Raw genomic sequence first — 113015 nt, forward strand, 5'->3', positions numbered from 1 at the left:
CACCCGCCCGCCGACCGAGCGAGTGATCCACGAATCACTGCATACGCGAGGCCCCGGCCTCAAGACCCAGGCAACCCGCACCCTCATAGGGTCTGAGGTTCACGTAACCCCGCCCAGCATTCACCGGCAAAATTGTTGCCAATTTCGTCGGTGAGTTCGTAGGCTTCCCTCATCCGTTCGCCGACCGTTCCACGCCCCCGGGTCCAGCCGGCCGACGCGAACACCGGCGACGACGCCGGCTCGACCCCAGGGAGGACGCGCATGACCGCCGAGAGCACGAGAGACGGCGTCCTCGGGTGAGCGCCCGGACCGTGATCGTCACCGACCCCCCGCGCGCGGACGCCGACGTCGCCCGCCGGCTCGGCGAGCACGGCACGGCCACCGTGCACGAGGCCCTCGGTCGCGCCGGATTCCTCGGCCCGGCCATCCGGCCCGCCTGGCCCGGCGCCCGTGTCGGCGGCACCGCCGTCACGGCCCTGTGCTGGCCCGGCGACAACCTCATGATCCACGCCGCCGTCGAACAGTGCGGCGACGGGGACATCCTCGTCGTGGCCACCTCCTCGCCCAGCCAGGACGGCCTGTTCGGCGAGCTGTTCGCCACGGCCCTGGCCACGCGCGGCGTCCGCGGCGTCGTGCTCGCCTGCGGCGTGCGGGACGTGGCCGAACTGCGCACCATGGGCTTCCCCGCCTGGTCCAGCGCCGTCAGCGCCCAGGGCTCGGTCAAGGAGACCGCCGGACACGTCAATCTGCCCGTCGTCATCGGCGGGCAGCTGATCACCCCGGGGGACGTGATCGTGGCCGACGACGACGGCGTCGTGTGCGTCCCGCGGGAACGGTCCACCGAGGCGCTCACCGCGGCCGAGGCCCGGGCCGCGAAGGAGGAGGCCACCCGCGCCGCCTTCCGCGGCGGCGAACTCGGCCTGGACCGCTACGGGCTGCGCGCGAAACTGCGCGAGCTCGGCGTCGCGTACGTCAAGCACGAGGACCTGCCGTGACCGGCGCCGGCGACGACGCCGTCCGCGACGGGATCCGCTGCATGTGGATGCGCGGCGGGACCTCGAAGGCCGGGGTGTTCCTCGCGGAGGACCTGCCCGCCGACCCGGCCGAGCGCGACGACCTGCTGCTGCGCATCATGGGCACCCCGGACCCGCGGCAGATCGACGGGCTCGGCGGCGCCACGTCCCTGACCAGCAAGGTCGCCGTCGTCTCCGTCGCGACCGATGACGACGCCGACGTGGACTACCTCTTCCTCCAGCTCGGCGTCGACGAGCCGACCGTCAGCGACCGGCAGAACTGCGGCAACATCCTCGCGGCCGTCGGGCCGTTCGCCGTCGAGCGCGGCCTGGTGCCCGCGGGGGCGGAGACCGACGCGCAGACCACGGTGCGGATCCGGATGGTCAACTCCGACAGCATCGCGGCCGCCACCTTCCCCACTCCCGGCGGCCGGCCCCGCTACGCGGGCGACGTCGCGATCGCCGGCGTACCCGGGACCGCCGCACCGGTCACCCTGGCCTTCAGCGACACCGAGGGCTCGGCCACGGGCGCCCTGTTCCCCACCGGCAACCTCGTCGACACGGTCGAGGACATCGAGGTGACCTGCGTCGACAACGGGATGCCCGTGGTCCTCGTGCGGGCCGCGGACCTCGGCCTGACCGGTGAGGAGACGTTCGACGACCTCGCCGCCGCCACCGCGCTGCAGGCTCGCGTCGACGACCTGCGCCGGCGGGCCGGGACCCTGATGGGCCTCGGGGACACCGCCGGGCAGTCCGTGCCCAAGACCGTGGCGGTGTCCGCGGCCCGGGACGGGGGCGACGTCCGGCTCCAGTCCTTCATCCCCGTCACGCCGCACCAGTCCCTCGGGGTGCTGGCTGGCGTCAGCGCCGTCACCGCGCTGCGCGTGCCCGGCGCGGTGGGGCACGACCTGATCCGTGCCGCGCCGCCGGGCACCGGTCGCGCCGACCTCGAGCACCCCTCCGGGCATCTGATGGTCGACGTCGACGTCCACGTCGACGACGCCGGTCCCGCCGCCACGGCCGTCCGGCCCGACGCCGTCCGGATCGGCCGCTCCGCCGTGGTGCGAACCGCGCGCAAGCTCTTCGACGGCGTCGTCTTCCCCCGTACCTGACCCTCCCGCTCCCGCCACCACCTCACTCACCCCCGGAAAGGACCGACATGACGGACTCCACCTCGTTCGACATCGCGCACCTGGGCAACGTCGAACTGCTCACGCCCACCTTCGAGCAGAGCCTCGGGTTCTTCCGGGACCTGCTGGCCATGCGCGTCGTGGCCGAGGAGGGCGACTCGGTCTACCTGCGCACCTGGGACGAGTACCAGCGATGGACGCTGAAGCTCACCGCGTCCGACGACGCCGGCGTCGGGCGGACGACGTTCCGCACCACCAGCGCCGAGGCGCTGGACCGCCGGGTCGCCGCGATCGAGGCGGCCGGGCTCGGCGTCGGCTGGGAGGACGGCGAGGTCGGCACCGGCCGCACCTACACGTTCCGCGACCCGGACGGCCACGACATGGGCATCTACTGGGACACCGAGCGGTACGTCGCGACGGACGACAAGCCGGCCCTGAAGAACCAGGCCTCCGCCTTCCCCGGCCGCGGGGTGAACGCCCGGCGCCTGGACCACATCAACTACCTCGCGAAGGACGTCGTCGCCAACGGCCGGTTCGTCGCCGACGTGCTGGGCGGGCGGGAGTCCGAGCGGATCGCCCTGGACGAGGGCGGATACGCCGCCTGGTGGTTCCACTTCAACAACAAGTCCTACGACATCGTCTACTCGGACGACTGGCTCAAGCACGGCAACCGGCTGCACCACGTCGCCTTCGCCCCGGACACCCGCGAGGACATCCTCAAGGCCGCCGACATCTTCCTCGAGAACGGCATCCACATCGAGTCCGGCCCGCACAAGCACGCCATCAACCAGACGTTCTTCCTCTACGTGTGGGAGCCGGGCGGGAACCGGATCGAGTTCGCCAACGCCGGGGCGCGCCTGCTCCTGGACCCGGACTCGCCCGTCGTCGAGTGGACGCAGGAGGAACGGAAGAAGGGGCAGGCCTGGGGCATGAAGACCATCGAGACCTTCCACACCCACGGCACCCCGGTCGTGCGGGACTGAATCGGGACGGGTGCACCGGTGATCATCGACGTCCACGGGCACTACACGACGGCGCCCGACGCCCTCGGCGCGTGGCGGGACCGGCAGGTCGCCGCCGTCGAGCACGGCACCGCGCCGCCGTCGCCGGAGGACCTGCGGATCGGTGACGACGAGCTGCGGGAGAGCGTCGCGGCGAACCAGTTGCGGCAGATGGACGCCCGCGGCATCGATCTGACGGTGTTCTCCCCGCGGGCCTCCTTCATGGCGCACCACGTCGGCGACCTCGAGACGTCCCGGTCCTGGGCGCGGATCTGCAACGAGCTGTGCGCGCGGGTCGCCGGCCTGTTCCCCGGCCGGTTCGCGCCGGCGGCCATGCTCGCCCAGTCGCCCGGCGCGGCCCCGGCCACGTGCGTGCCGGACCTGGAGCGGGCGATCGCCGAGCACGACGTCGTCGCCGTCAACCTCAACCCGGACCCCTCCGGCGGGCACTGGACCGCGCCGCCGCTGACGGACCGGTCCTGGTACCCGCTGTACGAGGCGCTGTGCGCGCACGACCTGCCCGCCATGGTGCACGTGAGCACGAGCGTCAACCCGGCGTTCCACACCACCGGAGCGCACTACCTGAACGCGGACACCACCGTGTTCATGCAACTGCTGCAGGGCGACCTGTTCGCCGACTTCCCCCAGCTGCGCCTCGTCATCCCGCACGGCGGCGGCGCGGTGCCGTACCACTGGGGGCGGTTCCGGGGGCTGGCCCAGGCCCTGGGCAAGCCGGATCTGGAGGAGCACCTGCTCGGCAACGTCTTCCTCGACACGTGCGTCTACCACCAGGTCGGCATCGACCTGCTGCTCGACGTGGTGCCCGTGGCCAATGTGCTGTTCGCCTCCGAGATGATCGGCGCCGTCCGTGGCGTCGACCCGCGCACCGGCCAGCACTTCGACGACACCCGCCGGTACGTCGAGGCGGCCGGGCTGCCCCCGGTGGACCTGACCGCCGTGCTGGAGGGCAACGCCCGCCGGGTCTACCCGCGTCTGGCCCGGTTCCTCTGACCCCCGCCCCGGGGTCCCCCGGGTCCCACGCGTCCCGCGCCAGGTCGTCAATAGATGTTCCTTCCAGGCCGTCGTAACCGCTTGCGTCGACATCTATTGACGACCTGGCGATTCCGTCTGGGGGTCAGGCGGGGTACTCGACCCAGGCGAATTGGGTGCCGTCGGACGACCAGCTGGGCACATTGATGGTGCCCTGGCCGCCGAGTAGGGCGATGGTCGCGACCAGGGTGTCCCAGTCCGGCAGCTCGACGACGACGAGCTCGACGGGCAGGTCCGCGGGGTGGCCCGTGGTGCCGGGCGGGTAGCTGAGGTAGACGGCGTGGGTGCCGGTCGGTGCGACGTGGGGGAACCAGTGCACCCGCTCGCCGTGGGTCAGGCGCTCCAGGCCCGTCCCGTCGGGGCGGATCCGGGCGATCTGCGCGTGACCGGGTGTCTCCGCCCACGTCTCGGTGGTGAAGTACACCCAGTCGCCGTCCGCGGAGAACTCGGGGCCGTCGTCAGGCCCGGCCGTGCCGGTCGCCGCGCGGTCCTCGGTCAGTCCCCGGTCGTTGCCGCCGTCGACGCCGATCAGCCGCAGATGGGCGGGCTCGGCTTCGCGGCCCGCCGGGTCGTCGTCGAGGGCGACGTAGACCAGGGTCGCGCCGTCGGGGCTGGCTCCGTGCAGGTAGTGCCGGCGGCCGGGTGTGCTCGTGATCCGTCGAGCGGGGCCGCCGTGCCGTGGCAACGCGTACAGATGACCGTCCTCGGCGGAGGCGTAGACGGTGGGCCCGTCGGGCGCGAGCACGTGGTCGTTGTTCACGGGTGGCAGGCCCGCGGCCGGGACCTCGGTGAGTTCCCCGGTGCCGTCGACGGGCAGCCGCCAGAGCCGGCCGTCGGCGTTGAGCAGCAGGGTATCGTCCACCGCCCAGTTCGGGGCCTCCACGTGCCGGTCGGTCTCCAGCACCAGCTCCCGGCCGCCGTCGAGCCCGGACACCCACACCCGGCTCCGCGGGTTCGTCTGCGTCATCGCCGCAGCCTATCGGTCCGCCTCTTCCGCCAGGTCGTCAATAGATGTCGACGCAAGCGGTTGCGAGGACGCGTTTCGTGCATCTATTGACGACCTGGCGTGGAGGCATGCGCATCGTCGGCGTGGTGGCGGGCACCAACGTGATGCGCGGGTTGCCCGGGGACCGCACCACCATCGGCGCCGCGCTGGTGGACACGGCCAGCGAGGTGGCCACGGCGGTCGGCATCGCCGTCAGCGGGACCATCCTCGCGGCCCTGATCGGCGGCGACGTCACGGCTCCCGGCCGGACGGCCGGGCAGGCCGCACGGCTCGTCGACGCCCTCGGCTGGGCCGGCGCCGCCCTCACCCTGGTGAGCGCGGCCCTGGTCGGGTGGGGCCTGACGCGGGCGCGGGGCGCCGGCGACTGATCGGCCGGCCGGCGCCCCCGGGCGCCCCGGGCGCCCGGCGGCGTCAGGCGGCCCGTGCTCGCACGCGGGCGGCGATCGCCCTGCCGGCGTCGCGCGCGTCGGACTCGGCCTTCTCGCGCAGGTCGCCGGCCAGGTCGGTGAACTGGTCGAGCGCGGGGTTCACCCCCACCAGCGTGAACGCCCGCTGGACGACCTGCAGATCGAGACCCCAGACGTCCTCGAGCACGCGCCGCAGCCACGGCGTCGAGTGGTCCCAGCCCTCCTTCGGGGTGCCGGCATCGTAGTTGCCGCCGAGAGCGGTGACCAGCACGGCGGGCTTGCCGACCAGGGCCGTGCCGGCCGGGCCGATCCGCGGGTCACCGTACGCGACGTCGAACCAGGTCTTGACGTGCTGGGACACCCCGAAGTTGTAGAGCGGGACGGTCAGCAACAGGGCGTCGGCGTCGATGAGTTCATCGGCCAGGGCGGTCGCGAGCGCGTGCGCCTCGTGCTGCTCCGGCGTGCGGCCGTCCGCGGGGGCGAACGACGCGGCGAGCGCCTGCTGCCACACGTCGGCGGCGATCGGCTCGGCGGCGAGGTCGCGACGCCGCACGACCGTCCCGGGGTGGGCGTTCGACCACTCGGCCTCGACGAGGTCACCGAGGGCGCGGGTCGCTGACGTCGCCGGCATGATGCTGGCATCCAGGCGGAACAGGTTCACGGACTTCCCCTTCAATCGACATAGCAACTATGTTTTTCATAGCGGCTATCGGGATCGTAGCACGTCGTATGATCGAGGGATGGAGGATCCCGAGGACGGACGACCGAGGTGCGACGAAGCCGTCTCCCTCGCGTTCTCGGTGCTGGGCAAGCGCTGGAACGGCATGATCCTCGACGCGCTCAGCGGCGGCCGGCTGGGCTTCTCGGCCGTGCGCCGCGCCGTCACCGGCATCAGCGATGCGGTGCTCTCGGATCGGCTGGCCGAGCTGACCGGGGTGGGGCTCGTGTCCCGCCACGTCGACGCCGGGCCGCCGCTCTCGGTGGACTACGCGCTGACCGGGGCGGGAGAGAACCTCATCCCCGTCCTGGAGCGCCTCGGTGAATGGGCCAGCGAGAACCTCTCGGAGTCCGGCAGCACGGATCGGTGAGCACTCGCGCCCTCACCACTCCCGTCGCCTGATCGCTTCCGCGTGGCCGACGGCCAGGGGGTAGTCGACGTGGGTCGCCACCGACCCGATCGTCGACTCCGGGAGACGACGGGTCACGGGGTGTCGAGGCGCACACCCGCACGGCGCAGCTCGAGGGCGGCGAGCCTGCCGATGGTGGTGGGATCGCCGCGGCGCCAACCTTCAGCGGCGTCGACGCCGGCCTCCAGGACACCGCGGATCGGCAGCGTCGTGAGCGCCCGGAGCGCGAGCAGGTCCAGGGAGGCCGCCGAGGCGGCCAGGCGCGCCAGGGACGCGCGCCGCACGGCGTCCCGGACCCGGGGCCGCACCCAGCCCAGCGCGACGATCAGCACGACGAGCGCGACGACCGTCCACCCCGCCAGTCCGGCGATCAGGTGCACCCGGCTCTGCCACTGGGAGCCCGCGTCGGCGAGGGTCCCACCGGCGGCGCTCGCGGAGTCGAAGGGCGCCCGCACCGCGTCGCCGATCAGGGGGATCCCGGCGAGGTTCTGCCCGACGGAGGTCATGGTGGAAGCCAGATCGCTGCCGGACTGCTGCATCTTCCCGCCGATCGCCTCCAGGCTCACGATCGCGGTGTGCAGGGCGAGTGCGAGGGCGACGCCGCCGGCGAGCACGGCCGCCGCGAGCACGTCGCCGACGATCTCCGCCGCTCTCCGACCGGGGAAATCCGAATACCACCGCATGGCCGCCTCCTTCGTGGCGTCGTTCGGAGTCCCACCCTGTCACGACACCGGACGGGCGAGGCCCGTGCGGGAGACGACGAAGGGCCCCGCCATCCGGCGGGGCCCTTCGGTGTGCTGGTGTCGTGGAGCTATGGGGATTCGAACCCCAGACCTTCTCATTGCGAACGAGACGCGCTACCAACTGCGCCATAGCCCCTTGCGAGGCTCCAATCTACCGCCTGGAGCCCGTGATCACCAAAACGGCTCAGGCGCCCCGGCGGCGGCGCAGCACCTCGTCCAGGTCGCCCAGCTGCCCGGTGCCCTCGTGGCCGGCCGTGACGTCGCGGCGGCCCGCCTCGGCCGCGCGGATCGACGTGCGAGTCGCCGGGCGCGGGGACTCGGGCAGCTGCAGCGGCTCGGGCGCGGGACGGGCAGCGCGCTCCGCGTCGACGTAGGTGGGCCGCGGCACGGCGACCGGCTGCCACGCCGACTCGGCCGGACGCTCCGGACGCGGAGCGTCCCCGATCGACGCGGCGAGGGACCGGGCGGCCTCCCGCAGTTCCTCGGCGTTCATCGTGGCCGGCTGGTGCTCCGCCGCGGCGGCGTCGAACAGCGGAGTCGGGCGATCGTCGTCGACGCGGGCGCGCGCATGGTCCGCCTCCTGAGCGCCGTCGATAGCGGCGTCGATGGCGGCATCGACCTTCCGCCGCCGGTCCCGGACCGCCAGCGCCCGCAGACCCGCGACGGTGCCCACGAACACGAGCAGCAGCACGAGCGGCACGGCCACCGGCAGGGTGGTCACGAGGGACACGACGCCGGTGACCAGCGCCGCGAAGAGGGCGATCAGACCGATGCCGGCGATCGACATCCGGTCCCAGCGGATGCGCAGGCCGGCCGCGCTCGCCGGCACCACCGCGGAGGCGCCCCGCGACGCGGAGAACGAGCCGAAGGAGCCGTCACGGAGTTTGAGCATCGTCATCCCCTGGTTCTCGGAGGTGGCCGGCCCGGCGGGGTCGGCGGTGGTGGTGTCGGTCGTCGCGACGGACCGCAGGGCGACCTGCGCGACGATCGGGCGGTGGCGCTTGCGCAGCGCGTACGGGACGACCCACACCAGCCACAACCCGATCGTGACGACCAGGATGATCGAGCTGTTCAGGGAGAAGACGTCCACGCTTCCACGGTAGGGTGAAGTGCCGTCGAATCCGCGGATTGGCGGGGTGTGTCGGTGCCGCGTTCGGGCGACGCCCCTCGTCGAGGCGTCAGCCGACGGCGCCCTCGGTCACCCAGCGGTGCAGCAGGCCGCCCGGCACCTCGTCGGCGGTCATCGCGAAGGTGCGGTGATCCGCCCACTGTCCGTCGATGTGCAGGTACGCGCGGCGCAGCCCCTCGTCACGGAACCCCAGCTTCTGCACCACGCGCAGGCTGCGCTCGTTCTCCGGCCGGATGTTGATCTCCATCCGGTGCAGCCCCAGCGTGCCGAAGCAGTGGTCGGTGGCGAGCGCGACGGCGGTCGGAGCGATGCCCCGCCCGGCGCTCCCCTGATCCACCCAGTACCCCAGGGTCGCCCCCATCAACGAGCCGTAGGTGATCGACGAGACGGTGAGCTGACCGACCAGCCGGGACTGCGTCTCACGCGCCTCCGTGATGACGAACGGGAGCGCCGTCCCGGTCCGCGCCTGGGCCTTCAGGGAGGCGACCATCTGGCGGAAGCTGGGCAGCCGACCGCCGGGCTCCGGGTTGCTCGCCTCCCAGGGGCCGAGCCATTGCACGTTCCGTGCACGCACCTGATCCCACTCCGCGCGGTCCCGGTGGCGGATCGGGCGGAGCGTGAGCGGCCCCCAGCCGAGGGTGACCGGCCACGGCCCTGTCGGGGACACCGGCCGACTACTCGGTGGGAGCGGCCACGGTCTCCCGCGGTTCGTCCGCGAGGTTGCTGGCGTACTCCTTGATCCACGCGCGCAGGTCGGGGCCGAGGTCCTCGCGGTCCGAGGCGAGGGTGATGACGGCCTGGATGTAGCTGAGCTTGTCGCCCGTGTCGTACCGCCGACCGCGGAAGACGACGCCGTACACGCCGCCGCCGTCGCCGTCACGCCGGGCGAGGGTCTGTAGCGCGTCGGTCAGCTGGATCTCGTCGCCGCGGCCGGGCGGCGTGTCCTCGAGCACCTCGAACACCGCCGGGTGCAGCACGTAGCGACCGATCACCGCCAGGTTGGACGGCGCCTCGTCCCGGGCGGGCTTCTCCACCATGTGGTCGACCTGCACGTAGTCCTCGCCGGCGACGTCGTTGACGGCGGCGACGCCGTAGGAGCTGATCATCTCCTCGTCGACCTCCATCAGCGCGACGACGGACCCGCCCGTCTTCTCCTGCACCTCGATCATCGTCGTGAGCAGCTCGTCGCGCTCGTCGATGATGTCGTCACCGAGCAGCACCGCGAAGGGCTCGTCGCCGACGTGGCCGGCGGCGCGCAGCACCGCGTGGCCCAGACCCTTCGGATCGCCCTGGCGCAGGTAGTGGATGTCCCCGAGGTTGGAGGACTCGCGAACCGCCGCCAGCTTGCCGGTGTCGCCCTTCTGCTCGAGGGTGGCCTCGATCGAGGGCACCCGGTCGAAGTGGTCCTCGAGGGCGCGCTTGCTGCGACCGGTGATCATCAGGATGTTCTCGAGGCCCGCGTCGACGGCCTCCTTGACCACGTACTGGATGGCCGGCTTGTCGACCACGGGGAGCATCTCCTTGGGCATCGCCTTCGTTGCCGGGAGGAAGCGGGTGCCGAGCCCCGCCGCGGGGATCACGGCCTTGCGGACGCGCTGCTGATCGGTCATTCGCCTAGGCTACCGTCAATGCGGTGTGCGACTGCTGGGAGGCGTCTGCGTGACACGTGAACCGGAATCCAAGGCGCACACCCGCGCTCGGCTGCGTCGGGCGCGCGCCGCGCTCGACGCCGCGGACCGGGATCGGGCGGGGTCGGCGCTGCGCGCAGCGGTCGGTCGCTGGTGGGACGGCGTGGGCCCCGGGGCCGCGGTGGCCTCCTTCCAGCCGATGCCGTCCGAGCCCCCGGTCGACGTCGTCAACGCCGACCTGCACGCCCGGGGCGCCACCGTGCTTCTGCCGGTCTGCGAACCCGACTTCCGGTTGCGCTGGGCCCGGTGGACGCCCACGACGACCCTGGTGCGCTCCGCCCTGGTCCCGATCGACCATCCCCCCGGCCCGACCGTGGACCTGGCCGACCCCCGGGCCGGCGCCGACGGCGCCCCCGAGGTCGCGCTGCTCCTGGTGCCCGCGCTCGCGGTGGACGCGACGGGACAGCGGCTCGGGCAGGGCGGCGGCTACTACGACCGGTTCCTCGCCCGCTGGCGCGACCGTCCAGGACGCGGCGCGCTGGCCGCCGTCGTGTACGACGACGAGGTGCTGCCCGCCGGCTCCTTCGACGTCATGCCGCACGACCAGCCGGTGGATCTGGTGTTCACCCCGGAGCGGGTGATCGACCTGCGGTCCTCGTGACGTTGCGCGGAGGGGGCCGCCGGGAACAGGACGGCGACGTTCCGTGTTGTACTGGATTGTCCACATCTCTTCCGGAGGAACACCCGTGCCCACCTACGCCTACGCCTGCAAGGACTGCGGTCACCAGTTCGACATCCATCAGTCCTTCTCCGACGACGCGCTGACGACCTGCCCGGTCTGCTCGGGCACGCTGCGCAAGAAGTTCACCTCGGTGGGCGTGGTGTTCAAGGGCTCGGGCTTCTACCGGACGGATTCCCGCAGCGGGTCGACCAGCACGGTCCCCAGCGGCTCCGCCTCCGAGCCGGCCGGCGCCCCGTCGAGCGCGAGTTCCTCCGGTTCCGCCGCGTCCGGCGCCACCGGCTCCTCCCCCGCTCCCGCCGCCACCCCGGCGAGCACCTGAGCCGCGCCTGACGGCGGCCGCGCCCGTCGACCATCCGCACGCCGTTCTCGCCCTCCTGGGCGGGGGCGGCGTTCGCGCGTGCTCGACCGGTCAGGCGCGGTCGTGCAGGGTGATGTGATAGCCGTCCGGGTCGGCGAAGGTGAAGGTCCGCCCGAAGGGTCCGTCCACGGGTGCGGCGACGATCGTGTGGCCGTCCGCCACGAGGGCGTCGTGAACGGCCTGGACGTCCGTCGCATGGAGCCAGATCGCGGCGCCGACACCGGGCTGGGCGACGGCGTCGAGATCGGTGCCCGGTGCGAGGTCCCGGAGGGCGAACGCGATCGGCGTGGTGGCGAAGACGACGGCGTGAGCAGGTCCGGCCGGGGCGCGGACGAGTCCGAGGTACCGCTCGTAGAAGGCCCGGGAGGCCTCGAGGTCGCGCGCCTGGAGTGAGATGAAATCGGGACCGGTGACCGGCATGATGGTGCCCCTCTCGACTGATGTCAGTTTTCTGACACGGAGCCAGCGTATGTCAGACTTCTGACATGAGACAAGAGGGTGTCGACCTGGAGACGTCCCTGGGCTACCTGCTGAAGGAGGCGTCGAGCGCTCTCCGGGCCGCCATGGAGGAGGTGCTGCGCCCGCTCGGGATGACGGTGACGCACTACTCGTGCCTCGAGTTGCTGGCGCAGCGACCGGGCCTGTCCAATTCCGACCTCGCGCGCGGCACGTTCGTGACCCGGCAGTCGATGAACGTGCTGCTCCAGGCCCTGGAACGCGACGGCTTCGTGACCCGGCCCGCCCGGGCTCCGGTCGGGCGGGCCCTCCCCACCCGGCTCACGTCGCGCGGCCGGGAGAGCCTCGCGCAGGCGACCGTCGCCGTGCGGTCCGTCGAGCTGAGGATGCTCGCCGGGCTGACCGAGGCGGAGCAGACCGGCGCCTTCCGTGCCCTGCGGAGCATGGTCAGTTCCCTGCGCGACGACGACGGTCGCGAGGCGGGCTCGGCACCCTCCCCGTCGGACCGGTCGGGGAACGACTGACGCCACGCAGCGGGTCGGTACTCCCTCCCCAGGGCGGTTCGCTGCACGCGTTGTCCACCGCCCCCGGCCCGCGTCGCCCGCCCGCGACGCGTCGTGCCTAGCGTGGCCGCATGTCGCGTACGCGTGCATCGGGCCGGTTTCCCGACGACTCTCCCGACGACCGCGCCCCTCGGGCCGGCCGTCTGCCACTGCGCCGGGTCGAGCCGGATCGGTCGCTGCCGCGGCGGCTGGTCCGCCTGGTCCGGCGGCGGCGTCGCCTGGTGGTCGCGCTGCTACTCTGCGCGGCGGCCGGCGTGCTGGTCGACGGGCTGACGCCCGCTTCGGCGGTGACCCTTCCGGTGGTGGTCGCGGCCCACGATCTCCCCGCCGGTGCCGTTCTCACCGGCGGGGATCTCGAGCGCACCGATTGGCCCCCGGGCGCCGTGCCGGACGGCGCGGTCACGAGTGTCGCCGCGGTGACCGGCGGGCGGCTGGGTGCCCCGCTGCGACGAGGCTCCCCGGTCACCGATGCCGCCCTGCTCGGACCCGGCCTGCTCACCGGGGCACCGCCCGGTCGCTCCGCCGTCCCCCTGCGCGTCGCCGACCCGACGATGCTGCGGGTGCTCCGGCCGGGTGATCTCGTGGACGTGGTGGCCGTCGGGCGGGAGGACCCGGGTGCGGGATCCGCTCCCGCCCGGGACCCCGCCCGCCTCATCGCCCGCTCGGTGACGGTCCTGTGGACGTCGGCCGAGGCGGGCGGCTCGGCCGCGGCGGGCGGGGTGTGGCCGGCGGCGCAGGAGGACACGCCCCTGGCGGTTGTCGCCGTGCCGCGCACGGTGGCCGCTGCCCTGGCCGCGGCCACGGGCGGCACCGGCACGGTCGCCCTCGTGATCGTGGAGCCGGATCGATGACGGGGTCAGCGCCGGGCGTTCAGCCCCAGTGCGGGGGCCGCTGGTCCCGCAACCACCGATCGTGCTCCGGCGCGGTCTCCTCGCCGCGGCCACCCCAGCGTCGGGGGTCGTCCTCGGCGGCGAGCACGTCGTCCAGCCGCATCGCGGTCACGGAATCGGCGGCCCGGCCGGCTCCGCCGCCGTCCGACACACCGCCGTCCGAGACACCGCCGTCCGCGGCAGCGTTCGAGTCGCCGCCGGTCGAGTCGGCACGGTCCCCGTCCATCGGGTCGGCACGGCCACCGCCGTCGGGCCCGGCAGCCGCCGCGACGTTCGGGACGTCCGGGTCCGCGACCCCCGGAATCGCCGCGTCGTCCGGCACCACGGTGTCGGTCTCGCTCGCCGGTGCGCCCGTCGCGACGTCGGGTGCAGGGCCTGCGACGTGCGCGCGGGTGGGCCCGGCGTCAGCCCTCCGGTGCGCCATCGTCGCGCCGCTCTCCGGGCGCGAGACCGCGACGATCGTCGGCCGGGCTCGCGTCGCCGTCACCGCGGTCGTCTCCGGCACCGCCATCGGCTGAGCCGGCACCGTCCGCTCGATCGGACCGGCGGTCGACGTCGGCTCCCGGAGAAGGGTCGGCGTCCGTCCGGCCGTCGGGCCCGGCCGTCGCCGCCGGGGCACCGGTGAGGAAAGCGGGCGCCTCGGCACTGAGGAACCCGGCGACCCGGTCGGCGAGACCCTCGGGGTCGCTGAAGACCTCGATGGTCCACAGAGTCAGGTACGTCCACCCGGACCGCTCCAGCAGGGCGGGCCGCAGCCGGCTGCGCTCCCGGACCGTGTAGGCGCCGTACCGCTCGGAGCCGTCGGTGATCATCGCGGTGGGTGCGACGCCCCGTGCGGCCGGCACGGCGCTGAGGTCGAGGCCACCGGTGTGCGCGTGCACCTCGAGCCCGCGGGCACTGATCCGGTGCGCGAGATCGGTGACCAGGGGCGACGGCGCCGTGTCGGACTGCTCCGGCACGTGGCCGGTGGCCAGTGCGGTGATTCGCCCGCCGTCCGCCACCGTGCCGGCGAGGATGCTCGTGCCGGCCTGCTCGAGCGGTTGCAGGCCGCGTTCGAGCAGCTGGTGGTAGTCCAGCGCGCCCTCGCGGAGCTTCATCTTGTCGAGGTCGTCCGGGTGGAAGCAGGTGAGCACGTGCAGGTGGTGCCGCGCGCGGGTGGTGGCCACCGCGAAGAGCCGGCGGCCGTTCTCGCCGGACAGGTCGCCGAGCGTGTGGAGGACCCTGCCGTGCGGGGTTCGGCCGTAGCCGAGGGAGAGGATGATCCGGTCCCGGACGACGCCGGCGGCCCGGTCGAGGTCCACCACCCGGAACGCGTCGGGTCCGGAGGCGAAGAACTCGGCGTGCGCCGGGTGCTCGGCCACGGCGTCGCGGATGGCGTCCGCGACGCGTCCGGCGTGCCGCCGGTTGCCCGCGATGACCGCGAGGGACTGCGCGGGGCGAGTGGCGGCGTGCCGCAGCACGAGCTCGACGACGCGTCGCACCTCGGCGTCGGTCGACTCCACGTCGCCGTCGCTGGTGGGCAGCCCGGTGCCGTCCGGCAGGTACTCGACGACCAGACCGCCGGCGCGGCCGGGCGGGGGCGAGAGCCACTCGAGCCGGCCGTCGTAGAACTGGTCGTTCAGCTGGGCGGTGAGCCCGTCGTCGACCTGCCGGTAGACCATGGTGAGCGTCCGCTCGGGCAGCACCCCGGCCAGCGCGGCGAGGGCGCTGGGGATGTGTGGGTCAGCGTCCGAGGCCGCGACGCCGGCGTCCACGGAGAAGGCGGCGACCGCGTCCAGGTGCCGATCGCCGAGGGCGATCACCTGTCGGGACCGGGCGATCGCCGGCAGCGCGGCCGGCAGCGACGTCGATTCGGCGTCGAGGATGACGACCGCGTCGAACCGCGTGCCCACGGGAACCCCGGCGGGCAGGTCGAAGGGACTCGCGGTGACCACCGGCGTGAGCGGCAACACCAGGTCCGGCGTGCGCAGGAAGTATCCCGCGGCGGTGATGGACCCCGAGGTCAGTGCCTCCTTGAGCGCCTGCGCCTGGCCCGGCGCGGCCTGCAGTCCGCGGCGCCACGCCTGCGCGAGGATCGTCTGCAGCCGGGCGGGGCCGGCGGCGATGTGCGCCTCGTCGGCGAGCCGGTACTCGGCCTCGATGGTGCGCAGCGTCTGACCACTGGCCATCGCCAGGAAGTCGTCGCCGCTGATCATGGCCTCCAGCGCGGACTGCCACCAGGTCAGCTCCAGTTCGGCGGCGACGGCATCCGGTCCCACCTCACGGCGGGCCAGGTCCTCGAGCAGTTCGTCGATGCCCTGCTCACGCATGGACTCGAGCAGCATGGTGCGCTCGGGCAGCGTCGCGAGCGTCTCCTGATCGGCCACCAGGGAGTCGAGCACCTGCTGCAGCTCCTCGCCCCCCCGCGTGCGCAGGCCCGTCTCGGACGTCACCGGCAGCACCTCGTCCAGCTGGTCGAGCAGGGCCGCGAGCGCGTCGAACTGGCGGGCGATCTCGGCCAGGCCGGCGGGGATCCGCGGGTGGCGCTGGGTGCGGGCGATCGCCGTCCACTGCCGCCGCTGGCCCTCGACCGCCACCAGCGACGTGTGCAGGTCGGCGATGTGGACGCCCGGCCGGATGTACTCCTTGGCGACGCGGCGCAGGCGGGACCGCTGCACCGAGTTCATCTCGATGGCCCGCTCCCTCCGCCACGCGTTGCTGGCGGTCGCCGCGATGAGGTCCTTGACCGGCCGGTCGAAGATGTCCGGGTTGAACCGGTCCAGGGTGTCACGCACCGCGAGCAGCAACCGGAGCTGTTCCCCCCACGCGTTCGCGCTGTCCCCCAGGCTGATCTCCGAGGCGGTGGCGACCTCGTCGAGACGACGCCGCAGGGGCGGCAACTGCTCGGCTGCCTGCTGGGCCAGCCGGTGTGCGTCCGCGGTCTGCTGCCGGTTCATCAACCGCGCCCCGAACCAGGGGCTGACGGAGGCGGCGCGGGAGAAGCTGCCGAGTTCGGCTGCCCGGCGCAACCGCTCGGCCAGTTCGGTCCGGTCCAGCATCGCGTCCAGCACGCTGCGCTTGAGCCGTACCTGCGTCGCGGGAGCCGGCTCGGTGGCCGTCAGGGTGGCGAGGGCCTGCATCGCCTGGTACGGCGAGCAGTTCCACCGGTCCCGGACCTGGTGGAGCGAACGGACGTGCTCGGCGAGTCGGTCCCGGTGGCGGCGCAGGGTGTCGTGGACCCGGTCGACGTCGGGCGGCACCGCCTTCTCGTTGCGCACGATCGCGCGCACGAGTGCGGAGCGCAGGGTGGCGGACTCGCCGGCGTCCGCCAGCGGGAGCACCGTCGACCCGAGGTTGATCTCGTCCATCCGCGCGGCGAACTGCCGCAGGCTCGACCTGCGCTCGGCGGTGACGAGCACCGTCTTGCCCTGCGCGGCCAGGGTCGCGACGGCGTTGACCGCCGTCTGCGTCTGTCCGCTGCCGGGCGGGGTGGTGACGGTCAGCGACCGGCCGGCCCGGACCAGATCGAGCACCTCCTGCTGGGAGGAGTCGGCGTCGAGGACCAGGAACTCCTGGGCGGGGTCGCGCTCGTCCAGTGGGGGGTAGGCGTGCGTGTCGCCGCCCACCGGCCGGCCGGTGACGAGCGCACCGATCACCGGGTGCCGTGGGTCCAGGCCGTGCAGCCGCTCCGAGAGGTCCGCGAGCGTGGTGGCGAGCAGTCGGTACTCGACGGTGAGGTCCGGGATGCCGGCCCCGACCTGGCGCAGCTGCTCCAGCACGGGTTGGGGGTCGAACCGGCCCGAGGCGGTGGCCGCGGCCAGCAGTTCCTGCTCCTCGATCCGCACGTCGTACTCGCGGCGGACGTGCCGCAGCAGGGCCGGGTTGACGCGGGCCTGCCCGGTCAGCTGGATCTCGTGGTCGTCGGAGCCCGGTCGGAGGGAGAGCTCCATCCGGGCCATCAGCACGGGGGCGTGCAGCCGGCCACGGGTGCCGGCGCCCCAGGAGGTGAAGGTGGCGGTGCCGAACACCAGGTATGCGGCGTCGATACCGTGCTCGGCGGCGAGTTCCTGGACGCGGGTGCGCAGGGCGCGGGCGGCGGCCGCGGCCCGAGCGCTGTGGTCGGGGTCCCGCAGCAGGGTGGTCAGCCGGGTGCGGCGCCCGGAGAGCAACTGCGCCATGCCCGAGGGGTGCGCGTGGGTCAGGTCGATGAGGGCGCGCGGCCCGGACGGCAGGGTCAGCAGCGTGTCCACGCCGCTGTACCCGTCGAGGTCCTCCAGCCAGGTCTGCAGCTGGTCCTCGGTCGGCGGCTCGGGGGGCGCCGCGTCGCTGGACGGCGCGTCGGCCGGGCCGCTGGACGCGGTTCCGGAGGGGGCGTCGTCGGGTGCGGCCGTATCGTCGGACGCGGTGCCGGACGCCGCGTCGACGGTGGCGGGGTCGATGCGGGTGGACCCCGTCGCGTCGCGCTCGGCCGCCCCGTCGGACGAGGGCGCGGGAACGACGTCGCCCGTGTCGGCGGCGGTCGCGTCGACATCGGTGGCGGCGGCGCGCACAGGTCGTCGGGAGGAGCTGTCGGACATGACGTCGAGCCTATCGGTCGTGCGGCGAGCGAGCGGGCAGGCCGACCCACACGGCGCCGCCGTGCGTCACGACCCCGTGCACCGGGCAGCGCGGGTCGGCAGGGTTGTCACTCCCACTCGATGGTGCCCGGGGGTTTGCTGGTCACGTCCAGCACCACCCGGTTCACGCCCTCCACCTCGTTGGTGATGCGGTTGGAGATCCGGGCGACCAGGTCGTACGGCAGCCGGGACCAGTCCGCGGTCATGGCGTCCTCGCTCGAGACCGGCCGCAGCACGATCGGGTGCCCGTACGTGCGGCCGTCGCCCTGGACGCCGACGCTGTGCACGTCGGCCAGCAGCACGACCGGCATCTGCCAGACCTCGGCGTCCAGGCCGGCGTCGGTCAGTTCCTCGCGGGCGATGGCGTCGGCCCGGCGCAGCAGCGCGAGCCGTTCGCCGGTGACCTCGCCGATGATGCGGATGCCGAGGCCCGGGCCGGGGAACGGCTGCCGGCCCACGATCTCCGCGGGCAGCCCGAGCTGGGCGCCGACCGCGCGGACCTCGTCCTTGAAGAGCGTGCGCAGCGGTTCGATCAGCTCGAACTCGACGTCCTCGGGAAGCCCGCCCACGTTGTGGTGGCTCTTGATGGTGGCGGCTCCCTCACCCCCGCCGGACTCGACCACGTCCGGGTACAGCGTGCCCTGGACGAGGAACCTGACGCGTTCACCGGTGGCCGACGCCTCGGTCAGGATGGCCTGCTCGGCGGCCTCGAAGGCGCGGATGAACTCGCGGCCGATGATCTTGCGCTTGGTCTCCGGGTCGGTGACGCCGGCCAGGGCGCCGAGGAACCGGTCGGCCTCGCGGGCGACGTACAGCCGGACCCCGGTGGCGGCGACGAAGTCGCGTTCGACCTGCTCGGCCTCTCCCTCGCGCAGGAGCCCGTGGTCGACGAAGACGCAGGTGAGCTGGTCGCCGATGGCCCGCTGGACGAGGGCTGCCGCGACGGCGGAGTCGACGCCGCCGGAGAGGCCGCAGATCACCCGGTCGGAACCGACCTGCTCGCGGATCCGTTCGACCTGTTCCTCGATGACGTTGGCCGTGGTCCAGTCCTGGGCCAGCCCCGCGCCCCGGAACAGGAAGTTCTCCAGCACGGCCTGACCGTGCGCGGAGTGGCGCACCTCGGGGTGCCACTGCACGCCGTAGAGCCGCCGCGTCTCGTCGGCGAAGGCGGCGACCGGGGCGCCGGCGGAGCTGGCGAGCACCTCGAACCCGTCGGGGGCGCGCTTGACGCTGTCACCGTGGCTCATCCACGCGGTCTGGGACTCGGGGGTGCCCTCGAGCAGGGAGCGCGTGCCGCCGTCGGCGGTGACGACCGTGGACCCGTACTCCCGCAGGCCGGTGCGGGCGACCTCGCCGCCGAGCGCCTGCGTCATCGCCTGGAAGCCGTAGCAGATGCCGAGCACCGGCACGCCCGCGTCGAACAGGTCCGACTGCACGCTCGGCGCCCCGTCGGCGTACACGCTCGCGGGACCACCGGAGAGGATCAGCGCGGACGGATTCTTCGCCAGGATCTGCTCGGTGCTCAGCGTGTGCGGCACGATCTCCGAGTAGACGTTCGCGTCGCGCACCCGGCGGGCGATCAGCTGGGCGTACTGCGCGCCGTAGTCCACGACCAGGACCGGGCGCTGTTCGAGCGCGGTGGTGTCGGCGGGGTTAGTCACCCTCCAAGGGTAGTGGCGGCCGGGCACCGCCCCCAATCGCACCGGCCGGGACCCGCCGCACGCGGGCGGCGTGGGTGCCGCGCTCAGTATCGGCGGGCGGCCTTCGGGTTGGCCACCAGCTCGTGCTCCGCCTCGCGGTGGATGCGTCGCTCCATCACGAAGGACAGGCCGGGTACGACGCCGCCGAGAGCGATGACGAGGAATCGGGTGAACGGCCAGCGCATCAGGGACCAGAGCCGGAAGTCGGCGATCAGGTAGAGGACGTACAGCCAGCCGTGCACGATGAGGATGCCGGTGGAGAGGTTCAGCCCCCCGCTCAGGTTGTCGGCGGCGATCATGTTCAGCCCGAGCGGGACGGTGGTGTTCGTCGCCGCGTCGGTGCCACCGGCGATCAGGTCGTAACCGGCGCCGTAGCGGACGAGCATCTCGATGCAGAGCAGGATGAGGAAGGTGCCGGTCAGATAGGCCATCACCCGGTAGAACCCGAGGGCGGAGCGGATCTGGGCGTTCGTCCCGCCGAAGCGGCGTCGCGTCGGCCGGCTCGGCCCGCCGTCGCCCCGGGGCCCGCCCCCCGTCGTCGCGGGCCGGCCCGCCGGCGCGGACGACGCGGGTGCCGTGGTTGGCTGCGGATTGCTCTCTGTCACTGTTGCACCTCGTTGGGGTTCCCCGTCCGGGGAACGCTGTCGCTGTCCCGGAGATTGTCCCCGGTCAGGCTGGACGGAACCCGAGTGGAACCGGTCACGGTCGCGGACGCCTCGTCGTCGTCCCAGCCGTCCTCGTCCTCGTTCTCGAGGCTGCGCTGGTGATCGTCGGCGACCAGCCGCCACCACAGGTAGATGGCGAAGCCGGCGAACACGACCCATTCGACGGCGTAGAAGATGTTCAGCCAGTTCACCGGGGTGTCCGTGGGCTGGGCGGAGGTGGTGATTCCGCGCATCCCGGACCCGGCCGCACGGGCGCCCACCTCGGTGCCGCCACGGGTCTCGGTGTCCGCCGTGACGAAGCCGGCCCAGCTGGGCCGGTCCCAGCGGTTGACGAGCTGGGACGGGGCGAGGGCGCCGACCTGGTCGGCCGGGCCGGTGTCGCCGGTGCGCGGTGCCTCCGCGGGCAGCAGCCGCCCGGTGACCGCGAGGGTCCCGTCGGGCGTCGGGCCCGCGTCGGCGGGATCCGCCACCCAGCCGCGGGCGACCGGGATGACGGTGGCCGCGCCGCTCCAGCCGGCCACGGCGGGCGCCCCGGCCACCTCGAACGGCTCGACCACCCAGTACCCGCGGTCGCCGTTCTCCAGGCGGCCGGCGACGAACACCCGCTGCCCGGGCAGGTAGCGGCCGCTCATGCTCACCCGGTGGTCCACCTCGGGGGTGGTCAACTCGCGGGCCGGTGGGGCGACGTCGACCAGCGGTTTGACCTGCTCGGTCTGCGTGGGCGGCGGTGGGCCGGTCTCGGCGGACCGGGAGAACTGCCACTGGCTGAGCAGCACGAACACGGTGGAGACCGCCAGCGCGAGCAGGAGAGCCGCGATCCACCGCGGCTTCAGGGCGGTCCGAAGCACTGTTCAACCCTAGCGGGCCGTGGTCACCGGGCCCAACCGCGGGCGGCGCGAGGCCCGGACCGGGCGCCGCTCAGGCCTCGGGCGGGAACCAGAACGTCGAGTTGACCAGCTCGGCGATCACCTCGGCGTCGTAGGCGCGGCGCAGGGATTCGCGGACGTTGGGCTGCGCCATGGAGCGGGCGATGCCGGCCAGGACCTCCAGGTGCAGGCTGAGCGAGCCGGCCGGCGTGCCGAGGAGCAGGATGATGTCGGCGGGCCCGTCCGCACTGCCGAAGTCGATCCGCTTCCCGAAGGCGGCGATGCCGACGGCCAGGCTCGCCTGGGTCACCGTCTCGCTGCGGGCGTGCGGGAGGCCGACGCCGCCGGGCAGGCCGGTGGCCATCTGGTGCTCGCGCGCCCCGATCGCCGCGGTGAACGCGGGCCCGTCGGTCACCCGCCCGGCCGCCACCAGCAGCGCGGTGAGCTGGTCGACGGCGTCGGCCCGGTCGTCGGCGACCAGGTCCAGCAGCACCAGGTCGGCGCGCGTCAACCCCTCGTCGTAGAGGCGCAGCGTGTCGAGTTCGGCCGGCGTCGGGCGGATGCCCGACGGGTCCTCCGGCTCGCTCACGGCCGCGCCCATCCCGCTCGGACGGTCATGGTCAGGTGGCCGAGACGATGTCCGCGACCCGGATGCGCTCGGCGTCCGCCGAGGCGTCGTCCGGCTGCTCCTGGCTGATCCGCTCCGCCTTCACCCGGGCCAGGTACACCTCGACCTCGTGGTCACGCTGCTCCGGGGTCCAGCCGAGCGGGCCGGCCATCAGGTCGGCGACCACGGGGGCGGCCGAGTCGCCACGGTCCCAGGCCTCGATGGAGATCCGGGTGCGGCGGGTCAGCACGTCCTCGACGTGCCGGGCGCCCTCGTGGGTGACGGCGTACAGCACCTCCGCGGCCAGGTAGTCGTCGGCGCCGGGCAGGGGCGCGCCCAGCTCCGGACGGTCCGCGATCATCGCGAGCAGGTGCCGGGCCATCGAACCGTAGCGCTGCAGCAGGTGCTCGACGCGGGCCACATGCACGCCCGCCAGCTCCGCGGTGCGGCCACGCCGGTTCCAGGCGGCCTGGTACCCGTCGGCGCCGAGCAGGGTGATCGACTCCGTGACGCTCTCGGGCACCCGCTCGTCGAGGGACCGGGCCGCCTCGTCGACGGCGTCCTTGGCCATCACCCGGTAGGTGGTCCACTTGCCGCCGGCGACGACGACGAGGCCCGGCACCGGGTGCGCCACGACGTGCTCGCGCGACAGCTTCGCGGTCGAGTCGCTCTCGCCCGCCAGCAGCGGCCGCAGCCCCGCGTAGACCCCCTCGACGTCCTCCCGGGTGAGCGGGCGGACCAGCACCGTGTTGACGTGCTCGAGGATGTAGTCGATGTCGGCGCTGGTGGCGGCGGGGTGCGCCTTGTCCAGGTTCCAGTCGGTGTCGGTGGTGCCGATGATCCAGTGCCGCCCCCACGGGATGACGAACAGCACGGACTTCTCGGTGCGCAGGATCAACCCCACGGTGGACTGGAACCGGTCCCGCGGGACCACCAGGTGCACGCCCTTGGAGGCACGGACCTTCATCTGGCCGCGGTCGGTGACCAGTGCCTGCGTGTCGTCGGTCCAGACACCGGTCGCGTTGATCACCTGCTTGGCGCGGATGTCGTACACCTCGCCGGACTCGTGGTCCTTGACCTTGGCGCCGACCACCCGCTCGCCCTCGCGCAGGAAGTCGATCACGCTGGTCCGGTTGACCACCTTCGCGCCGTAGTGGGCGGCGGTGCGGATGATGTTGGTGACCATCCGCGCGTCGTCGACCTGGCCGTCGTAGTAGCGGATCGACCCGACCATCGCGTCCTGCTTCAGGCTGGGCGCGGCCCGCAGGGTGGCGCGGCGGGAGAGGTGCTTGTGCATCGGCAGCCCCCGACCGTGCGAGCCGGAGAAGCTCAGCGCGTCGTAGAGGGCGATGCCGGCCCCGACGTAGGGCCGTTCGATGAACCGCTGGTGCAGCGGGTAGAGGAAGGGCACCGGCCGCACCAGGTGCGGCGCGATCCGCGTCAACAGCAGGCCGCGCTCCTTGAGCGCCTCGTTCACCAGGGCGAAGTCCAGCATCTCCAGGTAGCGCAGGCCGCCGTGGATGAGCTTGGAGGAGCGGGACGACGTGCCCGAAGCCCAGTCCCGCGCCTCGACGAGCCCGACGTCCAGGCCGCGGGTGACGGCGTCCAGGGCGGCGCCGGCGCCGACCACGCCTCCCCCGACGACGAGGATGTCGAGTTCGCGGTGCGGGTCGGTGCTGGCGTGCAGGGCCGCGACCGCGTGGTCGCGGTACTGCGGGCTCAGGTCGCCGGTCGCCTCGGTGAAGTCAGCCATGGTGATCCTCTTCTCCTCAAGAGCAGCGCGGTGGGTGTCGCCCACCGTCCCATTCTGTCCCCCCGGCGACCGCGTTCGCGAGCGCGTCCGCTGTCAGCCGAGGGTGGGGGCGGGTGCGACGACGACGTCGCACCGCTGGAACTCCTTCAGGTCGGAGTACCCGGTGGTGGCCATGGTGCGCCGGAGCGCTCCCATCAGGTTGGACGATCCGTCGGAGTGCCGGGCGGGACCGTTGAGGATCTCCTGCATCGAGCCGACGACGTCGAGGTGCACGCGCTCCCCGCGCGGCAGCTCGGCGTGGTGCGCCTCGGGCCCCCAGTGCCAGCCGGCCCCGGGCGCCTCCTCGGCGCGGGCGAGGGCGCTGCCGAGCATGACGGCGTCGGCGCCCATCGCGATGGCCTTGACGATGTCGCCGCTGGTGCCCAGTCCCCCGTCGGCGATGACGTGCACGTACCGGCCGCCGGACTCGTCGAGGTAGTCCTTGCGGGCGGCGGCCACGTCGGCGATGGCCGTCGCCATCGGGGCGTGGATGCCCAGGGACCGGCGCGTGGTGGAGCTGGCACCGCCGCCGAAACCGACCAGGACGCCGGCCGCGCCGGTGCGCATCAGGTGCAGGGCCGGCGTGTACCCGGCGGCGCCGCCGACGATGACGGGCACGTCCAGCTCGTAGATGAACTGCTTCAGGTTCAGCGGCTCGCGGCCGCTGGAGACGTGCTCGGCCGACACGGTGGTGCCCCGGATGACGAAGATGTCCACGCCGGCGTCGACGACGGTGCGGTAGAAGTCCTGGGTGCGCTGGGGGGTCAGGGAGCCCGCGACGGTGACCCCGGCGCGGCGGATCTCGGCGAGCCGGGACGCGATCAGGTCGGCCTGGATCGGCGCCGCGTAGAGCTCCTGCAGGCGGCGGATGGTGGCCGGGTTGGACCGTCCGCCGCGCAGTTCGGCGATCTCGGCCAGCACCGGCTGCGGGTCCTCGTACCGGGTCCACAGGCCCTCGAGGTTGAGCACGCCGAGGCCCCCGAGCCGGCCCAGCTCGATCGCCGTGGCGGGCGACATGACCGAGTCCATCGGCGCGCCGATGACGGGGATGTCGAGGGTGTAGGCGTCGATCTGCCAGCTGAGCGAGACGTCCTGCGGGTCGCGGGTGCGCCGGGACGGGACCACCGCCACGTCGTCGAGCGCGTACGCCCGTTGACCGCGTTTGGACAGGCCGATCTCGATCTGGGGAGTCACCGGACCACCCTATCGCGCCGCGTCAGCGGGCCGGGGCGGCCGGCGCCGCCGCCGGCCCTGCCCTCACTTGGTGTAGTTCGGGGCCTCGACGGTCATCATGATGTCGTGCGGGTGGGACTCCTTCAGGCCCGCCGGGGTGATCCGGACGAACTGCCCGTGCGCCTTCAGCTGCGCGACGTCGTGCGCCCCCACGTAGAACATGGTCTGGCGCAGCCCGCCGACGAGCTGGTGCGCGACCGCGGAGAGCGGGCCGCGGTAGGGCACCTGCCCCTCGATGCCCTCGGGGATGAGCTTCTCGTCGTCGGGCACGTCCGCCTGGAAGTAGCGGTCCTTGGAGTAGGAGGTGTTCTTGCCCCGGGTCTGCATCGCGCCGAGCGAGCCCATCCCGCGGTACGTCTTGAACTGCTTGCCGTTGACGAACACGAGGTCGCCGGGAGCCTCGTCGCAGCCGGCCAGCAGGGATCCGATCATCACGGTGTCCGCGCCGGCCACGAGGGCCTTGCCGATGTCGCCCGAGTACTGCAGGCCGCCGTCGGCGATCAGCGGGATGCCGGCCGGGCGGGTGGCCTTGGCCGACTCGTGGATGGCGGTGATCTGGGGGACGCCGACACCGGCGACGACGCGGGTGGTGCAGATGGAGCCCGGCCCCACCCCGACCTTGACGGCGTCCGCGCCGGCGTCGACGATGGCCTGCGCGCCGGCCCGGGTGGCCGCCTGCCCGCCGATGACGTCGACGTGCGCGGAGGCGGGGTCCTTCTTCAGCCGGGCGATGATGTCGAGCACGCCCTGGCTGTGCCCGTTCGCGGTGTCCACGAACAGGGCGTCGACGCCGGCCTCGACCATGGCCATGGCCCGCTCGTAGCCGTCGCCGAAGAACCCGACGGCGGCGCCGACACGCAGCCGGCCCGCCTCGTCCTTGGTGGCCAGCGGGAACTCCTCGGCCTTGGTGAAGTCCTTGACGGTGATCAGGCCCTGCAGTGTGCCCGCGTCGTCGACCAGCGGCAGCTTCTCGATCTTGTTCTTCGCCAGCAGCGCGTGGGCGTCCTCACGGCTGATCCCCGGATACCCCGTGATCAGCGGCATCGGCGTCATCACCTCACGCACCGAGCGGGCCGCGAACTCGGCGCGGGACAGGTAGCGGGTGTCGCGGTTGGTGATGATGCCGAGCAGGGTGCCGGCCTCGTCGACCACCGGCAGGCCCGAGACCCGGTAGTACGCGCAGAGCCGGTCCAGCTCGATCAGCGTCGCCTCGGGCCCGATGGTGACGGGTCGGGTGATCATGCCGGACTCGCTGCGCTTGACGCGGTCCACGTGCTCGGCCTGATCGGCGATCGAGAGGTTCCGGTGGATGACGCCGAGGCCGCCCTGGCGGGCCATGGCAATGGCCATCCGGGACTCGGTCACGGTGTCCATGGCCGCGGACAGCAGCGGGGTGGCCACGGTGATCCGCCGGGACAGACGGGAGGACGTGTCCGCCTCCGAGGGGATGACGTCGGTCGCGCCGGGCAGCAGCAGGACGTCGTCGTAGGTCAGGCCGATCAATGCGAACGGATCGTGGTCGTTCTCCACCGCCATGCTCGCCTCTCGTGGTCGCGCGGGGCCGCGGGGTGAGCACCCGGGGCGGCCCGGACAGGTTGGGGGTTGGCGTCCATCCTATGTCGCGGCGCCACCCCGCGTCCGGCGTCGGTGACCGACGTCACCGGGTCTCGGCGCGGCAGGGCGCCGGGCGCACACCGGTGGCGTCGGTGCGGGTCAGGCGCCAGCCCATCGCGTCGCGGCGAACAGCCGCTGCGCGAAGGGCTCGGTCATCGTGGCGGCGTACGTCGCGGTGACGTGGTTGTCGTCGATGAAGACGCGCACGTTGCCCTGGACCGGCGCGCAGGTGATCGGCCCGCAGATCAGATCGGTCAGATCGAGCGAGTGGAATGCCGGGATGCGATCGGCGATCGCGTCGGCGGGGTTGGTGTCGGTGAGGGCCGTGGATCGCGCCGGGTTGCAGTCCGGGTCGTCGGCGCCCTGCTTCTGCGCGCAGGCGGTCAGGTCGCGCGCGAATCGCGGGTTGTCCCGCAACCCCACCACCTCGATACCGTCGTCGGTCAGCGCGGCCACCGCGTCCTCGAACCCGGGCCGGACCGTGTCCTGCGCCTGCTCGGCCGAGGCGGCGGTGGAGACCACGACGACGGCGTCCGGCTTGACCGCGGTGAGCGTGTCCAGCACTCGCCGATTGTGCTCCGCACAGGCGTCCGCGCCGGTGGTCACCGCCAGGGCGCATCCGCCCAGGAGCACGGAGACGACGTTCCAGCCGTTGCGTTCGGCGACGGCCCGCACCGGGGGCAACCACTGCTCGGCATGGGAATCGCCCACCACGTAGAGGGTCCGGGAGGCGGTCGCGTCGGCGTCGGCCTCCGCCAGCTGCGAGCACGTCGCGAGCAGGGCGGCGTCCACCAGGTCCTCGGTGCACCCGTGAGGCAGCCCGGCGAACTCCTCCCGGATGGCGCTCACCGCGGGGACGGGCTCGACGCCGGTCGGCGTGGACCGGGTGGGGTCGGCGAGGACGAGCGCACCCGGGTGGGCGCCGTCGCCGACGGCAGCGGCCGCCGCGGCGCGGTCCGCGTCGAGCCGCTGCTGCCACAGGGTCAGCGGCGTCGCGACGAGCGCGACGCACACGACGATGACGGCGGCCGCCCGGAGGCGGTGCGCCTCGAGCCCGGCGTTGGTGCGGATCGGCCGCTCGACGTAGCGGGTGATCAGCCAGGCCAGACCCGCCGACCCGACGACGAGGAGCGCACCGGTCACCGGCCCGGGATGGGTCCGGCCGGTGACCAGGGTGAGGACGATGAGCGCCGGCCAGTGCACGAGATAGAGGGCGTAGGAGATGTCGCCGAGCCGGACGAGGGGGCGACAGGAGAGCAGCCGGTCGGCACCGAGCGGGCTGCCGGTTCGTCCGGCCACCACGATCGCCGCCGCCGCCAACACCGGCCAGAGGGCCACGACACCGGGAAAGGCCCGGTCCACGGTGAGGACGAAGCCGCAGGCGAGCATGGCGACGACGCCCGCCCACCCCAGCAGGACCCGCAGCCGGCGCGGCAACACCAGCCGGTCGATGGTCAGCGCCAGCAGGGAGCCGAACGCGAACTCGAACAGACGGGCCCGGGTGTCGAAGTAGGCGAACGCCTGATTCGTCGCGGTCTCCACGACGGAGAAGAGCAGGGACGCGACGAAGACGAGCGAGAAGATGCCGAACATCACCGTGCGGTGGTTCACCCATCGCACGCGTCGCGCGATCGGAGCGGTCAGCGCCCGGCCGGCCAGGAACAGCAGGGGCCAGAGGATGAAGACCTGTCCCTGGATCGACAGGGACCAGAAGTGCTGCAGCGGACTGGCCGTGTCGTGCGCCGCGTAGTAGTCGACCGCCTGGGACGCGAGCAGCCAGTTCTGCACGTAGCTCAGGCTCGCCCAGGACTGCTCGACGACGCCCGACCACGCGGATCGGGGCAGGACCAGCACCGTGGCGAGCATCACCAGCACGATCACCGTGACCGCCGCCGGCAGCAGCCGCTTGAACAGGTGCACCCAGTAGCCGCCGAGGGCGAGGGGGCGGCCACGGTCCAGCTTCCGGATGAAGCTGCCCGTGAGCAGGAACGCGGAGAGCATGAGGAACACGTCGACACCGCCGGAGACGCGGCCGAGCCACACGTGGTAGCAGACGACCATCAGGACGGCGAGGGCACGCAGCCCCTGCACCTCGGGACGGAAGGTCCGCGCCCGGCGGGACTCGTCGCGTCCGTCCCGGCGGACGGGCGATGCTGACGTCACGGTCACGGAGCTCCTCACGGGCAGAAACGGACCGGCCTAGATTACCGGACAGTCATTGACGCCGAGGTCGACGCGGTCCTACGATCACGTAATCAACATTAACGTTGATCAACCCATCGGTTGACAAAAGAGGTGACAGCGGTGCCCCGACGCGAGGCCGATGACGCGGGAGAGGCATGGCTCGACCAGGCCTTCCTCGCCCTCGCCGATCCCGTCCGGCGCGCGATCGTCACCCGCCTCAGTCGCGGCCCCGCCACGGTCAACGAGCTGGCCGCACCGCATCCCATCACCACGCAGGCCGTCTCCCGGCACATCGGCGTCCTCGAACACGCCGGTCTGGTCAGCCGTACCCGCGACGCGCAGCGCCGGCCGGTGCACCTGGAACCCGACCGCCTGGAGCGCCTCACCGCGTGGATCGACCGTTATCGCCTGATCCACGAGGCGCGGTATCGAGCCCTCGACGAGGTGCTCGGCGCCGCCCCCGCGCCGGAGGACCATCCCCCGGCGGCCGATCTCGCCGACCCCGGCCGAGACGAGCAGTCCCCCCGAGAGGAGACGTCATCATGAGCAACGCCCTGACCATCGAGGCCCCCGAGGGCCTGCCGTTCATCGACAGCACGCGGGAGTTCGACGCCCCCGTGCCCGCCGTCTTCCGCGCCCACGCCGACCCGGACCTGGTGCGCCGGTGGATGGGACCGCGCGGGTACACCATGGACGTCGGCGCCTGGGACTTCCGCTCCGGCGGCAGCTGGAGCTTCGTCCACCGCAACCCGGCGGGTGAGGAGTTCCGCTTCCGCGGCACGTTCCACACCGTCCGGCAGGATCGGTTCGCCGTCCAGACCTTCGAGTACGAGGGGGTGCCGGACGTCGTCAGCATCGAGTCGTTGACGTTCGAGCCGCTGCCGGCCGGGCCGGGAGGCGGGAGCCGGACGCGCCTGAGGATCCATGCCGTGTACCCGAGCGTCGAGGCCCGCGACGGCATGGTGGCCTCCGGCATGGAGGGCGGCATGCGCGAGGGTTACGAGCAGCTCGAGGAGCTGCTGCGCGACCAGGCCGACGGCTGACGCCGGGGTTCCGGACCCTCGTGCCGGACGGGCCGTTCAGCAGGCGCGGCGGTACTCGCTCGGGCTGGTCCCGTAGGCGGCGCGGAACACGCGGCTGAAGTGCGCCGGGTCGGTGAATCCCCAGCGCTGGGCGACCTGGGTGATGGTCGCCGCGGCGAGCGCCGGGTCCGCGAGGTCCCGGCGGCACCGGTCGAGCCGCCTCGCCTTGATCCAGCTCGTCACCGTCGTGCCCACGCCCTCGAAGAGGTAGTGCAGCCGGCGCGTGGACATGTAGTGCGCCGCGGCGATCCGCGCCGGCGTCAGGTCCCCGGTGGCGAGATTTCGCTCGATGAACGCCTGCACCTCCGCCACGGCGTCCAGCCGGGCGTCCGGCCGCCAGGTGGTGCCGCCGAGCTCGGTGTGGATCAGGGTGTTCACCAGGTCCAGGGCGTTGTGCGCGAGCATGATGCCACCGCTGCCGCACGGGGCGTCCAGGGACGCCGCCAGGCCCCGGAGGAAGGGCTCGACCAGCCGGCCGGTGCCGTAGTCGCTGGACAGCGGTCGCGCCGTCACCCGGGCCGCGTTCTCGCCGGAGAGGCTGAGGGCCTCCTGCGGGAAGACCATCACGAGACTCTCGGTGCCGTCCTCGAAGAACGAGCTGTACGGGCGGCTGGTGTCGTAGAGCGTCATGTCCCCCGGCCCGAGCACCGCTTCACGCCCGTCCTGCACCACCAGGCCGGCCCCGGCGAGGATCAGGCTGAACTTGAAGTAGCGCGCCTCCCCGGCACAGATGAAGTCCTGGAGCCGGTCCACCTGGTGGGCGTCGGCCTCGATCCGGGAGAGGGAGATCTCGTCGTAGCTGCGCCCGTGCAGCACCGCGTGGAAGTCGTCGGGGCGGTTCGTGCTCAGCTGCAGACGGACGAAGCGGTTCGACATCCGCTGCTCCCACTGCGCGAACGTCGTCGCCTCGAAGACGTTGGCTCCGCCGATCGTCACCGTCTCCATGATCTGTTCCGCCACCGCTGCCGCTCCTTCGCGCGCGTCCGCCTCGCCGGCCCCGCGCCGGGGTCGGGGACGGTGATGTACGTCATACCTGGGGGTCAGGGTAGCCCGTCCGCACGGCCGCGCACCGCTGCGGCGGCGTCGGTGCGCCACGGATCAAACCCGGTGCGCGCTGCGGCGGTGCGGGCACGGCCGTGCGTGCAGACGCAAGCCGCCTGCACGACGGAGCAAGCGGCGGCACAGCGGCGGTCACGATACTCGTCAGCGAGGCAGCCACACCGGCTCCGCTCGACGAGATGACGAGGACCGCATGATCAAGGACGAGTACTACGACGCCGGCCTGGCCCTGCGACGGGCGATGTTCGGCCCCTCCGGTGCCGAGGACCAGGTGGAGCACACCACGGACCTGAACGACAAGATCCAGGAGGTCGTCACCCGGTACTGCTTCGGCGACGTCTGGCAGCGGGACGGGCTGGACCTGCGCGTGCGCAGCCTCATCACCCTGGCCATGCTCGTGGCCACCGGCCGGTCGCACGAGATCCGCATCCACCTCCGGGGCGCCGTGGCCAACGGGGTCACCGCCGAGGAGATCCGCGAACTCATGCTGCACTCCTTCCTCTACTGCGGCATCCCGGCCGCCATGGACGGCTTCCGCGCCGCCGACGAGATCCTGTCCGCGAGCGCGTCGCCCGCGCCGGCGGAGGAGTCGACCCATGTCTGAGCAAGCATCTGAACAGGCACCCGCGCTCCCCCCGGTCGGCTTCATCGGCCTCGGCACGATGGGCGCCCCGATGGTGCGCAATCTGGCCGCCGCCGGCTATCCCGTGGTCCTGCACGACGCCGACCCCGCCGCCCGCGACCGGCTCGCGGAGCAGACCGGCGGCACGGCGGCCTCCGGCCCCGCCGACTTCGCGCCGGTCGCGGCGATCGTCACGATGCTGCCGACGAGCCGGATCGTGGCCGCCGCCCTGCTGGACTGGGACGGCGGCATTCCCGCCCACCTCGCCCCGGGCACGGTGGTCATCGACATGAGTTCGTCGGATCCCACCGAGACCGTGCTGCTGGGCGAGCGGCTGGCCGCCGCCGGCGTCACGCTCGTCGACGCCCCCGTCTCCGGTGGTGTGCTGCGGGCCGAGGACGGCACCCTGTCCATCATGCTCGGCGGCGACGACGAGGACGCGCTCGCCCGCGCGGTTCCGGTCGTCGAGGCCATGAGCGCCCGGATCTTCCGCACCGGGCGGCTGGGCAGCGGTCACGCCATGAAGGCCCTCAACAACTTCGTCGCCGCCGCGGCCACCACGGCCGCGTGCGAGGCCCTGATCGCCGGCGAGCGCTTCGGCCTCGACCAGCAGACCATGGTGGACGTCTTCAACGCGTCCACGGGGCAGAGCTGGGTCAGCAGCAACGTGCTGGGTCAGCACGTGGTCAGCCGCACCTTCGGTTCCGGGTTCGCGCTCGGCCTGTACGCCAAGGACGTCGGCATCGCCCGGCATCTCACCGAGGCCATGGATCATCCGGCGCCGGTGTGCCATGCCGTCTCCGCCGCACTCGACGACGCCCTCAGCGCGGTGGGCGACGTGGACCACACCCGGGCGATGACGCACTGGGAGCACCTGACCACCGCGCCCTCCCCCACCACCTCGAGGACCTGACATGGACATGAGCACCAGTACCGCCGCCGTCGCCGTCGACGACCGGCAGAAGAAGAAGGTCGCCCTCGCCAGCGCCGTCGGCACCAGCGTCGAGTGGTACGACTACCACGTCTACTCCATCGCCTCCGCCCTGGTGATCGGCAAGCTCTTCTTCCCCGACATCTCCCCGCTGGCCGGCACCATGGCCGCGTTCGCGACCTTCGCCGTCGGCTTCATCGCCCGGCCGCTGGGCGGCATCCTCGCCGGCCACCTCGCCGACCGGATCGGCCGCAAGAAGGTCATGGTCGCCACGCTCACGCTGATGGGTGCGGCCACCACCCTGATCGGGTTGCTCCCGACCTACGCGCAGATCGGCGCGGCGGCCCCCGTCCTGCTCGTCGCGCTGCGGCTGCTGCAGGGGCTGAGCGCGGGAGGCGAGTGGGGCAGCGCCGCCCTGATGGCCGTCGAACACGCCCCGCGGGGGCAGCGCGGCCGGTTCGGCAACTACGTGCAGCTGGGCACGCCCGCCGGGATGTTCCTCGCCAACGTCGTCCTGCTCGCCGCCACCTTCATGCTCAGCGACGACCAGTTCGCCTCGTGGGGCTGGCGAGTGCCGTTCCTGCTCAGCGCCGTGATGGTCGTCATCGGCTTCGTCATCCGCGCCCGGGTCGACGAGAGCCCGGTGTTCCGGGCCCTGGAGCGCACCTCCACCCTCGAGCGCATCCCGCTCGCCGAGCTGCTGCGCACCCAGAAGACGCGCGTCGTGCTGGCCGTCCTCTCCTTCATCGGCAACAACGCCGTCGGCTACATCTTCCTGGCGTTCATGACCTCGTACGGGACCACGGCACTGAAGCTGGACCGCAACCTGATGCTGAACGTCATGCTGGTCGGCTGCGTGACGTGGTTCGGGTCCATGATGTGGTTCGCCCGGCTCAGCGACCGGGTGGGCCGGCATCGGGTCTACTTCCTGGGGTACGGACTGCTCGCGGTGTGGGCGTTCCCGTTCTTCGCCCTGTTCAACACGGGCAACCCGGGCCTGATCGTGCTGGCGGTGGTGGTGTTGACCTTCGGGCTGGCCGCGACCTACGGCCCGCAGGCGGCGTTGTTCGCCGAGCTCTTCCCCGCCCGAGTACGGGCCAGCGGGGTGTCCCTGGCCTACGCCGTCGGCGCGTGCCTCGGCGGCGGGTTCTCCCCGCTGATCGCCACGGCGCTGTTCGGGGCCGCGGGAACGGTCTACGCGGTCTCCGTGTTCATGATCGTGTTCAGCATCGTCAGCTTCGCCGCCGTGGTCGCGATGCGACGCATCCCGAACTCCTTCGCCGCCACCGACACCCCGTGAACCGACGCTCCTGAACCGACGCCCCTGAGAGGATTCCCGTGCACCAGCTCCTCGTGCTCTACCCCGAACCGGCCGACCGAGCCGCCTTCGAGCAGTACTACCGCACCCGGCACCTCCCGCTGGCGGCCCGGCTGCCCCGGGTCCGGGCCTCGCGCTTCTCGCTCGCCCTCGACGGAGCCGCGTCCCCGTACGTCGCGGTCTTCGAGGCGGAGTTCGACTCCGCCGAGGACTTCGCGGCGGCGATGGCCTCCCCGGAGGGCCAGGCGGTGGAGGCCGACGTGCCGAACTACGCACCGCCCGGCACCGTGGTCCTCGACTTCCCGGTCGAGCGGCTGGCCGGCGGCTGAGCCGGCCCCCTCACGCCCACCGACACGACGAGGCCCCGCGGACCATCCGGTCCGCGGGGCCTCGTGCGTGTGACGCGGGGCGTCAGGCGTCAGCTCAGTGCTGGTGGCCGTTCTCCTCGTCGTCCTCCGGCTTGTCCACCACGAGGGTCTCGGTGGTGAGCACGAGGGAGGCGATCGAGGCCGCGTTCTGCAGCGCCGAGCGGGTGACCTTGACCGGGTCGATGACGCCGGCGGAGAGCAGGTTGCCGTACTCGCCGGTCGCGGCGTTGAAGCCCTCGCCCGGGTTCAGCTCGCCGACCTTCGAGACGACGACGTAGCCGTCGTGCCCGGCGTTCTCGGCGATCCAGCGCAGCGGCTGGGCCACGGCGCGGCGGACCAGGCCGATCGCGGTCGCGGCATCGCCCTCGAGCTTCTGCACAGTCGGGTCCTCGTCGAGGGCCTTCGCGGCGTGGATGAGGGCGGTGCCGCCACCGGCGACGATGCCCTCCTCCAGGGCGGCACGCGTCGAGGAGATGGCGTCCTCGATGCGGTGCTTCTTCTCCTTCAGCTCCACCTCGGTGGCGGCGCCGACCTTGATCACGGAGATGCCGCCGGCCAGCTTGGCGAGGCGCTCCTGCAGCTTCTCGCGGTCCCAGTCCGAGTCGGTCCGCTCGATCTCCGAGCGGATCTGGGCGACGCGGGACGCGACGTCCTCGGACGAGCCGGCGCCGTCGACGATGGTCGTCGCGTCCTTCGTCACGGTGATCCGACGCGCGGTGCCGAGCACCTCGAGACCGACCTGGTCCAGCTTCAGGCCGAGATCCGGGGACACCACCTGCGCTCCCGTGAGGGTCGCGATGTCCTGGAGCATGGCCTTGCGGCGGTCACCGAAGCCCGGCGCCTTGACGGCGACGACGTTCAGGGTGCCGCGGATCTTGTTCACCACCAGGGTGGACAGGGCCTCGCCCTCGATGTCCTCCGCGATGATGAACAGCGGCTTGGAGGCGCCCAGGGCCTTCTCCAGCAGCGGGAGGAACTCCTGCAGGCTCGAGATCTTGCCCTGGTTGATCAGGATCAGCGCGTCCTCAAGGACGGCCTCCTGCCGGTCCGCGTCGGTGACGAAGTACGGGGACAGGTAGCCCTTGTCGAACTGCATGCCCTCGGTCACGACCAGCTCGGTCTGCGTCGTGGAGGACTCCTCGACGGTGATCACCCCGTCCTTGCCGACCTTCTCGAACGCCTCGGCGAGCAGCTCGCCGATCTGCCGGTCCTGGGCGGAGATGGTGGCCACGTGCGCCACCTCGTTGCCCTCGATGTCGCGGGCGTTCTCCTTGAGGCGGTTCGCGACGGCCTCGACGGCCACCTCGATGCCGCGCTTGAGCGCACCCGGGGCGGCGCCGGCGGCCACGTTGCGCAGGCCCTCCTTGACCAGGGCCTGGGCCAGCACGGTCGCGGTGGTGGTACCGTCACCGGCGACGTCGTTGGTCTTGGTGGCCACCTCCTTGGCGAGCTGGGCCCCCATGTTCTCGTAGGGGTCGTCGAGCTCGACCTCACGGGCGATGGTGACGCCGTCGTTGGTGATGGTGGGGGCGCCCCACTTCTTGTCGAGCACCACGTTGCGGCCGCGGGGGCCGAGGGTGACCTTCACGGTGTCGGCGAGCTTGTCGACACCGGCCTCCAGCGCCTTGCGGGCGGCATCGTTGAACTGCAGTTGCTTGGCCATGCGGCTCTCCTCTCAACGCGGGAACACCCCGGCTGCACGCGGATGCGGAGCCGGGGTGTTCACGGGTGCTTACTTGGTGACGATCGCCAGCACGTCGCGGGCGGACAGCACGAGGTAGTCCTCGCCGCCGGCCTTGACCTCGGTGCCGCCGTACTTCGAGTAGAGGACGACATCGCCCTCGGCGACGTCGACCGGCACGCGGGTGCCGTTGTCGGTCACGCGACCCGGACCCACGGCGACGACCTTGCCCTCCTGGGGCTTCTCCTTGGCGGTGTCCGGGATGACCAGGCCGGAAGCGGTGGTCTGCTCGGCTTCGAGCGGCTGGACGACGATGCGATCCTCGAGGGGCTTGATGGAGACCGACACGCGGCACTCTCCTTCGCTAGTGGGCTGATACCTGTGCGCGTCCGCACGGACGCGCACGCTGATTCTCGCCCTCGGTCAGATGCCGGCCGTCGTCGCGGGTGCCGGCGGCACCGAGCCTGAGGGTCAGCACTCTCACACCGAGAGTGCCAGGATCGACTCTAGGCAGCCGCTGGCACTCGGTCAAGGCGAGTGCCAGCGATGTGACGGCGGCCGATCCGCTCGCTCGCTAGGCTGGTCGGCATGGCCTCCCCTGATGCCGGCTCCCCGTCGGCCATCGCCCCGCTGCTCACGCCGGCCGGGTGGGAGCTGCTGAACCGGGTCGGCCCCTACGACGAGGCCGAGGCCCTGACGCTGAACGAGGCGCTGCGCCGCGAGGGCCACCCGCCCGAACTCGTGGCCGCCGTGCTCAGCCAGGCGCGGTTGCGGGCTCGGGCCACCGCCAAGTTCGGCGAGTTCGCCCGCACCATGCTCTTCACCCCGGAGGGACTGGAGCAGGCCACCCGCCTCTCCGTCGCGGCCCTGCACGCCCAGCGGTACGTCACCGCGGGCCTGGGCAGGGTCGCGGATCTCGGGTGCGGCATCGGCGCGGACGCGATGGCGCTGGCTGCCCTGGACCGCGAGGTGACCGCCGTGGAACGGGACGAGACCACCGCGGCGGTCGCCACCCTGAACCTGATGCCGTGGCCGAACGCCCGGGTGGTGCAGGCCGACGCGACCGCGGTGGACCTGACCGCCGTCGACGGCGTCTGGCTCGACCCCGCCCGGCGGACCGGGCGCACCACCGGCACCGGCGGGGCGTCCCGGCGCCTGTTCGACCCGGAGGCGTTCTCACCGCCCTTCTCGTTCGTGACGTCCCTGGCCGCGGCCGGCACCCCGGTCGGTGTCAAGCTCGGCCCGGGTCTGGCCCACGACGACGTCCCGGCCGGCGCCGAGGCGCAGTGGGTGAGCGTGGACGGCGGCGTGGCCGAGGTCGCGCTGTGGTTCGGCCCGCTGCGCCGCCCCGACGTCACCCGCGCCGCCGTCGTGATGTCCGGCCACGGCGCCCCGGCCGAGCTGACCAGCCCCCACCCGTTCCGGCCGGACGCATACGACGGCGCGGTGGGTCCGGTCGGGACGTACGTGATCGAACCCGACGGGGCCGTGATCCGGGCGGGCCTGGTCACCGACCTGGCCCGGCTGCTGGATGCCCACCAGCTGAACGAGCAGATCGCCTACCTCAGCGCCGACACCCACGTGCCGACCCCGTTCGCGCGGGCGTACACGGTGCGGGAGGTGCTGCCGTTCCACGTCAAGACGCTGCGCGCCTGGGTGCGGGAGCACCGGGTCGGCACGCTGGAGATCAAGAAGCGCGGCATCTCCCAGACCCCGGAACAGGTGCGCCGCGAGCTGGCGCCCAAGGGGCCGGGCCGGGCGACCCTGATCCTCACGCGGATCGGCGCCACGGAGAAGCGGGTCGCCATCGTCGCCGACCCGGTGCCCCGCTGAGATCCTCCCGTTCACGACCGGCCGCCCCGGAGCGCACCCCGATGCGGCCCGTCTCACGCCGCAACCACCGCCGCGGGGCCGGGATGACGGCCTAGACTGACGGTTCGGCGCCCGGCCGGCGTCCGGCCCACCCCCACCCCGTCCCCGTTCCCGTCCTTGGAAGGACCCCATGCGCATCGACTTCGCCCGGTCCGAACAGTCCACCCTCGGGGTGGAGTGGGAGATCGGCCTGGTCGACGCCACGACGGGCGAACTGGTCTCCCGGGCCGACGAGGTGCTCGACGCCGTGCACCGGGAGGATCCCCGCTGGGCCGCCGACGACGACCACCCGCACATCGCCCGCGAACTGCTGCTCAACACCGTCGAACTCGTCACGGGCGTCTGCCACACGGTCGAGGAGGCGACGGCCGACCTGTCCCGGTCGCTGGAATCCGTGCGGGCGGTCACCGACCCGCGGGGCATCGAGCTGTTCTCCGCCGGCACCCATCCGTTCAGTCACTCGGGCAGCCAACCGGTGACGAACAAGGAGCGGTACGCCAAGCTGATCGACCGCACGCAATGGTGGGGCCGGCAGATGCTGATCTACGGGGTGCACGTGCACGTGGGGCTGGACCACCGGGACAAGGCCCTGCCGGTCGTGGACGGCCTGGTCAACTACTTCCCGCACCTGCAGGCCCTGTCCGCGTCCTCCCCGTTCTGGGACGGCGAGGACACCGGATACGCCTCGCAGCGCGCGCTGATCTTCCAGCAGCTGCCCGCGGCGGGCCTGCCGTACCACTTCGACGACTGGGCCGAGTACGAGCGGTACGCCGGGGACATGTTCACCACCGGGGTGATCGACGTGCTCAACGAGATCCGCTGGGACGTGCGTCCCTCCCCCACGCTCGGCACGGTGGAGATGCGCATCTGCGACGGCGTCTCCTCGCTGCGGGAGGTGGGTGCCATCGCCGCCCTCACCCAGTGCCTCGTGACGGAGCTCTCCGACCTGCTCGACGCCGGCGGATCCATTCCGGTGATGCCGCCGTGGCACCGCTCGGAGAACAAGTGGCGGGCGGCCCGGTACGGCCTGGAGGCCATCATCATCCTGGGCGCCGACTCGCGGGAACGGCTCGTCACGGACGAGCTGATGGACACGATCAACCGGCTCGAGCCGATCGCCGATCGCCTGGGCTGCCGGAACGAGCTGGCCGGCGTCGAGGACATCCTCCGCGACGGCGCCGGCTACCAGCGTCAGCGCCGGGTCGCCGAGGAGCACGCCGGGGACCTGCGCGCCGTGGTGCTCGACGCCGTGGCCCGGATGCGGCAGCCGGTCGCCTGATCGCGCAGCGATGCTGACCACCGGCACGAGTGCCGGCACCCCGACCACCTGAGGTGCCGCGCCCCGGTGCCGACGTCGCCGACCGCCTCACCTACGAGCGGGGACGGCCCCGCCGGTCGGACCCGGCGCGTCCGGACCGTCCTCTCCGGTGAGACGGGCGACCGCGGCGACGACGCTCGCCTCGTCCGGTCCGGCGCCGAGCGCCCGATGGATGGTCAGGCCCTCGATCAGCGCGTCGAGCCGGCGGGTCGTCTCCGGGGTGAAGTGCCGCCCGAGCGCCGCGCGACTGCGGCTCATCCAGGCGTCGGTCAATTGCCGGAAGTCCGGCCGGCGCGCGGCCAGGGTGTAGAGCTCGAGGGTGAGGACGAGGTCGCGCCGGTCGGCGAAGACGTCCCGGACGATGAGGTCGACGACGGCACGGCGGGCCTGTGCGGGCGTGGTGGCGGCGTCCATCCGCTGCTGGAACCGCGTCGCGACCGTGACGGAGAAGCGCGTGAACGCCGCCCGGAGCAGATCGTCCATGCCGTCGAAGTGGTACGTCATCGACCCCAGGGGCACGTCCGCGGCCGCGGCCACGCGGCGGTGGGACGTGCCGGCGACGCCGTCGGCCGCGATCACGTCCAGGCAGGCGTCGATGATGTGGTCGCGACGGCCGGGATCGGGCCGCCGGGCCGGCCGGCCGCTCGACCGGCCGCTCGACCGTCGGCCGGACCGCTCTCCGCGCGCGTCGATCCCGGCCCTCTCGCTCATGTGTACGATCGTACACCTGAGGGCGTACGATCGTCCTCATGCCCTCCGCCCGGTCCCTCTCCGCACCCGCGACGCCCCCCGCACCGCTGCGGCGCGCCCGTCTCGCCGTCGCCGCCCTGTTCCTGACCAATGGTGCGCTGTTCGCCAACCTGATCCCGCGCTACCCCGGCATCAAGTCCACGCTCGGCGCGGACAACGCCGTCTACGGGCTCGCGATCGCCGCCTTCCCGACCGGTGCGATCGTCGCCGGGCTCGCCGCGGCGCCGATCATCCGACGGCTCGGGTCCGCCCGCACCGCGGTCGTCGGCACGGTGCTCACCGCGGTGGGCACCGTGGCCGCGGCGTCGGCCCCGTCCCTGGCGGCGTTCGCGGTGACGCTGTTCCTCGCCGGTGCCGCCGACGCCGTGACCGACGTCGGGCAGAACACCCACGGCCTGCGGGTGCAGCGCCGGTACGGGCGCTCGATCATCAACTCCTTCCATGCCATCTGGTCGATCGGCGCGGTCATCGGCGGGTCCATGGCCGCCGGGGCCATCGCCCTCGGCCTGCCCGCGCCCGTGCACCTGGCGATCTCGGCGACCCTCTTCTCCGTGGTCGCGATCGTCGCGCTGCGGTTCTGCCTGCCCGGGCGGGACACCGACCCGGCTCCGGGCAACGGCACCGGGCTCGCCGGCGAAAGGACGGTGCGGCCGTCGCCGCGGCTGGTGCTGATCGTCGCCGCGCTGGTGCTGATCGCCATGGCCGGCACCCTGGTGGAGGACGCCGGGTCCACGTGGGGCGCCGTCTACCTCTCCGCGGACCTCGGTGCGCCGGCCGCGATCGCCGCCGCCGGGTTCGTCGCCCTTGTCGGCGCCCAGTTCGTCGGCCGGCTGCTCGGTGACCGGATGGTCGACCGGTTCGGGCAGCGGGCCGTGGCGCGCACGGGCGGGGCGGTCACCCTGGTCGGGATGGGCGTCGCCCTGCTCGTGCCGACGGTGCCCGGCACCATCGCCGGCTTCGCCGCGGCGGGTCTGGGCGTCGCGACGCTGGTGCCGGCCGCGATGCACGAGGCGGACGAGCTGCCGGGGCTGCGCGCGGGCACCGGCCTGACCGTCGTCTCGTGGCTGATGCGCCTCGGCTTCCTCGTCTCCCCGCCCGTCGTGGGGCTGGTGGCCGACCACGTGAGCCTGCGCGCGGGCCTGCTCGTCGTCCCGCTCGCCGGGCTGCTGGCGCTCCTGCTCGCCGGTGCCCTCGGCGGCCGCCGGCACGCCGCCGTCGAGACGGAGCCGGCCCGGGCGTGACGGCGCCGGCTCAGCCCGCCGGGTCCGCCTCGGTCGGGCGGTCGATCCGGAACAGCGCGCAGGTGGTGTCGTAGTAACGGCCGGTGATGCCCAGGCCGGTCATCCCGATCCGGCGGGCGACCCGCTGGGAGGCGGCGTTGTCGGGGTGGGTGACGGCGAGGACCTGGTCCAGTCCGTGGGCGAAGGCGTGTTCGAGGACGCGGGCGGCGGCCTCCGAGGCGTAGCCGTGGCCCCAGGCGTCCGGGTGCAGGTGCCACCCGATCTCGGTGTCCCCGGAGGGGGCCGGATCCGGCGAGGTCACCGGTGCGCCGGACGCCGGCAGGTCCTTCAGCAGCAGCGTTCCGTGCAACCGTCCGGTCGCCACGTCCTCGATCGCCCAGATGCCGTGCACCGGGTGATCCATGCCGGCGTACCGCTCGGCGCGCCGGACCGCCTCCGACCGGTCCGAAGCCACCCGGGGCCAGCGGCCGATGTACCGCATCACCTCCCAGCGCGAGTGCAGGTCGACCAGGAAATCGACGTCCGGCGCATCGGTGGTCCACCGGCGCAGCCGCAGGCGGGTGGTGCTCAGCTCCTCCATCGTGGTGCCTCCGTCTCCGCGGGCCGGTCAGGCCAGGGCGATGTCGCTGACGGGCTGGGACGAGTCGGCGCCGAAGCCGAGGCCGCTGGGGGCGGCGCCGGCGGCCACCAGCTGGGCGCCGAGGGCGGCCACCATCGCGCCGTTGTCGGTGCACAGGCGCAGCGGCGGGACGGTCAGCTCGATCCCGGCCTCGGCGCAACGGCTCGCGGTCAGGGCCCGCAGCCGGGAGTTGGCGGCGACCCCGCCACCGAGCAGCAGGGAGGTGATGCCGTGCTCGCGGCAGGCCAGGACGGCCTTGGCGGTGACGACGTCCGCGACCGCCTCCTGGAAGGACGCGGCGACGTCGGCGACGGGCACGGTCTCGTCCCGGGCGGCGAAACCCTCGACCACGCGCGCCACGGCGGTCTTCAGACCGGAGAAGGAGAAGTCGTACCGGTGGGCGCCGGGCGCCTCGGCGGAGCCGAGGTACTTGGCTGCGGTCAGGCCCCGCGGGAAGGCGAAGGCACGGGGATCCCCCCAGGCCGCGGCGGCGTCGATCGCGGGACCACCGGGGTAGGGCAGACCGAGGATCCGGGCCACCTTGTCGTAGGCCTCGCCGGCGGCGTCGTCGAGGGTGGCGCCGAGCAGTTCGACGTCGCTGGCGATCGACCGGACGCGCAGGATCTCGGTGTGGCCGCCGGAGACGAGCAGGGCGCCGAGGTTGTCGGGGAGGTGGTTCGCGGGGGGTTCGGGTGTGCCGGCGGGGCCGGCACCACCCTCGCCGTCGAGCAGGCCGACGCCCACGTGCGCCACCAGGTGGTTGACCGCGTACAGCGGCTTGCCGGTGGCCAGGGCGAGCGCCTTGGCCGCGCTGACGCCGACCATCAGGGCACCGGAGAGGCCGGGGCCGGAGGTGACGGCGATGGCGTCGACGTCGGCCAGCCCGACGCCGGCGGCGTCCAGGGCGGCGCGCAGCGTGGGCAGCATCGCGTCCAGGTGGGCGCGGGAGGCGATCTCCGGGATGACGCCGCCGAACCGGACGTGCTCGTCCATCGACGAGGAGACGGCGTTGGCCAGCAGCCGGGTGCCGGCGACGACGCCGACGCCCGTCTCGTCGCAGGACGACTCGATGCCGAGCACCAGGGGCCGGGCGGTCATGCGGTTCCTCCGGGCGGTCGTGGGGCGGAGGCGGCGTCCTCGGGCCGGCGCAGCTGCCGGCGCATGATCAGGGCGTCCACCCCGTCCCGGTAGTAACGGGGCCTGACGTGGATCTGCTCGAAGCCGAACCGGGCGTACAGCGCCTGGGCGCGCGGGTTGTCGCGCCGCACCTCGAGCAGGACGTCGTCGGCTCCGCGGCGGGCCGCCTCCTCGATCAGCGCGGTCAGCAGGGCCGTGCCGATGCCGGCGCCCTCGTGCTCGGGGGCGACGGCGATGGTCTGCACGTCCGCGATGGGCAGCACGCACATCAGGCCGGCGTACCCGACGACGGTTCCTCCCTCCGGGCCCTCCTCCTCGGCGACGAGGTACCAGCGGGTGTCGGTCTGGGCGAGCTCGTCGTGGAACATCTGCTCGGGCCACGCGTCGACGGGGAACATCCGCTGTTCCAGGGCGTGCACCGCGGGCAGGTCGGCGGCGGTCATGGCCCGCAGGGTCGCCTGCTGCCCGGTCATCGCCGCCCTCCCCCGCCGAGCGCCGGCTTCGGTGCGGCGGGGACCTTCGCGTCGGATTCCCGCAGGTACCGCGGGGCCGTGTCGGTCAGGCCCGCGGCGGCGGCGTCGTCCGGGCGACCACCGGCCCGGCGCAGCGCGGCGAGGGCGACCGTGCCGACGGCAGCGGCGTGCGGCTGCAGGTCGGGGTGGAGGGCGGCCCCGGCCAGCCGGTCCGCATAGAGCCCGGCACCGGCACCGTGCACGGGCAGCGGCGGCAGGGTGTCCGCGGCACCCACGTGGGGGCCGTTCAGGATCGTCACGTCGTGTGCCGCGCCGCCGGTTCCGACGCGGGCGTGCGCCCAGTACAGCTCGCGGCGGCGGGCATCGGTGGCGACGAGGTACTCGCCGGTGGCCCCGGCGTCGGCGGCCTGCGCGGCCAGGGCGTGCAGGCTCCCCACTCCCCAGCAGGGCACCCCCCACGCGAAGGCGAGGGCGCGGGCGGTCATGATGCCGGCGCGCAGTCCCGTGAAGGGACCGGGTCCGGTGCCGACGACGACGGCATCGGGTCGGGCGGGGCCCGACGTCGGCGCGAGGCGCTCGAGCAGGCCGGCGACGGCGGGGGCGAGCTGTTCGGCGTGGTGCCGGGTGTCGGCGGTCGACCATGCGGCCAGGACGGCGCCGACGGTGGCGGTGCCGTCGAGGAAGGCGGTGCCGTCCAGCAGAGCGGCGGAGGCACCCGCGGAGGTGTCCAGACTCAGCAACAGCACCACGACAGTCTACGCGGCGCGCGAACGTGCCGGTCAGCCGGCCCCGGGCCGGGCGCCGGGCGCGGAGGACCGCTCGGTCGTGTCGCCGCGGTCGACGGCGTCGGCGACCTCGTCGATCGCGGTGCGCACGCCGTCCCCGTAGGGGCCCTCCGGGAGGCGGGACGCGGCGGCCCGGGCCGCCGCCAGGTGCTCGCGCGCCGCGTCGACGTCGCCGAGCCGGCGATGGTCGTCGGCCGCGTTCAGGTGCAGCGAGGGGGCGAACGCGGCGATGTCGAGGCCGGCGTGGTGCCGGTGCGCCCGGTCCTCGGTCACGGCGTCGGCGGCGGCCAGGGCGCGCAGGTCCCAGTCGAGGGCCGAGGCGGGGTCGTCCATCAGGTCCGCGAGGAAGTGCGCGAGGGTGCACCGGTGCAGGGCGTCCCCGTCGGGCCCGAGCTCGGTCCAGAGCGACTCCAGGGCCCGTCGGGCGGCGGCCCGGTCGCCCGCCTGTCCCACCCCCACGGCGTGCAGGACGGCCGCCATCACGGGGTCCGCGGTCACAGCCGGCTCAGAGCTCCCGGCCCTGCCAGGCGGGACCGACGGCGACCGCGGTGATCGTGCGGGGTTCCTCGTCGTCCGCGTCGTCATCGCTGCCGGGGGTCGGCACGCCACCGACCTCCCGATCGAGCGTGATCACGAGCCGGGAGTCGCTGAGGTCCTCGGCCATGCCCTCGCCCCACTCGATCACCGTGACGGCGTCGTCGAGGCTCGATTCGAGGTCGAGGTCGACCAGTTCGGCGGCGGAGCCCAGCCGGTAGGCGTCGACGTGCACGAGATCGGGGCCGCCCGGCCGGGGACCCGACGCGAGGTTGGGGTGGATGCGCACCAGCACGAACGTCGGGGAGATGATGCCCGGCCGCACGCCGAGTCCCTCCCCCAGGCCCTGCGTGAAGGTGGTCTTCCCGGCGCCGAGGCCACCGCTGAGCAGCAGCACGTCACCGGCCCGCAGCGCGCGGCCGATCCGGCGGGCGAGCGCCTGGGTCTGCCCGGCGGAGCCGGTGACCCACTCCCGTGTCCACACCGGCGGCGCGCTCACCGGCCGGCCTCGTCGCCGCGGTAGACGCGCGGCACCCGGTCGCCGATGTGGGTGACGATCTCGTAGTTGATGGTCTGGGCGGCGTCGGCCCATTCCTCCACGGCAGGGGCACCCGTCGCGGGATCGCCGAACAGGACGGCGTCGGTGCCGAGCAGCGCGGCCGGGTCGGCGGGGACGGGGTCCACCAGGTCGACGACGAACTGGTCCATGGCGATGCGGCCGGCCACCCGGTGCCGGTGGCCGCCGACGAGCACGGGCGCGTCCGCCGCGATCCGGGGCACGCCGTCCGCGTAGCCGAGCGGCACCAGCGCCAGCGCCGAGGCGGCACCGGTGCGGTAGCGCAGGCCGTAGGAGACGCCCTGCCCGGCCGGCACGTGCTTGACGTTGGCGACGGCGGCCCGCAGCGTCATCGCCGGGGCCAGCCCGAGGTCGGCGCTGGTGACGCCGGGCAACGGGGACAGCCCGTACAGGGACACCCCGGCCCGGACCAGGTCGAAGTGGGTGTCCGGGCGGGTGAGGATCGCCGGGGAGTTGGCCAGGTGGCGGGCCTCGAGCCGGGCGCCGGCGTCCTCGGCGACGGCGACGGCGGCCCGGAACGCAGCGACCTGGGCGTCGGTCTCGGGCCGGTCGGGTTCGTCGGCGACGGCGAGGTGGGAGAACACCCCGACCAGCCGCACCCGGCCCGCGGCCTCGTGCTCGAGCGCGGCGCGGACCAGGCCGGGCCACTGCTCGGCGGTGCAGCCGTTGCGCCCGAGCCCGGTATCGATCTTCAGGTGCACGCGGGCGGTGCGCCCCGCGGCCGCGGCCGCCGCGGCGATGGGCTCCAGCTCCCAGCCGGAGACCCCGAGGTCGATCCCGGCGCCGACGGCGGCGGCGAAGTCGGTGCCGGGGGTGTGCAGCCAGGCGAGCACCGGGGCGTCGATGCCGGCGCGGCGCAGGGTCAGCGCCTCGGAGACGTGCGCGACGCCCAGCCAGTCGGCGCCGGCGTCGAGCGCGGCGGTGGCGACCGGGAGCATGCCGTGCCCGTACGCGTCGGCCTTGACGACGGCCATCAGGGCGGCGGGGGCGACCCGGGCGCGCAGCGCGCCCACGTTGTGCGCAATGGCGGCCAGGTCGATGACGGCGGAGCGTTCGGCGGCCCGCGGGTCGACGGCCGGCGCGGCGTCGGTGGGGGTGGGCGCGGGGCTTCCCGCGGTCTCGGTCCGGTCGGTCACGCCCGTCATTCTCCCATCCCCTCCCCCGCCAGCTCGTCAATAGATGCTCACCGGAGCCCCGAATCGGGCCGGATGGTGCATCTGGTGACGAGCTGGCACAGGCGGGGGCGCGTCAGGCGTCGGAGAGCCGGCCGATCGTCGCGGTGGCCCGCCGAACGGCGCCGGGCGGCACATCGGCGATCAGCTCCTCGAGGAACCGGTACCGCCGCAGCCAGTGCCGGCTCACGCCGGGCCGCTCGTCGGCGACCCCGTGCCACCAGTCCGCGATGTCGCCCCAACCCGGCGCTGCGAGCGAGCCGCCCACCTGCTGCACGGACAGCGACGCACAGAGGTTGGCGAAGCCGAGCCGGTCCGCCAGCGGCCAACCCGCGAGGGTCCCGACGAGGAACGCGGCGCTGAAGCTGTCCCCCGCGCCCGTCGGGTCCCACGCGGTGACGGGCAGGGCGGGCGCCCACTCCTCCTCCCCGGTGATGGCGTCGATCGCCAGCGCCCCCTGCGAGCCGTGGGTGACGACGGCGATGGGCACCCGGTCCGCGAGCGCGTAGAGCGCGGCCCACGGGTCCTCGGTGCGGGTCAGCGCCATCGCCTCGGCGGCGTTGGGCACGAAGGCGTGGAAGTGCCGGAGGTTCTCGAGCACCGTGGCCGACCAGTCGCCCGTCGGATCCCAGCCGACGTGCCCGAACAGGGGGGTACCGGCGTCGGCGGCGGCGAGCGCCCACGGCTCGACGGCCTCCCGGACGGGCACCATCGCGGCCCGCGCGGTCGGCGGGTCGCCCATCAGCGCCGAGTCGGGGACCGGGCCCGGGTGTCCGTGACTGATCATCGACCGGTCCCGGTTGATCGAGAGCGAGACGGTCACCGGCGAGTGCCAGTGGGGGAAGCGCCGCGACCGGGACAGGTCGACGCGTTCCTGGTCCGCGAGGATCGCCCAGGTGAACTCGCCGTAGCCGTCGTCGCCGAAGGCGGCCGCCAGGGAGGTGTTCAGCCCCAGCCGGCTGGCGGCGATCGCCTGGTTCGCGACACCGCCGGGGCTGGTCCCCATCCCGTCGGCCCACACCTCGGTGCCGTCGGCGGGCGGCCCGTTCAGCCCGGTGAAGATGATGTCGGTGAACACCCACCCCGAGAGCAGCAGATCGAAGGCCGGGGCGGCGTCACCCTCGGCGTCGCGCAGCCGCGCGAGCGGGTCGAACCGGCCCTGACTCATGCACGGCAGGGTACGGCAGGGTGGGGCACAATACGAGCCATGCGCCTGTGCATCCTCGGCGGCGGTGGTTTCCGGGTTCCCCTCGTGTACCGGGCACTGTGCCGCGGCCGGTACGCCGGTCTCGTGGACGACCTGGTGCTGCACGACGTGGACCCGGTCCGGCTGGCCGGGATCGCGGCGGTCCTGGCGGACCTGCCGGGCGCGCACGACGCCGCCGCGCCCGCGGCGCCGCGGGTCAGCACGACGACGGACCTGACGGCGGCGCTGACGGGGGCCGACGTGGTGTTCGCGGCCCTGCGTCCGGGCGGCACGCACGGCCGGGTCCTGGACGAGCGGATCGCGATGGCGCACGGCCTGCTCGGCCAGGAGACGGTCGGGGCCGGCGGGCTGTCCTACGCGCTGCGCTCGGTGCCGGTGATGCGGCAGATCGCACTCACCCTCGCGGAGGTGAATCCGGGGGCATGGCTGATCGACTTCACCAACCCGGCCGGCATCGTCACCGAGGCCTTGGCGCCGCTGCTCGGCGAGCGGGTGATCGGCATCTGCGACTCCCCGATCGGCCTGGTCCGCCGCGCCGCGGCCGCCACCGGGATGCGTCTGCCCGTCGGGTCGCCGCCCCTCGGCTCCCTGGCGGGGGTGGACTACGTGGGCCTGAACCACCTGGGCTGGCTGCGGGGGCTGCGGGAACCGGACGGCACCGACCGGCTGCCGGCCCTGCTGGCCGACCCCGAGGCGCTGTTCTCCTTCGAGGAGGGCCGCATGTTCGGCCCGGAGCTGCTCGGCGTGCTCGGTGCCCTGCCGAACGAGTACCTCTTCTACTACTACTTCGCCCGGGAGGCGGTCACGGCGCTGGCCGGCTCCCGGCGGACCCGCGGTGAGACCATCGAGGCCGCACAGCGGGACCTCTACCCCGCGCTGGCCACCGCCCCGGACCCGGCGACCCGCTGGGAGGCGGCCCGGCGGGCGCGGGAGGAGGGCTATCTCGCCGAGGCGCGCACGGACGGCGAGGAGCGCGACGAGGCGGATCTGGCCGGCGGCGGGTACGAGCAGGTGGCCCTCGCCGCGATGGCGGCCGTGCTCACGGGCGAGCCGGTCGAACTGATCGTCAACGTGCGCAACGACGCCGCCGGGACGTCCGCGGTCGCCGGGCTGCCGCCGGACGCGGTGGTGGAGGTGCCCTGCCGCGTCGACGGCCGCGGCGCGGTGCCGCTGCGCACCGGCGTCGAGCCCACCACGCACCAGCTCGGCCTGCTCGCCGCCGTCAAGGCCGTGGAGCGTGAGGTGGTCGCCGCGGTCACCGGGCACGACCGGGACGCCGCGGTGCGCGCGTTCGCCCTGCACCCGCTGATCGACTCGGCGCACGTCGCGCGCCGGGTGCTGGCCGACTACGAGGCGGCGTTCGGTGCCCTGCCCCGGCTGTGGTCGTGAGCCGGGGCAGGGCCGGGTTCACCCCTGCCCGGCCGCCTTGTTGGCGGCGGCCTCCGCCGCGTCCAGCCCCGAGGCGACGTCCCGCCGGCCGAGGAAGATCTCGTTGAAGATCGGATGGAACGCGGCCTGCGCGGCCTGGAACTTCGCGTTCGACGGCGCCTGGATGACGTCGCCCTCGGCGGCCTTCGCGAACGGCGTCGGATCGACGCCCTTGCCCTTCCAGTAGGCGTTGAACGAGTCCTGGGCCGACTTCACCGCCGGCAGGGCCGCGCCCTCGGCGCCGATGAACCGCGAGCCCTCGGCCGAGCCGAGCCACTGCAGCACCTTGATGGTGGCGTCCTGGTGCGCGGACTTCGCATTGCCGACGGCCACCACGGAGTTCACCACGGAGACGGCGCCCTTCGGGCCGGCCGGCAGCGGGGCGATGCCCCAGTCGAAGGTCGCGCCGTCGGAGACGTTCTTGAGGTTGTACAGGCCCGACTGGAACAGCGCCATCTTGCCCTGCAGGAACTGGTCGCGGGCGAAGTCGCCGTTGTCGTTGGTGTTCGCCGCGGACGGGGCCACCTTGTGCTTGGTGATCAGGTCGACGATGTACTGGAACGCCTGGGTGCTCTCGTCCGAGGCGAACGCGAACCTGTCCCCGTCCTCGAACTTCCCTCCGTTGGAGCCGATGAAGTTGTAGTAGATCGCCTGCAGGTCCTGGGAGGCGTTGTAGCCCCACTGGGTCACCTTGCCGGCGTCGAAGCCGGGCTGGTCCGCGGTCCTGCCGGCGGCATCCTTCGTCAGCTTCTTCGTGGCCGCGACGAGGGTGTCCTTCGACGCGTCCGGGTTCCACGTCAGCGTCGAGACGTCGACCCCGGCCTGCTGGACGAGCTTCTTGTTGTAGTAGACGGCGATGCCGCCGTCGGTCAGCTGGGGCACCCCCCACAGCTTGCCCTGGTAGGTGTACTGCTGCACCGAGGAGTCGACCCAGTCCTTCTTCTCGCTGTCGAACGCGGTCCCGATCTCCATCAGGTTGCCGCTGTCGGCGTAGGCCTTGAAGTTGGAGGCGTTCATCAGGCTGATGTCGTCGGCATTGCCGCCGGAGACGTCGGCGCGCAGCTTGTCCCAGTAGTTCGCCCACGGCACGAGCACCGTCTTGACGGTGATGTCCGGATTCTTCGCGCTGAACTCCTTGAAGGACGCGTCGTACGCCTTCTGCACCTGGTTGTCCCAGAGCCGGACGGTGACGGTGGTCTTCTGCCCGGAGGCGCCGGAGGACGCACTGCCGCCGCCACCGCCGTCGTTCGCGGCCGGGGAGCATCCCGTGAGGGCGAGCACGGCGCCCGCCGCGACCGCGACGAGGCCGGTGAGCCGGGAGCGTGAGAAGAGGGCCATGGGGGGACCTTTCGGGGAGAGGAGGATCAGCGGAAGCCGGTGATCGCGATGGAGGAGATGATGTGCCGCTGGAAGATCGCGTAGAGGATCAGCAGCGGAGCCATGGCCATGGTCGTGGCCGCCATGACCAGCGTCCAGTTGCCGTTGTACTGCGTCTGCAGGTTCGACGTCGCCACCGTGAGGGTCTGCCATGTCGGTCCGGTGGTGATGATGAGCGGCCACAGGAAGGTGTTCCAGTGGGTGACGACGGTGATGATCGCCAGGGTCGCCAGGATGCCCCGGGAGAGGGGCACGACGATGGAGACGAGGATCCGCAGGGTGCCCGCCCCGTCCAGCCGGGCGGCGTCGATGATGTCCTGCGGGATGGACCGGAAGTACTCGCGCAGCAGGAAGATGGCGTACGGGGAGCCGAACAGGAACGGCAGCACGAGCGCCCAGAAGGTGTTGCGGAGGCCGAGCTGGCTGAACAGCGTGTAGAGCGGGATCACGGTGACGACCTGCGGGATCATCAGCGTCGCGAGGTAGACCCAGAACAGGCCGTCGCGGAACGGGAACTCGACGCGGGCGAAGGCGTACGCGGCGAGCACCGAGAAGACGAGCTGGCCGACGAGGACGAGCACCACGACCTGCGCGGTCACGGCGATCGGCGCGATGAAGCTGTAGTCCGCGGTGAACAGGGCGGTGAAGTTCTCCAGGGTCACCGGCGATGGCGGGGCGAGCGCCGACTCGCTGGCGAACTGGCGCGGCGTCTTCAGCGCCGTCATCACGCTGAGCACGAAGGGTCCGACGGTGATCAGGAACCCCGCGATCAGCACCACGTAGGCGAGCACCGTTCCGGCGGCACTGCCCCGCCGGACGGGACGGTTCCGCGTCACGGGGTCGGCGCCGGGCGTCGGCGGCGGCAGCGTCGCGAGCCGTTCAGGAGAGGTCATAGGTGATCCTGGAGCGGAAGTAGCGCTGCTGCGCGAGGGTGATGACGACGAGGACGACGAACAGCAGCAGGGCCATCACCGACGCGCGGCCGAGGTCGGCGGAGCCGCGGAACGCCTCGTCGTAGATGCGGGTGGCGATGACGTCGGTGGTGCCCTGGGGGCCGCCGTTCGGGGTCAGCGCATAGATCTGGTCGAACGCCTGGAAGCTCGCGATGACGCCGGTGACGAGGACGAAGAACATGGTGGGGCGCAGCAGCGGCAGCTTCACCCGCCAGAAGATCTGCCACGCCGTCGCTCCGTCGACCCGGGCCGCGTCGATCAGGGTGGCGGGGATCGCCGCCAGGCCGGCGATGAAGAAGAGGGTCACGTACCCGACCTGGGACCAGATGCTGACGGCGGCCACCGCGGGCAGCGCCAGCACCGGGCTGGAGAGCCACTCCACGTACACGCCCGTGATCGCGTTGAGCGCGCCGTCGGACGGGGAGAAGATCCACCGCCACACCACGCCGAGGGCCAGCGGGGCGCACATCCAGGGGATGACGTAGATGACCCGCAGGAACGCCGAGCCGGGCAGGCCTCGGGACAGCAGCGTGGCCAGCAGCAGGCCCAGCGCCGTCTGCAGCGGGATGACGAGCAGCACGAACAGCAGGGAGATCAGCGCGGAGCGGCCGAACGCCGGGTCGGTCAGCACGGAGGCCCAGTTGTCTAGACCCACGAACTGCGGCGGGAAGAGCAGATCCCACTGCTGCAGGCTGAGCCAGACGACGACGGCGATGGGCACCAGCAGGAACGCGATGATCCCGATCAGGCTGGGGGCCAGCAGCGCGTACCCGGTCGCCGTCTCCCGTCGCGCCATCGACCCCTCCTCCCTGATCAGCATGCTGGTGCACGGTCGTCACGGCCGTGATCGCAGGATAGTCCGCACCCCTGACGATGGAAGAATGTCCGTGACCTCGTTCGCATTCCCAGGAGAGCCGTGACCGCATCCGCCCGCGTGGGCATGGTGTGCCTGCACACCTGCCCCTTCGAGCAACCCGGTGCCGGGGACGCGGGCGGCATGAACGTGTACGTCCGGCAGCTGGCGCGTGCCCTGGTGCGCCGGGACTGGACGGTGCACATCACGACGATCGGCACCCTCGGGCGGCGCGAGGTGGAGCCGGGCATCGTCGTCGACCACGTCGACGTCGGGCCGCCCCGGACCAAGGAGGCCCTCGCGGCGGCGCTGCCGACGGTGACCGAGCGGCTCCTCGCCCACGCCACCGACGAGGTCGACCTGCTGCACGCCCACTACTGGCTGTCCGGGGTGGTGGGACTGGGGCTGGCCGCGGCCCGCCGGGTGCCGCTGGTGCACACCATGCACACGATGGCGCTGGTCAAGAACGCCCACCGCGGTCCCGCGCAGCCGCCCGAGCCGGAGCAGCGGGTGCGCGCCGAACGCCGGATCGCGGCCGAGGCGGACCGGCTGCTGGCCAACGGGTCCAGCGAGGCGGCGGACCTGGCCCACCACTACGGCGCCGACCCGGACCGGGTCGACGTGGTGGCCCCGGGCGTGGACCTCACGGTCTTCCGGCCGGACGGGCCGGTCGACGGGGGCGGGCGGCCGGGCGGGCTGCGGGTGGTGCTGGCCGGGCGGATGCAGCGGCACAAGGGACCGCAGGTGCTGCTGCACGCCGTCGCCCGGTTGCGGGCGGAGCGCCCGGACATCGCGCTGGACGTGCGGGTGATCGGAGCGGCGAGCGGCGCGGACCTGGACCTGCCGGCCCTGGTCGCGTCGTTGGGCCTCGGGGACGTGGTGCGGCTGGAGCCGCCGATGCCCCCGCGCCGGCTGGCTGCGGCGTTCCGGGCGGCGGACGTCGTCGTCATGCCCTCGGCCCACGAGTCGTTCGGGCTGGTGGCCCTCGAGGCGCAGGCGTGCGGCACCCCGGTGATCGCCACCGACGCCGGTGGCCTGGCGGAGGCCGTGCGCGACGGCGAGACGGGCATCCTGGTGCCGGGCCGGGAGCCGGCGGACTGGGCCGACGCCCTCGCCCGGCTGCACGACGACCCGGCGGAGCGGGCCGCCCTCGCGACAGGGGCCGCCGTGCACGCCCGGGCCTTCACCTGGGACAGCACGGCGGCCCTCACCGAGGACGCCTACCGGCGGGCGCTCAGCCGCGGATGAACGCCTCGACCGCGGCGCGACCGGCCTCGTCCGGCAGCTGCTGCGGCGGGGACTTCATGAAGTAGGTGGACGCAGCCATCACGGGACCACCCTCGCCACGGTCCTGGGCGATCTTCGCGGCCCGCACCGCGTCGATGATCACGCCGGCGGAGTTCGGGGAGTCCCACACCTCGAGCTTGTACTCGATCGAGACGGGCACGTCGCCGAAGTTGCGACCCTCGATGCGCACGAACGCCCACTTCCGGTCGTCCAGCCACTGCACGTAGTCGCTGGGACCGATGTGCACGTCCCGCTCGGCGAGGTCCGCGTCGATGTTGGAGGTGACGGCGCGGGTCTTGGAGATCTTCTTGGACTGCAGCCGGTCCCGCTCCAGCATGTTCTTGAAGTCCATGTTGCCGCCGACGTTGAGCTGGTAGGTGCGGTCGACGGTGACGCCGCGCTCCTCGAACAGCCGGGCGAGCGAGCGGTGGGTGATGGTGGCACCGATCTGGCTCTTGATGTCGTCGCCGACGATGGGCACGCCCGCGTCGCGGAACTTCTGCGCCCACTCCTCGGTGGAGGCGATGAACACCGGCAGGGCGTTGACGAAGGCGACCTTCGCGTCGATCGCGGCCTGCGCGTAGAACTTCGCGGCCTCCTCGGAACCGACCGGCAGGTAGCAGACCAGCACGTCGGCCTCGGCCTCCCTGAGGGCGGCGACGACGTCGACGGGCTCGCGCGGGGACTCATCGATGGTCTCGCGGTAGTACTTGCCCAGGCCGTCCAGGGTGGGCCCGCGCTGCACCTCGACCCCGCTGGTGGGCACGTCGCAGATCTTGATGGTGTTGTTCTGGGAGGCCTCGATCGCCTCGGCGAGGTCCTTGCCGACCTTGACGTCGTCGACGTCGAACGCGGCCACGAACTCGAGGTCGCCGACGTGGTAGTCGCCGAACTGCACGTGCATCAGGCCGGGCACGGTCTCGGCCGGGTCGGCGTCCCGGTAGTAGTGGACGCCCTGCACGAGGGAGGACGCGCAGTTGCCGACGCCGGCGATGGCCACGCGGATGGGGTGACGGGACACGGGGCAGTACTCCTTCGGTGAAACGGGAAGCCGGCGTCCGGCACGCGGACGCGGGGCTGGTGGTGCGAGCCGCCGGGCTCACCAGGGGCGGCAGCGGACATCAGCCCACTCTAGCGAGGCGAACGGAGTGCCGGACGCGGCCGACAGCGCGTCACCCCCGTGACCCGGATCACCCGTCTGGCCGCGGCGTCCCGCCTTCCCGGCCCGGCAGCGAGGACCCCGCAGGCGCGACCACGCCGCAGCAGTGCCCGACGACGGCGGCGCCGCAGCCGAGCCCGGATACGACCCGCGGCGACCGGGCCCCACTGCGAGAGCACGAGCAAACTCCACCTCAACCGCAGCCGAGCCCGGATACGACCCGCGGCGATCGGGCCCCACTGCGTGAGCACGAGCAACTCCGCCTCAACCGCAGCCGAGCCCGGATACGACCCGCGGCGATCGGGCCAGCGCAGCAGAGCCCCATCGCCGGGAGCAGCGACCGGGCTCTCCTGCGGGCCGGGGTCGTGCCGACCGTCAGCGGGACATGCCCCAGATGTTGATGCCGGCGTCCACGGCGTGCCGGTCGATCCGGGTGAGCTCCTCGTCGGTGAAGGCGAGGTCGCCCAGGGCGGCGAGGCTGTCGTGGAGCTGGTCGACGCTGGAGGCGCCGATCAGGGCGCTGGTGACGGTGCGCGGGCCCTGCTCGCGCAGCACCCAGGCGATCGCCATCTGGGCGAGGGACTGGCCGCGTTCGGCGGCCAGGTCGTTCAGCGCCCGTACGTGCTTGATCGTCTCCGGGGTGAGCCAGTCCGGGTTCAGGGATTTGCCGGCGGCGGCCCGGGAGCCGGCGGGGACACCGTCGAGGTACTTGTCGGTGAGCATGCCCTGGGCCAGCGGGGAGAAGGCGATGGAGCCGACGCCCTCGTCGCCGAGCACGTCGAGCAGGGCGGGCTCGCCGTCCTCCACCCAGCGGTTGAGCAGCGAGTAGGAGGGCTGGTGGATGACGAGCGGCGTGCCGAGGTCCTTCAGGATGCGGACGGCCTGCGTCGTCTGCTCGGCGGTGTAGGAGGAGATGCCGGCGTAGAGGGCCTTGCCGGAGCGGACGGCGGAGTCCAGCGCGCCGAGCGTCTCCTCCATCGGGGTGTCCGGGTCGGGGCGGTGGCTGTAGAAGATGTCGACGTGGTCCAGGCCCATCCGGGACAGGGAGGCGTCCAGGCTCTGCAGGAGGTACTTGCGGGAGCCCCACTCCCCGTAGGGACCGGGCTGCATGCGGTAGCCGGCCTTGGTGGAGATGACCAGCTCCTCGCGGTACGCGGCGAAGTCCTCGGCGAGGATGCGCCCGGCGTTGACCTCCGCGCTGCCCGCGGGCGGACCGTAGTTGTTGGCCAGGTCGAAGTGCGTGATGCCGGCGTCGAAGGCGGCCCGGAGGATGTCCCGCTGGGTCTGCAGCGGATTGTCGTCACCGAAGTTGTGCCACAGCCCGAGGCTGATCGCGGGCAGCTTCAGGCCGGAGCGGCCGAGCCGCCGGTAGGGCATCGTGTCGTAGCGGTTCTCGGAAGCGGAGTACACCATGGCCTCATCGTGCCACGGGCTCCGACGGTACGTGCCGGCCACAGCGACCGTTGCCACGCTGTGCGGAAGGTGCGCCGGGTTCCGCCGGCACCGTCACGGCCGTCGGCACCGTCACGGCCGTCCGCGACGCCGACCGCCGGCACCGTCACGGCCGCCGGCGACGCCGAGTGTGCGGGCGACGCAGGCAAACCGGCGGTTTGCGCGCGTCAACCGCACAGTCGGGACCGAAGACGGCTCGAGGAGAGCCTCAGACGCTCGCGCGCAGCACCAGGGCCGACGATGCCGGCATCCGGGCGGAGCCGTCGGACGGCCGGGACGGCGACTCGACCGTCGAGAGCAGCACCTCGTCGACGCTGCCCACCGGCACCGCCCGAGGCGAATCGGACAGGTTCACCGCGACGACCACGTCGCCCGCGCCGGCGAGACCGGCTCGTCGCAGCACGATCCACCGCTCCTCCTCGGAGAAGTCGACGGCGATCGAGCGGAAGTCCGGCTGCGTGAGCTCCGGCGTCGAGTGCCGCAGGGCGATCAGCGACCGGTACAGCCCCAGCAGCCGCGCGTGCTCACCCGAACCCACCTCGGACCAGTCCAGCTTCGAGTTCGTGAACGTGCTCGGGTCCTGGGGGTCGGGCACGGTGGACTCGTCCCAGCCCATCTTCCCGAACTCGCCGATCCGGCCCGTCGAGACGGCCTCGCCGAGCTCCTTCTCCGGGTGGGCGGTGAAGAACTGCCACGGCGTGGACGCGCCCCACTCCTCCCCCATGAACAGCATCGGCGTGAACGGCGCCGTCAGGTTGAGCACGGCCGCGACGGCGAGCCGGTCGTACGGCAGGGTCGCCGAGAGCCGGTCCCCGGCCGCCCGGTTGCCCACCTGGTCGTGGTTCTGGATGCAGGTGACCAGCCGCCAGGTCGGCGTCGTGAACGGGTCGATCGGCCGCCCGTGGTGGCGGCCCCGGAACGTCGAGAGGGTCCCGTCGTGGAAGAAGCCCCCGCGCAGCACCTTGGCCAGGGCCGAAAGCGGCGCGAAGTCCGCGTAGTAGCCGACGGTCTCCCCCGTGACCGCGGTGTGCACGGCATGGTGGAAGTCGTCGCTCCACTGGCCGGCGCAGCCGAGGCCGTTGGCCGCACGCGGGGTGATCATCCGCGGGTCGTTCAGGTCGGACTCGGCGACGGCGAACAGCGGCCGCCCGGTCGCGGCGCCGATCTCGTCGACCACCCGGGTGATGTCCTCGAGCAGGTGCACCGCCCGCCGGTCCTCGAGGGCGTGCACGGCGTCGAGCCGGAGCCCGTCCACGTGGTAGTCCCCCAGCCACATGGCCACGTTGTCGAGGATGTAGGCCCGCACCTCGTCGGAGCTCTCCCCGTCGAGGTTGATGGAGTCGCCCCACGGGTTCACGGCGGAGGAGTGCAGGTAGGGTCCGAACCGCCCGAGGTAGTTCCCGGACGGGCCAAGGTGGTTGTAGACGACGTCCTGCACGACGGCGAGGCCGCGGGCGTGGGCGGCGTCGACGAAGCGCTGGTAGGCCGCCGGCCCGCCGTAGCTCTCCGCGACGGTGAACCAGGCGACGCCGTCGTAGCCCCAGTTGTGCTCGCCGTTGAAGCCGTTGACCGGCAGCAACTCGACGGCGTCGACGCCGAGCTCGACGAGGTGGTCGAGCCGTCCGATCGCCGCGTCGAGCGTGCCCTCGGGCGTGAAGGTGCCCAGGTGCAGCTCGTAGAGCACGGACCCGGCCAGCTGCCGCCCCGTCCACGTGGCGTCGGTCCAGGCGAACGACGACGGGTCCACGGTGCGGGAGAGCCCGTGCACCCCGTCGGGCTGGCGGCGCGAGCGCGGGTCGGGCAGCACCGTCGTGTCGTCGTCGAGCAGATAGCCGTAGTCGACCTCGCCGGTCGGGGCGCTCGCCTCGTCGACGGTCCACCAGCCCGGACCCGCGCCGGCGGAAGCGCGCCGCATCGGCAGGTCGCGACCGTCCGCGCGCAGCGTCACCCGCTCGGCGGCGGGTGCCCAGAGATCGAATCGGTTCCGGCTCATGCGGGGTCTCCTCCGGTGGGCAGCAGCAGGGCGACGCCCAGGTCGCCGAGGATGTCGGCGGCACGCACCCGACCGGCGGGCACGGCCCGCCCGGTCAACGCGTCCGCGGTGGGAGCGGCGAGGGAGATCGTCGTCTCCCCGAGACCGCCGCGGGCGGCCAGCCCGACGGGCAGGCGGGTGGCGACGGTGACGGCACCGGGCGCCTCCCCGCCACGGTCGAACGCGATCACGTGCGCGGCCGCCGGCCCGCTGACGGTGACCGGCCGGTACGCGGTGAACAGCTCGGGCCGGTCGCGCCGGGCGTGCAGCGCGGCCCGGACGACGTGCAGCTTCGCGACCCCCACCGGCCCGATCTCGGGCTGCGGGTCGAACTCGAGCTCGGCCAGGGCCGTCGCCCGCGAGGCGTAGTCCACCGGCCGCCGGTTGTCCGGATCGACCAGGGAGAAGTCCCAGAACTCGGTGCCCTGATAGACATCGGGAACGCCGGGCATGGTCAGCTGGATCAGCTTCGCCGCCAGGGAGTTGCGGTACCCCGGTCCCTCGATCAGCCCGACGAGGTCCTCGATCACCCGGGTCACCTCGCGGCGGTCGTGGGCGGCGTCGACGGCGGCCGTCAGGGCGGCCTCGAACGCCTCGTTCTGGTCCGTCCAGGTGGTGCTGGTGCCGGCCTCTCGGGCAGCCTTGAGCACGTAGTCCTTGAGCCGTTCGCGACTGATGGGCCAGGCGCCCACCGCGGCCTGCCAGACGAGGTTGGCGATCGGGGCGTCAGGGATCGGGGCCAGCTCCTGCAGCCGCGCGAACGTGCGCGCCCAGCGGTCCGGGAGCTCGGAGAGCACGGAGATCCGGGCCCGCGTGTCCTCGCTGCGCTTGGTGTCGTGGGTGGTCAGGGCGCTCATCGCGTCCGGCCACGCGGAGGCCCGCTCGGCCATCTTCTGGTGGAACGCATCGATGCCGATGCTGAACACGGACGGGTCCGCCCCGACCTCGGTCAGCGACGTCAGACGCGTGTACCGGTAGAACGCCGTGTCCTCGACGCCCTTGGCCATCACCATGCCGGACGTCTGCTGGAACCGCTGCGCCACCGGCCGGGTCTCGTCCTGCAGGACGCCGACCAGGACGTCGACGGCGGCGGCGAGGTCCGGCCGGTGGTCCACGGCCAGGTGCGCCGCCTCGTGCAGGTGGGCGGCCCCGTCCTCGGGCAGGTAGCTGCGGTACACGGGGAAGCACGCGAGCAGCTCCGCCAGGGCGTCCTGCGCGGTGGCCTCGTCCAGCCCGATGTCCCCGGGCAGCTCGCGCACCAGGCGCCGGGTCTCGGCCAGCAGTGTCCCGTCGGCGAAGTCCCGCTTCGTGCCGTGGATCAGCTGCGCCCAGTCGACGCCGCCGGTGACGGCGTCGAGCCCGGCCTCCCCGGCCGGGTCGGTGAACAGCCGGTCGACGTCGGCGAGCGCGTCGTACCCGGTGGTGCCCGCGGTCGCCCAGCCGGACGGCAACCGCTCGCCCGGTTCGAGGATCTTCTCCACCAGCACGTACACCCCGCCGGTCGCGTCGGCCAGGGCGTCGAGGTAGCCGGCGGGGTCGCGGAGCCCGTCCGGGTGGTCGATCCGCAGCCCGTCGACCAGGCCATCGGTCACCCAGCGGCGGATCTCGGTGTGCGAGGCGTCGAACACCTCGGCGTCCTCGACCCGCACGCCGGCCAGCGTCGCGATGGAGAAGAAGCGCCGGTAGTTCAGTTCCGCGTCGCCGCGCCGCCAGTCGGCCAGCTCGTAGTGCTGCCGGGTGTGGACCGTGGCCGCGTCCGCCCCGTCGTCGGCGGTGCCGGCGGCCACGGGGAACCGGTGGTCGTAGTAGGCCAGCTGACCGTCGACCAGCTGGAGCTGCTCGACGTCCGCGGCGGACCCGAGCACGGGCAGCAGCAGGCGCCCGTCGTTGGCGTCCCAGTCGATGTCGAAGGCGCGTGCGTACGGGGACGCCGGTCCCTCGGCGAGCACCGACCACCACCAGGGGTTGTCGGCCGGGGTGGCCACCCCCTGGTGGTTGGGCACGATGTCGACGAGGACGCCCATGCCGGCGTCGTGGGCGGCGGTGGCGAGCGCCTCGAGGGCAGCGGCACCGCCCCGGGACTCGTCCACGATGGTCGGGTCCGTCACGTCGTACCCGTGCGTGGACCCCTTCTCCGCGGTCAGGATCGGGGACAGGTAGATCCAGTCCACGCCGAGCTGCGTCAGGTAGCGCAGCTGCGCGGTCGCGTCGGTGAGGGTGAACCCCTCGTGGATCTGCAGGCGGTAGGTCGAGCGTGGAGTTCTCATGGCCTCACGAGGGTCGGGGCAGGGGTCGCTGGGTCGGGTCGGTCCGCCCGCGGGCGGACCGACCCGCACGTCAGGAGTCGGTCTCGGTCACGCTCTGCGTGAGCACCGCCAGGGACGCGGCGACGGAGTGGTCCGGCTCGACCTCGGGCTCGGTGAAGGCGCGCAGCACGACCATCGACCGTTCGGCGACGACGCACTCCTCCCCGGCCTCGTGGACGATGTCCTCCTCGGCGGACCCGGCGGTGTCGATGACCTCCGCCCACTTCTCCCCCAGGTCGGCCGGCGGCAACTTGAAGGTCACCGGCTCCGGACTGGAGTTGAAGTAGAGCAGGAAGTTGTCGTCCGTGATCTCCCGGCCCATGCTGTCGACGCCCTGGATGCCGTCGCCGTTCAGCCACATGCCGAACGAGCGGCTCAGTGCGTTGTCCCAGTCGGAGGGCACCATTCGGGTGCCGTCGCTGTTCAGCCAGGCGATGTCCGGCAGGGAGGTCCGGGACCCCGGCTCCACCGGCCGACCGTCGAAGAAGTACCGCCGGCGGAAGGTCGGGTGATCCGCGCGCAACCGGTTCACCGCGGCCGTGAACTCGACCAGCGGCAGATCCGCCTTGTCCCAGTGCACCCAGGTCAGCTCGGAGTCCTGGCAGTACGTGTTGTTGTTGCCCTGCTGGGTGCGGCCGAGCTCGTCGCCGTGCAGGATCATGGGCACGCCCTGCGAGAGCAGCAGGGTGGCGATGAAGTTGCGCTGCTGGCGGGCGCGCAGGGCGAGCACGTTCTCGTCGTCGGTCTCGCCCTCGATGCCCGAGTTCCAGGACCGGTTGTGCGACTCCCCGTCGTTGTTGTCCTCGCCGTTGGCCTCGTTGTGCTTCTCGTTGTAGGAGACGAGGTCACGCAGCGTGAAGCCGTCGTGGGCGGTGACGAAGTTGATCGACGCCACCGGCCGGCGGGCGGACCGCTCGTACAGGTCCGCGGAGCCGGTCAGCCGGGAGGCGAACTCGCCCAGCGTGGAGGGCTCGCCCCGCCAGAAGTCGCGCACGGTGTCCCGGTACTTGCCGTTCCACTCGGTCCACTGCGGCGGGAAGTTGCCCACCTGGTAGCCGCCGGGCCCGATGTCCCAGGGCTCGGCGATCAGCTTGACCTGGGACACCACCGGGTCCTGCTGGATCAGTTCGAAGAAGGTCGAGAGCTTGTCGACGTCGTAGAACTCGCGGGCCAGGGTGGAGGCGAGGTCGAACCGGAAGCCGTCGACGTGCATCTCGGTGACCCAGTACCGCAGCGAGTCCATCAGCAGCTGCAGCGAGTGCGGGTGCCGCACGTTCAGCGAGTTGCCCGTGCCCGTGTAGTCCATGTAGTACCGCTTGTCGTCGTCCACGAGACGGTAGTACGCGGCGTTGTCGATGCCCTTGAAGGACAGCACGGGACCCATGTGGTTGCCCTCGGCCGTGTGGTTGTAGACGACGTCGAGGATCACCTCGATGCCCGCCCGGTGCAGCGAGCGGACCATCGCCTTGAACTCCTGCACCTGGGCGCCCAGGTCACCGGTGGAGCAGTAGGTGTTCTGCGGGGCGAAGAAGCCGATGGTGTTGTAGCCCCAGTAGTTCGACAGGCCCTTCTCCAGCAGCGTGGAGTCGTTGACGAACTGGTGCACGGGCATCAGCTCGATCGCGGTGACGCCCAGCTTCTGCAGGTGGGCGATGACCGACGGGTGGGCGACGCCGGCATAGGTGCCGCGCTGGTCCTGCGGCACGTCGGGGTGCAGCTCCGTCAGTCCCTTGACGTGCGCCTCGTAGATGACCGACTTGGGGTACGGGATCCGCGGGAGCCGGTCCCCGTCCCAGTCGAAGAAGGGGTTGATCACGACGCCGTGCATCATGTGCGCGCCGGAGTCGTCGTCGTTCACCGAGTCGGGATCACCGAAGTGGTAGGGGAACAGCGACTCGTCCCAGTCGATCTCCCCGGCGACGGCCTTCGCGTACGGGTCCAGCAGCAGCTTGTTGGGGTTGCAGCGCAGCCCCTGGGCCGGGTCGTTCGGCCCCTCGATGCGGTAGCCGTAGCGCTGACCGGGCTGGATGTGAGGCAGGTAGCAGTGCCAGACGTAGCCGTCGACCTCCTGCAGCTCGACGCGCTCCTCGGTCCCATCGGCATCGATCAGACACAGGACCACCTTCTCGGCGACCTCACTGAACAGCGCGAAGTTCGTGCCCGTGCCGTCGTAGGTGGCACCCAGCGGATAGGGGTTCCCGGGCCAGACTTCCATGCACACTCCAGTCTCGACAGACATGATCGAAAGACAACGCTACCCGGTCGCGGGCCCGGAGCGGGCATGGCTCTGGTCACATGATCAGCAGGCTGTCGATCATGGCGAATTCGCGCAGGTCACGCCGACGCGCGCGACCGGCGGGGTTCAGCCGGCCAGGACGTCACGCACCGCGGCCGCCAGCGCGTCGATGACGGCGGTCGCGTGGATCGGACCGCCGGCGCCGGTGCCCTCCGGGTCGCGCGCTGCCGTGCGACCGGCCCGGCCGTGGAGCGACGCGGCGACGGCCGCGGCAGCGGCCCACCGAACGTCCCCGCCCAGTCCCCGGTCGTCGAACGCGCGCGGGTGCTCGGCGACGCCGGCGAGGACGGCGCCGAGGATGCCGGCCAGGACGTCGCCGCTGCCGGCGGTGGACAGCCACGGGGTGGCGTCGGCCTGGCTGAAGGCGGTGCCGTCCGGCCCGGCCACGAGGGTCGTGGCGCCTTTGAGAAGCACCGTGCACCCCGTGATCCGGGCGGCCAGGCGGGCGTGGTGCAGGGGCCGCGCCTCGACGTCGGACCGCTCCACCGCAGCGCCATCGGCGGCGTGCCGGTCGGACAGCAGCCGCGCGAGTTCGCCGGCGTGCGGGGTGAGCACCAGGTGCGCGGCCCCCTGCTCGGGCAGCACGCTCATGCCGCCGGCGTCCACGACGGCGGGGGTGCCGGTCCGGACGGCCGCCGCGAGGGCGGTCCGCACCCGGTCCAGCTGGGCCTCGTCGTCGTTGGTGCCGGGCCCGACGAGCCAGGCCTGCACGTGCACGTCACCGGGCTGCTGCGCGCTGCAGACCGCGTCCGGGGTGCGCGCGTTGATGAGGCCTCCCACGGCCTCCGGCCCGAGGTAGCGGACCATGCCGACGCCCGCGGCCGCCGCGGCGGCGGTGGTGAGCAGGGCCGCGCCCGGGTACTGCGCCGACCCGGCGACGACGCCGAGCACGCCGCGGCTGTACTTCTGGGCGCTGCGGGCGGGCGTGGGCCACAGGGCCCGCAGCTCCGCCGTCTGCAGGCGGCGCAGGTCCGGGTCCGGCAGGTCCGCCTCGATGCCGAGGGGGACGACGGTCAGAGTGCCCCGCGCGGCCTCCCCGGCCCCGGCCAGATGCCCGACCTTCGCGCCGCCGAACGTGGCGGTCGCGTCGGCGGTGACGTGCTCGCCCGGAGCCTCCCCGGTGTCCGCGTCGATGCCGGAGGCGATGTCGCAGGCCAGGACGGTGACGACGCCGGTCCGGCGGAGGTCCTCGAGGTGGGCGGCGAGGCCGGCCGCGGGCTCTCGCAGGCCGCCCGAGGCGCCGGTGCCGAGGATGCCGTCGATGACGACGTCGGCGTCGGCGAGCAGCCGGCGTGCGGCGTCGGTGGACGCGTCGTCGTCGGCGAGGCGCACGACGTCGCCGCCCGCGGCGTGCACGTCGGCCAGCCCGGGCTCGTGGGCGCGGTCGGCGACGAGGATGGCGGCGGGTCTCAGACCCCGGCGGGCCAGCAGGGCGGCCGCCCAGAGGGCGTCGCCGCCGTTGTTGCCGGAACCGGCCAGGGCCACCACCCGGGCGCCGTAGCGGGGGCGCCGTCGGGCGTCGAGCAGGGCCAGTGCCGCGCCGGCCAGGCCGTGCGCGGCCCGGCGCATCAGCGCGTCCCCCGCCCCGGCGTCGAGACGCGGTGCCTCCGCGGCGCGGATCTGCGCGCCGGTCCAGGCGTTCAGCATGCTCGGTCCCCTCTGCTCGCGTCGGCCACCGGCGGCGGCCGGAGCCGCTCAGTCGGCGGCATCCTCGCCTTCGGCGATCACCATGCCGGTGGCGATGTCGCCGTCGTGGCTGATGGACACGTGCCAGCGGGCGATGCCACGCTCGGCGGCCACCGCGGCCACGCTGTCGCACAGCCGCAGCACGGGGGCTCCGGCGTCGTCGGTCTCGACCCAGCAGTGCTGCCAGTTCATGCCGGCGGGAGCGCCCAGCGCCTTGGCGGTGGCCTCCTTGACGGCGAATCGCGCGGCGAGGGACCGCAGGGGCAGGCCGCGCTCGGCGGGCACGAACAGCCGCTCGACCAGCCGGGGGGTGCGGGCGAGCTGGGCGGCGAACCGCTCGACCGCCACGACGTCCACGCCGATGCCGCGGATGCCCACGCCGGGCCTACTCGACCGTGACGGACTTGGCGAGGTTGCGGGGCTGGTCCACGTCGTAGCCCTTGGAATCGGCCAGCTGGCACGCGAAGAGCTGCAGGGGGACGGTGGTCAGCAGCGGGGCGAGCAGCACCGGCGCCTGCGGGACACGGATCACCTCGTTCGCGTACGGGGTGACCGCCTCGTCGCCCTCCTCCGCGATCACGATGGTGATGGCACCACGGGCGCGCACCTCCTGGATGTTGGAGACGACCTTGGCGTGCAGCGAGTCGCGGCCGCGCGGGGACGGCACGATGACGAACACCGGCTGCCCCTCCTCGACCAGCGCGATCGGCCCGTGCTTCAGCTCGCCGGCGGCGAAACCCTCGGCGTGGATGTAGGCGATCTCCTTGAGCTTCAGGGCGCCCTCGAGGGCCACCGGGTAGCCGACGTGGCGGCCGAGGAACAGCACCGACTCCGCGTCGGACATGCGCCGGGCCAGGTCGGTGACCTCCCCGCCGGCGTCGAGCACCGTCTGGATCTTGGCGGGGATCTCCTGCAGCTCGCGGAGCACCTCGCGCACCTCGTCGGGGAACTTGGTGCCGCGCAGCTGGGCGAGGTAGAGGCCCAGCAGGTAGGCGGCGGCGATCTGGGAGAGGAAGGCCTTGGTGGACGCCACCGCGATCTCGGGGCCGGCGTGCGTGTAGATCACGGCGTCGGACTCGCGCGGGATGGTCGAGCCGTTGGTGTTGCAGATGGAGACGACCTTGGCGCCCTGCTCGCGGGCGTGCCGCACCGCCATCAGGGTGTCCATGGTCTCGCCGGACTGGGAGAACGCGACGACGAGGGTCTTCTCGTTGACGATCGGGTCCCGGTAGCGGAACTCGTGGGCGAGCTCGACCTCGGTGGGGATCCGGCACCAGTGCTCGATCGCGTACTTGGCGACCTGGCCGGCGTAGGCGGCGGTGCCGCACGCCACGACGACAATCTTGTCCACCGAGCGCAGGATCGACTCGTCGATGCGCAGCTCGTCGAGCATCAGGTTGCCGTGCTGGTCGAGGCGGCCCATCAGGGTCTGTTCGACGGCGAGGGGCTGCTCGTTGATCTCCTTGAGCATGAAGGAGGAGTAGCCGTCCTTCTCGGCGGCGGCGGCGTCCCAGTCGACCTGGTACTCGGTGCCGGTGGCGGGGGCGCCGTGGAAGTCGGTGATGTCCATCGCCTCGGGGGTGATGGTGACGATCTGGTCCTGGCCGAGCTCGACGGCGCGCCGCGTGTAGTCGATGAAGCCGGAGACGTCGGAGCCGAGGAAGTTCTCGCCCTCGCCCAGCCCCACCACGAGCGGGGAGCTGCGCCGCGCGGCGACGACGACGTCGGGGGCGTCGGCATGCACGGCCAGGAGGGTGAAGGCTCCCTCGAGCCGCTGGCAGGCGCGCTGCATGGCGGTGGTCAGGCGCTGACCGGGGTCGGCCACCTCGTCGGCGAGGGACCGGTAGAGCCGGGCGAGGAGGGCGGCGGCGACCTCGGTGTCGGTCTCGGAGAGGAACACGTGACCGGCGTCGAGCAGCTCGGCCTTGAGCTCCGCGAAGTTCTCGATGATGCCGTTGTGGATGACGGCGAGCCGGCCTTCGTCGGCCAGGTGGGGGTGCGCGTTGCGGTCGGTCGGGCCGCCGTGGGTGGCCCACCGGGTGTGCCCGATGCCGGTGACCGCGTCGGGCAGCGGCTCGCGCTCGATCTCGTCGAGGAGGTTGGAGAGCTTGCCGGACTTCTTCCGGGAGTCGATGGCGCCGTCCGCGACGACGGCGACGCCGGCGGAGTCGTAGCCGCGGTACTCGAGGCGCCGCAGCCCCTCGAGCACGACGTTGAGAGCGGTGTGGGCGTGCCCGGGCCGCCCGACGTAACCAACGATTCCACACATGCCTGCCAGCTTAGCGGGGGTCGTGGAGCCTCTCGGACACGGCACGGATGCGGCCCCGGTGACGTCCGCCGCACCGTCGGGCCGTCACCGCGTACCGCCGGACCCGCGGTGGCGGCCGCGCGCCAAGTGGACTCCCCCTGCCCCGACGGGCAGAATCGAGACGATGAGCGTGGAGCCCGCGGGCCTCGTCCCGACCCTGTCCCCCCGTGCCCCGTCGGCGGAGCACGGGGTGAGTCCGTTCATCGAACTGGACCGCCCCACCTGGGCGCGGCTGTCCACCGAGATCGACTCCCCGCTCAACCAGGAGGACATCGACCGGCTGCGCGGCACGGGCGATCCCCTCGATCTGGACGAGATCCGGGACGTGTACCTCCCGCTGTCCCGGCTGCTCAACCTCTACGTCGAGGCCGCCGGGCACACCCACAACGTCACCACGACGTTCCTGGGCGAACGGATGCACCGCACCCCGTTCGTCATCGCCGTCGCGGGCTCGGTGGCCGTGGGCAAATCCACGATCGCCCGCGTGCTGCGGGAGATGCTGCGCCGGTGGCCGAGCACGCCCGACGTCCAGCTGGTCACCACGGACGGGTTCCTGTTGCCGAACGCGGAGCTGGAACGGCGGGGCCTGATGGAGCGCAAGGGCTTCCCGGAGTCCTACGACCAGCGGGCGCTGCTGCGCTTCGTCGCCGCCGTCAAGAGCGGAGCCGAGGAGGTGCGCGCGCCCTGGTACTCGCACCTCGTCTACGACATCGTGCCCGACCGGGAGATCGTCGTCCGGCGCCCGGACGTGCTGATCGTCGAGGGCCTGAACGTGCTGCAGCCGGCCCGCCGGCATCGGGACGGGCGGGTGGGCCTGGCCCTGAGCGACTACTTCGACTTCTCCCTCTTCGTGGACGCCCGCACCGCGGACATCGAGAACTGGTACATCCAGCGGTTCCGCCAGCTGCGCTCGTCCGCGTTCGCCGACCCCCAGTCCTATTTCCGCCGATTCGCCACCCTCTCCGACGCGGAGGCCGAGGCCACCGCTCGCGGGTACTGGCGCGGGATCAACGAGCCGAACCTGACCGAGAACGTGCTGCCGACGCGCGGCCGCGCCCAGCTGGTGCTGAGCAAGGACGCGGACCATTCGGTGCGGCGCGTGCTGTTGCGGAAGACCTGACGTGCGGGCGGCGAGCCGGGCGGGCCGGGCCCTGCGGGGCGTGGCGACGGTGACGGCTGTCGGCCTGCTGCTGGCCGCCTGCGACGGGCCCGCCCCGGAGCCGAGCCCGAGCCCGAGTTCGTCGACGGCGCCGGCGTCGTCCCCCGCCCCGACCGGGACGTCCCCCGAGACCACGCCGTCGCCGTCCGCCGCACCTTCCGTCACGGCGACGGGGCTGGCGCCCCGCCCCGTCCCGGTGCCGAGCTCGTTCACCCCGAGTCGCCCGACGCACGGTGTCACCGTCCCGCCGGACCCTCGCCCGACCCGCTGACCTCGTTCCCGGATCCGGGAACCTTCCGGCACGCCGCCACGTTGAGGTCTTTCGCGTTCCGTGATGGTGCCCGTTACGCTGCTGCCATGTTGCAGGGATTCAAGGAATTCATCATGAAGGGCAACGTGCTGGACCTGGCCGTTGCCGTGATCATCGGCGCGGCCTTCTCCAAGATCGTCGACGCCCTCGTCACCAATGTGCTGATGCCGCTCATCGCGGCACTGATCGGCTCCCCGAACTTCGACAGCTTCGCCCTCGTCACCATCAACGGCGTCGACGTCAAGTTCGGCGTCCTGCTCACCGCGATCGTCAACTTCCTGCTCGTCGCCGCCGCCGTCTACTTCGCCATCGTCCTGCCCATGAACAAGATGATCGAGCGGCGCAACCGCCGGCTCGGGATCGTCCCCGCCGACGCGCCCGCCGATCCGCAGGTGCAGCTGCTCACCGAGATCCGGGACTCCCTCGCGGCCGGCAACCCCCGCGCCTGACCCCCACCCGCCACCGCCGACGCACGAGGCCCGCCACCGGAACCATCCGGGGGCGGGCCTCGTCACGTCACGGGAACGCGGTCGGGCTGCTCAGACCTTCTCGACCAGGGCCAGACTGTCCCGCACGGCCTGCGCGAGGGACTCCGCCTCGATCCGAGCGGTGTCCATGTCCGCGGCCTCGACCATCACCCGGACGACCGGTTCGGTGCCGGAGGGCCGCAGCAGCACGCGGCCGGTCTCCCCGAGTCGCTCCTCGGTCGCGGCGATGACGGCCTGCAGATCCTCGTGGGTGGCGGCACGCGACTTGTCGACACCCTTGACGTTGATCAGCACCTGCGGCAGCCGGGTCATCTGCGCGGCGAGCGCGGAGAGGGGCGTGCCGGTGGCGGCCACCTGGGCGGCCAGCTGCAGCCCGGTGAGCACGCCGTCGCCGGTGGTCGCGTGGTCGGCGAAGATCACGTGGCCGGACTGCTCTCCGCCGAGCGAGTAGCCGCCCTCGCGCATGCGCTCCAGCACGTAGCGGTCGCCGACACCGGTCTCCTCGATCCGGATCCCGGCGTCCCGCAGCGCGAGCTTGAGCCCGAGATTGCTCATCACGGTCGCGACCAGCACGTCGTCGCGCAGGGCGTCGCGCTGCTTGAGCGAGAGGGCGAGGATGGCCATGATCTGGTCCCCGTCCACCTCCTCGCCGAGCTCGTCGATCGCGAGGCACCGGTCGGCGTCGCCGTCGTGTGCGACGCCGAGGTCGGCGCCGTGCTCGAGGACGGCCGCACGGAGTGCCCCGAGGTGGGTCGAACCCACGCCGTCGTTGATGTTGATGCCGTCCGGGTCCGCCCCGATCACGATCACCGTGGCGCCCGCGTCGGTGAAGGCCTGCGGCGAGCATCCGCTGGCGGCGCCGTTGGCGCAGTCGACGACCACGGTCAGCCCGTCCAGCCGCGCCGGCAGGGTCGCCAGCAGGTGCAGCACGTACCGGTCCTCGGCGTCGGCGAAGCGCTGGATCCGGCCCACGTCGGCGCCGGTCGGCCGCCGCCGCTCCGGGCCGCGGAACACCGCCTCGATCTCGTCCTCGACGGCGTCGGGCAGCTTCTGGCCGCCGCGGGCGAAGAACTTGATGCCGTTGTCCGGCGCCGGGTTGTGTGAGGCGGAGATCATCACCCCGAAGTCGGCGCCGATGTCGGCGACGAGGAAGGCGGCCGCCGGGGTGGGCAGCACCCCCGCGTCGTACACGTCCACGCCCTCGCTCGCCAGGCCGGCGGCGGTGGCGGCGGCGATGAACTCGCCGCTGACCCGCGGGTCGCGTGCGAGCACCGCCCGGGGCCGCGCGCCCTGCTCGGTGCGGTCGTGGCCGAGCACCTGCGCGGCGGCCTGCGCCAACCCCAGTGCCAGCTCCGCCGTCAGGGTGCCATTGGCCAGCCCACGGACTCCATCGGTTCCGAACAATCTAGACATCGCCACTCATCATAGCGGCGGCCCCGGCGCCGTCGGCCCGCATCCGCCGTTCCCGGGGTCGCGGGGCGGCCCCGGGAACGACGAACGGCCGGCCACCCCGCGAGGGGAGACCGGCCGTTCGGTGGCGGCAGTGGTGCCGCGAAGGATCAGCGCTTCGAGTACTGCGGGGCCTTGCGGGCCTTCTTCAGGCCGGCCTTCTTGCGCTCGATGACGCGGGCGTCACGGGTGAGGAAGCCGGCCTTCTTCAGGGTCGGCCGGTTGTTCTCCCGGTCGATCTCGTTCAGGGCCCGGGCGATGCCCAGGCGCAGCGCGCCGGCCTGACCGGAGGCGCCGCCACCGTCGATGCGGGCGATGACGTCGTACGCGCCCTCGAGCTCGAGGATGCGGAACGGGTCGTTCACCTCCTGCTGGTGCAGTTTGTTCGGGAAGTAGTTCCCCAGCTCGCGACCGTTGATCGTCCAGCTGCCGGTGCCGGGCACCAGGCGGACGCGGGCGATGGCCTCCTTGCGCCGGCCGACGGCCGAGCCGGGGACGGTCAGGGCCGGGCGGGCCGCGGCGGGGGTCTCCGCGCCGGCGGCCGCCGACTCGCTGGTGTAGCTGGTCAGGGTGTCCTCGCCGTCGGCGGCGAAGGTCTGCTCGTCGTTCTGAGCCACGATTCTCCTTGGGTGTGCTTCGGGGCCCGCGACTACTGCGCGACCTGGGTGATGGCGAACGTCTGGGGCTGCTGAGCGGCGTGGGGGTGCTCCGGCCCGACGTAGATCTTCAGCTTCGCCAGCTGCTTGGCGGCCAGCGAGTTCTTCGGCAGCATGCCCTTGACGGCCTTCTCCACCGCGCGAGCCGGGTTCTTCTCCAGCAGCTCGGCGTAGGTGACGGACTTGAGGCCGCCCGGGTAGCCGGAGTGCCGGTAGGCGCGCTTCTGCTCGGCCTTGGCGCCGGTCAGGGCGACCTTGTCGGCGTTGATGATGATGACGAAGTCACCGGTGTCGACGTGGGGGGCAAAGGTCGGCTTGTGCTTGCCGCGCAGCAGCGTTGCGGTCTGGCTGGCAAGGCGACCCAGGACGACGTCGGTGGCGTCGATGACATGCCACTTGCGGTCGATGTCACCGGGCTTCGGAGTGTACGTACGCACGTTGTTTGCCTTCGTTTCGTTACAGTTCGTGGTGGCGCAACTGTGGACGCGCCGAGGTCGGTGCGAAGCGGGAGACGGCCAGGTGAGGGCTGAGCATCATCCCCTGATCCTCGACCGGCGCACCCCGTCGGCGATGTCCTGCAACCGGACCCGACCGGGGTGCGCGTGATCCGGGCAGGACACGCACAACAGCTGTCCACGATACCGGGTCCGCACCCCGCGGGTCAAAGCGAGCCCCCTCACCCTCCGCCAGCTCGTCAATAGGTGTTCACCGGGGCCCCTCTCGAGCACCATATGGAGCATCTATTGACGAGCTGGCGGACTCAGACGAGGGGGTCGCGACGGGCGCGGGTGGCGTCGGCGCGGGCTGCGAGGTCGGCGTCCGCCGGGTAGACGACCTCCTCGAGCACCAGCGGATGCGGCGGAGCGAGCCGGGTGGCGGAGTCACGGATCCGGGCGTCGAGCCGCTCCCGCACCCAGCCGGTGTCCCGCCGCCCGTCACCGGCCTGCAGGGCGGCGCCGATCAGGCCACGCACCATGTGGTGGCAGAACGCGTCGGCCTGCACGTCGGCGACGACGACGCCGTCGGGCTCGCGCGTGAACGCGAAGCGTTGCAGCTCCCGGACGGTGGTGGCGTGCTCCCGCGGCTTGCAGAAGGAGAGGAAGTCGCCGACACCGGTGACGGCGGCCGCCGCCGCGTTGAGCGCGTCGACATCGAGGGCCTCCGGGTGCCACAGCACACTGCCGCGCCGCAGCGGGTCACGGCCGGCGGCCGGGTCGGCGATCCGGTAGCTGTAGCGCCGGGCGAGGGCGGAGAAGCGGGCGTCGAACCCGGCCGGCGCGACGGCGGCCCGGTGCACGACGACGGCGTCGGCCGCGTGCGGGCCGATGTCCCCGAGCACCCGGCCGAGCACCCCGCGCATGCGGCGCAGCAGCGCGTCGGCCGGGTCGCCGGTGTCGCGGCGGCGCAGGCCCTCCCACTCCGTGGCGGTGACGTCGAGATGGGCGACCTGGCCCCGGGCGTGCACGCCGGCGTCGGTTCGGCCGGCCACGGTCAGCCGCACGGGCCGGCGCAGCAGCAGCGCCAGTCCGTCCTCCAGCGCCCCCTGCACGGTGGGGGCGGCGGGTTGGGTGGCCCAGCCGGCGAACGGGGCGCCGTCGTAGGCGATGCCGAGCCGGATTCGCAGCATCGGCTCGTCCTCCCCCGGCTCCGGGCGCGGGAACGTCACCTGCGCGCTCATGTTCTCCTCCGAGCTCGGAATTCCTGGGTAACGCACGATGCCCGCCCCCGCGAGTGCGGGGACGGGCATCGACGTGCGATCACGCGGGGTCAGGCCTTCTCGGCGTCGCCCTCGGCCGTGACGGTCGCCTCGGTGGTCCCGGCCTCGGCCGGAGCCTCGGTCGTGGTCTCCGCAGCGGCGTCCTCCACCGTGCTGTCCTCGGCCGGGGCCTCGGCAGCGGCGGCGGGGGCCGCGGACGCGCCGGCACGCCGCGTGGCGTTCTCGGCCTCGGCCACGGTGGCCTGCTTCGGCGAGACCGGCTCGAGCACGAGCTCGATCACGGCCATCGGCGCGTTGTCACCCTTGCGGGGGCCGATCTTGGTGATGCGGGTGTACCCGCCGTCGCGCTGCGACACGGCCGGGGCGATCTCGGTGAAGAGCTCGTGGACCACGGTCTTGTCGTGGATGACGCCGAGCACGCGCCGGCGCGAGGCCAGGTCGCCGCGCTTGGCGAAGGTGACGAGGCGCTCGGCGAACGGCCGGAGGCGCTTGGCCTTGGTCACCGTGGTGGTGATCCGCCGGTGCTCGAACAGCGACTGCGCCAGGTTGGCGAGCATGAGGCGCTCGTGGGCGGGACCGCCTCCGAGGCGCGGACCCTTGGTGGGGGTGGGCATGATTGTTCTCCTCTAGAAACGGCGGATCAGAGTTCGTCGTCGCCGTACTCGGCGTCGTCCTCTTCCAGGGCGGCACGGGCGGCCAGGTCGAAGCCCGGGGGCGAGTCCTTCAGCGAGAGGCCGAGCTCGAGGAGCTTGGCCTTGACCTCGTCGATGGACTTGGCGCCGAAGTTCCGGATGTCCATCAGGTCCGCCTCGGACCGGGCGACGAGCTCACCCACGCTGTGGATGCCCTCGCGCTTGAGGCAGTTGTAGGACCGGACCGTCAGCTCCAGGTCCTCGATCGGCAGCGCCATGTCGGCGGCGAGGGCGGCGTCCGTCGGGGACGGGCCGATCTCGATGCCCTCGGCCGCGGTGTTCAGCTCGCGGGCCAGGCCGAACAGCTCCACCAGGGTGGTGCCGGCCGAGGCGACGGCGTCACGGGGGCTGATCGCGGCCTTCGTCTCGACGTCGACGACCAGGCTGTCGAAGTCGGTGCGCTGCTCGACGCGGGTGGCGTCGACGCGGAAGGTCACCTTCAGGACGGGCGAGTAGATCGAGTCGACCGGGATCCGGCCGATCTCCGCGTCGAAGGACTTGTTCTGCGCCGCCGAGACGTAGCCGCGGCCGCGCTCGATGGTCAGCTCGACCTCGAACGTGCCCTTGTCGTTCAGCGTGGCGATGTGCAGGTCCGGGTTGTGGAACTCGACGCCGGCCGGCGGGGCGATGTCCGCGGCGGTGACGACGCCCGGACCCTGCTTGCGCAGGTAGGCGACGACGGGCTCGTCGTGCTCCGAGGAGACCGAGAGCTGCTTGATGTTCAGGATGATCTCGGTGACGTCCTCCTTGACCCCGGGGACCGTCGTGAACTCGTGCAGCACACCGTCGATGCGGATGCTGGTCACGGCGGCGCCGGGGATGGAGGAGAGCAGGGTCCGCCGCAGCGAGTTGCCGAGCGTGTAGCCGAAACCGGGCTCGAGCGGTTCGATGGTGAAACGGGAGCGCGTCTCGGAGACGACGTCTTCCGTGAGCGTGGGGCGCTGTGCAATGAGCACTTCGGAGGTTTCCTTTCAGCGAGCGACCGCTATATGACGCAACACAGTGGTGGAATGACCGGGTCCGTCCACCGGCGGGGCGTCGGCATCACGCCGAGGCCGCCGGCGGTGGCACGACCGAGCGACCGGACCCGCGCAGGAGCGGACCCGGTCGCCGGGGAGGATCAGACGCGGCGGCGCTTGGGCGGGCGGCAGCCGTTGTGGGCGCTGGGGGTGACGTCCTGGATCGTGCCGACCTCCAGGCCGGTGGCCTGCAGCGACCGGATCGCGGTCTCACGACCGGAACCGGGACCCTTGACGAACACGTCGACCTTCTTGACGCCGTGCTCCTGCGCACGCTTGGCGGCCGACTCGGCGGCCATCTGCGCGGCGTACGGGGTGGACTTGCGGGAGCCCTTGAAGCCGACCTCGCCGGCCGAGGCCCACGAGATCACGGCACCGCTCGGATCGGTGATCGAGACGATGGTGTTGTTGAAGGTGCTCTTGATGTGCGCCTGGCCCAGCGTGATGTTCTTCTTGTCCTTGCGGCGCGGCTTGCGCACCGCGGAGCGGGTCTTCGGGGGCATGTCTACTCTCCTGGGATGGGATCTGCGTTCGCGAGAGGTCCGCTGAGAATCAGCGGGCCTTCTTCTTGCCGGCCACGGTGCGCTTCGGGCCCTTGCGGGTGCGCGCGTTCGTCTTCGTGCGCTGGCCGCGCACCGGCAGGCCGCGGCGGTGCCGCAGGCCCTCGTAGCTGCCGATCTCGACCTTGCGGCGGATGTCGGCGGCCACCTCACGGCGGAGATCACCCTCGACCCGGAAGTTGCCCTCGATGTAGTCGCGCAGCTGCACCAGCTGGTCGTCCGTCAGGTCCTTGACCCGGATGTCCGGGCTGATCCCGGTCTCGGCCAGGGTCTGGTGCGCGCGGGTGCGGCCCACGCCGTAGATGTAGGTCAGCGCGATCTCGACCCGCTTCTCACGGGGAATGTCGACGCCAGCGAGACGTGCCATGTGGCGGTTCTCCTTGTTTCATCCGGAGGTCTGAGGCATCACCGTCCACGGCGGTCTCGCCGTGGTCCCCGGCCTCCGGGACCGGGGGTGTGCGGGCTGCGCCCGCGGTGGTGCCTGTCGTGGCCGGCGCCGACGGCGCCGGGGGTGGGTGCTGTCGCACCCGGTGCGGCCCAGGGCCTCCCGAAGGAGGTCAGCCCTGGCGCTGCTTGTGGCGTGGGTTCTCGCAGATCACCATGACCCGGCCGTTGCGGCGGATCACCTTGCACTTGTCGCAGATCGGCTTCACGCTCGGTTGGACCTTCATGTCTTTCCTTTGCGTTTACTTGTAGCGGTAGACGATGCGGCCGCGAGACAGGTCGTAGGGAGAGAGCTCCACCACCACCCGGTCCTCGGGGAGGATCCGGATGTAGTGCTGACGCATCTTCCCGGAGATGTGGGCGAGCACGAGGTGACCGTTGGACAACTCCACCCGGAAGGTGGCGTTGGGCAGCGCCTCGGTCACTGTGCCCTCGATCTCGATGACACCGTCTTTCTTGGCCATGAACTCCGCTATCGTTTTCTCGTCCGCCCCGGTCGAGGCGGTGGGACGTTCCCGATCGTCCGGGTCCGTCGCGTGGACATGCGGTCGCCCGGGTGGGGAACTCGTCTCACCGGGGAACGGACACGCCGCGCAAAGGGCGCAGACAACCAACAGACGAGTCTACGCGGATCAGCCCCCGAAGGGAAATCGGGGCGGACGTCGGCGCCCGGTTCAGGGGGCGACGGGCGTGACGCCGTAGGGCGCGAGCCGGGCCGCGCCGCCGTCCGGCGCGGTGAGCACCCAGATGCCGTCCTCGTGCCGGGCCACCGAGTGCTCCCAGTGGGCGGCGCGGGCGCCGTCGACGGTCACGACGGTCCAGTCGTCGTCGAGCACGGCCGTCTCCAGCCCTCCGGCCACGAGCATCGGCTCGATGGCCAGGCAGAGCCCGGCCCGGGCCTTCGGGCCGCGGTCACGGGCCCGGTAGTTGAGCACGTCGGGCGGCTGGTGCATGGCGGTGCCGATGCCGTGGCCGACATAGTCCTCGAGGATGCCGAACCGCTCCCCCGCCAGCTCGGTGACCCGGTCGTCGATCGCGGCGCCGACGTCCCCGACGCGGGTCGCCGTCGCGAACGCGGCCACCCCCGCCCACATGGCCTCCTCGGTGACCCGGGAGAGCTCGACGTCGGCGGGGTCCGCCTCGCCCACGATCAGGGTGCGGGCGCTGTCGCCGTGCCAGCCGTCGACGATCGCGCCGCCGTCGATGGAGACCAGGTCCCCGTCGGCGAGCCGGTAGCTCCCCGGGATGCCGTGCACCACCTGCTGGTTCACCGAGATGCACAGGGTGGCCGGGTACCCGTGGTAACCGAGGAAGTTCGACGTGGCGCCGGCAGCACGGATGACCGCGGCCGCGGCGGCGTCGATCTCGGCGGTGCTGACCCCCACCCGGGCGGCGGCGACCGCGGCGTCCAGGGCCGCGGACGTGACGCGGCCGGCCTCGACCATGTGCGCCATCTGCTCGCGGGACTTGTACTCGATGCCGTGCCGGGCGAAGGGGGACATCGTCAGGCCTGGCGCTCGATGACGCGCGCCATGGCGGCCATCACACGATCCGTGACCTCGTCGATCGCGCCGATGCCGTCCACCTCGACGAGGATTCCCCGGCCCGCGTACTCCTTGACGACGGCGGACGTCTGCTGGGTGTAGAGGTCGAGCCGATGCCGGATCACCGATTCGTTGTCGTCCGTGCGGCCTTCCTCGGCGGCGCGGCTGAGAAGACGGCGGACCAGTTCCTCGTGGTCGGCGGTCAGCTGCAGGACGAGGTCCAGGCTGGTGCTGCCGGCGGCGAGGATGGCGTCCAGCTCCTCCACCTGGGCGGTGGTGCGCGGGTAGCCGTCGAGGAGGAAGCCGCCGGCGACGTCCGCCTGGGCCAGCCGTTCGCGGACCATGTTGTTCGTCACCGAGTCCGGCACGAAGTCGCCGGCGTCCATGTAGGACTTCGCCTCGATGCCGAGCGGCGTGCGCTCCTTGACGTTGGCCCGGAAGATGTCGCCCGTGGAGATGGCGACGATGCCGAGCCGCTCACTGATGCGCGCGGCCTGGGTGCCCTTGCCGGAGCCCGGCGGACCGATGATCAGCATCCGCACGCCCGCGGCCGCCAGGGAAGCCGTCTGTGCCTGTACGTCCGTCTGAGTCATCGCAGGAGCCCTTCGTAGTGTCGTTGCTGCAGTTGCGCGTCGATCTGCTTCACCGTCTCGAGCCCGACACCCACGACGATCAGCAGCGACGTCCCGCCGAACGGGAAGTTCTGGTTCGCGCCGAACATCACGAGGGCGATCAGCGGGAGCAGGGCGACCACCGCGAGGTAGATCGCCCCGGGCAGGGTGATCCGCGAGAGCACGTACTGCAGGTACTGCTCCGTCGGTCGGCCGGCCCGGATGCCCGGGATGAAGCCGCCGTACTTCTTCATGTTGTCGCTCACCTCGGTGGGGTTGAAGGTGATGGACCCGTAGAAGTACGTGAAGAAGATGATCAGCAGGGCGTACAGCGCCATGTACAGCGGGTGGTCGCCGCGGGTGAGGTAGTTGTTGATCCACACGACCCACCCGGCGGGTTCCTGCCCCGCCTGCGGGGTGTTGAACTGCGCGAGCAGGCTCGGCAGGTACAGCATCGAGGACGCGAAGATCACGGGGATCACGCCGGCCATGTTGACCTTGATGGGGATGTACGTCGTGGTGCCGCCCACGGTCCGCCGTCCCACCATGCGTTTGGCGTACTGGACGGGGATGCGGCGCTGGGACTGCTCGACGAAGACGACGGCGGCGACGACGACGAGGCCGAGGACCAGCACGAGCAGGAACGTGCCCCAGCCCTTGGTCGTGAGGATGGCACCGAGCGCGCTGGGGAAGCCGGCGGCCACGGAGGTGAAGATGAGGATGGACATGCCGTTGCCGACACCCTTCTCCGTCACCAGTTCGCCGAGCCACATGATCAGCCCGGTGCCGGCCGTGAGCGTCACGATCAGCAGGACGATGGTCGCCGGGTCGTCCTGGGGGATGACCGGGTACGGGCAGTTGTTCAGCAGGGCACCGGACCGGGCCAGCGTCACGATCGTCGTCGCGTTCAGGACGCCGAGCCCGATGGTGAGGTAGCGCGTGTACTGCGTCAGCCTCGCCTGCCCGGTCTGCCCCTCCTCCCAGAGCGTCTGGAAGTAGGGGATCACGACGCGCAGCAGCTGGATGATGATGCTGGCGGTGATGTAGGGCATGATGCCGAGCGCGAAGATGGACACCTGCAGCAGCGCTCCGCCGCTGAACAGGTTGACCAGCTGATACACGCCGCCCGAGGTGTTGCCGAGGGCGAGGCACTGCTGCACGTTGGCGTAGTCGACGCCCGGGGAGGGGACATACGCACCCGCCCGGTAGATGGCGATCACCGCCAGCGTGAACAACAACTTGCGTCGCAGATCGGGCGTCCGGAACGCCCGTCCAAGTGCGCTGAGCAAGTGTCCTCCTGGAGAGAGTCAAGGGGTGGAAGCGGTGGCCGCTGGCCACAGCTTGCCAGTGTATCGGTAGTGGTTCCGGTGGCGTCGCCGCCCCGGATGCGACGAACTCCCGGCCGAGGGTGTTCCCCTCGACCGGGAGTTCGGCTCACGTGCTGGTTACAGCGCGGTGGTGCTGCCGCCGGCGGCGGCGATCTTCTCGATCGCGCTGGCCGAGAACGCGTTCGCGGTGACGTTCACCGCGACGCCGATCTCGCCCGAGCCGAGGATCTTCACCGGCTGGTTCTTGCGGACGGCGCCCTTGGCGACCAGCGCCTCGACGTCCACCGTGCCGCCGGCCGGGAACAGCTCCGCGAGCTTGTCCAGGTTCACGACCTGGAACTCGACGCGGAACGGGTTCGTGAAGCCGCGCAGCTTCGGCATCCGCATGTGCAGCGGGAGCTGACCGCCGGCGAAGCCCGGGCGGACCTGGTACCGGGCCTTCGTGCCCTTGGTACCGCGGCCCGCGGTCTTGCCCTTGGAGCCCTCGCCGCGACCCACGCGGGTGCGGGCGGTCTTCGCGCCGGGAGCCGGCCGGAGGTGGTGGACCTTCAGGGCGTGGGTGGACCCGGCGCCCTCGACGGCCTCGTTCGTGTTCGTGTTCGTGTTCGTGTTCTCGCTCATTTCGCCTCCTCGACCTTCACCAGGTGCGACACCGTGTGGATCATGCCCAGGGTCACGGCGTCGGCGTCACGCTCGACCGTGTGGCCGATCCGCTTGAGGCCGAGCGAACGCAGCGTGTCCCGCTGGTTCTGCTTGCCCCCGATGACGGACCGGATCTGGGTCACCTTCAGCTTGCCTTCGTACGTCGGCGCAGCCATGGTCACGCACCTGCCTTCTGGATCGAGCGCAGCAGCGGCCCGGGGACGACCTCGTCCATGGGCAGGCCACGGCGGGCCGCCACGGAGCGGGGCTCCTCGAGACCCTTGAGCGCCGCCACCGTCGCGTGGACGATGTTGATGGCGTTCGAGGAGCCGAGCGACTTGGAGAGCACGTCGTGGATGCCGGCGCACTCGAGCACGGCGCGCACCGGACCACCGGCGATCACGCCGGTACCCGGTGTGGCCGGGCGGAGCATGACGACGCCCGCGGCGGCCTCACCCTGCACGCGGTGCGGGATGGTGCGGTCCTCGATGCGGGGGACGCGGAAGAAGGACTTCTTCGCCTCCTCGACGCCCTTGGCGATCGCGGCCGGCACCTCCTTGGCCTTGCCGTAGCCGACACCGACCATCCCGTTGCCGTCACCGACGACGACGAGGGCGGTGAAGGAGAACCGGCGGCCGCCCTTGACGACCTTGGCGACGCGGTTGATGTTCACGACGCGCTCGAGGAACTTGTCCCGATCGTCGTCGCGGCCACCACGGCCACCACGGCCACCACGGCCGCCGTCACGGCCACGGCCGCGCTCACCGCGCTCGCCACGACCGCCGCGCTCACCCCGACCACCGTCGGTGCGAGCACCGCCGTCGGTCCGCGTGCTGTCTGCGGCAGCGCCGGCGGTGTCCGCCGTGGTCGCCTCTGCGTTGTTCACCACAGTGTCCTTCTCGTTGTTCTGCTCGCTCACAGTGCCAGCCCCTTCTCGCGGGCGCCCTCAGCAACCGCGGCCACCCGGCCGTGGTACTTGTTGCCCGCGCGGTCGAACACGACGCTCGCCACACCGGCGGCCTGGGCGCGCTCGGCGACCAGTTCGCCGACCCGGCGGGCCTTGGCGGTCTTGTCGGCCTCGAGCGACCGCAGGTCCGCCTCGAGGGTCGACGCCGACGCGAGGGTGACCCCGCGGGTGTCGTCGACGACCTGGACGAAGACGTGGCGGCTGGAGCGGGTGACGACCAGGCGCGGCCGGGTCGTCGTGCCGTTGACGTGCTTCCGGCCACGGACCTGGCGGCGAGCACGGGCGGCGGCCTTGCTCCGGCCCTTGATGACGGAGATCCCGATGGGAGTCATGGTTACTTACCAGCCTTTCCGACCTTGCGGCGGATCTGCTCGCCTGCGTACCGGATGCCCTTGCCCTTGTACGGGTCGGGACGGCGCAGTTTGCGGATGTTCGCGGCGACCTCGCCGACGCGCTGCTTGTCGATGCCGGTGACGGTGAGCCGGTTCGGGCCCTCCACCGTGAAGGTGATGCCGTCGGGGGCCTTGACCGGGACCGGGTGGGAGTACCCGAGCGCGAACTCGAGGTCCGCGCCCCGGGCCTGCACGCGGTAGCCGGTGCCCACGATCTCCAGCTTCTTCTCGTAGCCGGCGGTGACGCCGACGATGAGGTTGTTGATCAGGGAACGGGTCAGGCCGTGCAGCGAGCGGGACTCCCGCTCGTCGTCGGGCCGGGAGACCGTCAGCGTGCCCTCGTTCAGCGCGACCTCGATGGGGCTCGCCACGGTGTGGCTCAGCTCCCCCTTCGGGCCCTTGACGCTGACCTGGTTGCCGTCGATGCTGACATCGACACCGGCGGGCACGGCGATCGGGAGACGTCCGATTCGTGACATGGTGCTTTCCTTCCTTTCGTGTGCCCGCGACTACCAGACGTAGGCGAGGACTTCCCCGCCGACGCCCTTCTTGGCAGCCTGCTTGTCGGTCAGCAGACCGGAGGAGGTGGACAGGATCGCGATGCCGAGACCGCCGAGAACGTGCGGCAGGTTCGTGGACTTCGCGTACACCCGGAGGCCGGGCTTCGAGATACGGCGCACGCCGGCGATGGCCCGCTCACGGTTGGGGCCGAACTTCAGCGCGATGGTGAGGTTCTTGCCCACGCGGGCGTCCTCCTCGGACCAGTCGGCGATGTAGCCCTCGGCCTTGAGGATGTCGGCGACGCGGCCCTTGAGCTTGCTGTAGGGCATCGTCACCGCGTCGTGGTGAGCGGAGTTGGCGTTGCGCAGGCGCGTCAGCATGTCTGCGACTGGGTCTGTCATGGTCATTGGGCTGGTGCCCTTCCTCGACGTGGTTTCCGCGCTGTGCCCCGGGTAGGACGGCGTGCGGACCTGCGGCGTAGTGGTGTCAGTCGGTGGTGAACGGGAAGCCCAGTGCGCGCAGCAGCGCGCGGCCCTCGTCGTCGGTCTTCGCCGTGGTCACCACGGTGATGTCCATGCCCCGCGTGCGATCGATCCGATCCTGGTCGATCTCGTGGAACATGACCTGCTCGGTCAGGCCGAACGTGTAGTTGCCGTTGCCGTCGAACTGCTTCGGGCTCAGGCCGCGGAAGTCGCGGATGCGGGGCAGCGCGAGGCTGACCAGGCGGTCCACGAACTCCCACATGCGGTCACCGCGCAGGGTGGCGTGGGTACCGATGGGCATGCCCTCGCGCAGCTTGAACTGCGCGATGGACTTGCGGGCCTTCGTAACCATCGGCTTCTGGCCGGTGATCGCCGTCAGGTCGCGCACGGCGCCCTCGATCAGCTTCGAGTCCTTCGCCGCGTCGCCGACACCCATGTTCACGACGACCTTGACCAGGCCGGGAACCTGCATCGGGTTCGCGTAGGAGAACTCCTCCTGGAGCTTGCCCACGATCTCCGCGCGGTACTTCGCCTTCAGGCGCGGCGTGATCTTCTCGTCGGTGGCACCGGCGGTGCTGTTCATCTCTGTCGTCTCGCTCATCACAGGTCCTTACCGGAGGCCTTGGCCACGCGGATACGCACGGTGCGCTGCCGGCCGTCGCGCTCGACGGTGTCGATCCGGTAGCCCACGCGGGTCGGCTTCTTGGTCTCGGGGTCGACGACCGCCACGTTGGAGATGTGGATCGGCGCCTCGACGTGCTCGATGCCCCCGGTGCGGGTGCCGCGCTCGCTCTGCCCGGCCTTGGTGTGCTTGGTGACCCGGTTGATGCCCTCGACGAGGACACGGTTGGTCTCGGGGAACACCTTCAGGACCTTGCCCTGCTTGCCCCGGTCACCGCCGCGCTCGGCGCTGGCGCCGCTGATCACCTGGACCAGGTCGCCCTTCTTGATCTTGAACTTCTGAGCCATGGGTCAGAGCACCTCCGGCGCCAGCGAGATGATCTTCATGAAGCGCTTGTCGCGCAGCTCCCGCCCGACGGGCCCGAAGATGCGGGTGCCGCGGGGGTCGCCGTCGTTCTTCAGGATCACTGCGGCGTTCTCGTCGAACTTGATGTAGGACCCGTCGGGACGACGGCGCTCCTTCTTGGTGCGCACGATGACGGCCTTGACGACGTCACCCTTCTTGACGTTGCCACCGGGGATCGCGTCCTTGACGGTGGCGACGATCACGTCACCGATGCCTGCGTAGCGACGTCCGGAACCGCCGAGCACACGGATGGTGAGGATCTCCTTCGCACCCGTGTTGTCGGCGACCTTCAGTCGCGACTCCTGCTGAATCACTGTGTACTCCTGTCGTCGTGCCGGTTCTTCGCGTCCGCCCCGGAGTCCCGGGGACGGGCGAAGCCTGGCCGAACGGATATGGTCTGCGCGGGCCGTCCGGACCCGCGGGCCGGGCCGGAGCGGGGAAACACTCCCCCGCCACCGGCCCCGAGCCTCCGCCCTCCGCCGCCGTCGCTGTCCGCGACCGACGACACGGAGGGGCAGAGAGAGAGTTTACTTGGCCTTCTCGACGATCTCGACCAGCCGCCACCGCTTGGTGGCGGAGAGCGGCCGCGTCTCGCTGATCAGGACCAGGTCGCCGATGCCGGCGGTGTTCTGCTCGTCGTGCGCCTTCACCTTCGAGGTCCGGCGCAGCACCTTGCCGTACAGGGCGTGCTTGACGCGGTCCTCGACCTGCACGACCACGGTCTTGTCCATCTTGTCGGACACGACGTAGCCGCGGCGGGTCTTGCGGTACCCGCGGGACTTGGCGCCGGTGCCGTCGCCGGCGGCCGCGTTCTCGGTCACGTTCTCACTCACTTGGTCTCATCCTCGCTCGCTGCGGCGGCGGGCTCGTCCGCCGGAGTCTCCTCGGCCTTCTTGGACCGCCGCGTGGCCTTCTTCTCGGTCGGGGCCGGCTCGGCGGCCTTCGCCACGGCGGGGCGGATGCCCAGCTCGCGCTCGCGCAGCAGCGTGTAGATGCGGGCGATGTCCCGCTTGACCGCCTTGAGCCGCCCGTGGTTCTCGAGCTGGCCGGTCGCGGACTGGAAGCGCAGATTGAACAGCTCTTCCTTCGACTTGCGCAGCTCCTCGGTCAGCCGATCGTTGTCCAGCTCGGCGAGCTGATCGATGGCCAGGTCCTTGGTCCCCACTGCCATGTCTATTCACCACCTTCGCGGCGCACGATGCGCGCCTTGCACGGGAGCTTGTGGATGGCCAGGCGCAGGGCCTCGCGCGCCACCTCGTCGGTGACACCGGACAGCTCGAAGAGCACGCGTCCGGGCTTGACGTTGGCGACCCACCATTCGGGCGAACCCTTGCCGGATCCCATGCGGGTCTCGGCGGGCTTCTTGGTCAGCGGGCGGTCCGGGTAGATGTTGATCCAGACCTTGCCGCCACGCTTGATGTGACGCGTCATGGCGATACGAGCGGCCTCGATCTGCCGGTTGGTGATGTAGGCCGGGCTCAGCGCCTGGATGCCGTAGTCACCGAACGTCACCTGGGTACCGCCCGTGGCCTGCCCGGAGCGACCCGGGTGGTGCTGCTTGCGGTACTTCACTCGGCGTGGGATCAGCATTACTGCTCTCCTCCTTCAGCGCCTGCGCCGCTGGCGCCGGCCGGGGTGTTCTCGGCAGCCGCGGGGGCCTGGGCCTCGGGACGGTCACCGCGACGACGGCGATCGCCGCCACCGGCACGACCACCGCGGTCGCCCCGGTCCCCGCGCTCGCCACGGCCACGCGACGGCGCGGCCGCGGCCTGCGCCGCGAGCTCCTTGGCGGTGATGTCGCCCTTGTAGATCCAGACCTTCACGCCGATGCGGCCGAAGGTGGTCTTGGCCTCGAAGAAGCCGTAGTCGATGTTCGCGCGCAGCGTGTGCAGGGGCACCCGACCCTCGCGGTAGAACTCCGAGCGGCTCATCTCGGCACCGCCGAGGCGGCCGGAGCACTGGATCCGGATGCCCTTGGCGCCGGCCCGCTGCGCGGACTGCATGGCCTTCTTCATGGCACGGCGGAACGCCACCCGGGACGCGAGCTGCTCGGCGACGCCCTGCGCCACCAGCTGCGCCTCGATCTCGGGGTTCTTCACCTCGAGGATGTTCAGCTGCACCTGCTTGCCCGTGAGCTTCTCCAGCTCGCCGCGGATCCGGTCCGCCTCGGCGCCGCGGCGGCCGATGACGATGCCCGGGCGGGCGGTGTGGATGTCGACGCGGACGCGGTCGCGGGTGCGCTCGATCTCGACCTTGGCGATACCGGCGCGGTCCATGCCCTTGGACATGAGCTGGCGGATCTTCACGTCCTCGCGGACGAAGTCCTTGTAGCGCTGGCCGGCCTTGGTGCTGTCGGCGTACCAGTGCGACACGTGGTCGGTGGTGATCCCGAGGCGGAAGCCGTGCGGGTTGACTTTCTGTCCCACTTAGCGGACCTCCTCGTTCTGGGGCGTGGCGACGACGACGGTGATGTGGCTCGTGCGCTTGTTGATGCGGTAGGCGCGGCCCTGGGCCCGCGGCTGGAACCGCTTCATCGTCGGGCCCTCGTCGACGAACGCCTCCGAGACGACGACATCGTCCTCGTTGAAGGCGATGCTGTCGCGGTCGGCCTGGACGCGGGCGTTGGCCAGCGCGGAGGCGACGACCTTGTAGACCGGCTCGGACGCGCTCTGCGGGGCGAACTTCAGGATCGCCAGCGCCTCGTTCGCCTGCTTGCCACGAATCAGGTTGACGACGCGCCGGGCCTTCATCGGCGTGACGCGGATGTGCCGCGCGACTGCCTTGGCTTCCATTGCTTTCCTTCTCTCGTCTTGACGAAGAGCGGCGCCTAGCGGCGCTTGCCCTTCTTGTCGTCCTTCACGTGGCCGCGGAAGGTCCGGGTCGGGGCGAACTCACCGAGCTTGTGACCGACCATGGACTCCGTGACGAACACCGGCACGTGCTTGCGCCCGTCGTGCACGGCGATCGTGTGACCGAGCATGTCGGGGATGATCATCGACCGGCGGGACCAGGTCTTGATGACGTTCTTCGTGCCCTTGTCGTTCTCGTTGGCGACCTTCACGAACAGGTGCTGGTCGACGAAGGGGCCCTTCTTCAGGCTGCGAGGCATTGTCCGCCGCTCCTATCGCTTGTTCTTGCCAGTACGACGGCGACGCACAATCAGCTTGTCGCTCTCCTTCTTCCGACTCCGGGTCCGCCCCTCGGGCTTGCCGTTCGGGTTGACGGGGTTGCGACCACCGGAGGTCTTGCCCTCGCCACCACCATGCGGGTGGTCGACCGGGTTCATGGCCACACCGCGCACCGTCGGGCGGATACCCCGCCACCGGTTGCGGCCGGCCTTGCCCCAGCTGATGTTCGACTGCTCGGCGTTGCCGACCTCGCCGACGGTGGCACGGCAGCGCACGTCGACGTTGCGGATCTCGCCGGAGGGCAGCCGCAGCTGGCCGAACCGGCCCTCCTTCGCCACCAGCTGCACGGACGCACCGGCGGAGCGGGCCAGCTTGGCCCCGCCGCCCGGGCGCAGCTCGACGGCGTGGATCACGGTGCCGACGGGGATATTGCGCAGCGGCAGGTTGTTGCCGGGCTTGATGTCGGCGCCGGCGCCGGACTCGACGAAGTCGCCCTGCTTGAGCCGGTTCGGCGCGATGATGTAGCGCTTCGTGCCGTCCACGTAGTGCAGGAGGGCGATGCGGGCGGTGCGGTTCGGGTCGTACTCGATCTCCGCGACGCGCGCGTCGACGCCGTCCTTGTCGTGCCGGCGGAAGTCGATCAGCCGGTACTGGCGCTTGTGGCCACCGCCCTTGTGCCGGGTGGTGATCTTGCCGGTGTTGTTCCGGCCGCCCTTCTTGGGCAGCGGCCGCACCAGGGACTTCTCCGGAGTGCTCCGGGTGATCTCTGCGAAGTCGGCGACGGACGAGCCTCGCCGGCCCGGCGTCGTCGGCTTGTACTTACGGATAGCCATGGGTTCTCAGTTCCTCGCTAAAGTGGTCTCCGCTCAGCCGAGCGGACCGCCGAAGATGTCGATCGTGCCCTGCTTGAGGGTGACGATGGCGCGCTTGGTGCCCTTGCGCTGACCCCAACCGAACTTCGTCCGCTTGCGCTTGCCGACACGGTTGAGGGTGTTCACGGACTCGACCGAGACGGAGAAGATCTTCTCGATCGCGTGCTTGATCTCGGTCTTGTTGGCCCGGGGGTCCACCAGGAAGGTGTACTTGCCCTCGTCGATCAGGCCGTAGCTCTTCTCCGAGACGACCGGCGCGAGGATGATGTCCCGCGGGTCCTTGACGTGGATGGCACTGCTGGTGCTCTGCGTGCTCACTTGGCTTCCTCCTGCGACTTGCCGGCGGCAGCCACGAACGCCTCGTAGGCGGCCTGGGTGAAGACGACGTCGTCGGCGACCAGCACGTCGTAGGTGTTGAGCTGGTCGGCGTACAGGGCGTGCACGCTCGTCAGGTTGCGCACCGACAGGGCCGCCACGTCGTTGCCCCGCTCGAGGACGACGAGCACGGACCGGCGATCGGTGAGCTCACCGAGGACGGCCAGGGCCGCCTTGGTGGAGGCCGTGGTCCCCTCGACGAGGCTGCTGACCACGTGCACCCGGCCGTACCGGGCGCGATCGGACAGCGCGCCGCGCAGGGCGGCGGCCTTCATCTTCTTGGGGGTCCGCTGCGAGTAGTCGCGCGGGGTGGGCCCGTGCACGACGCCGCCACCGGTCATGTGCGGGGCGCGGACGGAACCCTGACGGGCCCGGCCGGTGCCCTTCTGCTTGAACGGCTTGCGACCGGCACCGGCGACCTCGCCGCGGTTCTTGGTCTTGTGCGTGCCCTGGCGGGCGGCGGCCAGCTGGGCCACGACCACCTGGTGCAGCAGCGGCACGTTGGTCTGGACGTCGAAGATGTCCGCCGGCAGGTCGACCGCGACGGTCTTCGCACTCTGTGTAGTAGCCATGGGTTGTTACGCTCCCTGAGTTTCGTTGGCCTTGACGGCGGAACGGACCAGGACGACCGAGCCGCGCGGGCCGGGGACGGCGCCCTTGAGCAGCAGCAGCGAGTTCTCGGCGTCGACGCCGTGCACGAGCAGGTTCAGCGTGGTCTGACGGACGGCGCCCATCCGGCCGGCCATCCGCAGGCCCTTGAACACGCGGCCGGGCGTGGAGGCCCCACCGATCGAACCGGGCTTGCGGTGGTTCTTGTGCGCACCGTGGGAGGCGCCCACGCCGTGGAAGCCGTGCCGCTTCATGACGCCGGCGAAGCCCTTGCCCTTGGTGGTGCCGATGACGTCGACGCGCTGGCCGGCGGCGAAGGTCTCCACGGAGAGCTCCTGGCCGAGCTGGTACTCGGCGGCGTCGGCGGTGCGCAGCTCGACGACGTGGCGGCGGGGGGTGACACCGGCCTTCGCGAAGTGACCGGCCAGCGGCTGGGTCACCTTGCGCGGGTCGATGGCGCCGTAACCGATCTGGACGGCGGAGTAGCCGTCGGTCTGCGCGTCGCGCAGCGCGGTGATGACGTTCGAGTCAGCCTTGACGACGGTCACCGGCACGAGACGGTTGTTCTCGTCCCAGACCTGGGTCATGCCGAGCTTGACGCCCAGCAGACCCTTCACCTGGCGGGTGAGATGGTGTGTCATGTCGATGCGATCCTCAGAGTTTGATTTCGATGTTCACGTCGGCCGGCAGGTCGAGGCGCATGAGCGAGTCGACGGCCTTCGGCGTGGGGTCGATGATGTCGATCAGACGCTTGTGGGTGCGCATCTCGAAGTGCTCGCGGCTGTCCTTGTACTTGTGCGGCGAACGGATGACGCAGTAGACGTTCTTCTCGGTCGGCAGCGGGACCGGGCCCACCACCGTCGCACCGGCGCGCGTCACCGTCTCCACGATCTTCCGGGCTGAGACGTCAATGACCTCGTGGTCATAGGACTTCAGCCGAATGCGGATCTTCTGTCCCGCCATGGCGTCGCCACTCTCTTTCTTCACGTGCTCTCTGGTGGAAATGAATCCCTTGTCAGGTGGGCCGGCTCCCGCCTGCCCACCGCCGTCACCTGGGCTGAATCCGGACGATTCCGGGTTCCTCAACCCACCGCGGCTCCGACCCCCGCACTCGGGCGTGTCGCCTGGCCTGCGCAACACGATTCCCGGGTTCTGCTGTGGGGGTGGTCGTCTCCGTGCCCTGCCGCGGACCGCCGGTCCTCCCCCGTGCCGTCCGGCGTCCGTCGACGCTCCGGCCGGGGTGCTGTTCATGCTGACCGGCCGAGCCGGTCGGCGACGCACATGGCAGGGCGCGCGAACAACTCATCCAGTCTGCCAGACCCGGGCGTGCCCTGCAAATCGGCGGGGTGAGAGGCCCCTCACTTCGCACGGCACGTGGCCGTCTGCCGGCAGTGCGCCGGGAACGGCGAAGGGCCCCGGCACGATGCCGGGGCCCTTCGTCGAGTGGTCCTGTCCGGGTGACCGTCCTCAGACGTTCACCCGGACGAGGGGGTCACTTGTTGATCTTGGTGACGCGACCCGAGCCGACGGTCCGGCCACCCTCACGGATGGCGAAGCCGAGGCCCTCCTCCATGGCGATCGGCTGGATCAGCTCGACCGACATCTCGGTGTTGTCGCCCGGCATGACCATCTCGGTGCCCTCGGGCAGCGTGATGACGCCAGTGACGTCGGTGGTCCGGAAGTAGAACTGCGGACGGTAGTTCGAGTAGAACGGGTTGTGACGCCCACCCTCGTCCTTGGACAGGATGTAGACGTTCGCCTCGAAGTTGGTGTGCGGGGTGATCGAACCCGGCTTCACCACGACCTGGCCACGCTCGACGTCGTCGCGCTTGAGGCCACGGAGCAGCAGGCCACAGTTCTCGCCGGCCCACGCCTCGTCGAGCTGCTTGTGGAACATCTCGATGCCGGTGACCGTGGTCTTCTGGACCGGACGGATGCCGACGATCTCGACCTCGGAGTTGATGGCCAGCGTGCCACGCTCGGCACGGCCGGTCACCACGGTGCCGCGACCGGTGATCGTGAAGACGTCCTCGATCGGCATCAGGAACGGCTTGTCCTTGTCACGGACCGGATCCGGGATGTAGGTGTCCACGGCCTCCATCAGGTCCTCGACGGACTTGACCCACTCCGCGTCGCCCTCGAGGGCCTTCAGGCCGGAGGTGCGGATGACGGGCGCGTTGTCGCCGTCGAACTCCTGGGAGGAGAGCAGCTCGCGCACCTCCATCTCGACCAGGTCGAGCAGTTCCTCGTCGTCGACCATGTCCGACTTGTTCAGCGCCACCAGCAGGGCCGGCACGCCGACCTGGCGGGCCAGCAGCACGTGCTCGCGAGTCTGCGCCATCGGGCCGTCGGTCGCCGCGACCACGAGGATCGCGCCGTCCATCTGCGCCGCACCGGTGATCATGTTCTTGATGTAGTCGGCGTGACCCGGGGCGTCCACGTGAGCGTAGTGACGCTTGTCGGTCTGGTACTCCACGTGGGAGATGTTGATGGTGATGCCGCGCTGCTTCTCTTCGGGAGCAGAGTCGATGGACGAGAAGTCGCGCTGCTCGTTCAGGTCCGGGTACTTGTCGGCAAGCACCTTCGAGATGGCAGCGGTCAACGTGGTCTTACCGTGGTCGACGTGACCGATGGTACCGATGTTGACGTGCGGCTTAGTCCGCTCGAACTTTGCCTTCGCCACGGGGTTCCTCCTAGAACATTGGTGGTGTAGAGAAGTCGCTTCCAGCTGGCGCAGGCGCCGCTACTGAAACCCGACCAAGTCTACGTGGGGTTTGATGGTGGGGGAAATCAGCTCCCCGACCTGCGACTACTCGCCGCGGGTCTTCTGGATGATCTCGTCGGCCACGTTCTTCGGGACCTCCGAGTAGCTGTCGAACTGCATCGAGTACACCGCGCGGCCCTGGGTGCGGGAGCGCAGATCGCCGATGTAGCCGAACATCTCGGACAGCGGCACGTTGGCACGCACCACCTTCACGCCGCTGGCGTCCTCCATGGACTGGATCTGCCCGCGCCGCGAGTTCAGGTCGCCGATGACGTCGCCCATGTACTCCTCCGGCGTACGCACCTCGACCGCCATCAGCGGTTCGAGGAGCACCGGGTTGGCACGCTTGGCGCCTTCCTTGAACACCATGGAGCCGGCGATCTTGAACGCCATCTCCGAGGAGTCGACGTCGTGGTAGGCGCCGTCGAGCAGGGTCGCCTTCACGCCCACGAGCGGGTAGCCCGCCAGCACGCCGAACTGCATGGCGTCCTGGATGCCCGCGTCCACCGAGGGGATGTATTCGCGGGGGATGCGGCCGCCGGTGACCTTGTTCTCGAACTCGTAGAACGTGCCGTCGGACGTGTCCAGCGGCGCGAAGGACATCTGCACCTTCGCGAACTGGCCGGAGCCACCGGTCTGCTTCTTGTGCGTGTAGTCGACCTTCTCGACGACGCGCTTGATGGTCTCCCGGTAGGCGACCTGCGGCTTGCCGACGTTGGCCTCGACCCGGAACTCACGGCGCATGCGGTCCACCAGGATGTCCAGGTGGAGCTCGCCCATGCCGCCGATCTCGGTCTGGCCGGTCTCCTCGTTCAGCGAGACGGTGAAGGTCGGGTCCTCGGCCGAGAGCTTCTGGATGGCCGTGGAGAGCTTCTCCTGGTCACCCTTCGTCTTCGGCTCGATGGCCACGAAGATCACCGGCTCGGGGAACGACATCGACTCGAGGACGATCGGCTGGTTCGGATCGCACAGGGTGTCCCCCGTGGTGGTGTCCTTCAGCCCGACGACCGCGTAGATGTGGCCGGCGTAGACCTCGTCGACCGGGTTCTCCTTGTTGGCGTGCATCTGGAAGAGCTTCCCGATGCGCTCCTTCTTGGACTTGGTGGAGTTGAGCACCTGGGAGCCGGCGGCCACCTTGCCCGAGTACACCCGGACGAAGGTGAGCTGGCCGAAGAACGGGTGCGAGGCCACCTTGAACGCGAGGGCCGAGAACGGCTCGTCACGCGAGGGCTTGCGGGAGAGCTCGGTCTCCTCGTTCTTCGGGTCGTGCCCGATCATCGGCGGCACGTCGATCGGGGACGGCAGGTAGTCGATGACCGCGTCGAGCATCGGCTGCACGCCGCGGTTCTTGAACGCCGAGCCACACAGGACCGGGTAGATCCGCGAGTTGACGGTCAGTTCCCGGATGCCGGCCTTGAGCTCCTCGATGGACAGCTCTTCGCCCTCGAGGTACTTCTCCATCAGCTCGTCGGACGCCTCCGCGACGGCCTCGACGAGGTCCGCGCGGTACTGCTCGGCCCGCTCCCGCAGATCCTCCGGGATCTCCTGGGTCTCGTAGTGCGCGCCCATGGTCACGTCGCCCTTGGCGTCGCCCGGCCACACGAAGGCCTTCATGGTGAGCAGGTCGACGACGCCGATGAAGTCGTTCTCCGCGCCGATCGGCAGCTGCAGCACCAGCGGCTTCGCGCCGAGCCGGTTGACGATGGTGTCGACGGTGAAGTAGAAGTCCGCGCCGAGCTTGTCCATCTTGTTGACGAAGCAGATGCGCGGGACGTCGTACTTGTCCGCCTGGCGCCACACGGTCTCCGACTGGGGCTCCACGCCCTCCTTGCCGTCGAACACCGCGACGGCGCCGTCGAGGACGCGCAGGGACCGCTCCACCTCGACGGTGAAGTCCACGTGGCCGGGCGTGTCGATGATGTTGATCTGGTTGTTGTTCCAGAAGCAGGTCACCGCGGCGGAGGTGATGGTGATGCCGCGTTCCTTCTCCTGCTCCATCCAGTCGGTCGTCGAGGCGCCGTCGTGGGTCTCGCCGATCTTGTGGTTCACACCCGTGTAGAAGAGGATGCGCTCCGTGGTGGTGGTCTTACCGGCATCGATGTGCGCCATGATGCCGATGTTGCGAACCTTGGTGAGGTCGGTGAGCACGTCCTGTGCTGCCACGTGATTGCCTTTCGTTGCGGCTTGACTTCAGGTCCGCCGGGCCCGGGACGGGCCCGGCGGGATGCCGGTGCCTACCAGCGGTAGTGCGCGAAGGCCTTGTTGGACTCGGCCATCTTGTGGGTGTCCTCGCGGCGCTTGACCGCGGCACCCAGGCCGTTCGAGGCGTCGAGGATCTCGTTCTGCAGGCGCTCGGTCATCGTCTTCTCGCGGCGCGCCTTGGCGTAGCCGACGAGCCAGCGCAGGGCCAGGGCGGTCGCGCGACCGGCCTTGACCTCGACGGGGACCTGGTAGGTCGCGCCGCCGACGCGGCGGGACTTGACCTCGAGGGTCGGCCGGACGTTGTCCATGGCCTTCTTCAGGGTGGCGACGGGGTCCGCGCCGGACTTCGTCTGCGCGCCGGTGAGGGCGCCGTAGACGATCCGCTCGGCGGTGGACTTCTTGCCGTCGACCAGGACCTTGTTGATCAGCTGGGTGACCAGCGGGGAGCCGTAGATCGGGTCGTTGACGAGCGGCCGCTTGGGGGCCGGGCCCTTGCGAGGCATTACTTCTTCTCCTTCTTCGCGCCGTAACGGCTCCGCGCCTGCTGGCGGTTCTTGACACCCTGGGTGTCCAGGGCGCCGCGGACGATCTTGTAGCGCACGCCCGGCAGGTCCTTCACGCGACCGCCGCGCACCAGCACGATGGAGTGCTCCTGCAGGTTGTGGCCGACACCCGGGATGTACGCCGTGACCTCGACGCCGCCGTTGAGCTTGACGCGGGCCACCTTCCGCAGCGCCGAGTTCGGCTTCTTCGGGGTGGTCGTGTAGACGCGGGTGCACACGCCGCGCTTCATCGGGTTGCCCTTGAGGGCGGGCGCCTTGGTCTTGGCGACCTTGGGTGAGCGGCCCTTCCGGACCAACTGCTGGATCGTAGGCACTACATATTCTCCGTTTGTATCTCGGGATCAGGACCGGTGGATCACATCTGTCTGCCTGACGTCCAGATCCGCCTCGACGGGGAAGCGCGGGGCTTCGGACCCGGGTCGGGAGCGGTGGAAATGGTGCAGACACCGACTATCAAGACTACTCCCGCGGCGCACGCCGAGTCAAAACTTGTGGGCAGGAGCAAGCGATGGCATTCGTACACAAGACGCGTGTAACCGGAACGAATCCACTGCCACTTGACAACGTGGTCGAGTCTACCACCGGGCGGCTCAGTCGCCCTCACCGGCCGCCGGGGCCCCCTGCAGCCGCGCCATCAGCTCGGCCCGGGACCGCACCTGGGCCTTGCGGTAGATCCGGGTCAGGTTGCCCTCGACCGTCTTCTCGCTCAGGTGCAGTCGCTCCGCCATCGCGGCGGTGCTCGCGCCGGTGAGCACCTCGTCGGCGATCTGCCGTTCCCGGTCGGTGAGCCGCAGCCGGTCGTGCGGGTCGGCACCGCCGGCCGCCGCGGCGGCCCGATCCCGCAGGCCGGCGGCGAGCTCGCACCAGTGCGGGGACGGGATCCGTTCGAAGGCGTCGGCCGCGGTCGCCGCGTACCAGCGGACCAGTTCCGCCGTCGCGGCGGGCCGCAATCCGCCGACGGCGTACCGGCAGGCGACCAGGTGGGTGAGGAAGGCGTTGACCCACGGGTTGGCCAGGCCCGGGCCGCCGTCGAGGACGTCGGCGACGACGGCGTCGAGCTGCTCCCGCGGCGCCGCGATCACCCGGCAGCGGCTCCGCAGCACGGCGGCGAGCGGGAAGGGGGCCGGGCCGTCGCCGAGCTCCTCCAGCACCGCGGCCGCCGTGCGCTGCGCGCCGGTGAGGCGACCGGCACCCAGCATCGCCTCCGCCAGGTCCGTCGCGATGCTCAGCGGCAGCGACCCGCGCACGCCCAGGCCCCGGACGGCGCGCAGCAGCGTGTCGAGCACCTTGACGGCGTCGCCGGCGCGGCCGCGGCTGACGAGGTCGGCGGCGCGCAGCTGGTCGAGCAGCACCCGCACCATGGCCGGCGGCTCCCCCCACGGCAGCGTCCCGACGGCGTCGTCGAACGGGGTGCCCCCGTGGACGAGCGCCCGGGCCCGCACCAGGGTGGCCAGGGCATGGCTGAGGCGCCCCGAATAGATGGGAGCCGTCTCGGCCGCCTCGACGGCGCGGCGCAGGCCGGCCGTCAGGTCGCCGGTCTCCACGTCGATCCACGCCTCGCAGGCCTGCAACCACGGCAGCGCCGCCAGCCCTCCGGTGCGCTCGGCCATCTCCCGGCCGTGAGCGAGCGCGGCGCGGGCTCCGCCGAGGTCCTGGACGAGCAGCAGCAGCAGGCCGGCGGCCAGGCTGTACTGCACGTCCTCGTGGGCGGGCGCGGAGGCACGCACCCGGTCCACGTCCGCCCCGTCGAGCGTGCCCGCGAGGTAGCCGAGCATCGCGTGGGCGACCGGAACGAGCGCCGCCACCGGGTGGCCCGCCAGCGCGGAGGGGAGCCGGGCGAGCCGGGCGGCGTCCTCCGGCACCTCGTCGGCCCGCAGCTCGACGACCAGCAGCTGGGCGCGCACCGCCGCGTGCAGGGGCGCGAGCACCCCGGGCACGGGGCCGGGATGCGGCGGTTCCTGCCCGTCCCACGAGTGGATCAGGGCCCGGTAGAGGGCGATCTCCTCCCGCAGCGCGTCGGTGTCCGCCTCCCGCATGGCCTCCTGCAGCAGGTCGCCGGCGCGCGTCGAGACGTGCGTCGCGTTCAGCGCCGCCTCCAGGAGCAGCAGCGCCCGGGTGTGCCGGTCGGTGGCCAGGTCGGCCGCGCGCTCGTACGACTGGCTGGCCCGGGCCCGATCCTGTCGCCCCGCGCACTCGCGCGCGTGGGCGGCCAGCGCGGCGCTCAGCTCCGCGTCGGGTCCCGCAGCCGCGGCGACCCGTTGCCACAGGGCGGCGTCGGGCCAGCCCTGGGCGGCGAGCGCGGCCGCGAGCGCGGTCCGGGCGTCGCGCAGCTCCTCCGGGTCCGCCATGGCGAGGATCGCCTGCCGTACCAGCGGGTGGCGCACGTCGACGCCCTGACCGCTGGTGCGCACGGCGTCGCGGGCGAGCAGCGCGTCGACGGCACGCCGGGCGAGAGTGGTGTCGGCGCCGGTCGGATCCGGAGGCGTGCCGTCGTCGGCGCGCAGGGCGCCCGCGAGGATCTCGACGGTCGACCGCTGTTCGCAGGCGATCAGGACGGCCGCCCGGCGCTGCAGCGGGGACAGGTCGCTGAACCGGCGGGAGTAGGCGCGGACCAGCCGGACGGCCGCCGCGCTGGGCACCCGGGCGTGGTCACTGAGCACGAAATCGGTGATCTCCTCGGATCGGGCCGACTCGAGGATGGCCAGGGGGTTGCCGGCGGTGGCCCGGACCAGCTCGGCCAGCACGTCGTGCGGGACGGCGACCCCGTAGCCGGAGAGCATCGCGCGGGCCTCGTCCTCGGTCAGCCCGTCGAGGCGGATCTGCTCGTACTCCGTCTCCAGGGTCGCGCCGTCGGGGATGGCGACGAAGGCGGCGACGCGGTCGTGCTGCAGGTGGTTGGCGACGAATGTGAACACCTTCAGGCTGCCGTCGTCGAGGTGCTGGGCGTCGTCCATGAGGATCAGCAGGGGGTGGTCGCGGGACGCGATCCGCAGCAGGTCCGTGACACCCGTCGCCAGGGCGATCTCGCCGCGGACCGGGGGCCCGAGGGCGAGCGCTCCCTCCACGGCGGCGCGACGCGGGGCGCTGAGCCGGTCCAGATACCCCGTGAGCGGCTCGACCAGCATCGACAGGGCGGCCAGCGGCATCCCCGACAGGCGGGAGGAGGTCCGCACCCACAGCACGCGGAAGTCGGGACAGGTCCGCTCGAGCTGCTCCAGCAGGGCGGTCTTGCCGACGCCGGGAGCCCCGCGCAGCACCGCCGCGCAGGGCCGTCCGCGGCGGGCGTCGTTGACCAGCCGCTGCAGACGGGCGAGCTCGGTGGCGCGGCCGACCAGCGTGACGGCCGGCGTCGAGGTCCCCGGGCTCGTCATGTCCTCATGCTGTCACTGCGCGCGCTGGGCGGCAACGCGGTGCCGACTGGGTGGGGCCTGGACCGCGGGGGACGCCGGCGGGGTCACGGCGCCGCGATCCGCACCCCCGCACCGGGTGAGCGCAGGTCCGCCGAGATGGCGGCGGCGGTGGCCAGCAGCCCCTCCAGGACGGCGGCTCCCGGCTCCGGGGAGGGGCTGTGCAGGGCGGACATCGAGACGTTCACGGCGGCCACCACCTCACCGGACGCCCCGTGCACGGGGGCGGCGGCGGATCGCAGCCCCGCCTCCAGTTCCTGGTCCACGACGGCGTACCCCTGCGCTCGGACCCGGTCGATCTCCCGCAGCAGCGCGGTGCGATCGGTGAGGGTGCGGGAGGTCAGGGCGGTGGGCGGGAACCGGTCGAGCAGGTCCGCGGCCTCCGCCGCCGGCTGCGCGGCGAGCAGCACCCGCCCCATCGACGTCGCATACGCCGGGAACCGCGTGCCCACGCTGATGCCGACCATCATCAGCCGCCGGGTCGCGACGCGGGCGACGTAGACGATCTCCGCGCCGTCGAGCACGGAGGCGGACGTCGACTCCCCCAACCGGGCGGACAGGGCCTCGAGGTGCGGTTGGGCGATGTCGGTCAGCCCCATCGACGACAGGTACGCGTACCCGAGGCGGAGGACCTGCGGGGTGAGCCGGAACAGCCGGCCGTCCGTGCGGACGTAGCCCAGCTCGACGAGGGTGAGCAGGAACCGCCGGGCCGTGGCGCGGGTCAGGCCGGTGCGCCGGGCCACGTCGGAGAGGGAGAGTTCGGCGTGCGCGGCGTCGAACGCCCGGATCACCTCCAGTCCCCGCGCCAGCGACTGGACGAACTGGTCGCCGGGAGCGCTCGCCGCGGCGACGCCCTCCCGGTCGGGGGTCATCGGCCGGCCGTTCCGTCGATCAGATCGAAGCCGACCATCCGTTCCACGTCGGCAAAGCTCGCGCCGAAGGTCTCCCGGACCCGCACGCCGTCGGCCGTGATCAGGAACACCGCGTACTCGGTGTAGACCCGGCTGACGCAGCCGACGCCGGTGAGCGGGTAGCTGCACGCCTCGACCAGTTTGCTGGCCCCGTCCCGGGTGCGCAGGTTCATCATGACGAAGACGTCCCTGGCACCGGTGGCCAGGTCCATGGCACCGCCGACGGCGGGGATGGCGTCCGGGGCGCCGGTGTGCCAGTTGGCCAGGTCTCCGGTGGCGGAGACCTGGAACGCTCCGAGCACGCAGACGTCCAGGTGGCCCCCGCGCATCATCGCGAAGGAGTCGGCGTGGTGGAAGTAGGAGGCGCCCGGCAGTTCGGTCACGGGGATCTTGCCGGCGTTGATGAGGTCGGGGTCGATCTCGTCGCCCTGCGCCGCCGGGCCCATGCCGAGCATGCCGTTCTCGGTGTGCAGGAAGACGCCCGAGTCGTCGCCGAGGTGGTCGGCCACCTTCGTGGGCTGGCCGATGCCGAGGTTGACGTAGGCGCCCTGCGGGATGTCCGCCGCGACGACCGCCGCCATCTCGTCCCGGCTCAGCGGCTCGTCGTGGGTCACGTCCGCGCTGGTCGTGGTCATCACTGTCCCTCTCCCGTGCTGGGTGCCTCGGTGCCGGCCGGTGCCGTGGGGGTGATGCGCACGACCCGGTCGACGTAGATGCCCGGGGTCACGATGACCTCCGGGTCGAGCCGGCCGATCTCGACCAGCTCGCTCACCTGGACCACGGACGTCGCGGCGGCGGCGGCCATGATCGGGCCGAAGTTGCGGGCGGTCTTGCGGTAGACCAGGTTGCCGCGCTTGTCGGCCGTGAGCGCCTTGACCAGGGCGATGTCCCCGGCGATCGGGTACTCGAGCACCTGCACCCGGCCGTCGATCTCGCGGGTCTCCTTGCCCTCGGCCAGCGGGGTGCCGGCACCCGTGGGGGTGAAGAACGCGCCGATGCCGGCCCCGGCCGCACGGATCCGCTCCGCCAGGTTGCCCTGCGGCACCAGTTCGAGCTCGATCTTCCCCGCCCGGTACAGGCCGTCGAAGATCTGCGAGTCGGACTGCCGTGGGAAGGAGCAGATGATCTTGCGCACCTGCCCGGCGGCCAGGAGCGCGGCGAGGCCCTGCTCCCCGTTGCCGGCGTTGTTGTTCACCACGGTGAGGTCCTTGACCCCGGTGCGCCGGACGGCGTCGATCAGCTCCATGGGCTGGCCGGCGGTGCCGAAACCGCCGATCAGCACGGTGTCGCCGTCCTTGATCGGGGCGACGGCCTCGTCGGCGTCCGCTGCGATGGTCAGCACGGGGTGGGCTCCTTCTGCCGGGGATTCGGGGGCACGGCCTGGCGGCCGCGGGTGCTCATGCCGTGACGTTCTCGACGACGACGGCGAGGCCCTGACCGACGCCGATGCAGATGGCGGCCACGCCGTAGCGCCGGCCCGTCTCCTGCAGGCGGGCGGTCAGGGTGCCGAGGATGCGGCCGCCGGACGCGCCGAGGGGGTGGCCGATGGCGATGGCGCCGCCCCGGGCGTTGACGATGTCCTCGTCGATCCCCCACGCCTGGACGCACGCGACCGACTGGACGGCGAACGCCTCGTTCAGTTCGACGGCGCCGACGTCGGACCAGCCGATCCCGGCGCGGGCGAGCGCCCGGTTGGCGGCCTCGACGGGGGCGAAGCCGAAGTCGCGCGGGTCCAGAGCGTGCGTACCGCGGCCGATGATCCGGGCACGTGGGCGGGCCCCGATCCGCTCGCCGGCCGCCTCGCTGCCGAGCAGGACGGCGGACGCGCCGTCGTTCAGGGGGGAGGCGTTGCCGGCGGTGATGGTGCCGTCCGGCCGGAACACGGTGCGCAGCCCGCCGAGCTGCTCCACGGTGCTGGCAGCACGGATCGACTCGTCGCGGGCGAGGTCGGTACCCGGCACGGGCACCGTCAGGTCGGCGTAGAAGCCCTCCGACCAGGCCGCGTCGGCGAGCTGGTGGGACCGGTGCGCGAACTCGTCCTGACGGGCACGGCTGACGTCGTGCTTCTCGCGCAGCTGCTCGTTGGCCTCCCCGAGCGAGACGGTCCACTCCTGGGGCATGTTCCGGTTGACCAGGCGCCAGCCCAGGGTGGTGGACGCCAGCGACAGGTCGCCGGCCGGGTACGGCTTCTCCGTCTTGGGCAGCACCCAGGGCGCCCGGCTCATCGACTCCACGCCGCCGGTGAGGACGAGGTCCGCGTCGCCGGTCTCGATCTGCCGGGAGGCGATCATCGCGGCGTCCAGGCTCGAGCCGCACAGCCGGTTCACGGTCGTACCGGGCACGGACACCGGCAGACCGGCCAGCAGCACGGCCATCCGCGCGACGTTGCGGTTCTCCTCGCCGGCGCCGTTCGCGTTGCCGAGGATGACCTCCTCGATCGCCTCCCCGGCCAGACCCGGGGTCCGCTCGAGCACGGCGCCGACGACGACGGCGGCGAGGTCGTCCGGACGGACGGAGGCCAGCGCCCCGCCGAACCGACCGAACGGGGTGCGCACGGCGTCGTAGATATAGGCCTGGGACATGGGTCTCCGTTCCCGCGGCCGCCACGGCGACCGGGTGTTCGCTAGACGAACAAGTGTGCGTTATATGAACACACCCTAGGCGGGCGGTTCGTCCCGGTCAAGGTCGGCGAACACGCGCTGGGCGACGGCGAAGGCCGTGTTGGCGGAGGGGACGCTGCAGTAGATCGCGCTCTGCAGCAGCACCTCCTTGATCTCGTCCCGGGTCAGCCCGTTGGTGAGCGCCGCCCGCACGTGCATGGCGAGCTCCTCCGTGTGACCGCCGGCGATCATGGCGGTGAGCGTGATCATGGACCGGCTGCGCCGGTCGAGTCCCGGCCGGGTCCAGATGGTGCCCCACGCGAACCGGGTGATCAGGTCCTGGAAGTCGGCGGTGAAGTCGTCGACCCGGGCGTTGGCCCGGTCGACGTGCGCGTCGCCGAGCACCTGCCGCCGCACCGCCATGCCGGCGTCGTACACCTCGCGCTGGGTGCGGTCGTCGGGCGTGGGCTCACTCATCGTCCGCTCCTGCCGCGGTGGCGTGCTGCCCGGCGCCGGCGGGCGCCGGGCCGAGGAAGAGGTCGCGGAGCAACGCCGCGGTCGCGTCGGGGTCCTCGGCGGGGGCCAGGTGGGCGACGCCGGGCAGCTCGACGGCGCGGCCGTCACGCACGTGGTCGGCGATCTCGCGGGCCAGCCCGATCGGGGCGACCTCGTCGGCCGCACCGGCCACCGCGAGCACGGGCACGGCGATCTCGCCGAGCCGGTCGCGGACGTCGAAGCCGGCCAGCACCTCGCACACGCGGGCGTAGCTGAACCGGTCGGCGTGCTGCAGGGAACTGAGCAGGGCGGTGGCCGTCGGCGCCTCACGGGCCAGGAAGCCGGGCGCGAACCAGCGCTGCGCGGAGCCGGTCACCATCACCGGCGTGCCCGAGGCGCGCACCGTCTCGGCCCGCTCGCGCCAGGCGGCGGGGTCCCCGATCTTCGCCCCGGAGCAGATGATCGCGGCCGCGCTGAACCGGTCCGGGGCAGCCAGGAGCAGCTGCAGCCCGGTGGCGCCGCCGACGGAGACGCCCGCGTAGCCGACGGGCGCGGCGCCGTTCCCGGTCGCCGGCAGGGTGCGGTCCATCAGCTCCAGGACGCCGGCGGCGAGCTCGGCGATGGTGAGCGGCTCGACGTGCGGGGCGGACGTGCCGTGCCCGGGCAGGTCCCAGGCGATCAGGTCCAGGTCGTCCGCCAGGCGGTCCGCGGTGCGCTGCCACAGGGGCTGCGCGGCCGTGCCGAGCGAGGGGCCGAGCACGACGAGCGGGCGGGTGCGTCCCTCGACGGCGGGGCGGCGGAAGTCGACGGCGGTGAGCCGGGGAACGGTCACGGGTGCTCCTTCACTGTGTGCGGGTGTCGCGGTGCTGGGCGGCCGCGGCGCTCGCGGCGACGACGCCGTCGACGAGTTCGCCGGCCGCACCGAGGTAGCGGGTGGGGTCGAGCAGGTCGTCGAGGCCGGCGTCGTCGAGCGACGCGGCGGGCACGGCCGCGCGCAGGTCGGCTCGCAGTCGCGCGGTGCCGGCCTCCCCCGACCCGGCGGTGGCCAGCATGGCGGTGAGCCGGTCCTTGGGGGAGGACGGGCCCGAGCCGGCGGTGCCGCCGGGGACGCCGGCGAGCAGGGGGGCGGCGACGGCGGTGATCCGCTCGCTGAGCACGGCCGGCGCGGCATCGCGCAGCGTGGCCAGCATCCGGTCCTCGTGCACGACGAGGCCCCCGGTCAGCTCCGCCGCGGACGCGGCCGCGGCGGGGACCAGGCGCAGCAGCGTGGTCAGGGCCGGCCACTCGGTGTGCCAGGCGCCGTCGGGCCGCTCGTCGTCGGCCAGGGCGGCCGCCAGGTGCAGCTGGGCCATCAGGTGCGGGACGGTCAGGGCGGTACGGCGGATCAGCACGGAGAGCACCGGGTTGCGCTTCTGCGGCATCGCGGAGGAGCCCCCGCGACCCGGCGCGGCCGGTTCGGCGAGCTCGGCGATCTCGGGCCGGCCGAGCAGGACCACGTCGGTGGCGATCTTGCCCAGCGCGTCCGCGAGCAGCGTGAACGCCCCGGCCGCCTCGACGAGGCGCAGCCGCGCGGTGTGCCAGGGGGCGGCGGCCGGCAGGCCGAGCCGGCCGGCGAACCGCTCCACGAGGTCGAGCGGTGCGACGCCGGTGCCCTCGACGAGGGTGCCCACCGCGGCCAGCGTGCCGCTCGCGCCCCCGCACTGGACCGGCAGCCGCGCCACCCGCTCGTGCAGCGCGTCCAGGGCCACGTCGACGCCCTGGAGCCACGTCGCGGCCTTCAGGCCGAACGTGTAGGGCACCGCGTGCTGGGCCAGCGTTCGGCCGACCATCGGAGTGTCCCGGTGGGTCGTGGCCAGGTCCCGGAGGTTCCCGGCCACGGCCTCGGCGTCGGCGAGCGTGCTGGCGGCGGCACGGCGGAGCAGCAGCACGAGGGCCGTGTCGATGACGTCCTGGCTGGTCAGACCGCGGTGTACCCACCGGACGGCGTCCGCGTCGACGGCGCCGACGGCGCGCCGGAGCTGGGTCAGCAGCGGGATCAGGGCGTTCGCTCCGCCCTCCGCCTCCGCCGCGAGCGCGGTCAGATCGAGGCTGCCGACGACGGCCGCGGCGGCGACGGCGTCGGCCGCGGCCGCCGGGGCGACGCCGAGGTCCGCCTGGGCGCGGACCCAGGCACTCTCGACGTCGAGCATGGCCTGCGCGAAGGCGGTGTCCCCGACGGCGTCCGCGGTCGCCGCGGTGCCGGGGGCGAAGAGGAGCGAATCGCTCACGGATCGATGCCGTCGAAGGCGAGGAACACCGTCTCCCCCTCACCCTGCAGGTGGACGTCGAACCGCAGGGCGCCGTCGGCCTCGCGCTCGGCCACCAGGGTGGCGCGCCGATCGGCCGGCAGGGACGCGAGCAGCCGGTCGGCGTCCAGCGCCGCCGTGTCCTCGGGCAGGTAGATCCGGGTGAACAGCCGGTTGAGCAGACCGCGGGCGAACACCGTCATCGCGATGAAGGGGGCGGCGCCCTCCTCGGTGGGGCCGGGGTTCACGGTGGTGAACGTGTAGTTCCCCGCGTTGTCCACGGCCGCACGCCCGAAGCCGGTGAAGGTGTACCCGTCGCGCAGGAGCGATCCGGGGGCCTGGGAGACGGCACCGTCCTCGTCGGCCTGCCAGATCTCGAGCATGGCGTCGGGGATGGGGTCGCCGGCGCCGTCGTACACCGTTCCGTGCAACCGGACGGCCCGCGGATGGTGCGCCCCGACCAGCTCGGGTCCCTTCTCGTAGGGCAGGGCGTAGCCGTAGAACGGGCCGATCGTCTGTCCGGGGGTGGGGACGAGGTCGCCCTCGGCCCGGGTGCTCGGATTGCTCACTGGTCCTCCTCCTCCATCCAGGTGCGGTTGCTGCCGGAGAGCACGATGTCCCACCGGTAGCCGGTGGCCCACTCGTGCTCGGTGATGTCGTGGTCGTAGGTCGCCACCAGTCGCTCCCGCGCCTTCGGGTCGACGATGGACTGGTAGATCGGGTCCAGGTCGAACAGGGGATCCCCGGGGAAGTACATCTGGGTGATCATCCGCTGCGTGAAGTCCGTGCCGAACAGGGAGAAGTGGATGTGGGCGGGGCGCCACGCGTTGTGGTGGTTCTTCCACGGATAGGGGCCGGGCTTGATGGTGGTGAACCGGTAGTTCCCGTCGCCGTCCGTGAGGCACCGGCCGACGCCGGTGAAGTTCGGGTCGATCGGGGCGGGGTGCTGGTCCCGCTTGTGGATGTAGCGGCCCGCCGAGTTGGCCTGCCAGATCTCCACGAGCTGGTTGCGGACCGGCCGGCCGGCGCCGTCGAGCACCCGGCCGGTCACGATCATCCGCTCGCCGATCGGGTCCCCGTTGTGCTGGATGGTCAGGTCGGCCTCGAGCGCGTGGACGTCCTGGTGGCCGAAGGCGGGGGCCCACAGCTCGATGGTCTCCGGGTCGGCGTGGTGCAGGTCCTTCGTGGGATGACGCAGGATCGAGCTGCGGTAGGGCCGGTAGTCGATCCGCGGCTGCGTCTCCTCGGTTCCGCCGCGGCGATATTCCTCCCCCAGCGCCGAGATCTCCGCGCTGACGACCGCCTGCGTGTCGGCGGCGTCGTCGGACGAGAGCGGGGTGACGTGGTCGAACGTCTCGGGATCGTCAGAGGCCATGGGCCCTCCTCGGGGAGTCGGGTGGGCGGCCGACCGGTCGCCCACGAAGGTGGCGGGTGGGAGTCAGGGTGCCGGCGCGGGCACGGCGGGGGCAGAGGACGGCGGACCCCCGGCGGCGGTACCGGGGTGTGACATGCGCAACGGTAGCAGTGTTCGCCTGCCGATACCGCGTTCGCTCTGCGAACGCCTCGCTCTGGCGCCCGGAGTCGGTGTCACCGGCCCGGCCAGCCCGTGTAGGCCTCGGCGAGCCAGGTGGAGCCGGCGCGGGACGTCACGACGGAGCTCAGTTCGCCCAGCTGCCGCTTGCGGTCGAACGCGTTGGACTCGGGGTTCTCGTGCAGCATCGACGTCATCCAGTAGGAGAAGTGCTGGGCCTTCCACACCCGGGTCAGCGCGGTGTCGCTGTAGGCGTCGATCCCCGTCGTCGAGCCGGTGTCGAAGTAGTCGGTCAGCGCCCGGTGCAGGACGGCGACGTCGGCCAGCGCGAGGTTGAGACCCTTGGCCCCGGTCGGCGGCACGGTGTGGCCGGCGTCGCCGGCGAGCAGCAGGCGCCCGTGCCGCAACGGCTCGCAGACGAAGCTGCGGAACGGCAGGACGGTCTTCTCGAAGACGGGGCCCTGCTTGAGCGCGAAGCCGTTGCCCTCGACGCGCCGCTGCAGCTCGGCCCAGATCTGCTCCTCCGACCACTGGTGCGGGTCGGTGTCCTTGTCGCACTGGAAGTACATCCGCTGCACGGTGTCGGTGCGCTGGCTGATCAGGGCGAACCCGTGCGGGGAGTTGGCGTAGATCAGCTCCGGGGAGCTGGGCGGTGCCTCGCAGAGGATGCCGAACCAGGCGAACGGGTATTCCCGGAAGTAGGAGCGGCGCATGGTCTCGGGCAGCTCCCGGCGGCAGATGCTGCGGGACCCGTCCGTCCCGGCGAGGTACTCGCACTCGATGCGCCACTGGACGCCGTCGGCGTCGGTGAACTCGATGGCCGGGGCGTCGACCACGTTCTCCACCCGGGTGTCGCGCACGCCGTACCGGACGTCGCCGCCGTCGCGCTCCCGGGCGGCGGCGAGGTCCATGAACACGTCGGTCTGGGGGTAGAGCCACACGGACTCGCCGACGAGGTCGGCGAAGTCGATGCGGTGGCCCTCGCCGTTGAAGCGCAGTTCGATGCCCTCGTGCTCGTAGCCCTCACGGAGCACCCGGTCGCTGACCTCGTTGTCCAGCAGCATCCGCACGCTGCCGTGCTCGAGGATGCCGGCACGGATGGTGGTCTCGATCTCCGGACGGGTGCGGGCCTCGACGACGACGGACTCGACGCCGGACCGGGCCAGCAGGTGGGAGAGCATGAGCCCGGCGGGGCCGGCCCCGACGATGCCGACCTGCGTCCTGATCACGCGCCGTTGCGCCACTGCTCGTCTCCTTCGACCTGTGCCTCGCTCCGGGCGATGCGCTCGGAGGGCCCACGTGGCGTGGGCGTGATCCCAGTCTCAACCGGCACCGCGGCCCGCGTCCCGGTCGTTCTCATTGAATGAGAGGCCGAGGTCGGCGGCGCGGCGGGCGATGCCGCGAGCGGCCGTCTGGAGCACGGGCACGGTGGTGCCGACGCGCTCCTGACCCGCGGGGACGACGACGCCGAGGGCGGCGACCGCGAGTCCGTCCGGGCCGAGCACGGGCACGGCCACGCCGGAGGTGGTGTCGACGACGTGGCTGTCGAGCAGGGCGTAGCCCTCCCGGCGCACGTGGGCGAGCAGCCGCCGCAGCTCGGCCACACTCATCCGGGCCCAGGGTGCCCCCGGGTCGTAGTCGTACCGCAGGTAGTGCTCAGTCCGCGCACGGTCGCCGAAAGCGAGCAGGGCCACCCCCGAGGAGGAGATAGGGGCGGGCAGACGCCCGGCGACCCGGGCGGCGTTGGCGATGGACCCGTGCCAGGAGAGGCGTTCGACGAAGAGCACGTCCCCGCCGTCCTGCAGGATGGTCAGCTGGGTGTGCTGCCGGACCACGGACTGCACGTCCTCGAGGAAGGGCATGGCCACCTGGCGCAGTGTGGTGACGGAGGAGCCGCGGCTGGCCAGCTCCCAGAGCCGGATCCCGAGCCGGACCCGCCCGGCGCCGTCGCGCTCCAGCATCCGCTGGTCGACCAGCTCCCGCACGATCCGGTGGGTGGTGGCCAGGGGGATCCCGGCCCGCGTCGCCAGTGCCCCCACCGTCATCGCGGGCCGCTCACTCGTGAAGGCCCCGAGAATGCGGATGATCCGGTCGATCATCGAATCCCCCGAGGGCGAATTGGCCACCGGCCCATCCTCCCACCGACACCGCGCCCCTCCCCCTCTTTCTTCTTCCCGCTGCTCCCACCCCGGTCCCGAGCACCCACCGGACGCGCCTGCGCGAGCAGCTCACCCTTCTCGCACCCGAGATCGACTCGACGTGCCGAAGGCGCGGGTCCGGGCGGAAGGGGGACGTGTCGACCGAGCGAGCTCTGCGAGCGCAGGAAGATCCAGTCCCCCGTGCCCGGACCCGTGCCGCACGCAACCCAGCCAAGAAGAAGGAAAAGGGCAAACAGAAACGGCCCCGCTCCCAGGAAAGGGAACGGGGCAGTCTCAGTGACGCGTCAGGGGATCAGCGGAAGTCGCTGCCCATGTCGTAGTCGTCCAGCGAGATCGCGTGGAACTCCGGCGACACCGAACCGTCGAGGCCCGCGTAGTCGAAGTCGCCGAAGGCGCTCGGGCCGGTGTACAGGTTGGCCTTCGCCTCCTCGGTCGGCTCCACGGAGACGTCGTTGTACACGGGCAGCCCGGTCCCGGCGGGGATGAGCTTGCCGATGATGACGTTCTCCTTGAGGCCGAGCAGCGGGTCGCTCTTGCCCTCCATGGCCGCCTGGGTGAGCACCCGGGTGGTCTCCTGGAAGGACGCGGCGGACAGCCACGACTCGGTCGCCAGCGAGGCCTTGGTGATGCCCATCAGCTCCGGGCGGCCCTGTGCGGGGGCCAGGCCCTCGGCGACGGCCTTCCGGCTGGCCTGCTCGTACCGGCTGCGCTCGGCGAGCTCGCCGGGCAGCAGGTCCGTGTCACCGGATTCGATGACCGTGACCCGGCGCAGCATCTGCCGGACGATGACCTCCACGTGCTTGTCGTGGATGCCGACGCCCTGGCTGCGGTACACGCCCTGGACCTCGTCGACGAGGAACTTCTGCGCCTCGCGGGGGCCCATGATGCGCAGCACCTGCTTCGGGTCGACCGCACCCGAGACCAGCTGCTGGCCGACCTCGACGTGGTCGCCGTCGGCGACGAGCAGCCGCGCACGCCGCAGCACGGGGTACGCGATCTCCTCGCTGCCGTCGTCCGGGGTGACGACGATCCGCAGGGACCGCTCCGTCTCCTCCAGGGCGACCCGGCCGGCGCTGTCCGAGATCGGGGCGACACCCTTGGGGGTGCGCGCCTCGAACAGCTCCTGGATACGGGGCAGACCCTGGGTGATGTCCTCCGCGGAGGCGACACCACCGGTGTGGAAGGTCCGCATGGTCAGCTGGGTGCCGGGCTCGCCGATCGACTGCGCGGCGATGATGCCGACCGCCTCGCCGATGTCGACGACCTTGCCGGTGGCCAGCGAACGGCCGTAGCACTTGGCGCAGGTCCCGACCGCCGACTCACAGGTGAGCACGGAGCGGACCTTGACCTCGGTGACGCCCGCCTCGAACAGCTGCGCGATGAGCACGTCCCCGACGTCGGAGCCGGCCGGGGCCAGCACCGTGCCGTCCGCGGTGACCACGTCGGTGGCCAGGGTGCGGGCGTAGACGCTGTTCTCGACCTGCTCGTGCATGGTCAGCTCGCCGTTGGCGTCCGCGGTCGCGATCGGCAGCGTGAGGCCACGATCGGTGCCGCAGTCCTGCTCGCGGACGATGACGTCCTGGGACACATCGACCAGACGACGGGTCAGGTACCCCGAGTTCGCGGTACGCAGCGCGGTGTCCGCGAGGCCCTTGCGGGCACCGTGGGTCGCGATGAAGTACTCGAGCACGGACAGGCCCTCACGGTAGGAGGACTTGATCGGGCGCGGGATGATCTCACCCTTCGGGTTGGCCACCAGACCACGGATGCCCGCGATCTGACGCACCTGCATCCAGTTGCCACGGGCACCGGAGGAGACCATCCGGTTGATCGTGTTCGACGCCGTCAGGTTCTTGCGCATGACGTCGGCGATCTCGTTGGTCGCCCGGTTCCACAGGTCGATCAGTTCCTGGCGACGCTCGTCGTCGTCGACCAGACCCTTCTCGTACTGCGCCTGGATCTTGGCGGCCTGCGCCTCGTAGCCCTCCATGATGGCGGGCTTCTCCGGCGGCGCGGCGACGTCGGAGATCGCCACGGTCACCCCGGACCGGGTGGCCCAGTAGAAGCCGGCGTCCTTGAGGTTGTCCAGCGTCTGGGCGACGACGACCTTCGGGTAGCGCTCCGCCAGGTCGTTGACGATGGTCGACAGCCGGCCCTTGTCCGCCACGGCCTCCACCCACGGGTAGTCCGCGGGCAGGGTCTGGTTGAACACGACCTGGCCGAGCGAGGTCTTCACCATCGCCGGCTGACCGGGCTCCCAGCCCTCCGGGGCCTCCCACTCGGCGCCCGGCACGAAGTCGTCCAGCCGGATGGTCACCTGGGAGTTCAGGTGCAGCTGGCCGGCGTCGTGCGCCATGATCGCCTCGGCCGGGGTGGAGAACACGCGGCCCTCACCCGTCGAGCCGACCCGCTTGGTGGTCAGGTGGTGCAGACCGATGATCATGTCCTGCGAGGGCAGGGTCACCGGACGGCCGTCGGACGGCTTGAGGATGTTGTTCGAGGACAGCATCAGGATGCGCGCCTCGGCCTGCGCCTCGGGGCTCAGCGGCAGGTGCACCGCCATCTGGTCCCCGTCGAAGTCCGCGTTGAACGCACCGCACACGAGCGGGTGCAGCTGGATGGCCTTGCCCTCGACCAGCTGCGGCTCGAACGCCTGGATGCCGAGCCGGTGCAGGGTGGGGGCGCGGTTGAGCAGCACCGGGTGCTCGGTGATGATCTCCTCGAGCACGTCCCACACCTGCGGCCGGTAGCGCTCGACCATCCGCTTGGCGCTCTTGATGTTCTGCGCGTGGTTCAGGTCCACGAGCCGCTTCATGACGAACGGCTTGAACAGCTCCAGGGCCATCTGCTTGGGCAGGCCGCACTGGTGCAGCTTCAGCTGCGGGCCGACGACGATGACCGAACGACCCGAGTAGTCGACGCGCTTGCCGAGCAGGTTCTGGCGGAACCGGCCCTGCTTGCCCTTGAGCATGTCCGAGAGCGACTTCAGCGGCCGGTTGCCCGGGCCGGTGACCGGACGGCCACGGCGGCCGTTGTCGAACAGCGAGTCGACGGCCTCCTGCAGCATCCGCTTCTCGTTGTTGACGATGATCTCCGGGGCACCCAGGTCGAGCAGGCGCTTGAGCCGGTTGTTCCGGTTGATCACCCGGCGGTACAGGTCGTTCAGGTCGGACGTGGCGAAGCGGCCACCGTCGAGCTGGACCATCGGGCGCAGCTCCGGCGGGATCACCGGGACCGCGTCGAGGACCATGCCCAGCGGCGAGTTGGTCGTCGTCAGGAACGCGTTGACCACCTTGAGCCGCTTCAGGGCGCGGGTCTTGCGCTGGCCCTTGCCGTTCTTGATGGTGTCGCGCAGGGACTCGGCCTCGCCCTCCATGTCGAAGTCGATGAGGCGCTGCTTGATCGCCTCGGCACCCATGGAGCCCTCGAAGTAGAGGCCGAACTTGTCGACCATCTGCCGGTACAGCGACTCGTCGCCCTCGAGGTCGGAGACCTTGAGGTTCTTGAACCGGTCCCAGACCTGCTCGAGCCGGTCGATGTCGGCGTCGGCGCGCTTGCGCACGCTGGCCATCTGCCGGTCGGCGGAGTCGCGGGCTTTCTTCTTGTCCGCAGCCTTGGCACCCTCGCCCTCGAGGCGCTCGAGTTCGCCCTCGAGGTCGCGGGCGATGGTGGCGATGTCGGAGTCACGGGTGTCCGTGAGCTGCTTCTTCTCCAGGTCGTGCTCGGCCTGCAGGTTCGGCAGGTCGGCGTGCCGGCCCTCCTCGTCGACGCTGGTGATCATGTAGGCGGCGAAGTAGATGACCTTCTCCAGGTCCTTCGGCGCCAGATCCAGCAGGTACCCGAGGCGCGACGGGACGCCCTTGAAGTACCAGATGTGGGTGACCGGAGCGGCCAGCTCGATGTGGCCCATCCGCTCGCGCCGCACCTTGGCCCGGGTCACCTCGACGCCGCAGCGCTCACAGATGATGCCCTTGAAGCGGACGCGCTTGTACTTGCCGCAGTAGCACTCCCAGTCCCGGGAGGGGCCGAAGATCTTCTCGCAGAAGAGGCCGTCCTTCTCGGGCTTGAGGGTGCGGTAGTTGATGGTCTCGGGCTTCTTGACCTCGCCGTAGGACCACGCACGGATTTCTTCCGCGGTGGCGAGGCCGATACGCATGTGCCCGAAGGAGGATTCGCTGGACATCTGGTCCTTGTCTCTCTTGATTGACAAATGTCTGAAGTCTGACCGAATGGGGTACTGACGGCGCCCGCCCGCCGTGCCCGACTCAGGGCCGGGCACGGGGGCGGAGCGGGTCAGACCTCCTCGACGGAGCTGGGCTCGGCCCGGGACAGGTCGATGCCGAGTTCCTCGGCGGCCCGGAAGACTTCCTCGTCCGAGTCACGCATCTCGATGGTGGTGCCGTCGGTGGAGAGGACCTCCACGTTCAGGCACAGCGACTGCATCTCCTTGATCAGGACCTTGAACGACTCGGGCACCCCCGGCTCGGGGATGTTCTCGCCCTTGACGATGGCCTCGTACACCTTCACGCGGCCGTGGATGTCGTCCGACTTGATGGTCAGCAGCTCCTGGAGCGTGTAGGCGGCGCCGTACGCCTCCAGGGCCCACACCTCCATCTCGCCGAAGCGCTGGCCACCGAACTGCGCCTTACCACCCAGCGGCTGCTGCGTGATCATCGAGTACGGGCCGGTGGACCGGGCGTGGATCTTGTCGTCCACCAGGTGGTGGAGCTTGAGGATGTACATGTAGCCCACGGAGATCGGGTCCGGGAACGGCTCGCCGGAGCGACCGTCGAACAGCCGGGCCTTGCCCGAGCGCTCGATCAGCCGATTGCCGTCGCGGGTGACGTTGGTCGAGTCCAGCAGGCCCTGGATCTCGTCCTCGGTCGCACCGTCGAACACCGGGGTGGCGACGTTCGTCGGCCCGGACTCGCGCGGCAGCTGCGGCAGGTTCGCCGCCCACGCGGGCTCGCCCTCGATCTTCCAGCCCTGCTTCGCGGCCCAGCCCAGGTGGATCTCCAGGACCTGGCCGATGTTCATGCGGCCCGGGACGCCCAGCGGGTTCAGGATCACGTCGACGGGGGTGCCGTCCTCCAGGAACGGCATGTCCTCGATCGGCAGGATCTTGGAGATGACGCCCTTGTTGCCGTGGCGGCCGGCCAGCTTGTCGCCGTCGGTGATCTTGCGCTTCTGCGCCACGTAGACGCGGACCAGCTGGTTCACGCCCGGGGGCAGCTCGTCGTCGTCGTCGCGGTCGAAGACGCGCACGCCGATGACGGTGCCGGACTCGCCGTGGGGCACCTTCAGGGACGTGTCGCGCACCTCGCGGGACTTCTCGCCGAAGATCGCGCGCAGCAGCCGCTCCTCCGGGGTCAGCTCGGTCTCGCCCTTCGGGGTGACCTTGCCGACGAGGATGTCGCCGGCCTCGACCTCGGCACCGATGTGGATGATGCCGCGCTCGTCGAGGGCGGAGAGGATCTCCTCGGAGACGTTCGGGATGTCCCGGGTGATCTCCTCGGCGCCGAGCTTGGTGTCGCGGGCGTCGATCTCGTGCTCCTCGATGTGGATCGAGGAGAGCACGTCGTCGGAGACCATCCGCTGGGACAGGATGATCGCGTCCTCGTAGTTCAGGCCCTCCCAGGACATGAACGCCACGAGCAGGTTCTTGCCGAGCGCCAGCTCGCCGCCGTCGGTGGCCGGGCCGTCGGCGATGACGCCGCCGCGCTCGACCCGGTCGCCCTCGGAGACCACGACCCGCTGGTTGTAGGAGTTGCCCTGGTTGGACCGGGAGAACTTCATGATCGGGTAGCGGGTCTGGGTGCCCTCGTCGTCGAGCACGGTGACCAGGTCGGCGGAGACCTCGGAGACCACGCCCGCCTTGGCCGCGACGACCACGTCACCGGCGTCGACGGCGGCATGCTTCTCCATGCCGGTGCCCACGAGCGGGGCCTCGGACCGGAGCAGCGGCACGGCCTGACGCTGCATGTTCGCGCCCATCAGCGCGCGGTTCGCGTCGTCGTGCTCGAGGAACGGGATCAGGGCGGTCGCCACGGACACCATCTGCCGCGGCGAGACGTCCATGTAGTCCACCTCGTCGGCGGGGATCAGCACCGGCTCGCCACCGCCACCGCGCTGGCGGACCAGCACGGTGTCCTCGGCGAAGTGCCCGTCGTCCGTCAGCGGGGCGTTCGCCTGCGCGATGACGACCTCGATCTCGTCGTCGGCGGTCAGGTAGTCCACCTCGTCGGTGACCTGGGCGTCGGTGACCCGGCGGTACGGGGTCTCGATGAAGCCGAAGGAGTTGATCCGGCCGTAGGAGGCCAGCGAGCCGATCAGGCCGATGTTCGGGCCTTCCGGGGTCTCGATCGGGCACATGCGGCCGTAGTGCGACGGGTGCACGTCACGGACCTCCATGCCGGCCCGGTCGCGGGAGAGACCGCCGGGGCCGAGCGCGGAGAGACGCCGCTTGTGGGTCAGGCCCGCGAGCGGGTTGTTCTGATCCATGAACTGGCTCAGCTGGGAGGTTCCGAAGAACTCCTTGATCGCTGCCGAGACGGGGCGGATGTTGATCAGGGTCTGCGGCGTGATGGCCTCGACGTCCTGCGTGGTCATCCGCTCGCGGACGACGCGCTCCATCCGGGACAGGCCGGTGCGGAGCTGGTTCTCGATCAGCTCGCCGACCGCGCGGATGCGACGGTTGCCGAAGTGGTCGATGTCGTCGACCTCGACGCGCACCTCGTGCTCGGC

At 71.9% G+C, this 113015-nt stretch carries 114 protein-coding genes and 1 tRNA gene (1 of these 115 running past the window's edge); 23 read left to right on the top strand and 92 right to left on the bottom strand.

Features of this window, described 5'->3' with window-relative positions:
- Positions 1–296 precede the first annotated feature (296 nt).
- Genes IEX22_RS05160 through IEX22_RS05175 form a run of 4 tightly spaced genes read left to right on the top strand, consistent with a single transcriptional unit; the run spans position 297 to position 4155 of the window.
- A complete protein-coding gene (locus IEX22_RS05160) occupies positions 297–995 on the top strand; it encodes a 4-carboxy-4-hydroxy-2-oxoadipate aldolase/oxaloacetate decarboxylase (protein ID WP_188667113.1) in 699 nt (232 codons plus the stop codon).
- Positions 992–2125 (top strand): 4-oxalomesaconate tautomerase, encoded by a 1134-nt coding sequence (locus IEX22_RS05165; protein WP_229659786.1) that lies wholly within the window; start codon positions 992–994, stop codon positions 2123–2125. Before IEX22_RS05160 ends, IEX22_RS05165 begins: the two co-directional genes overlap by 4 nt.
- Positions 2126–2172: 47 nt before the next feature.
- Positions 2173–3126, top strand: coding sequence for a VOC family protein (locus tag IEX22_RS05170; protein WP_188667114.1), 954 nt, complete (start codon positions 2173–2175; stop codon positions 3124–3126).
- Between the two features lie 18 nt (positions 3127–3144).
- The gene (locus tag IEX22_RS05175) at positions 3145–4155 is read left to right on the top strand and encodes an amidohydrolase family protein (protein WP_188667116.1); all 1011 of its coding nucleotides are present in this window, start codon (positions 3145–3147) and stop codon (positions 4153–4155) included.
- A 124-nt stretch (positions 4156–4279) separates the two neighbouring features.
- Here IEX22_RS05175 and IEX22_RS05180 read toward each other — a convergent pair whose 3' ends face one another.
- The gene (locus tag IEX22_RS05180) at positions 4280–5161 is read right to left on the bottom strand and encodes a TolB family protein (protein ID WP_188667119.1); all 882 of its coding nucleotides are present in this window, start codon (positions 5159–5161) and stop codon (positions 4280–4282) included.
- A gap of 107 nt (positions 5162–5268) precedes the next feature.
- Here IEX22_RS05180 and IEX22_RS05185 point away from each other — a divergent pair, with 107 nt between their 5' ends.
- Positions 5269–5568 (top strand): hypothetical protein, encoded by a 300-nt coding sequence (locus IEX22_RS05185; protein ID WP_188667121.1) that lies wholly within the window; start codon positions 5269–5271, stop codon positions 5566–5568.
- A 43-nt stretch (positions 5569–5611) separates the two neighbouring features.
- On the opposite strand, the gene IEX22_RS05190 is transcribed toward IEX22_RS05185, so the two are convergent.
- The gene (locus tag IEX22_RS05190; RefSeq protein WP_188667123.1) at positions 5612–6268 is read right to left on the bottom strand and encodes an FMN-dependent NADH-azoreductase; all 657 of its coding nucleotides are present in this window, start codon (positions 6266–6268) and stop codon (positions 5612–5614) included.
- A 79-nt stretch (positions 6269–6347) separates the two neighbouring features.
- Here IEX22_RS05190 and IEX22_RS05195 point away from each other — a divergent pair, with 79 nt between their 5' ends.
- Positions 6348–6695 carry a winged helix-turn-helix transcriptional regulator gene (locus tag IEX22_RS05195; RefSeq protein WP_188667125.1) on the top strand — a complete coding sequence of 116 codons (348 nt, stop codon included), beginning with the start codon at positions 6348–6350 and terminating at the stop codon, positions 6693–6695.
- A 113-nt stretch (positions 6696–6808) separates the two neighbouring features.
- Here IEX22_RS05195 and IEX22_RS05200 read toward each other — a convergent pair whose 3' ends face one another.
- From IEX22_RS05200 to galU, 5 genes are all read right to left on the bottom strand, one after another.
- Entirely contained in the window at positions 6809–7417 is a 609-nt protein-coding gene (locus IEX22_RS05200; protein ID WP_188667127.1) for a hypothetical protein, read from the bottom strand.
- Between the two features lie 123 nt (positions 7418–7540).
- Positions 7541–7613 (bottom strand) — tRNA-Ala (locus IEX22_RS05205).
- Positions 7614–7661: 48 nt separating this feature from the next.
- Complete coding sequence (locus IEX22_RS05210; RefSeq protein ID WP_188667129.1) at positions 7662–8567, bottom strand: hypothetical protein; 906 nt, start codon at positions 8565–8567, stop codon at positions 7662–7664.
- A gap of 88 nt (positions 8568–8655) precedes the next feature.
- A complete protein-coding gene (locus tag IEX22_RS05215; protein ID WP_188667131.1) occupies positions 8656–9273 on the bottom strand; it encodes a GNAT family N-acetyltransferase in 618 nt (205 codons plus the stop codon).
- Between the two features lie 7 nt (positions 9274–9280).
- A complete protein-coding gene (gene galU, locus IEX22_RS05220) occupies positions 9281–10216 on the bottom strand; it encodes a UTP--glucose-1-phosphate uridylyltransferase GalU (protein WP_188667133.1) in 936 nt (311 codons plus the stop codon).
- Positions 10217–10265: 49 nt separating this feature from the next.
- Between galU and IEX22_RS05225 the strand changes: the two genes are divergently transcribed.
- On the top strand, positions 10266–10895 hold the full coding sequence (locus IEX22_RS05225; RefSeq protein ID WP_188667136.1) for a 5-formyltetrahydrofolate cyclo-ligase: 630 nt from the start codon (positions 10266–10268) through the stop codon (positions 10893–10895).
- Between the two features lie 85 nt (positions 10896–10980).
- A complete protein-coding gene (locus IEX22_RS05230; protein WP_188667138.1) occupies positions 10981–11295 on the top strand; it encodes an FmdB family zinc ribbon protein in 315 nt (104 codons plus the stop codon).
- Positions 11296–11385: 90 nt separating this feature from the next.
- On the opposite strand, the gene IEX22_RS05235 is transcribed toward IEX22_RS05230, so the two are convergent.
- Positions 11386–11754, bottom strand: coding sequence for a VOC family protein (locus IEX22_RS05235; protein WP_188667140.1), 369 nt, complete (start codon positions 11752–11754; stop codon positions 11386–11388).
- A 65-nt stretch (positions 11755–11819) separates the two neighbouring features.
- On the opposite strand from IEX22_RS05235, the gene IEX22_RS05240 reads away from it, so the two are divergent.
- Positions 11820–12314 carry a MarR family winged helix-turn-helix transcriptional regulator gene (locus tag IEX22_RS05240; protein WP_188667142.1) on the top strand — a complete coding sequence of 165 codons (495 nt, stop codon included), beginning with the start codon at positions 11820–11822 and terminating at the stop codon, positions 12312–12314.
- Positions 12315–12424: 110 nt separating this feature from the next.
- Positions 12425–13204 carry a Flp pilus assembly protein CpaB gene (cpaB, locus tag IEX22_RS05245; protein ID WP_229659787.1) on the top strand — a complete coding sequence of 260 codons (780 nt, stop codon included), beginning with the start codon at positions 12425–12427 and terminating at the stop codon, positions 13202–13204.
- Between the two features lie 19 nt (positions 13205–13223).
- Here cpaB and IEX22_RS05250 read toward each other — a convergent pair whose 3' ends face one another.
- The 10 genes from IEX22_RS05250 to IEX22_RS05295 all read right to left on the bottom strand — a co-directional run bounded on the left by IEX22_RS05250 (position 13224) and on the right by IEX22_RS05295 (position 28484).
- Positions 13224–13568, bottom strand: a complete 345-nt coding sequence (locus IEX22_RS05250) for a hypothetical protein (protein WP_188667144.1) — start codon at positions 13566–13568, stop codon at positions 13224–13226.
- 79 nt (positions 13569–13647) lie between these two features.
- The gene (locus IEX22_RS16010) at positions 13648–17799 is read right to left on the bottom strand and encodes an AAA family ATPase (RefSeq protein ID WP_188667146.1); all 4152 of its coding nucleotides are present in this window, start codon (positions 17797–17799) and stop codon (positions 13648–13650) included.
- A gap of 107 nt (positions 17800–17906) precedes the next feature.
- The gene (gene guaA, locus IEX22_RS05260) at positions 17907–19499 is read right to left on the bottom strand and encodes a glutamine-hydrolyzing GMP synthase (protein WP_188667149.1); all 1593 of its coding nucleotides are present in this window, start codon (positions 19497–19499) and stop codon (positions 17907–17909) included.
- A gap of 83 nt (positions 19500–19582) precedes the next feature.
- On the bottom strand, positions 19583–20143 hold the full coding sequence (locus IEX22_RS05265; protein WP_188667458.1) for a DUF3817 domain-containing protein: 561 nt from the start codon (positions 20141–20143) through the stop codon (positions 19583–19585).
- Positions 20140–21051, bottom strand: a complete 912-nt coding sequence (locus IEX22_RS05270) for an SURF1 family protein (protein WP_188667151.1) — start codon at positions 21049–21051, stop codon at positions 20140–20142. The genes IEX22_RS05265 and IEX22_RS05270 overlap by 4 nt, the downstream gene beginning before the upstream one ends.
- Positions 21052–21121: 70 nt before the next feature.
- Positions 21122–21658, bottom strand: coding sequence for a PTS sugar transporter subunit IIA (locus IEX22_RS05275; protein ID WP_438816595.1), 537 nt, complete (start codon positions 21656–21658; stop codon positions 21122–21124).
- Positions 21659–21689: 31 nt separating this feature from the next.
- Positions 21690–23429, bottom strand: coding sequence for a glycerol-3-phosphate dehydrogenase/oxidase (locus tag IEX22_RS05280; protein ID WP_188667155.1), 1740 nt, complete (start codon positions 23427–23429; stop codon positions 21690–21692).
- A 93-nt stretch (positions 23430–23522) separates the two neighbouring features.
- A complete protein-coding gene (locus tag IEX22_RS05285; RefSeq protein ID WP_188667157.1) occupies positions 23523–24662 on the bottom strand; it encodes a GuaB3 family IMP dehydrogenase-related protein in 1140 nt (379 codons plus the stop codon).
- Between the two features lie 63 nt (positions 24663–24725).
- Positions 24726–26237 carry an IMP dehydrogenase gene (guaB, locus tag IEX22_RS05290; protein WP_188667159.1) on the bottom strand — a complete coding sequence of 504 codons (1512 nt, stop codon included), beginning with the start codon at positions 26235–26237 and terminating at the stop codon, positions 24726–24728.
- 177 nt (positions 26238–26414) lie between these two features.
- A complete protein-coding gene (locus tag IEX22_RS05295; protein ID WP_229659788.1) occupies positions 26415–28484 on the bottom strand; it encodes an acyltransferase family protein in 2070 nt (689 codons plus the stop codon).
- 135 nt (positions 28485–28619) lie between these two features.
- Here IEX22_RS05295 and IEX22_RS05300 point away from each other — a divergent pair, with 135 nt between their 5' ends.
- Together IEX22_RS05300 and IEX22_RS05305 are read left to right on the top strand one after the other, a co-directional pair.
- Positions 28620–29045 (top strand): ArsR/SmtB family transcription factor, encoded by a 426-nt coding sequence (locus tag IEX22_RS05300; RefSeq protein WP_188667161.1) that lies wholly within the window; start codon positions 28620–28622, stop codon positions 29043–29045.
- Positions 29042–29542 carry an SRPBCC family protein gene (locus IEX22_RS05305; protein ID WP_188667163.1) on the top strand — a complete coding sequence of 167 codons (501 nt, stop codon included), beginning with the start codon at positions 29042–29044 and terminating at the stop codon, positions 29540–29542. The genes IEX22_RS05300 and IEX22_RS05305 overlap by 4 nt, the downstream gene beginning before the upstream one ends.
- Positions 29543–29578: 36 nt before the next feature.
- Here the strand turns inward: IEX22_RS05305 and IEX22_RS05310 are convergent, their stop codons facing one another.
- The gene (locus tag IEX22_RS05310) at positions 29579–30541 is read right to left on the bottom strand and encodes an AraC-like ligand-binding domain-containing protein (RefSeq protein ID WP_188667165.1); all 963 of its coding nucleotides are present in this window, start codon (positions 30539–30541) and stop codon (positions 29579–29581) included.
- A gap of 292 nt (positions 30542–30833) precedes the next feature.
- Here IEX22_RS05310 and IEX22_RS05315 point away from each other — a divergent pair, with 292 nt between their 5' ends.
- From IEX22_RS05315 to IEX22_RS05330, 4 genes are read left to right on the top strand one after another with little or no spacing between them, the layout of a single operon-like run.
- Positions 30834–31244: a carboxymuconolactone decarboxylase family protein gene (locus IEX22_RS05315; RefSeq protein WP_229659789.1), complete on the top strand. Its 411-nt coding sequence runs from the start codon at positions 30834–30836 to the stop codon at positions 31242–31244.
- Positions 31237–32175 (top strand): NAD(P)-dependent oxidoreductase, encoded by a 939-nt coding sequence (locus tag IEX22_RS05320; protein ID WP_188667166.1) that lies wholly within the window; start codon positions 31237–31239, stop codon positions 32173–32175. Before IEX22_RS05315 ends, IEX22_RS05320 begins: the two co-directional genes overlap by 8 nt.
- A gap of 7 nt (positions 32176–32182) precedes the next feature.
- Entirely contained in the window at positions 32183–33493 is a 1311-nt protein-coding gene (locus IEX22_RS05325; RefSeq protein ID WP_229659790.1) for an MFS transporter, read from the top strand.
- Between the two features lie 38 nt (positions 33494–33531).
- Positions 33532–33840, top strand: coding sequence for an EthD family reductase (locus IEX22_RS05330; RefSeq protein WP_188667170.1), 309 nt, complete (start codon positions 33532–33534; stop codon positions 33838–33840).
- A 94-nt stretch (positions 33841–33934) separates the two neighbouring features.
- On the opposite strand, the gene groL is transcribed toward IEX22_RS05330, so the two are convergent.
- Together groL and groES are read right to left on the bottom strand one after the other, a co-directional pair.
- Positions 33935–35542, bottom strand: a complete 1608-nt coding sequence (gene groL, locus IEX22_RS05335) for a chaperonin GroEL (RefSeq protein WP_188667172.1) — start codon at positions 35540–35542, stop codon at positions 33935–33937.
- Between the two features lie 69 nt (positions 35543–35611).
- Positions 35612–35908, bottom strand: coding sequence for a co-chaperone GroES (groES, locus tag IEX22_RS05340; protein ID WP_188667174.1), 297 nt, complete (start codon positions 35906–35908; stop codon positions 35612–35614).
- A gap of 240 nt (positions 35909–36148) precedes the next feature.
- On the opposite strand from groES, the gene IEX22_RS05345 reads away from it, so the two are divergent.
- Positions 36149–37393: a class I SAM-dependent methyltransferase gene (locus IEX22_RS05345; protein WP_188667176.1), complete on the top strand. Its 1245-nt coding sequence runs from the start codon at positions 36149–36151 to the stop codon at positions 37391–37393.
- A 169-nt stretch (positions 37394–37562) separates the two neighbouring features.
- A complete protein-coding gene (locus tag IEX22_RS05350) occupies positions 37563–38711 on the top strand; it encodes a glutamate--cysteine ligase (protein ID WP_188667177.1) in 1149 nt (382 codons plus the stop codon).
- A gap of 87 nt (positions 38712–38798) precedes the next feature.
- Here IEX22_RS05350 and IEX22_RS05355 read toward each other — a convergent pair whose 3' ends face one another.
- The gene (locus IEX22_RS05355) at positions 38799–39461 is read right to left on the bottom strand and encodes a TetR/AcrR family transcriptional regulator (RefSeq protein ID WP_188667179.1); all 663 of its coding nucleotides are present in this window, start codon (positions 39459–39461) and stop codon (positions 38799–38801) included.
- 38 nt (positions 39462–39499) lie between these two features.
- On the opposite strand from IEX22_RS05355, the gene IEX22_RS05360 reads away from it, so the two are divergent.
- Complete coding sequence (locus IEX22_RS05360) at positions 39500–40741, top strand: MFS transporter (protein ID WP_188667181.1); 1242 nt, start codon at positions 39500–39502, stop codon at positions 40739–40741.
- 10 nt (positions 40742–40751) lie between these two features.
- Here IEX22_RS05360 and IEX22_RS05365 read toward each other — a convergent pair whose 3' ends face one another.
- The 8 genes from IEX22_RS05365 to IEX22_RS05400 form a co-directional block, all read right to left on the bottom strand.
- The gene (locus IEX22_RS05365) at positions 40752–41321 is read right to left on the bottom strand and encodes a GNAT family N-acetyltransferase (protein ID WP_188667183.1); all 570 of its coding nucleotides are present in this window, start codon (positions 41319–41321) and stop codon (positions 40752–40754) included.
- A 27-nt stretch (positions 41322–41348) separates the two neighbouring features.
- Positions 41349–42458: a tRNA (adenosine(37)-N6)-threonylcarbamoyltransferase complex transferase subunit TsaD gene (gene tsaD, locus IEX22_RS05370; RefSeq protein WP_188667185.1), complete on the bottom strand. Its 1110-nt coding sequence runs from the start codon at positions 42456–42458 to the stop codon at positions 41349–41351.
- Positions 42455–42970: a ribosomal protein S18-alanine N-acetyltransferase gene (gene rimI, locus IEX22_RS05375; protein WP_188667187.1), complete on the bottom strand. Its 516-nt coding sequence runs from the start codon at positions 42968–42970 to the stop codon at positions 42455–42457. The genes tsaD and rimI overlap by 4 nt, the downstream gene beginning before the upstream one ends.
- Entirely contained in the window at positions 42967–43716 is a 750-nt protein-coding gene (gene tsaB / locus IEX22_RS05380; RefSeq protein WP_188667188.1) for a tRNA (adenosine(37)-N6)-threonylcarbamoyltransferase complex dimerization subunit type 1 TsaB, read from the bottom strand. The genes rimI and tsaB overlap by 4 nt, the downstream gene beginning before the upstream one ends.
- 33 nt (positions 43717–43749) lie before the next feature.
- Positions 43750–44253 carry a hypothetical protein gene (locus tag IEX22_RS05385; protein WP_229659791.1) on the bottom strand — a complete coding sequence of 168 codons (504 nt, stop codon included), beginning with the start codon at positions 44251–44253 and terminating at the stop codon, positions 43750–43752.
- A gap of 7 nt (positions 44254–44260) precedes the next feature.
- On the bottom strand, positions 44261–44788 hold the full coding sequence (gene tsaE, locus IEX22_RS05390) for a tRNA (adenosine(37)-N6)-threonylcarbamoyltransferase complex ATPase subunit type 1 TsaE (protein WP_306464426.1): 528 nt from the start codon (positions 44786–44788) through the stop codon (positions 44261–44263).
- Positions 44785–46011: an alanine racemase gene (alr, locus tag IEX22_RS05395; RefSeq protein ID WP_188667198.1), complete on the bottom strand. Its 1227-nt coding sequence runs from the start codon at positions 46009–46011 to the stop codon at positions 44785–44787. The genes tsaE and alr overlap by 4 nt, the downstream gene beginning before the upstream one ends.
- Positions 46012–46114: 103 nt before the next feature.
- Entirely contained in the window at positions 46115–47206 is a 1092-nt protein-coding gene (locus IEX22_RS05400) for a PfkB family carbohydrate kinase (RefSeq protein WP_188667200.1), read from the bottom strand.
- 39 nt (positions 47207–47245) lie between these two features.
- Here IEX22_RS05400 and IEX22_RS05405 point away from each other — a divergent pair, with 39 nt between their 5' ends.
- Positions 47246–48634 carry a family 4 glycosyl hydrolase gene (locus tag IEX22_RS05405; protein ID WP_188667203.1) on the top strand — a complete coding sequence of 463 codons (1389 nt, stop codon included), beginning with the start codon at positions 47246–47248 and terminating at the stop codon, positions 48632–48634.
- Between the two features lie 18 nt (positions 48635–48652).
- Here IEX22_RS05405 and IEX22_RS05410 read toward each other — a convergent pair whose 3' ends face one another.
- Genes IEX22_RS05410 through IEX22_RS05420 form a run of 3 tightly spaced genes read right to left on the bottom strand, consistent with a single transcriptional unit; the run spans position 48653 to position 51799 of the window.
- Positions 48653–50011 (bottom strand): ABC transporter substrate-binding protein, encoded by a 1359-nt coding sequence (locus IEX22_RS05410; protein ID WP_188667205.1) that lies wholly within the window; start codon positions 50009–50011, stop codon positions 48653–48655.
- Positions 50012–50037: 26 nt separating this feature from the next.
- On the bottom strand, positions 50038–50943 hold the full coding sequence (locus IEX22_RS05415; protein ID WP_188667207.1) for a carbohydrate ABC transporter permease: 906 nt from the start codon (positions 50941–50943) through the stop codon (positions 50038–50040).
- Positions 50930–51799 carry a carbohydrate ABC transporter permease gene (locus IEX22_RS05420; protein ID WP_188667209.1) on the bottom strand — a complete coding sequence of 290 codons (870 nt, stop codon included), beginning with the start codon at positions 51797–51799 and terminating at the stop codon, positions 50930–50932. The genes IEX22_RS05415 and IEX22_RS05420 overlap by 14 nt, the downstream gene beginning before the upstream one ends.
- A 120-nt stretch (positions 51800–51919) precedes the next feature.
- Here IEX22_RS05420 and IEX22_RS05425 point away from each other — a divergent pair, with 120 nt between their 5' ends.
- On the top strand, positions 51920–53104 hold the full coding sequence (locus IEX22_RS05425; RefSeq protein WP_229659792.1) for a glycosyltransferase: 1185 nt from the start codon (positions 51920–51922) through the stop codon (positions 53102–53104).
- Here IEX22_RS05425 and IEX22_RS05430 read toward each other — a convergent pair.
- The 8 genes from IEX22_RS05430 to glmS all read right to left on the bottom strand — a co-directional run bounded on the left by IEX22_RS05430 (position 53091) and on the right by glmS (position 66343).
- Positions 53091–54164 carry an inositol-3-phosphate synthase gene (locus IEX22_RS05430; protein ID WP_188667211.1) on the bottom strand — a complete coding sequence of 358 codons (1074 nt, stop codon included), beginning with the start codon at positions 54162–54164 and terminating at the stop codon, positions 53091–53093. The two genes, IEX22_RS05425 and IEX22_RS05430, sit on opposite strands and share 14 nt — an antisense overlap.
- A 513-nt stretch (positions 54165–54677) precedes the next feature.
- The gene (mgrA, locus tag IEX22_RS05435) at positions 54678–55715 is read right to left on the bottom strand and encodes an L-glyceraldehyde 3-phosphate reductase (RefSeq protein WP_188667213.1); all 1038 of its coding nucleotides are present in this window, start codon (positions 55713–55715) and stop codon (positions 54678–54680) included.
- A 247-nt stretch (positions 55716–55962) separates the two neighbouring features.
- Entirely contained in the window at positions 55963–57747 is a 1785-nt protein-coding gene (gene treZ / locus IEX22_RS05440) for a malto-oligosyltrehalose trehalohydrolase (protein ID WP_188667215.1), read from the bottom strand.
- Positions 57744–60053 (bottom strand): malto-oligosyltrehalose synthase, encoded by a 2310-nt coding sequence (gene treY, locus IEX22_RS05445; RefSeq protein WP_188667218.1) that lies wholly within the window; start codon positions 60051–60053, stop codon positions 57744–57746. Before treY ends, treZ begins: the two co-directional genes overlap by 4 nt.
- 70 nt (positions 60054–60123) lie before the next feature.
- Positions 60124–62307: a glycogen debranching protein GlgX gene (gene glgX, locus IEX22_RS05450; RefSeq protein WP_188667220.1), complete on the bottom strand. Its 2184-nt coding sequence runs from the start codon at positions 62305–62307 to the stop codon at positions 60124–60126.
- 147 nt (positions 62308–62454) lie between these two features.
- On the bottom strand, positions 62455–64035 hold the full coding sequence (locus tag IEX22_RS05455; protein WP_188667222.1) for a bifunctional ADP-dependent NAD(P)H-hydrate dehydratase/NAD(P)H-hydrate epimerase: 1581 nt from the start codon (positions 64033–64035) through the stop codon (positions 62455–62457).
- 48 nt (positions 64036–64083) lie between these two features.
- Positions 64084–64446 carry a holo-ACP synthase gene (locus IEX22_RS05460; RefSeq protein ID WP_188667440.1) on the bottom strand — a complete coding sequence of 121 codons (363 nt, stop codon included), beginning with the start codon at positions 64444–64446 and terminating at the stop codon, positions 64084–64086.
- A 13-nt stretch (positions 64447–64459) separates the two neighbouring features.
- Positions 64460–66343, bottom strand: coding sequence for a glutamine--fructose-6-phosphate transaminase (isomerizing) (gene glmS, locus IEX22_RS05465; RefSeq protein WP_188667225.1), 1884 nt, complete (start codon positions 66341–66343; stop codon positions 64460–64462).
- Between the two features lie 163 nt (positions 66344–66506).
- On the opposite strand from glmS, the gene coaA reads away from it, so the two are divergent.
- Together coaA and mscL are read left to right on the top strand one after the other, a co-directional pair.
- On the top strand, positions 66507–67502 hold the full coding sequence (coaA, locus tag IEX22_RS05470) for a type I pantothenate kinase (RefSeq protein ID WP_188667227.1): 996 nt from the start codon (positions 66507–66509) through the stop codon (positions 67500–67502).
- Between the two features lie 396 nt (positions 67503–67898).
- Complete coding sequence (mscL, locus tag IEX22_RS05475; RefSeq protein ID WP_188667229.1) at positions 67899–68300, top strand: large conductance mechanosensitive channel protein MscL; 402 nt, start codon at positions 67899–67901, stop codon at positions 68298–68300.
- Between the two features lie 90 nt (positions 68301–68390).
- Here mscL and glmM read toward each other — a convergent pair whose 3' ends face one another.
- The 51 genes from glmM to rpoB form a co-directional block, all read right to left on the bottom strand.
- Positions 68391–69752, bottom strand: a complete 1362-nt coding sequence (gene glmM, locus IEX22_RS05480; RefSeq protein WP_188667231.1) for a phosphoglucosamine mutase — start codon at positions 69750–69752, stop codon at positions 68391–68393.
- A gap of 146 nt (positions 69753–69898) precedes the next feature.
- Positions 69899–70405 (bottom strand): 30S ribosomal protein S9, encoded by a 507-nt coding sequence (gene rpsI / locus IEX22_RS05485; RefSeq protein ID WP_188667233.1) that lies wholly within the window; start codon positions 70403–70405, stop codon positions 69899–69901.
- 32 nt (positions 70406–70437) lie between these two features.
- Entirely contained in the window at positions 70438–70881 is a 444-nt protein-coding gene (gene rplM / locus IEX22_RS05490) for a 50S ribosomal protein L13 (RefSeq protein WP_188667235.1), read from the bottom strand.
- A gap of 323 nt (positions 70882–71204) precedes the next feature.
- A complete protein-coding gene (locus IEX22_RS05495) occupies positions 71205–72122 on the bottom strand; it encodes a tRNA pseudouridine synthase A (protein ID WP_229659793.1) in 918 nt (305 codons plus the stop codon).
- Between the two features lie 89 nt (positions 72123–72211).
- On the bottom strand, positions 72212–72775 hold the full coding sequence (gene rplQ / locus IEX22_RS05500; protein ID WP_188667237.1) for a 50S ribosomal protein L17: 564 nt from the start codon (positions 72773–72775) through the stop codon (positions 72212–72214).
- Positions 72776–72801: 26 nt separating this feature from the next.
- Entirely contained in the window at positions 72802–73809 is a 1008-nt protein-coding gene (locus tag IEX22_RS05505; protein ID WP_188667239.1) for a DNA-directed RNA polymerase subunit alpha, read from the bottom strand.
- 164 nt (positions 73810–73973) lie between these two features.
- Complete coding sequence (rpsK, locus tag IEX22_RS05510; protein WP_076693531.1) at positions 73974–74375, bottom strand: 30S ribosomal protein S11; 402 nt, start codon at positions 74373–74375, stop codon at positions 73974–73976.
- Positions 74376–74424: 49 nt separating this feature from the next.
- Positions 74425–74799 carry a 30S ribosomal protein S13 gene (gene rpsM, locus IEX22_RS05515; RefSeq protein ID WP_188667242.1) on the bottom strand — a complete coding sequence of 125 codons (375 nt, stop codon included), beginning with the start codon at positions 74797–74799 and terminating at the stop codon, positions 74425–74427.
- Between the two features lie 190 nt (positions 74800–74989).
- Positions 74990–75103 carry a 50S ribosomal protein L36 gene (gene rpmJ, locus IEX22_RS05520; protein ID WP_017833320.1) on the bottom strand — a complete coding sequence of 38 codons (114 nt, stop codon included), beginning with the start codon at positions 75101–75103 and terminating at the stop codon, positions 74990–74992.
- A 15-nt stretch (positions 75104–75118) separates the two neighbouring features.
- On the bottom strand, positions 75119–75340 hold the full coding sequence (gene infA / locus IEX22_RS05525) for a translation initiation factor IF-1 (RefSeq protein ID WP_076693529.1): 222 nt from the start codon (positions 75338–75340) through the stop codon (positions 75119–75121).
- A gap of 210 nt (positions 75341–75550) precedes the next feature.
- On the bottom strand, positions 75551–76378 hold the full coding sequence (map, locus tag IEX22_RS05530; protein ID WP_188667243.1) for a type I methionyl aminopeptidase: 828 nt from the start codon (positions 76376–76378) through the stop codon (positions 75551–75553).
- Between the two features lie 2 nt (positions 76379–76380).
- Positions 76381–76956 carry an adenylate kinase gene (locus IEX22_RS05535; protein WP_188667442.1) on the bottom strand — a complete coding sequence of 192 codons (576 nt, stop codon included), beginning with the start codon at positions 76954–76956 and terminating at the stop codon, positions 76381–76383.
- 53 nt (positions 76957–77009) lie between these two features.
- Positions 77010–78320, bottom strand: a complete 1311-nt coding sequence (gene secY / locus IEX22_RS05540) for a preprotein translocase subunit SecY (RefSeq protein ID WP_188667245.1) — start codon at positions 78318–78320, stop codon at positions 77010–77012.
- Between the two features lie 156 nt (positions 78321–78476).
- Positions 78477–78980 (bottom strand): 50S ribosomal protein L15, encoded by a 504-nt coding sequence (gene rplO / locus IEX22_RS05545; RefSeq protein ID WP_188667247.1) that lies wholly within the window; start codon positions 78978–78980, stop codon positions 78477–78479.
- Positions 78977–79177 (bottom strand): 50S ribosomal protein L30, encoded by a 201-nt coding sequence (gene rpmD / locus IEX22_RS05550; RefSeq protein WP_188667249.1) that lies wholly within the window; start codon positions 79175–79177, stop codon positions 78977–78979. Before rpmD ends, rplO begins: the two co-directional genes overlap by 4 nt.
- 2 nt (positions 79178–79179) lie before the next feature.
- Positions 79180–79920, bottom strand: coding sequence for a 30S ribosomal protein S5 (gene rpsE / locus IEX22_RS05555; RefSeq protein ID WP_188667251.1), 741 nt, complete (start codon positions 79918–79920; stop codon positions 79180–79182).
- Complete coding sequence (gene rplR, locus IEX22_RS05560) at positions 79917–80300, bottom strand: 50S ribosomal protein L18 (protein WP_188667253.1); 384 nt, start codon at positions 80298–80300, stop codon at positions 79917–79919. The genes rpsE and rplR overlap by 4 nt, the downstream gene beginning before the upstream one ends.
- A 2-nt stretch (positions 80301–80302) precedes the next feature.
- Entirely contained in the window at positions 80303–80839 is a 537-nt protein-coding gene (gene rplF, locus IEX22_RS05565) for a 50S ribosomal protein L6 (RefSeq protein ID WP_188667258.1), read from the bottom strand.
- 30 nt (positions 80840–80869) lie between these two features.
- On the bottom strand, positions 80870–81268 hold the full coding sequence (gene rpsH / locus IEX22_RS05570; RefSeq protein WP_188667260.1) for a 30S ribosomal protein S8: 399 nt from the start codon (positions 81266–81268) through the stop codon (positions 80870–80872).
- Between the two features lie 79 nt (positions 81269–81347).
- Positions 81348–81944 (bottom strand): 50S ribosomal protein L5, encoded by a 597-nt coding sequence (gene rplE / locus IEX22_RS05575; protein ID WP_188667262.1) that lies wholly within the window; start codon positions 81942–81944, stop codon positions 81348–81350.
- Complete coding sequence (rplX, locus tag IEX22_RS05580) at positions 81944–82312, bottom strand: 50S ribosomal protein L24 (RefSeq protein WP_188667264.1); 369 nt, start codon at positions 82310–82312, stop codon at positions 81944–81946. The genes rplE and rplX overlap by 1 nt, the downstream gene beginning before the upstream one ends.
- A gap of 3 nt (positions 82313–82315) precedes the next feature.
- Entirely contained in the window at positions 82316–82684 is a 369-nt protein-coding gene (gene rplN, locus IEX22_RS05585; RefSeq protein WP_076693521.1) for a 50S ribosomal protein L14, read from the bottom strand.
- Positions 82685–82897: 213 nt separating this feature from the next.
- Positions 82898–83203: a 30S ribosomal protein S17 gene (gene rpsQ / locus IEX22_RS05590; protein ID WP_188667266.1), complete on the bottom strand. Its 306-nt coding sequence runs from the start codon at positions 83201–83203 to the stop codon at positions 82898–82900.
- Positions 83200–83541, bottom strand: coding sequence for a 50S ribosomal protein L29 (gene rpmC / locus IEX22_RS05595; protein ID WP_188667268.1), 342 nt, complete (start codon positions 83539–83541; stop codon positions 83200–83202). Before rpmC ends, rpsQ begins: the two co-directional genes overlap by 4 nt.
- 2 nt (positions 83542–83543) lie before the next feature.
- Positions 83544–83960, bottom strand: coding sequence for a 50S ribosomal protein L16 (gene rplP / locus IEX22_RS05600; protein WP_188667271.1), 417 nt, complete (start codon positions 83958–83960; stop codon positions 83544–83546).
- A complete protein-coding gene (rpsC, locus tag IEX22_RS05605) occupies positions 83960–84796 on the bottom strand; it encodes a 30S ribosomal protein S3 (protein WP_188667273.1) in 837 nt (278 codons plus the stop codon). Before rpsC ends, rplP begins: the two co-directional genes overlap by 1 nt.
- On the bottom strand, positions 84797–85162 hold the full coding sequence (rplV, locus tag IEX22_RS05610) for a 50S ribosomal protein L22 (protein ID WP_188667275.1): 366 nt from the start codon (positions 85160–85162) through the stop codon (positions 84797–84799).
- 35 nt (positions 85163–85197) lie between these two features.
- Entirely contained in the window at positions 85198–85479 is a 282-nt protein-coding gene (rpsS, locus tag IEX22_RS05615; protein WP_076693515.1) for a 30S ribosomal protein S19, read from the bottom strand.
- A 12-nt stretch (positions 85480–85491) separates the two neighbouring features.
- Positions 85492–86331, bottom strand: a complete 840-nt coding sequence (gene rplB / locus IEX22_RS05620; RefSeq protein ID WP_188667277.1) for a 50S ribosomal protein L2 — start codon at positions 86329–86331, stop codon at positions 85492–85494.
- A gap of 33 nt (positions 86332–86364) precedes the next feature.
- Complete coding sequence (rplW, locus tag IEX22_RS05625; protein WP_188667279.1) at positions 86365–86688, bottom strand: 50S ribosomal protein L23; 324 nt, start codon at positions 86686–86688, stop codon at positions 86365–86367.
- A complete protein-coding gene (rplD, locus tag IEX22_RS05630) occupies positions 86685–87317 on the bottom strand; it encodes a 50S ribosomal protein L4 (RefSeq protein WP_188667281.1) in 633 nt (210 codons plus the stop codon). Before rplD ends, rplW begins: the two co-directional genes overlap by 4 nt.
- A 6-nt stretch (positions 87318–87323) precedes the next feature.
- Positions 87324–87995, bottom strand: a complete 672-nt coding sequence (gene rplC / locus IEX22_RS05635) for a 50S ribosomal protein L3 (protein WP_188667283.1) — start codon at positions 87993–87995, stop codon at positions 87324–87326.
- Between the two features lie 13 nt (positions 87996–88008).
- Positions 88009–88317, bottom strand: coding sequence for a 30S ribosomal protein S10 (gene rpsJ / locus IEX22_RS05640; protein WP_003803825.1), 309 nt, complete (start codon positions 88315–88317; stop codon positions 88009–88011).
- A gap of 529 nt (positions 88318–88846) precedes the next feature.
- Positions 88847–90037: an elongation factor Tu gene (tuf, locus tag IEX22_RS05645; RefSeq protein ID WP_188667285.1), complete on the bottom strand. Its 1191-nt coding sequence runs from the start codon at positions 90035–90037 to the stop codon at positions 88847–88849.
- Between the two features lie 126 nt (positions 90038–90163).
- Entirely contained in the window at positions 90164–92281 is a 2118-nt protein-coding gene (gene fusA / locus IEX22_RS05650) for an elongation factor G (RefSeq protein ID WP_188667287.1), read from the bottom strand.
- Positions 92282–92352: 71 nt separating this feature from the next.
- Positions 92353–92823, bottom strand: coding sequence for a 30S ribosomal protein S7 (gene rpsG / locus IEX22_RS05655; protein WP_188667289.1), 471 nt, complete (start codon positions 92821–92823; stop codon positions 92353–92355).
- Positions 92823–93197 carry a 30S ribosomal protein S12 gene (gene rpsL, locus IEX22_RS05660; protein WP_076704018.1) on the bottom strand — a complete coding sequence of 125 codons (375 nt, stop codon included), beginning with the start codon at positions 93195–93197 and terminating at the stop codon, positions 92823–92825. The genes rpsG and rpsL overlap by 1 nt, the downstream gene beginning before the upstream one ends.
- A gap of 276 nt (positions 93198–93473) precedes the next feature.
- On the bottom strand, positions 93474–96254 hold the full coding sequence (locus IEX22_RS05665) for an AAA family ATPase (protein ID WP_188667291.1): 2781 nt from the start codon (positions 96252–96254) through the stop codon (positions 93474–93476).
- 83 nt (positions 96255–96337) lie between these two features.
- The gene (locus IEX22_RS05670; protein ID WP_188667293.1) at positions 96338–97162 is read right to left on the bottom strand and encodes an IclR family transcriptional regulator domain-containing protein; all 825 of its coding nucleotides are present in this window, start codon (positions 97160–97162) and stop codon (positions 96338–96340) included.
- Positions 97159–97836, bottom strand: a complete 678-nt coding sequence (locus IEX22_RS05675; protein ID WP_188667296.1) for a 3-oxoacid CoA-transferase subunit B — start codon at positions 97834–97836, stop codon at positions 97159–97161. The genes IEX22_RS05670 and IEX22_RS05675 overlap by 4 nt, the downstream gene beginning before the upstream one ends.
- Positions 97836–98543: a 3-oxoacid CoA-transferase subunit A gene (locus IEX22_RS05680; RefSeq protein WP_188667298.1), complete on the bottom strand. Its 708-nt coding sequence runs from the start codon at positions 98541–98543 to the stop codon at positions 97836–97838. Before IEX22_RS05680 ends, IEX22_RS05675 begins: the two co-directional genes overlap by 1 nt.
- Before the next feature lie 55 nt (positions 98544–98598).
- The gene (locus IEX22_RS05685) at positions 98599–99783 is read right to left on the bottom strand and encodes a thiolase family protein (protein ID WP_188667300.1); all 1185 of its coding nucleotides are present in this window, start codon (positions 99781–99783) and stop codon (positions 98599–98601) included.
- A gap of 75 nt (positions 99784–99858) precedes the next feature.
- Positions 99859–100278 (bottom strand): 4-carboxymuconolactone decarboxylase, encoded by a 420-nt coding sequence (gene pcaC / locus IEX22_RS05690; RefSeq protein ID WP_188667302.1) that lies wholly within the window; start codon positions 100276–100278, stop codon positions 99859–99861.
- The gene (locus tag IEX22_RS05695; protein WP_188667304.1) at positions 100271–101128 is read right to left on the bottom strand and encodes an alpha/beta fold hydrolase; all 858 of its coding nucleotides are present in this window, start codon (positions 101126–101128) and stop codon (positions 100271–100273) included. Before IEX22_RS05695 ends, pcaC begins: the two co-directional genes overlap by 8 nt.
- A 10-nt stretch (positions 101129–101138) precedes the next feature.
- Positions 101139–102563 carry a lyase family protein gene (locus IEX22_RS05700; protein WP_188667306.1) on the bottom strand — a complete coding sequence of 475 codons (1425 nt, stop codon included), beginning with the start codon at positions 102561–102563 and terminating at the stop codon, positions 101139–101141.
- Complete coding sequence (gene pcaG, locus IEX22_RS05705; RefSeq protein ID WP_188667309.1) at positions 102560–103150, bottom strand: protocatechuate 3,4-dioxygenase subunit alpha; 591 nt, start codon at positions 103148–103150, stop codon at positions 102560–102562. Before pcaG ends, IEX22_RS05700 begins: the two co-directional genes overlap by 4 nt.
- Complete coding sequence (gene pcaH / locus IEX22_RS05710) at positions 103147–103956, bottom strand: protocatechuate 3,4-dioxygenase subunit beta (protein ID WP_188667310.1); 810 nt, start codon at positions 103954–103956, stop codon at positions 103147–103149. Before pcaH ends, pcaG begins: the two co-directional genes overlap by 4 nt.
- 212 nt (positions 103957–104168) lie before the next feature.
- Entirely contained in the window at positions 104169–105356 is a 1188-nt protein-coding gene (locus IEX22_RS05715) for a 4-hydroxybenzoate 3-monooxygenase (protein WP_188667311.1), read from the bottom strand.
- A gap of 78 nt (positions 105357–105434) precedes the next feature.
- Complete coding sequence (locus IEX22_RS05720; RefSeq protein ID WP_188667312.1) at positions 105435–106238, bottom strand: IclR family transcriptional regulator; 804 nt, start codon at positions 106236–106238, stop codon at positions 105435–105437.
- 325 nt (positions 106239–106563) lie between these two features.
- Positions 106564–110454 carry a DNA-directed RNA polymerase subunit beta' gene (locus IEX22_RS05725; protein ID WP_188667313.1) on the bottom strand — a complete coding sequence of 1297 codons (3891 nt, stop codon included), beginning with the start codon at positions 110452–110454 and terminating at the stop codon, positions 106564–106566.
- 110 nt (positions 110455–110564) lie between these two features.
- Positions 110565–113015 carry the 3' portion of a DNA-directed RNA polymerase subunit beta gene (gene rpoB, locus IEX22_RS05730; protein WP_188667314.1) on the bottom strand. The gene runs 1041 nt beyond the window's last position, so only the last 2451 of its 3492 coding nucleotides appear in the window; its start codon lies beyond the right edge, outside the window; the stop codon is at positions 110565–110567.

This window comes from Tersicoccus solisilvae (genome assembly GCF_014643255.1).
Classification (GTDB): Bacteria; Actinomycetota; Actinomycetes; order Actinomycetales; family Micrococcaceae; genus Tersicoccus; species Tersicoccus solisilvae.

Excerpts from the sequence above, each read along its gene's own strand:
- IEX22_RS05170 (WP_188667114.1), top strand. The coding sequence starts at position 2,173 with ATGACGGACTCCACCTCGTTCGACATCGCGCACCTGGGCAACGTCGAA.
- coaA (WP_188667227.1), top strand. The coding sequence starts at position 66,507 with ATGAGCGTGGAGCCCGCGGGCCTCGTCCCGACCCTGTCCCCCCGTGCC.
- treZ (WP_188667215.1), bottom strand. The coding sequence starts at position 57,747 with ATGAGCCGGAACCGATTCGATCTCTGGGCACCCGCCGCCGAGCGGGTG.
- mscL (WP_188667229.1), top strand. The coding sequence starts at position 67,899 with ATGTTGCAGGGATTCAAGGAATTCATCATGAAGGGCAACGTGCTGGAC.
- rplO (WP_188667247.1), bottom strand. The coding sequence starts at position 78,980 with ATGAGCGAGAACACGAACACGAACACGAACACGAACGAGGCCGTCGAG.
- IEX22_RS05405 (WP_188667203.1), top strand. The coding sequence starts at position 47,246 with ATGCGCCTGTGCATCCTCGGCGGCGGTGGTTTCCGGGTTCCCCTCGTG.
- galU (WP_188667133.1), bottom strand. The coding sequence starts at position 10,216 with ATGACCGATCAGCAGCGCGTCCGCAAGGCCGTGATCCCCGCGGCGGGG.
- cpaB (WP_229659787.1), top strand. The coding sequence starts at position 12,425 with ATGTCGCGTACGCGTGCATCGGGCCGGTTTCCCGACGACTCTCCCGAC.
- IEX22_RS05400 (WP_188667200.1), bottom strand. The coding sequence starts at position 47,206 with ATGAGTCAGGGCCGGTTCGACCCGCTCGCGCGGCTGCGCGACGCCGAG.
- rpsK (WP_076693531.1), bottom strand. The coding sequence starts at position 74,375 with ATGCCCCCGAAGACCCGCTCCGCGGTGCGCAAGCCGCGCCGCAAGGAC.
- IEX22_RS05455 (WP_188667222.1), bottom strand. The coding sequence starts at position 64,035 with ATGCTGAACGCCTGGACCGGCGCGCAGATCCGCGCCGCGGAGGCACCG.
- rplQ (WP_188667237.1), bottom strand. The coding sequence starts at position 72,775 with ATGCCCACCCCCACCAAGGGTCCGCGCCTCGGAGGCGGTCCCGCCCAC.
- IEX22_RS05280 (WP_188667155.1), bottom strand. The coding sequence starts at position 23,429 with ATGGCTGACTTCACCGAGGCGACCGGCGACCTGAGCCCGCAGTACCGC.
- IEX22_RS05200 (WP_188667127.1), bottom strand. The coding sequence starts at position 7,417 with ATGCGGTGGTATTCGGATTTCCCCGGTCGGAGAGCGGCGGAGATCGTC.
- IEX22_RS05195 (WP_188667125.1), top strand. The coding sequence starts at position 6,348 with ATGGAGGATCCCGAGGACGGACGACCGAGGTGCGACGAAGCCGTCTCC.
- rplC (WP_188667283.1), bottom strand. The coding sequence starts at position 87,995 with ATGACACACCATCTCACCCGCCAGGTGAAGGGTCTGCTGGGCGTCAAG.
- map (WP_188667243.1), bottom strand. The coding sequence starts at position 76,378 with ATGTCCCCCTTCGCCCGGCACGGCATCGAGTACAAGTCCCGCGAGCAG.
- alr (WP_188667198.1), bottom strand. The coding sequence starts at position 46,011 with ATGACGGGCGTGACCGACCGGACCGAGACCGCGGGAAGCCCCGCGCCC.
- mgrA (WP_188667213.1), bottom strand. The coding sequence starts at position 55,715 with ATGGTGTACTCCGCTTCCGAGAACCGCTACGACACGATGCCCTACCGG.
- IEX22_RS05365 (WP_188667183.1), bottom strand. The coding sequence starts at position 41,321 with ATGGAGGAGCTGAGCACCACCCGCCTGCGGCTGCGCCGGTGGACCACC.
- rpsH (WP_188667260.1), bottom strand. The coding sequence starts at position 81,268 with ATGACCATGACAGACCCAGTCGCAGACATGCTGACGCGCCTGCGCAAC.
- glmS (WP_188667225.1), bottom strand. The coding sequence starts at position 66,343 with ATGTGTGGAATCGTTGGTTACGTCGGGCGGCCCGGGCACGCCCACACC.
- IEX22_RS05665 (WP_188667291.1), bottom strand. The coding sequence starts at position 96,254 with ATGACGAGCCCGGGGACCTCGACGCCGGCCGTCACGCTGGTCGGCCGC.
- IEX22_RS05240 (WP_188667142.1), top strand. The coding sequence starts at position 11,820 with ATGAGACAAGAGGGTGTCGACCTGGAGACGTCCCTGGGCTACCTGCTG.
- rpsG (WP_188667289.1), bottom strand. The coding sequence starts at position 92,823 with ATGCCTCGCAAGGGCCCGGCCCCCAAGCGGCCGCTCGTCAACGACCCG.
- IEX22_RS05410 (WP_188667205.1), bottom strand. The coding sequence starts at position 50,011 with ATGGCCCTCTTCTCACGCTCCCGGCTCACCGGCCTCGTCGCGGTCGCG.
- rplF (WP_188667258.1), bottom strand. The coding sequence starts at position 80,839 with ATGTCACGAATCGGACGTCTCCCGATCGCCGTGCCCGCCGGTGTCGAT.
- rimI (WP_188667187.1), bottom strand. The coding sequence starts at position 42,970 with ATGACCGGGCAGCAGGCGACCCTGCGGGCCATGACCGCCGCCGACCTG.
- IEX22_RS05305 (WP_188667163.1), top strand. The coding sequence starts at position 29,042 with ATGAGCAACGCCCTGACCATCGAGGCCCCCGAGGGCCTGCCGTTCATC.
- rplR (WP_188667253.1), bottom strand. The coding sequence starts at position 80,300 with ATGACTCCCATCGGGATCTCCGTCATCAAGGGCCGGAGCAAGGCCGCC.
- IEX22_RS05355 (WP_188667179.1), bottom strand. The coding sequence starts at position 39,461 with ATGAGCGAGAGGGCCGGGATCGACGCGCGCGGAGAGCGGTCCGGCCGA.
- IEX22_RS05420 (WP_188667209.1), bottom strand. The coding sequence starts at position 51,799 with ATGGCGCGACGGGAGACGGCGACCGGGTACGCGCTGCTGGCCCCCAGC.
- IEX22_RS05670 (WP_188667293.1), bottom strand. The coding sequence starts at position 97,162 with ATGACCCCCGACCGGGAGGGCGTCGCCGCGGCGAGCGCTCCCGGCGAC.
- treY (WP_188667218.1), bottom strand. The coding sequence starts at position 60,053 with ATGAGAACTCCACGCTCGACCTACCGCCTGCAGATCCACGAGGGGTTC.
- IEX22_RS05345 (WP_188667176.1), top strand. The coding sequence starts at position 36,149 with ATGGCCTCCCCTGATGCCGGCTCCCCGTCGGCCATCGCCCCGCTGCTC.
- IEX22_RS16010 (WP_188667146.1), bottom strand. The coding sequence starts at position 17,799 with ATGTCCGACAGCTCCTCCCGACGACCTGTGCGCGCCGCCGCCACCGAT.
- rplP (WP_188667271.1), bottom strand. The coding sequence starts at position 83,960 with ATGCTGATCCCACGCCGAGTGAAGTACCGCAAGCAGCACCACCCGGGT.
- IEX22_RS05725 (WP_188667313.1), bottom strand. The coding sequence starts at position 110,454 with ATGTCCAGCGAATCCTCCTTCGGGCACATGCGTATCGGCCTCGCCACC.
- pcaH (WP_188667310.1), bottom strand. The coding sequence starts at position 103,956 with ATGGCCTCTGACGATCCCGAGACGTTCGACCACGTCACCCCGCTCTCG.
- IEX22_RS05315 (WP_229659789.1), top strand. The coding sequence starts at position 30,834 with ATGATCAAGGACGAGTACTACGACGCCGGCCTGGCCCTGCGACGGGCG.
- rplV (WP_188667275.1), bottom strand. The coding sequence starts at position 85,162 with ATGGAAGCCAAGGCAGTCGCGCGGCACATCCGCGTCACGCCGATGAAG.
- groL (WP_188667172.1), bottom strand. The coding sequence starts at position 35,542 with ATGGCCAAGCAACTGCAGTTCAACGATGCCGCCCGCAAGGCGCTGGAG.
- rplE (WP_188667262.1), bottom strand. The coding sequence starts at position 81,944 with ATGAGCGAGACGACAGAGATGAACAGCACCGCCGGTGCCACCGACGAG.
- rpsM (WP_188667242.1), bottom strand. The coding sequence starts at position 74,799 with ATGGCACGTCTCGCTGGCGTCGACATTCCCCGTGAGAAGCGGGTCGAG.
- tsaD (WP_188667185.1), bottom strand. The coding sequence starts at position 42,458 with ATGACCGCCCGGCCCCTGGTGCTCGGCATCGAGTCGTCCTGCGACGAG.
- rplD (WP_188667281.1), bottom strand. The coding sequence starts at position 87,317 with ATGGCTACTACACAGAGTGCGAAGACCGTCGCGGTCGACCTGCCGGCG.
- infA (WP_076693529.1), bottom strand. The coding sequence starts at position 75,340 with ATGGCCAAGAAAGACGGTGTCATCGAGATCGAGGGCACAGTGACCGAG.
- rpmD (WP_188667249.1), bottom strand. The coding sequence starts at position 79,177 with ATGGCTGCGCCGACGTACGAAGGCAAGCTGAAGGTGACCCAGATCCGG.
- rplX (WP_188667264.1), bottom strand. The coding sequence starts at position 82,312 with ATGGCTCAGAAGTTCAAGATCAAGAAGGGCGACCTGGTCCAGGTGATC.
- guaB (WP_188667159.1), bottom strand. The coding sequence starts at position 26,237 with ATGGCGGTGGAGAACGACCACGATCCGTTCGCATTGATCGGCCTGACC.
- rpmJ (WP_017833320.1), bottom strand. The coding sequence starts at position 75,103 with ATGAAGGTCCAACCGAGCGTGAAGCCGATCTGCGACAAGTGCAAGGTG.
- IEX22_RS05350 (WP_188667177.1), top strand. The coding sequence starts at position 37,563 with ATGCGCATCGACTTCGCCCGGTCCGAACAGTCCACCCTCGGGGTGGAG.
- IEX22_RS05495 (WP_229659793.1), bottom strand. The coding sequence starts at position 72,122 with ATGAGCGCGCAGGTGACGTTCCCGCGCCCGGAGCCGGGGGAGGACGAG.
- rpsJ (WP_003803825.1), bottom strand. The coding sequence starts at position 88,317 with ATGGCGGGACAGAAGATCCGCATTCGGCTGAAGTCCTATGACCACGAG.
- pcaC (WP_188667302.1), bottom strand. The coding sequence starts at position 100,278 with ATGAGTGAGCCCACGCCCGACGACCGCACCCAGCGCGAGGTGTACGAC.
- IEX22_RS05675 (WP_188667296.1), bottom strand. The coding sequence starts at position 97,836 with ATGACCACGACCAGCGCGGACGTGACCCACGACGAGCCGCTGAGCCGG.
- IEX22_RS05185 (WP_188667121.1), top strand. The coding sequence starts at position 5,269 with ATGCGCATCGTCGGCGTGGTGGCGGGCACCAACGTGATGCGCGGGTTG.
- IEX22_RS05685 (WP_188667300.1), bottom strand. The coding sequence starts at position 99,783 with ATGTCCCAGGCCTATATCTACGACGCCGTGCGCACCCCGTTCGGTCGG.
- IEX22_RS05535 (WP_188667442.1), bottom strand. The coding sequence starts at position 76,956 with ATGCTGATCATCGGTCCGCCGGGCTCCGGCAAGGGCACCCAGGCCGCG.
- IEX22_RS05415 (WP_188667207.1), bottom strand. The coding sequence starts at position 50,943 with ATGACCTCTCCTGAACGGCTCGCGACGCTGCCGCCGCCGACGCCCGGC.
- IEX22_RS05360 (WP_188667181.1), top strand. The coding sequence starts at position 39,500 with ATGCCCTCCGCCCGGTCCCTCTCCGCACCCGCGACGCCCCCCGCACCG.
- IEX22_RS05320 (WP_188667166.1), top strand. The coding sequence starts at position 31,237 with ATGTCTGAGCAAGCATCTGAACAGGCACCCGCGCTCCCCCCGGTCGGC.
- rpmC (WP_188667268.1), bottom strand. The coding sequence starts at position 83,541 with ATGGCAGTGGGGACCAAGGACCTGGCCATCGATCAGCTCGCCGAGCTG.
- glmM (WP_188667231.1), bottom strand. The coding sequence starts at position 69,752 with ATGTCTAGATTGTTCGGAACCGATGGAGTCCGTGGGCTGGCCAATGGC.
- IEX22_RS05180 (WP_188667119.1), bottom strand. The coding sequence starts at position 5,161 with ATGACGCAGACGAACCCGCGGAGCCGGGTGTGGGTGTCCGGGCTCGAC.
- glgX (WP_188667220.1), bottom strand. The coding sequence starts at position 62,307 with ATGGAAGTCTGGCCCGGGAACCCCTATCCGCTGGGTGCCACCTACGAC.
- rpsS (WP_076693515.1), bottom strand. The coding sequence starts at position 85,479 with ATGCCTCGCAGCCTGAAGAAGGGCCCCTTCGTCGACCAGCACCTGTTC.
- rplB (WP_188667277.1), bottom strand. The coding sequence starts at position 86,331 with ATGGCTATCCGTAAGTACAAGCCGACGACGCCGGGCCGGCGAGGCTCG.
- IEX22_RS05235 (WP_188667140.1), bottom strand. The coding sequence starts at position 11,754 with ATGCCGGTCACCGGTCCCGATTTCATCTCACTCCAGGCGCGCGACCTC.
- IEX22_RS05325 (WP_229659790.1), top strand. The coding sequence starts at position 32,183 with ATGAGCACCAGTACCGCCGCCGTCGCCGTCGACGACCGGCAGAAGAAG.